General features: G+C 71.3%; 58 protein-coding genes and 1 pseudogene (2 of these 59 cut by a window edge). 25 read left to right on the top strand and 34 right to left on the bottom strand.

Annotated features, from left to right (window positions below):
- Positions 1–433, top strand: the 3' portion of a protein-coding gene (locus tag ACZ60E_RS25850) for a TetR/AcrR family transcriptional regulator (protein WP_384799364.1). 149 nt of this gene lie to the left of the window's left edge; only the last 433 of its 582 coding nucleotides appear in the window; its start codon lies beyond the left edge, outside the window; the stop codon is at positions 431–433.
- 36 nt (positions 434–469) lie between these two features.
- Here the strand turns inward: ACZ60E_RS25850 and ACZ60E_RS25855 are convergent, their stop codons facing one another.
- The 3 genes from ACZ60E_RS25855 to ACZ60E_RS25865 form a co-directional block, all read right to left on the bottom strand.
- Positions 470–3160 carry an MGH1-like glycoside hydrolase domain-containing protein gene (locus ACZ60E_RS25855; RefSeq protein WP_469443423.1) on the bottom strand — a complete coding sequence of 897 codons (2691 nt, stop codon included), beginning with the start codon at positions 3158–3160 and terminating at the stop codon, positions 470–472.
- Between the two features lie 153 nt (positions 3161–3313).
- A complete protein-coding gene (locus ACZ60E_RS25860; RefSeq protein ID WP_469443424.1) occupies positions 3314–4489 on the bottom strand; it encodes a cytochrome P450 in 1176 nt (391 codons plus the stop codon).
- Between the two features lie 158 nt (positions 4490–4647).
- The gene (locus ACZ60E_RS25865; protein ID WP_469443426.1) at positions 4648–7737 is read right to left on the bottom strand and encodes an AAA family ATPase; all 3090 of its coding nucleotides are present in this window, start codon (positions 7735–7737) and stop codon (positions 4648–4650) included.
- A gap of 193 nt (positions 7738–7930) precedes the next feature.
- On the opposite strand from ACZ60E_RS25865, the gene ACZ60E_RS25870 reads away from it, so the two are divergent.
- The gene (locus tag ACZ60E_RS25870) at positions 7931–10795 is read left to right on the top strand and encodes a helix-turn-helix transcriptional regulator (protein ID WP_469443428.1); all 2865 of its coding nucleotides are present in this window, start codon (positions 7931–7933) and stop codon (positions 10793–10795) included.
- 71 nt (positions 10796–10866) lie between these two features.
- Here ACZ60E_RS25870 and ACZ60E_RS25875 read toward each other — a convergent pair whose 3' ends face one another.
- The gene (locus ACZ60E_RS25875; RefSeq protein ID WP_384799379.1) at positions 10867–11775 is read right to left on the bottom strand and encodes a hypothetical protein; all 909 of its coding nucleotides are present in this window, start codon (positions 11773–11775) and stop codon (positions 10867–10869) included.
- Between the two features lie 405 nt (positions 11776–12180).
- On the opposite strand from ACZ60E_RS25875, the gene ACZ60E_RS25880 reads away from it, so the two are divergent.
- The 3 genes from ACZ60E_RS25880 to ACZ60E_RS25890 all read left to right on the top strand — a co-directional run bounded on the left by ACZ60E_RS25880 (position 12181) and on the right by ACZ60E_RS25890 (position 15357).
- Positions 12181–12759 carry a helix-turn-helix transcriptional regulator gene (locus tag ACZ60E_RS25880; RefSeq protein ID WP_384799382.1) on the top strand — a complete coding sequence of 193 codons (579 nt, stop codon included), beginning with the start codon at positions 12181–12183 and terminating at the stop codon, positions 12757–12759.
- 130 nt (positions 12760–12889) lie between these two features.
- Positions 12890–13843: an oxygenase MpaB family protein gene (locus ACZ60E_RS25885; protein ID WP_469443430.1), complete on the top strand. Its 954-nt coding sequence runs from the start codon at positions 12890–12892 to the stop codon at positions 13841–13843.
- Positions 13840–15357, top strand: coding sequence for an aldehyde dehydrogenase family protein (locus ACZ60E_RS25890; protein ID WP_469443432.1), 1518 nt, complete (start codon positions 13840–13842; stop codon positions 15355–15357). The genes ACZ60E_RS25885 and ACZ60E_RS25890 overlap by 4 nt, the downstream gene beginning before the upstream one ends.
- A gap of 40 nt (positions 15358–15397) precedes the next feature.
- Here ACZ60E_RS25890 and ACZ60E_RS25895 read toward each other — a convergent pair whose 3' ends face one another.
- Positions 15398–16024 (bottom strand): TetR/AcrR family transcriptional regulator, encoded by a 627-nt coding sequence (locus tag ACZ60E_RS25895; protein WP_384799391.1) that lies wholly within the window; start codon positions 16022–16024, stop codon positions 15398–15400.
- A gap of 90 nt (positions 16025–16114) precedes the next feature.
- On the opposite strand from ACZ60E_RS25895, the gene ACZ60E_RS25900 reads away from it, so the two are divergent.
- Positions 16115–17254 (top strand): acyl-CoA dehydrogenase family protein, encoded by a 1140-nt coding sequence (locus tag ACZ60E_RS25900; protein ID WP_469443434.1) that lies wholly within the window; start codon positions 16115–16117, stop codon positions 17252–17254.
- Between the two features lie 103 nt (positions 17255–17357).
- Here ACZ60E_RS25900 and ACZ60E_RS25905 read toward each other — a convergent pair whose 3' ends face one another.
- A complete protein-coding gene (locus ACZ60E_RS25905; protein ID WP_469443436.1) occupies positions 17358–19262 on the bottom strand; it encodes an AMP-dependent synthetase/ligase in 1905 nt (634 codons plus the stop codon).
- 236 nt (positions 19263–19498) lie between these two features.
- Here ACZ60E_RS25905 and ACZ60E_RS25910 point away from each other — a divergent pair, with 236 nt between their 5' ends.
- Positions 19499–20143, top strand: a complete 645-nt coding sequence (locus ACZ60E_RS25910) for a TetR/AcrR family transcriptional regulator (protein ID WP_469443439.1) — start codon at positions 19499–19501, stop codon at positions 20141–20143.
- 85 nt (positions 20144–20228) lie between these two features.
- On the opposite strand, the gene ACZ60E_RS25915 is transcribed toward ACZ60E_RS25910, so the two are convergent.
- On the bottom strand, positions 20229–20834 hold the full coding sequence (locus ACZ60E_RS25915) for a TetR/AcrR family transcriptional regulator (protein ID WP_469443440.1): 606 nt from the start codon (positions 20832–20834) through the stop codon (positions 20229–20231).
- A gap of 195 nt (positions 20835–21029) precedes the next feature.
- Here ACZ60E_RS25915 and ACZ60E_RS25920 point away from each other — a divergent pair, with 195 nt between their 5' ends.
- Positions 21030–21839, top strand: a complete 810-nt coding sequence (locus ACZ60E_RS25920) for an alpha/beta fold hydrolase (protein WP_469443443.1) — start codon at positions 21030–21032, stop codon at positions 21837–21839.
- Between the two features lie 30 nt (positions 21840–21869).
- Here ACZ60E_RS25920 and ACZ60E_RS25925 read toward each other — a convergent pair whose 3' ends face one another.
- The 9 genes from ACZ60E_RS25925 to eccD all read right to left on the bottom strand — a co-directional run bounded on the left by ACZ60E_RS25925 (position 21870) and on the right by eccD (position 57999).
- Complete coding sequence (locus ACZ60E_RS25925) at positions 21870–48194, bottom strand: hypothetical protein (RefSeq protein ID WP_469443445.1); 26325 nt, start codon at positions 48192–48194, stop codon at positions 21870–21872.
- 81 nt (positions 48195–48275) lie between these two features.
- On the bottom strand, positions 48276–48653 hold the full coding sequence (locus ACZ60E_RS25930; protein ID WP_384814868.1) for a hypothetical protein: 378 nt from the start codon (positions 48651–48653) through the stop codon (positions 48276–48278).
- 2 nt (positions 48654–48655) lie between these two features.
- The gene (locus ACZ60E_RS25935; protein ID WP_384814870.1) at positions 48656–49111 is read right to left on the bottom strand and encodes a YbaB/EbfC family nucleoid-associated protein; all 456 of its coding nucleotides are present in this window, start codon (positions 49109–49111) and stop codon (positions 48656–48658) included.
- A 175-nt stretch (positions 49112–49286) separates the two neighbouring features.
- Positions 49287–52925: an AAWKG family protein gene (locus tag ACZ60E_RS25940; protein ID WP_469443554.1), complete on the bottom strand. Its 3639-nt coding sequence runs from the start codon at positions 52923–52925 to the stop codon at positions 49287–49289.
- Positions 52926–53047: 122 nt separating this feature from the next.
- Positions 53048–53515 carry a type VII secretion system-associated protein gene (locus ACZ60E_RS25945; RefSeq protein WP_189773764.1) on the bottom strand — a complete coding sequence of 156 codons (468 nt, stop codon included), beginning with the start codon at positions 53513–53515 and terminating at the stop codon, positions 53048–53050.
- Between the two features lie 208 nt (positions 53516–53723).
- Positions 53724–54032 carry a WXG100 family type VII secretion target gene (locus tag ACZ60E_RS25950; RefSeq protein ID WP_107018902.1) on the bottom strand — a complete coding sequence of 103 codons (309 nt, stop codon included), beginning with the start codon at positions 54030–54032 and terminating at the stop codon, positions 53724–53726.
- A gap of 85 nt (positions 54033–54117) precedes the next feature.
- A complete protein-coding gene (locus ACZ60E_RS25955) occupies positions 54118–54453 on the bottom strand; it encodes a hypothetical protein (RefSeq protein ID WP_384814876.1) in 336 nt (111 codons plus the stop codon).
- A 493-nt stretch (positions 54454–54946) separates the two neighbouring features.
- Positions 54947–56536 (bottom strand): type VII secretion protein EccB, encoded by a 1590-nt coding sequence (eccB, locus tag ACZ60E_RS25960; protein WP_384814879.1) that lies wholly within the window; start codon positions 56534–56536, stop codon positions 54947–54949.
- Between the two features lie 56 nt (positions 56537–56592).
- Positions 56593–57999, bottom strand: coding sequence for a type VII secretion integral membrane protein EccD (eccD, locus tag ACZ60E_RS25965; RefSeq protein WP_469443448.1), 1407 nt, complete (start codon positions 57997–57999; stop codon positions 56593–56595).
- 476 nt (positions 58000–58475) lie between these two features.
- On the opposite strand from eccD, the gene eccCa reads away from it, so the two are divergent.
- Positions 58476–62513, top strand: a complete 4038-nt coding sequence (eccCa, locus tag ACZ60E_RS25970) for a type VII secretion protein EccCa (protein WP_469443450.1) — start codon at positions 58476–58478, stop codon at positions 62511–62513.
- Positions 62514–62616: 103 nt separating this feature from the next.
- On the opposite strand, the gene ACZ60E_RS25975 is transcribed toward eccCa, so the two are convergent.
- From ACZ60E_RS25975 to ACZ60E_RS25990, 4 genes are all read right to left on the bottom strand, one after another.
- The gene (locus ACZ60E_RS25975) at positions 62617–63876 is read right to left on the bottom strand and encodes a S8 family serine peptidase (protein ID WP_469443452.1); all 1260 of its coding nucleotides are present in this window, start codon (positions 63874–63876) and stop codon (positions 62617–62619) included.
- On the bottom strand, positions 63873–67190 hold the full coding sequence (locus tag ACZ60E_RS25980; protein WP_453795169.1) for a right-handed parallel beta-helix repeat-containing protein: 3318 nt from the start codon (positions 67188–67190) through the stop codon (positions 63873–63875). The genes ACZ60E_RS25975 and ACZ60E_RS25980 overlap by 4 nt, the downstream gene beginning before the upstream one ends.
- A gap of 165 nt (positions 67191–67355) precedes the next feature.
- Positions 67356–68651, bottom strand: a complete 1296-nt coding sequence (locus tag ACZ60E_RS25985) for a ricin-type beta-trefoil lectin domain protein (protein WP_469443454.1) — start codon at positions 68649–68651, stop codon at positions 67356–67358.
- Positions 68648–69499, bottom strand: coding sequence for a type VII secretion system-associated protein (locus ACZ60E_RS25990; protein ID WP_469443556.1), 852 nt, complete (start codon positions 69497–69499; stop codon positions 68648–68650). Before ACZ60E_RS25990 ends, ACZ60E_RS25985 begins: the two co-directional genes overlap by 4 nt.
- A gap of 455 nt (positions 69500–69954) precedes the next feature.
- Here ACZ60E_RS25990 and ACZ60E_RS25995 point away from each other — a divergent pair, with 455 nt between their 5' ends.
- From ACZ60E_RS25995 to ACZ60E_RS26005, 3 genes are all read left to right on the top strand, one after another.
- A complete protein-coding gene (locus ACZ60E_RS25995) occupies positions 69955–71118 on the top strand; it encodes a mannose-binding protein (RefSeq protein WP_469443456.1) in 1164 nt (387 codons plus the stop codon).
- 272 nt (positions 71119–71390) lie between these two features.
- Positions 71391–83423 (top strand): amino acid adenylation domain-containing protein, encoded by a 12033-nt coding sequence (locus ACZ60E_RS26000; protein WP_469443457.1) that lies wholly within the window; start codon positions 71391–71393, stop codon positions 83421–83423.
- A 60-nt stretch (positions 83424–83483) separates the two neighbouring features.
- Positions 83484–84404: a helix-turn-helix domain-containing protein gene (locus ACZ60E_RS26005; RefSeq protein ID WP_469443459.1), complete on the top strand. Its 921-nt coding sequence runs from the start codon at positions 83484–83486 to the stop codon at positions 84402–84404.
- A 68-nt stretch (positions 84405–84472) separates the two neighbouring features.
- Here ACZ60E_RS26005 and ACZ60E_RS26010 read toward each other — a convergent pair whose 3' ends face one another.
- The 6 genes from ACZ60E_RS26010 to manD all read right to left on the bottom strand — a co-directional run bounded on the left by ACZ60E_RS26010 (position 84473) and on the right by manD (position 91912).
- Complete coding sequence (locus ACZ60E_RS26010; RefSeq protein ID WP_469443460.1) at positions 84473–85288, bottom strand: SAM-dependent methyltransferase; 816 nt, start codon at positions 85286–85288, stop codon at positions 84473–84475.
- A gap of 159 nt (positions 85289–85447) precedes the next feature.
- Positions 85448–86488, bottom strand: coding sequence for a sugar kinase (locus tag ACZ60E_RS26015; protein WP_469443462.1), 1041 nt, complete (start codon positions 86486–86488; stop codon positions 85448–85450).
- A gap of 183 nt (positions 86489–86671) precedes the next feature.
- Positions 86672–87724: an L-idonate 5-dehydrogenase gene (locus ACZ60E_RS26020; RefSeq protein ID WP_469443464.1), complete on the bottom strand. Its 1053-nt coding sequence runs from the start codon at positions 87722–87724 to the stop codon at positions 86672–86674.
- On the bottom strand, positions 87721–89115 hold the full coding sequence (locus ACZ60E_RS26025; RefSeq protein ID WP_469443465.1) for an MFS transporter: 1395 nt from the start codon (positions 89113–89115) through the stop codon (positions 87721–87723). The genes ACZ60E_RS26020 and ACZ60E_RS26025 overlap by 4 nt, the downstream gene beginning before the upstream one ends.
- Positions 89116–89201: 86 nt before the next feature.
- Positions 89202–90707, bottom strand: coding sequence for a mannitol dehydrogenase family protein (locus ACZ60E_RS26030; protein ID WP_469443466.1), 1506 nt, complete (start codon positions 90705–90707; stop codon positions 89202–89204).
- Positions 90704–91912 (bottom strand): D-mannonate dehydratase ManD, encoded by a 1209-nt coding sequence (manD, locus tag ACZ60E_RS26035; protein WP_384811338.1) that lies wholly within the window; start codon positions 91910–91912, stop codon positions 90704–90706. The genes ACZ60E_RS26030 and manD overlap by 4 nt, the downstream gene beginning before the upstream one ends.
- A gap of 90 nt (positions 91913–92002) precedes the next feature.
- Between manD and ACZ60E_RS26040 the strand changes: the two genes are divergently transcribed.
- Positions 92003–92713 (top strand): GntR family transcriptional regulator, encoded by a 711-nt coding sequence (locus ACZ60E_RS26040; RefSeq protein ID WP_469443469.1) that lies wholly within the window; start codon positions 92003–92005, stop codon positions 92711–92713.
- A gap of 78 nt (positions 92714–92791) precedes the next feature.
- Here ACZ60E_RS26040 and pgm read toward each other — a convergent pair whose 3' ends face one another.
- From pgm to ACZ60E_RS26055, 3 genes are all read right to left on the bottom strand, one after another.
- Complete coding sequence (pgm, locus tag ACZ60E_RS26045) at positions 92792–94432, bottom strand: phosphoglucomutase (alpha-D-glucose-1,6-bisphosphate-dependent) (protein ID WP_384811333.1); 1641 nt, start codon at positions 94430–94432, stop codon at positions 92792–92794.
- Between the two features lie 239 nt (positions 94433–94671).
- Complete coding sequence (locus ACZ60E_RS26050; RefSeq protein WP_453795156.1) at positions 94672–95331, bottom strand: CHRD domain-containing protein; 660 nt, start codon at positions 95329–95331, stop codon at positions 94672–94674.
- A gap of 167 nt (positions 95332–95498) precedes the next feature.
- Positions 95499–95921, bottom strand: a complete 423-nt coding sequence (locus ACZ60E_RS26055; protein WP_384811327.1) for a secondary thiamine-phosphate synthase enzyme YjbQ — start codon at positions 95919–95921, stop codon at positions 95499–95501.
- Between the two features lie 139 nt (positions 95922–96060).
- On the opposite strand from ACZ60E_RS26055, the gene ACZ60E_RS26060 reads away from it, so the two are divergent.
- The 3 genes from ACZ60E_RS26060 (at position 96061) to ACZ60E_RS26070 (ending at position 98326) form a co-directional block, all read left to right on the top strand.
- Positions 96061–96144, top strand: coding sequence for a putative leader peptide (locus tag ACZ60E_RS26060; RefSeq protein ID WP_366784861.1), 84 nt, complete (start codon positions 96061–96063; stop codon positions 96142–96144).
- 190 nt (positions 96145–96334) lie between these two features.
- Positions 96335–97144: an ABC transporter ATP-binding protein gene (locus tag ACZ60E_RS26065; RefSeq protein WP_469443473.1), complete on the top strand. Its 810-nt coding sequence runs from the start codon at positions 96335–96337 to the stop codon at positions 97142–97144.
- Positions 97145–97192: 48 nt separating this feature from the next.
- Entirely contained in the window at positions 97193–98326 is a 1134-nt protein-coding gene (locus ACZ60E_RS26070) for an NAD(P)-binding domain-containing protein (protein WP_469443475.1), read from the top strand.
- Positions 98327–98544: 218 nt separating this feature from the next.
- On the opposite strand, the gene mltG is transcribed toward ACZ60E_RS26070, so the two are convergent.
- Positions 98545–99390 (bottom strand): endolytic transglycosylase MltG, encoded by an 846-nt coding sequence (gene mltG / locus ACZ60E_RS26075; RefSeq protein WP_384811319.1) that lies wholly within the window; start codon positions 99388–99390, stop codon positions 98545–98547.
- 43 nt (positions 99391–99433) lie between these two features.
- On the bottom strand, positions 99434–101233 hold the full coding sequence (locus tag ACZ60E_RS26080) for an ABC transporter ATP-binding protein (RefSeq protein WP_469443477.1): 1800 nt from the start codon (positions 101231–101233) through the stop codon (positions 99434–99436).
- Between the two features lie 95 nt (positions 101234–101328).
- On the opposite strand from ACZ60E_RS26080, the gene ACZ60E_RS26085 reads away from it, so the two are divergent.
- The gene (locus tag ACZ60E_RS26085) at positions 101329–101847 is read left to right on the top strand and encodes a MarR family winged helix-turn-helix transcriptional regulator (RefSeq protein WP_469443480.1); all 519 of its coding nucleotides are present in this window, start codon (positions 101329–101331) and stop codon (positions 101845–101847) included.
- A gap of 117 nt (positions 101848–101964) precedes the next feature.
- Complete coding sequence (locus ACZ60E_RS26090) at positions 101965–103515, top strand: Gfo/Idh/MocA family protein (RefSeq protein ID WP_469443481.1); 1551 nt, start codon at positions 101965–101967, stop codon at positions 103513–103515.
- Between the two features lie 13 nt (positions 103516–103528).
- On the opposite strand, the pseudogene ACZ60E_RS26095 reads toward ACZ60E_RS26090, so the two are convergent.
- Positions 103529–105187 (bottom strand): annotated as a pseudogene (locus tag ACZ60E_RS26095) (peptide-N4-asparagine amidase); the annotation flags it as partial.
- 5 nt (positions 105188–105192) lie between these two features.
- On the opposite strand from ACZ60E_RS26095, the gene ACZ60E_RS26100 reads away from it, so the two are divergent.
- Positions 105193–105621 (top strand): hypothetical protein, encoded by a 429-nt coding sequence (locus ACZ60E_RS26100; RefSeq protein ID WP_469443483.1) that lies wholly within the window; start codon positions 105193–105195, stop codon positions 105619–105621.
- A gap of 25 nt (positions 105622–105646) precedes the next feature.
- On the opposite strand, the gene ACZ60E_RS26105 is transcribed toward ACZ60E_RS26100, so the two are convergent.
- A complete protein-coding gene (locus ACZ60E_RS26105) occupies positions 105647–106387 on the bottom strand; it encodes a hypothetical protein (protein WP_469443485.1) in 741 nt (246 codons plus the stop codon).
- Positions 106388–106575: 188 nt separating this feature from the next.
- Here ACZ60E_RS26105 and ACZ60E_RS26110 point away from each other — a divergent pair, with 188 nt between their 5' ends.
- From ACZ60E_RS26110 to ACZ60E_RS26125, 4 genes are all read left to right on the top strand, one after another.
- The gene (locus ACZ60E_RS26110) at positions 106576–108375 is read left to right on the top strand and encodes an ABC transporter transmembrane domain-containing protein (protein WP_469443487.1); all 1800 of its coding nucleotides are present in this window, start codon (positions 106576–106578) and stop codon (positions 108373–108375) included.
- Complete coding sequence (locus ACZ60E_RS26115; protein WP_469443488.1) at positions 108372–110162, top strand: ABC transporter ATP-binding protein; 1791 nt, start codon at positions 108372–108374, stop codon at positions 110160–110162. Before ACZ60E_RS26110 ends, ACZ60E_RS26115 begins: the two co-directional genes overlap by 4 nt.
- Positions 110163–110512: 350 nt before the next feature.
- The gene (locus tag ACZ60E_RS26120) at positions 110513–110983 is read left to right on the top strand and encodes a DUF5709 domain-containing protein (protein ID WP_469443490.1); all 471 of its coding nucleotides are present in this window, start codon (positions 110513–110515) and stop codon (positions 110981–110983) included.
- Positions 110984–111038: 55 nt separating this feature from the next.
- Positions 111039–111320 carry a type B 50S ribosomal protein L31 gene (locus ACZ60E_RS26125; protein WP_469443491.1) on the top strand — a complete coding sequence of 94 codons (282 nt, stop codon included), beginning with the start codon at positions 111039–111041 and terminating at the stop codon, positions 111318–111320.
- A 119-nt stretch (positions 111321–111439) separates the two neighbouring features.
- On the opposite strand, the gene ACZ60E_RS26130 is transcribed toward ACZ60E_RS26125, so the two are convergent.
- On the bottom strand, positions 111440–112234 hold the full coding sequence (locus tag ACZ60E_RS26130; RefSeq protein WP_384811292.1) for a metal-dependent hydrolase: 795 nt from the start codon (positions 112232–112234) through the stop codon (positions 111440–111442).
- Between the two features lie 145 nt (positions 112235–112379).
- Between ACZ60E_RS26130 and ACZ60E_RS26135 the strand changes: the two genes are divergently transcribed.
- Together ACZ60E_RS26135 and ACZ60E_RS26140 are read left to right on the top strand one after the other, a co-directional pair.
- Complete coding sequence (locus ACZ60E_RS26135; protein WP_384811291.1) at positions 112380–114893, top strand: DEAD/DEAH box helicase; 2514 nt, start codon at positions 112380–112382, stop codon at positions 114891–114893.
- Positions 114894–114912: 19 nt separating this feature from the next.
- Positions 114913–115343 carry the beginning of an acyl-CoA thioesterase gene (locus ACZ60E_RS26140; protein ID WP_469443494.1) on the top strand. 442 nt of this gene lie beyond the right edge of the window, so only the first 431 of its 873 coding nucleotides appear in the window; it begins with the start codon at positions 114913–114915; the stop codon falls past the right edge of the window.

Consider the following 115343-nt stretch of genomic DNA (forward strand, 5'->3'; position numbering starts at 1 on the left):
CTACCGCAATTTCCCCAACCGTGAGGCGCTCGTCCTGGAGATCTACCGCCACGAGATGCAGCAGGTCGCCGACGCGGCGTGCGAGCTGCTGCACACCCACGAGCCGGAGCGGGCGCTACGCGAGTGGATGGACCATCTGGCCCGGTTCGCCATGACCAAGGCGGGTCTGGCGGACGCGATCCGGCAGGCCACCAGCGCGCCCGGCGGCCCGGCGAAGCCGGAACCCACTCCGGTGGCGTCCGCCGCGCTGCTGCTGCTGCGCACGAACGAGGAGGCCGGCACCATCCGCCCCGGGGTGACCGAGGACGACTTCCTCCTCGCCATCGCCGGGCTCTGGCAGCTCGACCCCCACGGCGACTGGCAGCCGCGCGCGGCCCGTCTCCTGGACTTCGTCATGGACGGGCTGCGCGCGGGGGCACCGGGCCGCAGGTGAGGCCGCCCGGTGCCCGCCGTGCTCAGGGCGAGGGACTCAGGACAGGGGTTCCTCGCGCAGGGCGCCCCAGTCCTCTGAGCCCACCTGGTGGAACAGGGTCGCGGTGACCGCGGCCAGACCGGTCCAGCCGGTCTGGTGGGACGCGCCGAGGCCCGCCCCGTCGTCGCCGTGGAAGTACTCGTAGAACAGCAGCAGATCCTTCCAGTGCGGGTCCTTGGCGAACTTGGCCTGGGCGCCGTGCACCGGGCGATGGCCGTCGGGGCCGCGCAGGAACGTCGCGGTGAGCCGGCCGGAGATCTCACGGGCGACCTCGTAGAGGTTCATCCGCCGTCCCGAGCCGGTCGGGCACTCCACGGTGAACTCCTCACCGTGATACGCGTGCAGGTTCAACAGGGCCCGGATCAGCAGGATGTTGACCGGGAACCACACCGGGCCGCGCCAGTTGGAGTTGCCGCCGAACATGCCCGAGTCGGACTCGGCGGGCAGATAGCCGACCCCGTACGTCTGCCCCTTGACCTGGAAGCTGTACGGGTGCTCGGCGTGGTGGCGGGAGAGCGAGCGGATGCCGTACGGGCCGAGGAACTCCTTCTCGTCGAGCATGCGGGCCAGGACGCGCCGGAGCCGGTCAGGGCCGAACAGGGCGAACAGGTGCCGTCCGCGCACACCGGGTCCCGCGGTCTGCTGTGCGGACACCACGGCCTGCACGGCGGGGTGCCGGTCGATGAACTCCTTGGCCCCCGCGACCAGTTCGGGGAAACGCTGGTCGGCCCAGCCGCCGACCACGCTGGTGGCGGCGAGCGGGATCAGCCCGACCAGGGAGCGCACCCTGAGCCGGACCGCCTCGCCGTCGGGCAGCCGCAGGACGTCGTAGAAGAAGCCGTCCTCCTCGTCCCACAGGCTCTCGTTGTCCCGACCCAGGCGGTTCGTGGCGACCGCGATCCACGCGAAGTGCTCGAACAGGGTCTGCGCCTGCTCCACGTACACCGGGTTGTCGACGGCCAGTTCGATGGCGATCTCCAGGAGGTTCTGGCAGTACAGCGCCATCCAGGCGGTGCCGTCTGCCTGGTCGAGCTGGCCGCCCGTCGGCAGGGGTGCGCTGCGGTCGAAGACACCGATGTTGTCGAGGCCGAGGAAGCCGCCCTGGAAGACGTTGTTGCCGTCGACGTCCTTGCGGTTGAGCCACCAGGTGAAGTTCTTCATCAGCTTGAGGAAGGCGTTCTCCAGGAAGGCGCGGTCGCCGTGTCCGGTGCGCTGCTTCTCCAGCTCGTAGACGAAGAGGGTCGCCCAGGCGTGCACCGGCGGGTTGACGTCGCCGAAGTTCCATTCGTACGCGGGGATCTGGCCGTTGGGGTGCAGATAGAGGCGGCGCAGGAGCAGGTCCAGCTGCCCCTTGGCGAACCCGATGTCGACCATCGCGAGGGCGAGGGTGTGGAAGGCGAGGTCCCAGGCCGCGAACCACGGGTACTCCCAGGTGTCCGGCATCGACATGATCTCGTCGTTGACCATGTGGTACCAGGCGCTGTTGCGCAGGCGGGGGTCGGCGCCGAGCGGGTCGACGCCGTGCTCGGCCAGCCAGCGCTCGACGTCGAGGTGGTAGTACTGCTTGCTCCACAGCATCCCGGCCAGTGCCTGCCGGACCAGCCGCCGCTCGTCCTCGCTCGTCCCGTCCGGGACGACCCCGTCGTAGAAGATGTCGGCCTCGGCCCGGCGGTCCGCCATCACCTGGTCGAACTCGCTCCAGGGATCGGTGAGTTCGGTGGCGTCCGTCAGCCGCAGGCGGATGCGGGCGCTCCCGCCGCCGGGCACGGTGTGCACGCTGTGCAGGGCCGCCTTGGTGCCGGTCCCGGCGGGGTCGACGGCCGCCGTGTCGCCGTGGACGACGTGACGGCCGATGCCGTCCTTGACGTACGGGGTGGGGTTCGGACTGCCGAAGACGCGCTCGTCGTTGGTCTCGTTCCCGGTGAACAGCGCCGGGGCGTCGCTCTCGCAGTACAGCCGGCGTGCGCCCAACTCCTCGTGGTCCGCGCGGATTCCGCCGGGCACCCGCCGCAGAGCCGGCACGGCGGTGCCACCGGCCCAGGACCAGGTGTGCCGGAACCAGAGCGTCGGCAGCAGATGGAGCGTGGCCTCGTCCGGGCCGCGGTTGTGCGCGGTGATCTCGACCAGCAGATCCTCCGGGCCCGCCTTCGCGTACTCGACGAACACGTCGAAGTAGCGGTCCGCGTCGAAGACACCGGTGTCCAGCAGCTCGTACTCGAAGTCCTTGCGGCCCCGGGCCCGGTTGGTGGCGACGAGATCACCGTAGGGGAACTCCCCCTGCGGGTACTTGTAGAGGAACTTCATGTACGAGTGGGTGGGGGTGCTGTCGAGGTAGAAGTAGTACTCCTTGACGTCCTCGCCGTGATTGCCCTCGCTGTTGGTCAGGCCGAACATCCGCTCCTTGAGGATCGGGTCGCGGCCGTTCCACAGGGCCAGGGCGAAGCACAGCCGCTGCTTGTCGTCGCTGACACCGGCGATCCCGTCCTCGCCCCAGCGGTAGGCGCGCGAGCGCGCCTGGTCGTGGGTGAAGTACGCCCAGGCCTCCCCGTCGGAGCTGTAGTCCTCGCGGACCGTCCCCCACTGCCGCTCGCTCAGATACGGCCCCCAGCGCCGCCAGGGCGCCACCCCCTCGTCGGCCTCGGCCAGCCGCCGCCGCTCGACGTCCGGTGCGCCCCTGTCAGTTGTCATCGCCCGTCCTCCTCACAGCCCGGCACGTGCGTCCACCATCGGACCGTTCCGGGCGGGCCGCAATGCACCGCGGGAAGGTCGGCCGCACGACTTCGGCGGACGATCGCACTCCGCTGACCAGCGGGGACGGCGGCCGGCCACAGTGACGGCCGGTCAGGCTGGGCTGCCCCAGAGCACTTGGAGGCCGAGCGGCTTGCGGAAGACCAGACCGTACGGGGCGGTGGGGTGGGCGGGGTCGAGGCGCAGGGCGGGGAGACGTTCGAGCAGCTGCCTCAGGGCGATACGGGTCTCCAGGCGCGCGAGATGGGCGGCGAGGCAGTAGTGCGGGCCGTGGGCGAAGGCCAGCTGGAGCCGCGCGTTCTCGCGGCGGACGTCGAACCTGTCGGGGTCGGCGAAGACGTCGGGGTCGCGGTTGGCTCCGGCCAGGGAGACGGTGACCAGGTCGCCGCGGCGGACGGTGACCGGGCCGAGGACGGTGTCGCGGGTGGCGTAGCGGTCCACGACGGCCGCGCCCGGTTCGAGGCGCAGGGACTCCTCGATCGCGCCGTCCAGCAGGTCGGGGTCGGCGCGGACGAGGGCGAGCTGGTCGGGGTGGTTCAGCAGATGCAGCAGCGCGTTGGTGATCATGCCCTCGGTGGTCTCGATGCCGCCGAACATCAGGACCGCCGCGTTGGACGCCACCTCCGCCGGGGTCAGCCGTCCGGCGGCGGAGACGAGGAGCGAGGCCGCGTCCCGGTCGGCGACGGTGGCCTCCACGGCTGCCCGCAGCTGTGCGTAGGCCGCGGTGCCGGCGGGACCGGCCGCCTGTCCTGCGGTGATGTCCGAGACCGCCGCCACGATGGAGTCGTACCAGGACAGGACCGTGGCGGTGCTCGTGCCGACCAGCCCGAGCGCCTCGGTGACGACGGCCACCGCGAGCGGACCGGCGAAGGCGCGTCGCAGGTCGGCGGTACCGGCAGGTGTCAGTGCGGTGATGAGCCGGTCGCTCTCCCCCTCGATGAACGAGGCGAAGCCGTCATGGACCGCCCGGGGGCGGAAGGGGGCGGTGAAGGGCTCACGGTGGCGGGCGTGCGGGTCACCGTCCAGGGACAGCATGCTCGGCCCGACGACCTGCGCGGTGGAGAACCGGGGGTCGTCGACCGTGAAGGTCTCGGCGTCCCGCATCACGCTCATCGCGAGGTCCCGGCGGGTCACCAGCCAGCCGTCCAGCTCGGGCAGCCAGGACACGGGCTCGTGAGCACGCAGCAGCGCCAGGCGGGCGTGGGGGTCCCGGGTGAGTTCGGCGAGGGTGGTCGCGGCGCCGAGGGGCGAGGAGGCGACGGCGTTCATCGCGGGGTCCGGCGGCGCGCGGTCCGGGCGGGTATGGGGTATCCGATCACACGCAAGGCTAACAATCGCCGTTCGGTCCCGGTTCGGTGCGTACGCGGGCCCTGCTCGGATCGTGGTCAGCCCTGCTCGGGCCGTACTCAGTTCTGTTAGGGCCGTACTCAGTTCTGTTCGGCCGCTCCCCGGTGGACGCGGTAGTTGGTGAGCACGGCGGTGACCACCTCGGTGCGGGACCGCAGCCCGGTGCGGGCGAAGAGCCGGGTGAGGCGGTTGGCGACCGCGTCCTCGCTGAGCCGCAGCACCGTGGCGATCTGCCGGTTGGTGAGTCCTTCGGCGATCAGGGTCGCGAGCAGCTGTTCGTTCTCGGCGGTGGCCTGTCGGCGCCCGGGGACGGTGGTTCCGGCCTCGCGCATGGCGGTCCTGGTGTGGAAGCGCGGCAGGGCGGCGCCGGCCTCGCCGAACAGTTCGTACGCCTCGTGCAGCAGGGCGGGCGGGCCGGTGCCCGCGTCCGCGGCGGCGACGAGGGTCACCGCGGTCTCGTACGGCTGACGGCGGGAACGGGCCAGTTCAAGAGCCTCGCGCAGGTTGTCGTGGACCGTGCCGAACGGGTCGGGGCCGTGCTGTCGCTGGACGTGGGCCGACGCGAGCAGATACCTCAGTCGTGTCCTCGCGTCACCCGTGCGGTCGGAGATCAGTCGCAGGTGTCGCAGACAGGCCGCCGCCTCACCCCCGCGTCCTTCCTCCGCGTGCGTCTCGGCGAGTGCGGCCCACAACTCGTCGGTGCCGGCGATCTGGCCGCGGACCGCTGCCGCGTCCAGGCCGCGGCGCAGTACCTTCTCGGCACCGGCCGGATCGCCGAGGGCCCGCAGCAACTCCGCTTCGACGGCGTCCAGGGAGTACTCCAGCGGACCCTCCCCGTGACCGTGCGCGGCGTCCCCGCGCACACTGTCGAGGAGACGGCGGGCGCTCGTGGGGCGGCCCCGGGCCAGCAGGACGGCGGCGGTCCGCGCCGGGACCAGATGGCTGTCCGCCGCGGGGGTGCTCGTCTGGTTGTTCGCCAGCATCCAGCGGGCCGACTGCAGTGCCTCGTCCCAGCGGCCCTGGAGATGGCGCCACAGGAACAGGCTGCGCGGGGCCAGCAGGTCGGCCGTCAGTCCCTGTGCGTCCAGCAGGGCTTCGGCCGCGCGCAGGTCACGGCCGCTGAGCAGTTCGTCGAACATGGTGGTGGCGAGGGCGTGGACATGGCCGGTGTCGAGGTACGGGGCCTCCGGGAAGGCCAGTGATGCGCGGAAGCGTTCCGGGCGGCCCAGTGCCAGTTCCGCCACGGCCCGGAAGTAGGCGGGCTTCGCCCGGGCATGGGCGTCGGTGGCCCACACGCGCTCGGTCCGCGACAGCAGTTCCAGTACCTCCTGCCACCGCTCCAACTGGCTCAGGGCGAGGGCCCGGCCGGTCACGGCGGCCAGTTCGGGCAGCCGCAGCTCGTCCCACCATCGCGCCGTGGCCAGCCGGGACAGGGCCCGCCAGTCCAGGTCGTTGGCCGTCGCCGCCGTGAAGAGGCTGGCGGTGTCCTGCAGCGCCCGGGGGTCGAGGACGTCCGCGAGGTTGCGCAGGACGGACTCCGCGATGGTCCGGGCGGTGTGGTGGTCGCCGGCGTTGTAGGCGGCCTTGGCGTACCGGTGCAGGGCCGCGACCCGGTCGGCGGGCCGCTCGACGAGGTGGCCGGCCGCCCGGCACCAGCGGAGCACTCCCCTGCCTTCGGAGTCGGGGTGCAGTCTCCGCGCGGCGGCCGTCAGTTCGGCGACCGCGCGGTCGCGGTCGACGAGCGATCCGGCCTCCGCAACGCGGTCCGCGAGGTAGGCCACCGCGTCCGCCTCGTCCGGCAGGGCCACGAGCACGGGTCTTCGCGGGTACGGTGTGGCGCCTTCCGTGCCCTCCCTGTCCTCCGTGTCCTCCGCGCTCACCGCGTCCTGCTCCGCCCACAGCGCCTCCACCGCGGTGGCGGACAGCCGGCTGCGCTCCAACGGCCCGAGCCGCTCCCGAACGGCATGCGCCACGACCGGCAACCGAAACCGCCGGCCGGACCGGCCGGGCGGGGTGGTGTCGTCGGGCCCTGGGTCGTCGTCGGTGACGGCGACGACGGCGCGGGCCGGGGATTCCGGGCCGGCCGGTGCCGGGAAGGGTTCCGTGATGTCCGCGTCGGTCAGGGCGTGGAGTGCGTCGCTCACCGTGTCCGCGGGCAGGCCGGTCGACGTCGCGATCAGCCGCGGGGCCCGGCCTCCCAGCGGCCACAGGATGCTCAGGGCCCCGGCCACCGTGCGGCACGGCTCGCCCAGGGCGTCCAGCGCCGTCATGAACCGGTCGTCGTCCGACAGCACCGGCGTCGGTCTGCGCGCACCGACGAAGGCGTGGCCGTCGGCCACCCTGATCGCGCCCTGCCGCGTCCACCCGGTGAGCAGCGCGTCGACCGCACCGGGGACCCCGAGGGTGAGCTCCCGCACCCGCCGGGCCAGCGTCGTGTCGGGCGTGGCGCGCAGCCTGCGTGCCACCACGGTGGTGGTCTCCTCCGGTCCGAGCCGGGACAGGACGACCGTGTGGGTCCCGGCGGCCCTCTCCCACCCGGTCGCCCTCGGCTCACCGCGTCCCACTTCGGAGGCCAACAGCCGTACGGTGTGCGGCACGCGCGCGAAATCGGTCTCCCGGAGCACGGCCAGCGAACCGGCGTCGGCGTACTGGAGGTCGTCCACCACCACGACCACGGGCGCGGGTGCGGGCGCGGAGGCGGGCCCGGATACGGCCGCGGGCCCGGATACGGCCGCGGGCCCGGGTTGTGTGAGGGCGGCGCGCAGCAGTCCCGCCATGGCCGTCCCGTCACGCTGCTCGGCCGCCCGCAGGGCCTCGGCGGCCGGCCGCGTGGACCGTTGGTGTGCCGCGGCCGGGCGGTGCTCTTCCAACGCCATGACCAACCGCAGCGCCAGCAGGAACGGCCGTACGTCGTCGCCGGGTACGCAGCCCACGGTGAGCACGGCCGTCCCCTGCGCGCGGAGCAGTTCACCGACCGCGTGCACGAACTCGGTCCGCCCGATGCCCCGTTCACCGCGGACGAGCACCAGGCGCGGCCCGTCCGGATCGCCCAGCCGGCCATGGACCTCGTCCACCTGCCCTTCGCGGCCGACCGGTCGACCGGCGGTACGGTCCAGGCTCACGGCCGTACCCCCGTGCAGCAGCCAGGGGGTTCCGGACGGGGCAGTCATGGTCCACCGCGCTCTCCTCGACGACAGGTGCCGGGCGGGCGGTGACCCACGTTCGGAGAGCGCCGTCGGCCGGCCCTTCGTCCGGGCCTCCGGCCGGCGAAAGCCATTATGGTCATGTGCCGGAGGCCCTTTACATGTGGTCGTTTCCGCTGGTCGTTTCCGTCCGGCGAGGACCGGATCAGGAGGCGTGGGCGTGCACGACGACGGACCTGTCGGCGGACCTGTCATAGGCAGGGACGGCGAGATCCGGGAGGTGACCCGGACCCTGCTGTCCACCGGTGACCCGGCACGCGTCCTGCTGGTCGTCGGCGCCGCCGGAACGGGCAAGACCGCCGTCCTGGAACACGCCCGGCGAGCGGCGGCCGAGGAGGGCGCCAAGGTCCTGCGGCTGCGCTGTCACGACAGCGGGAGCACACCCGGCGCCCCCGCCCTGTCCGACGCCGTCCACGCCGCACTCGCCAAGGTCCCCCACCGCCGGAACACGGTCCGCGTCAGCGGCGCCCGCCGCACCTCGCGCCAACCCACGCTCCCGTACGGCGAGTTGAGTCAGCTCGCCGCGCTGAGCGAGACTCTCACGGACACCGCCCGCGACACCCCTTTCGCGCTGGTGATCGACGACGTCGAGCGCCTGCCGTCGGCCACGGCCGCCGCCCTGAGCCTGCTCGTACGTGTCTTCCGCCCGGCCGGAGTGCCGATGGTCATGGCCGGCCGACCGGTACCCCCGAGGGACGGCGGAGCCTCCCAACTGGCCTCGGCGGCAGACCGGTTGCTCGAACTGCCGCCGCTGCGTCCCGCCGACGTCGAAGCCCTGATGGTGCGCGGGCTCGGCCGCCCGGTCGAGCCCGCACTGGTGACGGCGGTACTGCGCGCGCTGGGCCCGATGGCAGGCACCCCCGAAGCCGTACTGTCGGTGCTGGACTCGATGGACGGGCACGGCGGCCTCCTCGAACTCGGCGGCCATGTCTGTCTGACCGAACCGGAACAGGCACTGCGGCTCACCACGGACACGGCACGCCTGACGCGGCTCTGCTGGCCCGGCGGACCCCCGGACAACGCCGACCTGGACGCGGCCGCCGCGGTCGCCCGCGCCCTGGAACACGCCGAGATACGGTTCGACGATCTGCACCGGCTGAAGCCGGGAGGCCCCCGGCGGGCCGGCCTCGTCGACCGGGCCCTGACACCGCTGGTCGGGGACGGAATCGTGACCGTGGACGAGGACGGCCGGGCGTCCTTCGCCGTCCCTGCGCTCGCCGCGGCACTGCGCGCCCTGCCCACCCACCACGACGTGTCGTCGTTGCACGCCCTCATCACCAGATCACTGAGCGACCGGCTCGGCGCGGAGACGGCGGGGGGCGGATATCCCCGTCTCGCCGACCACGTGACCGCCGCCGGGGCCGAGTTGGACGACGTGCTCGCGGTGGACGTGCTGCTGGCGGCGGCCCGTACGGACGCCAGATCCGACTGGCCGCGGTCAGTCCGCGCCTACGCCTCGGCCCTGGGCCGCCTGACCCCGTACGACCGCAGGACGCCCGAAGTGCTGTACGAGTCCGCCGAACTGAGCCTGCGCCACGCCGACCACCCCGGTGCGCTGGCGCTGGGCGCACCACTGCTCGCCTGTCTCGACGCGGATCGAGACCGGGATCGTCTGGTGTTCGTCACCGAGGTGTGGGCGCTGGCGGCACTGCACGAACACCGGCTGCCGAACGCCGACGACTCCGGCACCCAGGACACCGGTGTTCCGGAACACCTGGCTGCCGTGGAGGGATTCACGGCGCTGACCGGTCCGTACGGGATGGGACGGGTCGCCGACCGGGTCGCGCGCCCGCCGGAGGACGGGGCCCGGCCGACTGTGCGCCGCCCAGTCACCACCGGCCACCGGTCCGGAACCGGGCCGCTCCCCTCGCCCGCCGAACTACGGCTGCTGGCCGCCGCCTCGGGTGGACATGCCGAACTGCTGGAGACGTCGAGCGCCCTGCCGCCGGAAGCGAACGGCGCGCACACCATGGACCGGCTGCGGCACGCGGCCACCCACGCGGACCTCGCCGACGCCCTGGCGGCCGTGCTCGGCGATCGGTACACGGGGTCGGGGGACAGCACCGCCGCGCGGTACCACGCCATGGTCCGCTCCTATCTGGACGGCGACTGGGACCGGGCCCTCTCGGCCGCCCGCCGGATCGAGGCACGCAGCAGGACCCGTGGCACGCAGGCCGGGACCGCGCAGTGCGCCCGCGCGCTGGCAGCCGAAATCCACGGCGCGCGCGGGGAGTTGGGGCACGCACGGGCCTGGCTGGAGCTGATTCCCGACGGCGTGACCCACCCTCTCGTGGCCTGGGCCAGGATGAGCCTGCGGTACTGGTCGGGCCAGGCGGCGGAGGCGTTGGAGGGAGCCCGCGAGGACGTACGGCGGGCCCGCCGGGACGGTCTGCTGTCGGGCATCGAGAAGGTGCTGCTGCGGTATCTGTCGTACGCCCTGCTGGAGGGCATGCCGCGGGCCATGCACCGGACGCTGGACGAAATGGAGGCGCTGCACGAGGAAGTGGGCTCCGCCATGACCCGCGAGACCGTGCTGCTGGGCCGGGGGCTGGTGCACGGAGAGGTGGACGGCGCGCTGGCCGCCCTGCGGTCGGTGGACCAGCGGGGTGATGTGTACCTGGGCCTGCTCTGCCGGCTGTGCCTGGTGGAGATCGGCGACGACTCCGACCGGCGGCTGGCCGAGGCCTCGTACCTCGCGCAGTCGCTGGGGATCGGGCGCGCCACCCGTACGACGCTGGGGCACATGGCGCGGCGGCGGAGTCTCGTACTGCCGAGACTGCGGCCGGCCAGGGACCGGTTGAGCGAGGCGGACGTCCGGCTGACCGTGCTGGTCAGCGACGGGGCGACCAACCGGCAGATCGCGGCGCGGCTGGCGTCGAGCGAGAAGACCGTGGAGCGGCGGCTGACGCAGCTGTTCCAGCGCACCGGGTGCCGTTCCCGGGCGGAACTGGCCGCGGCCTGGCTGGACGGCAGCCTCGCCGACCGCGGCCTGGTGCCGGACGGTGGGCCCGGCACCGCCCGGTGACCGACGGGTCGGGAGGATCGAAAAGGTCGGACGGGTCGAACCGTTCGGACGGGTCTGACGGGTCTGACGGGTCAGGAGAAGCGGGCCGTGTGGGTGTCGACCAGGACACCCAGGCGGCCGGTGTCCAGGGAGCCGTCCGTGTTCACCGCGATGTGCCATTCCGCGTCGGTGATCCAGCCGAGGACCAGCAGCGCGTCGGTCTCGCGCAGCGGCGCGTCGACCCATCTCTCGTCGCGGAACTGGGCGGCGGTGACGACGAAGAGCCGGCGGGTGTGCGTTCCGCCGGCCGACGCTCCCCCGGACCGCCCGGCGTTCTCGTGGCCCGGGGCCTCCTTGTGGGCCAGGGCCTCCTTGCGGGTGGCCGCGGGGTACAGCCGGGCCGACCGCGCGCCCAGTCCGTCGGTCACCGGAGGGGTGGTCGCCGAACCCACCAGGACGACCGTGGCGAGATGCCCGACCGGTCCCGAGACGACTTCGGTGATGACGGCCTGCGCCAGCCGCAGCACCTCGTGGTCGTCACCCGTCAGGGCGATCGGCCCCGACAGCTTCGCGAGGTCCACCAGCACCCGCTCTCCCCTGTACAGGCCGAGGGTGACGGTCAGGGAGTACGGATGCGTGGGTCTGCCACCGGAGGTGCCGGTCGCCCGCAGGCTCGCCGGGTCCACCGACCACTCCTTGCCCGAGACGTCCGACGTCCACGGTGAGGGCGCCGCCCCGTCGGCGTGTGCGAGCTGCACGGTGAGCCGCTGTCCCGAGTGGACGACCGTCTGCACCTCGGGCAGTCGGCGTGCGTCGTGTGCGCGCCCCTCGGCCAGGGCCTGCAGACCCAGGGCGACGGCCTCCAGCACCTTCCGGTCGGCGCCCGGCCCCGCGGTACGGGCCTGTCCGGAGGAGGAACCGAGTTTCCGCCGGGTCAGTACGGCGGCGGCCCCGAGCAGCGCCAGGCCGAGCACCACGAACAGGACAAGGGACACGATCATGGGGCTACCTTTGTTGCTAGAAGTGCCGGAACTTGCGGGGCGCTGCCGGGAGTTGCCCGGAGCGGCCAGGAGTGGTCACGGGCCGCACGGCATCCCGCACGCACGCTCCGGCAACCGGAGTGCGTCGGAACGCGCTCTCACCCCATCGTCGTGCGGCCGGCTCCCGCGGTGAAGCGGTCCTCGCGAACCTTGCCGTTCCGTACAGGAAGTTCTTGCGCGCCTCCGGCTGAGCCGCCTTGCGCGGAGCCGTCCCTCACCGGCTGCTCGCGCCAGGTTTCCCTCGGTTGTGGGTGAGGGGGCCTTCGGTACGGCTGTCCGATCTCCGCAGGTGGCAGCATCAGCCCCGGAACCATCTGGACGACCGCATTCCTCATGGGCGACCACAGGCGCGAGGCGGGAGGGCCCATGCCCCAGCAGGTACTCACCGAGTCCGTGCGCGTGGCGATCCACGCGCCCGCGCCCTTGGTACGTGCCGGGCTGGCCGGCTTCGTCGCCCTCGACCCCCGCCTGCACGAGCTGCCGCGGGACAGGACCCGTGAGGCAGACGCGATCGTGGTCGCCATGGAGGTGGCGGACTCCTCCGCGCTGGACCTGCTCCCCCGCCTGAGCGACGAACCCGACGCACGCTTCCTGGTGGTCGTGGGCAAGCAGTGGCGGGCCGACCTGGCAGCGGCACGGGAGCGGGGCGTACGCGCCGTCGTGTGGTGGGACTTCTGCAGCCCGGACGTCTTCGCCCGGACCGTACGGGCGGTGGCGGGCAGCGACGGGAGCGCTCCCACGCCCGCGCACGCACCCAAGCTGACCTCCCGTGAGGTGGACGTGCTGCGTCTCATCGCGGAGGGAAAGCAGTGCGACGAGATCGCGGTCGAACTGTCCTACTCCGAACGCACGGTGCGATACATCCTGTACGGGGCCATGAAGCGCACCCGGACCCGCAACCGCGCGCACGCCGTGTCCTATGCGATACGGGCCGGACTGATCTGAACGGTCACGGCCGGGGCGATGCGTCGCCCCGGTAGGCGTGTCGGGAGTATTGACGCGACTCGTGAAACAAGTCGATAGTTTTTGTATCTTCGACTCACCGTCGCCAGGCGCCCTGCGAAAGGGACTCCCCATGGGCCGCTACAGCCGGCTCCACCGCATCGAGCAGATGGACCCGCAACAGGACTACGAAGAGATCTTCCGCCTCATCACCGCGTACGAGTTCCCCTGGGACTACCTCCAGGGTGTCTCGGTCGCCTTCCTGCGCGACTACGGCGTGCCCCGCATCTCCCAACTCCTGGACCACACGCAGGAGTTCGAGCGCTCCGGGCAGAAGCGGTACGACGACACCGTGCTGATCGCCCACGAGATCGTGCGCGACGGCATGGACTCCGAGCACGGCAGGGCGGCGGCCCGCCGTCTCAACCGTATCCACGGCCGCTACCGCATCGCCAACGAGGACTATCTCTACGTCCTGGCCACCACCGTCGTCGGCCCCAAACGCTGGATCGACCGGTTCGGCTGGCGGCCGTTGTCGCCGCAGGAGACCGAGAGCCTCGCACTCGTCGGGCGGCGCCTGGGCGAGATGATGGGCATAGCCGAACTCCCCCGCGACTACGCGGAATTCGCCCACCTCCACGACTCCTACGAGCAGCGGATGTTCGCGTACGACCCGGCCAACCGGCGGGTCGCGGCAGCCACGTTGAGGGTCGTCACCCACTGGTACCCCACCTGGCTGCGCCCGTTGGTGGCGCGCGCCTCCCTCGCCGTGCTCGACGAACCGCTGCTCACCGCACTGGGCTTCCGGCCGCAGCCGCGCCGGGTGCGGACCGCCACCCACCGCGCGTTACGGGCCCGGGCCGCCCTGGTGCGCCGGCTGCCACCCCGGCCCGCCTGGCACCCGTACCGGCCCAAACCCCGTACGTACCCCTTCGGCTGGACGCTGGACGACCTGGGTCCGCACTGGTCCCACTCCAGGCCGCTGCGGCCGCTGTCGGACGAGGACGGCAGCCGCCCCTCCTCGGACGCGAACGGACACCACACCCCACCGGCCGGTGGCGGTCCCACACACCAGGAGCTTCGATGACCGGCACGGACCAGGACGCGGCGCCACGCCCCGCCACCTTCACCGTCCGCTCCCCCGCCACCGGCGATCCCGTCGGCGAGCACCCGGTCCACGGTCCAAAGGAGGTGGCCGGCGCCGTGGAACGGGCCCGGACCGCCGCGACCGGCTGGGCCGCGCTCCCCGCGGCGCACCGCCGCGCACACCTGCTGCGGTGGAAGCACCGGCTCGCGTCCTCGCTCGACACCGTCGCGGGGACGATCGCGGCGGAGACGGGCAAGCCGCACGGCGACGCGGTCCTGGAGGTCGTCCTCACCCTGGAGCACCTGAACTGGGCGGCCCGCAACGCCGACCGCGTGCTCCGGCGGCGGCGCGTACGAAGTGGTCTCCTGGCGGCCAACCAGCGGGCCTCCGTGGTCCATCGGCCGCTCGGCGTGATCGGGGTGATCGGCCCCTGGAACTACCCCCTCTACACACCGATGGGTTCCATCGGCTACGCGCTGGCCGCCGGCAACGCCGTGGTGTTCAAGCCGTCCGAGCACACCCCCGGTACGGGCGCGCTGCTGGCCGAACTCCTGGACACGGCGGTGCCCGAGCACGCCGGTCTGCTCACCACCGTGACCGGCGCGGCGGCGACGGGCGAGGCGCTGGCCCGCTCGGGCGTCGACAAGGTGGCGTTCACCGGGTCCCCCGGGACCGCACGCAAGGTCATGGCCGTGTGCGCGGGGTCGCTGACGCCGTTCCTCGCCGAGTGCGGCGGCAAGGACGCGACGATCGTCACGGCCGACGCGGACCTCGACGCGGCGGCCGAGGCCGTCGTGTGGGGCGCGATGAGCAACGCCGGACAGACCTGCGCGGGCGTCGAACGCGTCTACGTCCTACGGGAGGTGTACGACCCGCTGTGCCGCAAGGTCGTCGAGCGGGCCGGTGCGCTCCGGACCGGTCCCGTACCGGATGCCGTCTACGGTCCGATGACGATGCCCGCCCAGACGGCCGTGGTCCGGCGGCATGTGGAGCAGGCGCTGGCGGGCGGTGCGCGTGCCCTGCTGGGCGACGCGGCCTCGATATCGGTCTCGGACTCCGGGGCGTTCGTCACGCCGGTCGTCCTGGCCGATGTGCCGGAGGACTCGCCGGCGATGACCGAGGAGACCTTCGGGCCGGTCGTGGCGATCAACGCGGTGACGAGCGTGGACGAGGCGGTGCGGCGCGCCAATGCCTCGCCCTACGCGCTGGCCGCCTCGGTGTTCAGCCGTGACCGGCGGGCCGGTGCGGCGATCGCCGCACGGCTGCGGGCCGGAGCGGTGTCCGTCAACTCCGTGCTCGGCTTCGCCGGTGTCCCGGCCCTGCCGTTCGGCGGCTCCGGGGAGTCCGGCTTCGGACGGATCCACGGCGCGGACGGGCTGCGGGCGTTCACCGCGCCCCAGTCGGTCACCGTGCAGCGCTTCGCCCCACCGGTGAACCTGACCTCCTTCAGCACGCCCGCGGCTGCCCGGGAACGCGCGGTCGCGGCGGCGAAGTGGCTGCACCGGCACCGCTGACGGCCCGGAAGGCCTTGGCCGTGCGGGGCGATACGGGCCGTCAGGCGTCCAGGAGCGGGGCGAGATAGCGGCGGGCGAAGGCGCGGGCCTGGTCCTCGTCCTCCATCTCGATGCAACTCGACGGGTTCAGCAGGAAGGAGACGGCGACACGGACCATGAGTTCGGCGACCGGCCGGGGGTCGGAGTCGCCGCGTCCCTCGACCTGCTGGGCGCGGAGCAGATGTGCCGTCAGATAGTCGCAGGTGGCCTCCAGGGAAGGACCTCCCTGGACGGTCAGATAAGGCAGTACCACTTCGGGTTCGAGGCGCAGCAGGCCGCCGAAGAGCGGGTGTGCCCTGGTGTGCCGCAGCGCCACCACGAAGCCCTCGACGACCCGCTCCTGCATGGTCGGCAGGCCCGCAACCGCCGTGTCGAGTGTTTGGAAGAACCTGCTGCCCTCGCGCAGCAGGCAGGCCTCGACCAGTCCGTCCTTGGTCTGGAAGCGGCGGTAGACCGTGACCCTGGAGACCCCGGCCCGCTTGGCGACGTCGTCCATGGAGGAGCGGCGCAGGCCGAACGTCGTGAACTGTTCCAGCGCGGCGTCCAGGATGCGCCGCGCCACCTTTTCCTCCGTCTCCGGGCGGGCGATGGCCCGGGCGAGCAGGGAGTCGTTCGCAGAAGTCGTCATGGTGCTCCTCACGATACCGCCCGAGATCCACCCAAGAGACGGTGAAACATCTACCATCTCTTTGTAACCGTCCGAAACCCGGAGGACCTCATGGGCAGTCGACTCACCCCGGAACAGTCCGACTTCGTCGCGGCGGTCCGCGACTTCGCCAAACGCGAGTGCGGCACACGTGAACAGCGGGACGAGCTGACCGGGGGCGGCCGCGACCGGCACCACCCCGGCCTCTACGGCAGGCTCGCGGAAATCGGCTGGCTCGGAGTGTGTCTGCCCGAGGAGTACGGCGGTTCCGGCGGCGGAGTGGCCGACGCCTGTCTCTTCCTTGAGGAGACGTCGTACGGAATGGTCCCGGCTGGCGGTTTCGTCACCAGCGTCATCACCGCCAAGGCGTACGAACGGTTCGGCACCGAACGGCAGAAGCGGCAGGTGCTCACGGGTGTCGGGCGGGGCCGGGTCCTCGCGATCGCGATGTCCGAACCGGGCGCCGGCTCCGATGTGGGGGCGCTCACGTGCCGCGCGCGGCGCGGCCCCGACGGGGACTGGGTGATCGACGGTCAGAAGACCTGGATCTCGAACGCCCATATCGCCGACAGCATCCTGCTGGTGGCCCGGACCTCCGGGGACAAGCACGCGGGGCTCACCATGTTCCACCTCCCGGCCGACACACCCGGCGTGGAGATCCGGGGCATCGAGACCATGGGCGGGCGCGAGGTGAACGACGTCCACCTCGCCGGGGTCCGGCTGCCCGCCGACGCGGTCGTCGGGGAGGTCGACAACGGCTGGCGGCAGCTGATGGCAGGCCTCGACCACGAGCGGCTCTTCCTTGCCGCCTCCATGCTCGGCCTGGCCCGCCGCGCGTTCGACGACGCCGTCGGATACGTACGCGAACGTGAGCAGTTCGGCCGTCCCGTCGGCTCGTTCCAGGCCCTGCGCCACCGGATCTCCGACCTCGCCACGGAGATCGAGTGCACCCGGCTGCTGGTGCGCGAGGTGGCCCTGGACTGCGACGCCGAACCGGAGCGGCGGTTCTCGCGCGAGGCGTCCATGGCCAAGCTCAAGGCCACCGAGACCGCCAAGCGGGCGGCCCTGGAAGGCATGCAGATGATGGGCGGCTACGGCTACGCCACCGAGTACGACATGGAACGCCATCTGCGCGCCGCGGTCGTCTCCACCGTCTACGGCGGGACGAGCGAGATCCAGCGGGACGTGATCGGCAGGACCTACGGGCTCTAGGGCGTGTCCGCAAAGTCCCGCCTGCCGGGCACCGGCGGACGGCGGGCGCCCCACCCCTTCCGCGGAGTGGGGCGCCCGCCGTCACGCATGCCTGGCCCGGCGGTCAGTCCTCGTACAACTCCCCCAGCGCGACGGCGTACTTGTCCCGGATGACCCGGCGCTTCATCTTCAGGGACGGGGTCAGCTCCCCCGTGGCCGGGCCCCACTCCTCCGCGAGCAGCCGATACCGCTTGACCTGCTCGGTGCGGTTCAGCCGCGCGTTGGCCGCCGCCACCGCCCGGTCCACTTCCTCCCGTACGACCGGATGCGCCGCCAGGGACGCCAGCGCCCCGGGGCCGGTGTCCTTGTCGATGCCGTGGGCCTCGGCCCAGGCGGGGGCCGCCTCCGCGTCGAGCACCAGCAGCGCCACGAGGTAGGAGCGGTTGTCGCCGTGCACCAGGGCCTGGCCGATCAGCGGGTGCTCCTTGAGGGCGTTCTCCACGAGCGCCGGGGAGACGTTCTTGCCCGTCGACGTGACGATCATTTCCTTCTTGCGGTCGGTGAGCCACAGATAGCCGTCGTCGTCGAGACGGCCGATGTCACCGGTCCGCAGCCAGCCCTCCTCGTCCACCACCGGCCCCACCGTGCCGTCCTCGCGCAGATAGCCGGAGAACACGGTCGAGCCGCGCACCTCGATCTCACCGTCCCCGGCGACACGGACCTCCACGGACGAGACGGGACGCCCCACCGAACCCAGCCGGAAGCCGGTGCGCGGGCTGTTGGTGGTCGCCACTCCCGTGGTCTCCGTGAGCCCCCACGCGTCCATGATCACGATGCCGAATCCGGCCCAGAACCGCACCACGTCGATCGACATGGGAGCCGAGGCGCTGGCCGCCCAGCTGATCCGGTCCAGGCCGCCCGCGGCCAGCAACGGCAGCAGTACCTCGGTCCGTTGCCGGGCATAGGCCTCTTCGAGTGCGGCGGGCGGCCGCTCGCCCCGCTCCCGGTACCCGACGTGCTCCCGGGCCACCCGGGTGGCCTCCTCGATCGCCGCCTGCTGTTCCGCGGGCAGCCGCGGCAGTACGGCCCGGACGGCCGCCGCCAGCTTCTCCCAGACCCGCGGTACGCCGAAGAACTGGGCCGGGCGCACCTTGCGCACGATCCCGGCCACGCCCGTCGGGTCGGCGCACAGGTGGACGTGCGAGGCGCGGTGGACGGGCAGGTAGATGCCGAGCATCCGTTCGGCGATGTGGGCGAAGGGCAGGTAGCAGATGTGCTCGACGTGCGGCGGCAGTTCGACCACCTCGTCCAGCGCCGACGCGTTGGCCAGCACATGGCGGTGGTTGAGGACGACGCCCTTGGGCTCACCGGTGGTCCCCGAGGTGTAGACGACCGTCAGCGGGTCTTCGGGGCGTGCGGCGTCCAGGGTCTTCTCGAACCGCTCCGGCACCGGCTCCCGCCCCAGGGCGGCATAGGGGAAGTGGCTGCCCTCCTCGCCGGCTTCCACCACGACGATCCGGTCCAGCGGAACACCGACGTCCGCCAACAGCGGCTCCCAGAGGGCCACTTGAGCGGCCCCCTCGACGACGGCGACCCGGGCCCGGCAGTTGCGGGCGATGTGGGCGACCTGTTCGGGGGCGGAGGTGCCGTAGACGGTGACCGGTACGGCACCGAGGCGCACCAACGCCAGGTCGGAGAGCCAGTGTTCGGGCCGGTTGGCCATCATGAGCAGCACGTGGTCGCCGCGGCCCACGCCGAGTGCCGCGTAGCCCGCCGCGAGGCGGGTGGTGTGGTCCCTGGCCTGCGCCCAGGTCAGGGTGACCCAGCCGTCCTCGTCCGGGCCGGCGCCGCCCGGTCCACTGCTTTCCGGGCCACTGTCGTCCGGGCCGGTGTCGTCCAGCCCAGTGCCGCCCGGCGCCTGCCAGGAGAGGGCGGGCAGTCGGGCGTACAGACGCGCGTTGCGTTCCAGCAGCAGCGGCAGGGTCTGTTCGGCGGGGGGTCGTGCCGGGAGTTCGGTTGTCACAGCCACTCCTTGACGCGCTCCAGCAGACGGGCGGGTTCGGTTCGCACGGGCGTCACACTTACCTACTGAGCGTTCGCTAAGACAGTAGAAGTAGTGGAGGGAACGGTCAACGCCTCGGGAGTGACCACCCTTGATGCACGCTCGGCCTCTTCCGCTGATCGATCGATAAGCGGCCATTTCCCGCGCACGGGATCCCGCCGACATACGATGTCACTCGCCACCGAGCCATCCGAGGAGCGCAGTTGAGCAGCGAACCGAGCCGGGCCGCCGTCGCCCCCGCGCAGCACTGGCGCTCGTACGGTCCGCTCGATCTGCACCCCATCCTCCTGCACGCCATGGAGGCCTTCAACGAGCATGGCTACCACGGCACTTCGGTGCGGGACATCGCCTCCCGGGTCGGCGTCACCGTGCCCGCGCTGTACTACCACTACGAGAACAAACAGGCCCTGCTCGCCACACTGCTGGAGACGTCCATGAGGGACGTCCTGGACCGCTGCCGGGCCGCGGCGGCCGAGGCGGGTGACGATCCACTGCCACGCTTCTGCGGCATGGTGGAGTCGATCGTGCTCTACATGGCCAACCGCAAGGGCATGGCCTTCCTGGACACGGAGATCCGCAGCCTGGAGCCCGAGAACCGCGCGCGCTATGTGGCGCTGCGCGACTATCTGCAGCACATGCTGCTGGACACCGTCCGGGCCGGCATCCGCGAGGGCGCGTTCACCACACCGATCCCGGCGGACGCGGTGCGCGCGATCCTCATCATGTGCCAGGGCGTGGCCAACTGGTACCGCGTCGACGGCCCCTTGACCGCCGACGAGGTCGCCGAGCGGCACGTCCTGCTCAGCCTCGGCACGGTGGGGTACGCGGGGCCGCGCACCGAGGGCTGACGTCCAAGGGCTGAGAGCTGAGAACTGAGGGCTGAGCTTTACGGGTCGAGCGTCGAGTGTCGCGCGACGATGAACGGCTCGGCGGTCACGCCGGCGGGTGGGTGGCGGCGCGGGTCAGCGAGACCGCGGTCCGCACGGCACTGGCGACGGCCTCGTCCGCTTCGAGCCCGCACAGGTCCGTGAGTACGAAGAGGGCTTCGGCGCTCACCACGACCGCCAGACCGCGCTTGAGCTGAGCGAACGCCTCCGGGTCGGCGGCGCCGAGCATGTCCTCCAGCGGGAGGAGCGCCTGGTCGATGAGCCCGAAGCGGATGCCGGGGCGGGCGGCCACCGCCTCCGGGCGGGTGACGGTGGCCGCGATCATCGCGCGCACCGACCCCTGCCTGGCGAGGATGCCGCGGAGCAGATAGTCGCAGGCGAACGCGATGCGCTCGACGGGATCGGCGGAGCCCGCCACCGGGGCGAGCGCCTCCTCGGGAGGCGGCCAGGCACCGGCCAACGCCTCACTGATCAGCGAGGGAAGGTCGGGGAAGTACCGGTAGGCGGTGGCCTCGGAGACGAGGGCGGCGCGGGCGATCGCGGGCATGGTCACCTCGGAGCCCGCGTCGATCAACTCACGTGCGGCCGACAGGATCGCCGTCCGCGTGCGCTGCTTCTGGTTGGTGCGGCCCGCACCGGCCTGGGTCGCCATCCCCGCGCTCCCTCTTCTCTCGTCGGCACTCGCACACCGTGACGGTCGCGGTCACGGTCACGGTCACGGTCACGGTCACCCACACGATAACAGCGGGTTCTCGGTATGAGAGTTCACTTGCATGACGATACTCGACCTCCGTAAGCTCCTGAGAGTCAGCTCTCATGAAGAGAGCGCACACTTGAGGAGCACCGCATGGCCGCCACCACCCACACGCTCAAGCTCGACCAGGGCACCGTCGACGTCACCGTCGACCTGCAGGGGCAGGAGGGGCGCCCGTTCCTGCTGCTGCACGGGGGCGGCGGTCCGCAGACCGTCACCCCGTTCGCCGGCTTCCTGGCCGGACAGCGGCCCGCGAGGGTCTTCACCCCTTTCCACCCTGGCTTCGGCGGCACGGTCCGCCCCGAGTGGCTGACCGATGTCCCGACCCTGGCCCAGGTCTACGCCCAGCTGCTTGAGGAGCTGGACCTGCGGGACGTGGCCGTGGTGGGCAACTCCATCGGCGGCTGGATCGCCGCCGAACTGGCGGCCCTGGGCAGCGGGCGGATCAGCAGCGTCACCCTCGTCAACGCGGTCGGCGTACGCGTCGAGGGTCATCCGATAGCCGACACGTTCTCGCTCACGCCGCCCGAGTTGGCCCGCCTCTCGTTCCACGACCTCTCGAAGTTCCGCTTCGACCCGAACGCCCTCTCCGACGAGCAGCGCGCGGTCATGGGGGCCAACCGTGCCGCGCTCCAGGTCTACTCGGGCCCGCACGACATGGCCGACCCCACACTGACCGACCGCCTGGCCAGGATCGGCCACCCGACCCTGGTCGCCTGGGGTGCGAGCGACCAGGTCGTGGACTCCGCCTACGGACGCGCGTACGCGCAGGCCATCCCCGGCGCGGAGTTCCGCCTGCTGGAGGGCACGGGCCACATGCCCCAGTCCGAGACGCCGGAACAACTCCTGCCGGTGGTCTGGGACTTCGCGACCTCCCACACCGCGGACCGCACCCACAACTGACCGGACGCCCCGCGGCGGCGAGGGACACGCTCAGGTCGTGCCGGCCTGCTGGATGCTGTCGCCGCTGTTGCCGATCGCGATGTACTGGCCGATGCGCCGGAAGTCGTTCATCACGCCGAACATGCTCTTGTCGGACGGCAGGAGCGCCCGGACGGCAGCGTCGTCGGCCAACCGGGCCAGCAGCATCTCCTTGTAGGCGTTGTAGACCCGCGCCGTGTAGTTGGGCTCCTTCGCCGCGTTCATCCGGTAGTCGTTGGTGAGCGCGATGGAGGCCAGGTCCATCAGATAGCAGTCGATCAGGTCCGTGACGTCCTGGGCCCGGGCCCCGTCCTCTCCGAGGCGGGCGTCCTCCGCCAGGACACCGGCCATCTTCAGGACGATGTCACGGTAGATCCGGTGCCGGGTGCTGCTGGGATAGGCGGCCATGATGTGGTCGGCCTGGCCCGCGCCCACGGTGCTCATGGTGCGCGGTGTCGCCAGATTGCCCAGGCCCGGTACCGCCAGCGGGACGTCCTGGAACATCTCCTCCTCGTCGGGGATGTCCCGGTTCCGGGAGGCGAGGGGGTGCAGGCCGATCTCGTGGGCGAGCATCCCCATGATGTGGCCGATGCCGTACTTCTCGAAGTAGTAGCTGGCCAGGTTGATGTCGACACCGGCGTCACCGCGGTCCGTCACGTCGGCCGGGGTCTCCGTCGTCCGCACATGCAGGGTGACCCGCACGCGACGGTCGCCGACGTACTCCTTGATCGTGTCGTGCTTCCGGAGCAGATCGATGATGCGGACGGCCTTGTCGCGGTACGCCTCGTTCGTGTGCTTCAGGTTGGTGAACTCGAAGTTCCCCGAGGAGAAGGGGGCGTAGAGCACCGCTGGTTGGACGGCGGCTTGGCCGGGCGCCGTGTTCGGGTCCTGCTGCATACGGGCCGGGACTTCGGTGCCGTCCGCGTGGTCGGTGCCGTCGGCCGGGCGGGGCAGGGAGACCGGGTCCACCCAGACCGCCTCGCGAAGGACCCCATCGATCCCCTTGCGGGCCTCGTCCCAGGTCTGCGCGATGTCCGGCTCGCCCGGCTGAGTGCGCTCGGGTTCGGACGGCACGTCTCCGACCAGCGCGCCCAGCAGGGCCAGGTGGCGTCCGCGGAGCCCGCCCGCGGCGAGCGAGGAGTCCTCGGGAGCGGCGTTCAGGTCACCCAGCAGACTGCCCGCGATGTGCGGGCGGTGCGGGGAATCGGCATCCCGGTACTCGTCCCGCAGACCGAGCTGATGGGTCAGCTCATGCACCATCTGTACGGGGTCGGCATCCGCCCACCACGTGACCTGATCCATCGCCTGGTCCCGGCCCGTCAAGTCCACACTCAGGTGCGGGGACTCGGAAGCATCGACCAGCTCGACGGTCACGTGCAGCAGGTCGCCGTTCGGGAGCCGATGACCGGGCTCGTTGAGGAACTCGTGCACTCCGGCGGAGAGTTGCTCGAAGGCGTGCGCCGCCTCCGACTCCGTACCGCGCATCCGGATGCGAACCGTGAGGTCCGTGACCTGTTCGCCCTGATACGAGAGCCGCCGGGCGTCGAAGCCCGACCGCACCACGAAGCGGGGGCGGCTGTCACGCGGGCCCACCATCTTCGGTGTACCGGCCAGGGCTTGTTCGATGCTCTCGCTGATCCCCTGCGGGGTGTCAGTGACTTGCGGCAGCCGGGGGCGGGCCTCACCCGCAGGGAGGGGCTGCTGGATGCTGTCACCGCGGTTGTTGGTCGCGAGGTTGGCGGCCAGTGTGGCGAAGTCCCGTACGACACCGAACATCCCCTTGTCTGCGGGGAGCAGGCCACGGGCGGGACTGTCGGCGGCCATGCGTGCGGCGAAGAGCGCCTTGTAGGCGTTGTAGACCTTGGCCGTGTTGCCTGGTTCCTTGGCCGCGTTCATCCGGTAGTCGCTGGTGATCGCGATGGACGCGAGGTCCATGAGGTAGGTGTCGATCAGGTCGGTGACGTCCTTGGCCTTGGCACCCTCCACGCCGGCCTGCGCGGCCTCGGCCAGCATGTCGGCCATCTTCAGCACGATGTCGCGGTAGATCCCGTGCCGGGTGCTGCTGGGGAACGCGGCCATGATGTGGTCGGCCTGGCCCGCGCTGTCGGTGTTCATCGTGCGCGGGGTCCGCAGGTCGCCCAGGCCCGGGACGGGCAGGGGGATGCCTCGGAACATCGACTCCTCGTCGGGGATGTCCCCGTTCCGCGAGGCGAGCGGGTGCAGGCCGATCTCGTGGGCCAGCATCCCCATGATGTACCCGATGTCGTACTTCTCGAAGTAGTAGCTCGCGAGGTTGACCTGGACACCGGCGTCACCCAGGTCGCGTACGTCCGCCGGGGTCTCGGTCGTCCGCACGTGCAAGGTGATCCGGACGGGACGGTCGCCGACGTACGCGCTGATCGCCGGGTGCTCCCGCAGCAGTTCGATGATGCGGACGGCCTTGTCCCGGTACTTCTCCTCCGTGTGCTTCAGGTTGGTGAACTCGAACTTCCCCGACCTGAAGGGGGTGAGGGTCGGTTCGGCGGGGGTGGCGGCGGTGGCGGGCGTCGGGGCCGGGGTCGAGGTCGGGGTCAAGGTCGGGATCTCGCCGGTGCCCGTGTTGGTGTCGGTGCCGGTGTCGGACTGGGGCAGCCTGGGGCGCGCCTCTCCCGGATTGGCGCCTGGGGTTGGTTCCGCGGTCGGTTCCGCGGTCGGCTCCGGAGCAACGGGCCGCTGGATGCTGTCACCGCGGTTGTTGGTTCCCACGCTGGTGGCAAGCGCGGCGAAGTCACCCAGCACACCGAACCGGCCCTTGTCCCCGGGCAGCAAGGCCCGTACGGGACTGTCGTCAGCGAGTTGCTCGGCGAACTGGCCCTTGTACGCGTTGTAGACCCTCGCCGTATACGCCGGATCCCGCACTGCCCGCGCCCGATGATCGTTCGTGACCGCGATGGAGGCGAGGTCCATCAAGTAGGTGTCGATGAGGTCCGTGACGTCCTTCGGCTTGGCGCCCGCCACACCGACCCGGGCGTGCTGGGCAAGTACCTCCGCCATCTCCAGCACGATGTCGCGATAGATGCCATGCCGAATGGTGTGCGGGAACGCGGCCATGACGTGGTCCGCCTGGCCCGCACCCTCGGTGTTCATGAATCGCGGGGTGCTCAGGGTCTCCAGCCCCGGCACCAACAGGGGCATGCCCTGATACAGCTCCTCCTCCTCAGGAATCTTCGAATTACTGGAGGCGAGAGGATGCAGGCCGATCTCATGAGACAGCATTCCCATGATGTAGCCGATGTCGTACTTCTCGAAGTAGTAGCTCGCGAGGTTGATCTCGACACCGGCGTCGCCCAGGTCGCGTACATCGGCGGGCGTTTCGGTCGTCCGCACATGCAGGGTGATCCGGACGGGACGGCCGTTGACGAAACTCTTGATCGTGCTGTGCTCGTCCAGCAACTCGACGATCCGCACCGCCTTATCGACGTACCGGTCCGTCTGATTCAAGTTCGTGAACTCGAAATTCCCCAGCTTGAAGGGGCGGAGGACCGGCTCCGGCGCGGTCGGCGCCGCGTTCGGGTCCTGCAGCGTACGAGCCGGGACGTCGGTGACCGCGGTGTCACCAGTGGTGCTGGTGGCGCTGGTGGCGCTGGTGGCGCTGGTGGCGCTGGTGGACGGTTGGGGCAGGGAGACCGGGTCGACCCAGATCGCTTCGCGACGGACCTTCGTGGCGTCCTCGCGCACCTTGCGCCAGGTCTGCTCGGTGTCATCCTGTGCGCCTTGCTCCGACGTCTGCGGGGTTACGTCACCGATCAGCGCGCTGATCAGGGCCAGGTGTCGCCCGCGGAGCTCGCCGGCGGCCAGCGAGGAGTCCTCGGGGGCGGCATTCAGGTCACCCAGCAGACTGCCCAGGATGTGGGGACGATGCGGGGTGTCGGCATCCCTGTACTCGTCCCGCAGGCCGAGCTGGTGAGTCAGTTCGTGCACCAGCTGGATGGGGGCCGCATCCGCCCACCACGTGACCTGATCCATCGCCTGGTCCCGGCCCACCAGGTCCACGGTCAGGTGCGGGGACTGCGAGGGATCGACCAGCTCGATGGTTACGTGCAGGAGGTCGCCGTTCGGGAGCCGATGACCGGGGTTGTTCAGGAACTCATGGACGCCTTCGCTGAGTTGTGCGAAGACGTTGGCGTGGGCGTTGGCGTGGACGTTCTGCCCGTCCGGGCCACCGCGCATCGCGATACGGACCGTGAGGTCGGTGACCGGATCGCCGTCATAGGTGAACCGCCGCGCATCGAAGTCGGAACGCACCACGAAACGTGGCCGCTTGTCCCGCGGCCGACTGGGACGCAGTCCCTTCGACGACGTGGTGTCGAACGGCCCGCTCCGCGACCCGGACTCCGACTTGGTGTCGCCCTGCGAAAGCCGCGGGCGCGTTTCGCCGGTCTCGGTGCTGCTCGGTGCGGGAGTGGCGGTCTGGATGCTGTCGCCCTGGTTGTTGAAAGCGACGCTGCTGCCCAGACCCAGGAAGTTGCTCGTGACGTTGTACCAGCTCTTGTCTGCAGGAAGCAGACTCCGTACGGGACTGTCCTGCGCGAGCTGCGCGGCGAACTGCTCCTTGTAGGCGTTGTAGACCTTCGCCGTGTAACGGGGCTCCCAGGCCGCGTCCTTGCGCTTGTCATTGGTGAGCGCGATCGTGGCCAGGTCCATCAGGTAGGTGTCGATCAGGTCAGTGACGTCCTTCGCCTTGGCGCCTTCCTCACCTGTTCGCGCCTCCTCCGCCAGGTCACTGGCCATACCGAGCACGATGTTCCGGTAGATCTTGTGCCGGGTGCTGCTGGGGAAGGCGGCCATGATGTGGTCGGCCTGACCCGAGCCGACCGTGTTCATGGTGCGCGGCGGAGTCAGGTGCGCCAGCCCCGGAACGGTCAAGGGCACCCCGGCGAACATCGACTCCTCATCAGGGATGTTCGTGTCCTTCGAGGCGAGCGGGTGGAGACCGATCTCATGGGCCAACATCCCCATGACATAACCGATGTCGTACTTCTCGAAGTAGTAGCTCGCGAGATTGATGTCGACGCCGGCAACACCGCGGTCCGTCACATCGGCCGGGGTCTCCCTCGTCCGCAGGTGGAGGGTGATCCGGACCGGGCGGCCGTTGACGTAGCTGCGGATCGTGTCGTGCTTCCGGAGCAGCTCGATGATCCGGACGGCCTTGTCGCGGTACGCCTCGTTCGTGTGCTTCAGGTTGGTGAACTCGAAGTTCCCCGACTTGAACGGGGTGAGCGTCGGCTCGACGGCGGTGGCGGGCGTCGGGGCCGGGGCAGGGGTCGCGCCGGGGCCCGTGTCCGTGTCGGTGTCGGACTGCGGCAGCCTGGGGCGCGCCTCGCCGGGATTGGCTCCCGGGGTGGGTTCCGGGGTGGGTTCCGTGGTCGGTTCCACGGTCGGCTCCGGAGCAACAGGTCGCTGGATGCTGTCGCCACTGTTGTTCGTTCCCACACGGGTTGCGAGCGCCGCGAAGTCACCCAGAACACCGAACCGGCCCTTTTCCCCCGGCAGCAGGGCACGTACGGGACTGTCTTCAGCGAGGTGCTGAGCAAACTGGCTCTTGTACGCGTTGTAGACCCGCGCCGTATACGCCGGATCCCGCACCGCCCGCGCCCGATGATCGTTCGTGACCGCGATCGAAGCCAGATCCATCAGATAGGTGTCGATCAGGTCCGTGACGTCCTTCGACTTCGCACCCGCCACACCCACCCGGGCATGCTGGGCGAGTACTTCGGCCATCTCCAGCACGATGTCGCGATAGATGCCATGCCGAATCGTGTGCGGGAACGCGGCCATGACATGGTCCGCCTGACCCGCACCCTCCGTGTTCATGAAACGCGGGGTACTCAGGGTCTCCAGCCCCGGCACGAGCAAGGGCATGCCCTGATACAGCTCCTCCTCCTCAGGAATCTTCGAATTACTCGAAGCCAGAGGATGCAGGCCAATCTCATGGGACAACATCCCCATGATGTAACCGATGTCGTACTTCTCGAAGTAATAACTCGCCAGATTGATCTCAACCCCGGCATCACCCAGATCACGCACATCCGCCGGAGTCTCCGTCGTCCGCACATGCAAGGTGATCCGCACAGGACGACCATTGACGAAACCCTTGATCGTGCCGTGCTCATCCAGCAACTCGACGATCCGCACCGCCTTATCGACGTACCGGTCCGTCTGATTCAAATTCGTGAACTCGAAGTTCCCCAACTTGAACGCAGTGAGCGTCGGCTCGACAGCCGTAGCCGTAGCCGGCGTCGGGGCCGGAGTCGTGTCGGTGTCGGACTGGGGCAGCCTTGGACGTGCCTCGCCGGGATTGGCCCCCGGGGTGGATTCCGCGGTCGGTTCCGGAGCAACGGGCCGCTGAATGCTGTCACCGCGATTGTTGGTTCCCACACTGGTCGCAAGGGCAGCGAAGTCACCCAGCACGCCGAACCGGCCCTTGTCCCCGGGCAGCAGAGCACGTACGGGACTGTCTTCAGCAAGTTGCTCGGCGAACTGGCCCTTGTACGCGTTGTAAACCCTCGCCGTATACGCCGGATCCCGCACCGCCCGCGCCCGATGATCGTTCGTGACCGCGATCGAGGCGAGGTCCATCAAGTAGGTGTCAATGAGGTCAGTGACGTCCTTCGGCTTGGCGCCCGCGACACCAACCCGAGCATGCTGGGCAAGTACCTCCGCCATCTCCACCACGATGTCGCGATAGATGCCATGCCGAATCGTGTGCGGGAACGCGGCCATGACATGGTCCGCCTGACCCGCACCCTCCGTGTTCATGAATCGCGGCGTGCTCAGGGTCTCCAGCCCCGGCACCAACAGGGGCATGCCCTGATACAGCTCCTCCTCCTCAGGAATCTTCGAATTACTGGAGGCGAGAGGATGCAGGCCGATCTCATGGGACAGCATCCCCATGATGTAACCGATGTCGTACTTCTCGAAGTAATAGCTCGCAAGGTTGATCTCGACACCGGCGTCACCCAGGTCGCGTACATCAGCGGGCGTTTCGGTCGTCCGCACATGCAAGGTGATCCGCACAGGACGACCATTGACGAAACTCTTGATCGTGCTGTGCTCATCCAGCAACTCGACGATCCGCACCGCCTTGTCGACGTACCGGTCCGTCTGATTCAAGTTCGTGAACTCGAAGTTGCCCAGCTTGAAGGGGCGGAGGACCGACTCCGGCGCGGTCGGCGCCGCGTTCGAGTCCTGCAAGGTACGAACCGGCACCTCGGTGGCCGTCGTGCCGTCGGCAGACCGGGGCAGGGAGACCGGGTCCACCCAGACCGCTTCACGACGGACCTTCGTGGCGCCCTCCCGGACCTTGTCCCACGTCTGCTCGGTGTCCTCCTGCGCGCCTAGCTCCGTGGGCCGCGGAGTCACGTCCCCGATCAGCGCACCCAGCAGCGCCAGGTGTCGCCCGCGGAGCCCGCCGACGGCCAGCGAGGAGTCCTCGGGAGCCGCGTTCAGGTCACCCAGCAGACTGCCCAAGATATGTGGGCGGTGCGGGGAATCGGCATCCCGGTACTCGTCCCGCAGACCGAGCTGGTGAGTCAGCTCGTGCACCAGCTGAATGGGGTCGGCATCCGCCCACCAGGTGACCTGATCCATCGCCTGGTCCCGGCCCGTCAAGTCCACGGTCAGGTGCGGGGACTCGGAGGGGTCGACCAGCTCGACGGTTACGTGCAGCAGGTCGCCGTTGGGCAGCCGGTGGCCGGGGTGGTTCAGGAACTCGCTCACGCCCGCACTGAGTTGGCCGAACACCCGTGGCGTCTGATCCGCCGCTCCGCGCATGGCGACACGCACGGTGAGGTCGGTGACCGGATCGCCGTCGTAGGTGAACCGCCGCGCATCGAAGCCCGACCGCACCACGAACCGAGGTCGACTGTCGCGCGAGCCTCGCAACTGCGGCGTGGTGACGGGAGCTTGATCGACGCTCTCCTCAGCCTGTTGCGCGTTGTCGGCGGCTTGCGGGAGCCGGGGGCGGGCCTCATCCGTGGGCGGAGGCGCGAGCGTCGACGTAGGCGCGGGCGGCTGGATGCTGTCACCGCGATTGTTGGTGACCACACTGGCGGTCAGTGTCGCGAAGTTCCGCACGACACCGAACATCCCCTTGTCGGCGGGCAACAGGGCTCGGGCCGGACTGTTCGCGGCCATGTGCGCGGCGAGCAGCCTCTTGTACTCGTTGTAGACCTTGGCCGTGTTGCCCGGTTCCGTCGCGGCTCTCAGTCGGTGGTCGCTGGTGATGGCGATGGAGGCCAGGTCCATGAGGTAGGAGTCCATCAGGTCCGTGGCGTCCTGGAGCTTGGCTCCCGGCACCTGCGCCTGTGCGAACTCCGCCATCATCTCCGCCATCTTCACCACGATGTCGCGGTAGATCCCATGCCTGGTGCTGCTGGGATAGGCGGCCATGATGTGGTCGGCCTGACCCGAGCCGACCGTGTTCATGGTGCGCGGCGGAGTCAGATCCGACAGCCCCGGAACGGCCAAGGGCACCCCGGCGAACATCTCCTCCTCGTCAGGGATGTTCGAGTCATGGGAGGCCAGAGGGTGCAGGCCGATCTCATGGGCCAGCATCCCCATGACATAACCGATGTCGTACTTCTCGAAGTAGTAACTGGCCAGGTTGATCTGAACGCCGTCGTCGCCCAGGTCACGTACATCCGCCGGAGGCTCGGTCGTCCGTACGTGCAAGGTGATACGGACGGGACGGCCGCCGACGTACGCACTGATCCTCGGATGGTCCCGCAGCAGTTCGATGACCCGGGTCGCCTTGGTCCGGTACCGCTCGTCCGAACTCTTCAGGTTGGTGAACTCGAAGTTCTCCATCACGAAGGGGCCGGGGGCGGGCGCGGCAGCGGTGTCAGGTGTCGCGTTCGCGTTCTGCAGCATGTGTGCCGGGACGCCGGTGGACGCGGTGTTCTCGGTACCGTCCGTCGGGTTCGGCAGAGACACCGGGTCGACCCAGATCGCTTCGCGAAGGACCTTCTTGGCGTCCTCGCGCACCTTGTGCCAGGTCTGCTCGGTGTCCTCCTGGGCGCCTTGCTCCGAGGGCCGCGGAGTCACGTCCCCGATCAGCGCACCCAGCAGCGCCAGGTGCCGTCCGCGGAGCCCGCCGGCGGCCAGCGAGGAGTCCTCGGGAGCGGCGTTCAGGTCACCCAGCAGACTGCCCAGGATGTGCGGGCGGTGCGGGGCGTCCGCGTCCCGGTACTCATCGCGCAGACCGAGCTGATGGGTCAGCTCGTGCACCAGCTGGATGGGGGCCGCATCCGCCCACCAGGTCTTCTGATCCATCACCTGGTCCCGGCCGGTCAAGTCCACGGTCAGGTGCGGGGACTGCGACGGATCGACCAGCTCGACGGTTACGTGCAGCAGGTCGCCGTTGGGAAGGCGGTGACCGGGGTTGTTAAGGAACTCATGCACGCCTTCGCTGAGTTGTGCGAAGACGTTGGCGTGGACGTTCTGCCCGTCCGGGCCACCGCGCATCGCGATACGGACCGTGAGGTCGGTGACCGGATCGCCGTCATAGGTGAACCGCCGCGCGTCGAAGCCCGACCGCACCACGAAACGGGGGCGCTTGTCCCGCGCCCTTCCTGGACGCGGTGAGCCGGCCGGTCCGGTGTGCGGTGCCGCTTCCGTAGCGGTTCCGGTCAGCCGCGGAGGCGTCTCGCCCGTCTCGGTGTTGCTCAGTGCCGGAGTGGCGGTCTGGATGCTGTCGCCCTGGTTGTTGAAGGCAACGCTGCTGCCCAGACCCAGGAAGTTGCTCGTGACGTTGTACCAGCTCTTGTCGGCCGGAAGCAGACTCCGTACGGGACTGTCCTGCGCGAGCTGCGCGGCGAACTGCTCCTTGTAAGCGTTGTACACCTTCGCCGTGTAGCGCGGTTCCCAGGCCGCGTCCTTGCGCTTGTCATTGGTGAGCGCGATCGTGGCCAGGTCCATCAGGTAGGTGTCGATCAGGTCGGTGACGTCCTTCGCCTTCGCACCTTCCTCCCCTGTCCGCGCCTCCTCCGCCAGGTCACTGGCCATACCGAGCACGATGTCCCGATAGATCTTGTGCCGGGTGCTGCTCGGGAAGGCGGCCATGATGTGGTCGGCCTGACCCGCACCTTCCGTACTCATCGTGCGCGGCGTCTTCAGATCGGTCAGGCCCGGAACGGCCAGCGGCACTCCCGCGAACATCGACTCCTCATCAGGGATGTTCGTGTCCCGGGACGCGAGGGGGTGCAGGCCGATCTCGTGGGCCAGCATGCCCATGATGTAGCCGATGTCGTACTTCTCGAAGTAGTAGCTCGCGAGATTGATGTCGACGCCTGCGTCACCGCGGTCCGTCACATCGGCCGGGGTCTCCCTCGTCCGCAGGTGCAGAGTGATCCGGACCGGACGGCCCCCGACATAGGTGCGGATCGTGTCGTGCTTGCGAAGCAGCTCGATGATCCGGACCGCCTTGTCGCGGTAACCCTCGTTCGTGTGCTTGAGATTGGTGAACTCGAAGTTCCCCGACTTGAACGGGGTGAGCGTCGGCTCGACGGCGGTGGCCGTAGCCGGCGTCGGGGCCGGAGTCGCGTCGGTGTCGGACTGGGGCAGCCTCGGACGTGCCTGGCCGGGATTGGCCCCCGGGGTGGATTCCGCGGTCGGCGCCGGAGCAACGGGCCGCTGAATGCTGTCACCACGGTTGTTGGTTCCCACACTGGTCGCAAGGGCAGCGAAGTCACCCAGCACACCGAACCGGCCCTTTTCCCCCGGCAACAGGGCACGCACAGGACTGTCATCAGCAAGTTGCTCGGCGAACTGGCCCTTGTACGCGTTATAGACCCTCGCCGTGTACGCCGGATCCCGCACCGCCCGCGCCCGATGATCGTTCGTGACCGCGATCGAGGCGAGGTCCATCAAGTAGGTGTCGATCAGGTCCGTGACGTCCTTGGACTTCGCACCCGCCACACCCACCCGAGCATGCTGGGCCAGCACCTCCGCCATCTCCACCACGATGTCGCGATAGATGCCATGCCGAATCGTGTGCGGGAACGCGGCCATGACGTGATCCGCCTGACCCGCACCCTCGGTATTCATGAAACGCGGTGTCGACAAGGTCTCCAGCCCGGGGACCAACAGGGGCATGCCCTGATACAGCTCCTCCTCCTCAGGAATCTTCGAATTACTCGAAGCCAGAGGATGCAGGCCAATCTCATGGGACAACATCCCCATGATGTAACCGATGTCGTACTTCTCGAAGTAATAACTCGCGAGGTTGATCTCGACACCGGCATCACCCAGGTCACGCACATCCGCCGGAGTCTCCGTCGTCCGCACATGCAAGGTGATCCGCACAGGACGACCATTGACGAAACCCTTGATCGTGCCGTGCTCATCCAGCAACTCGACGATCCGAACCGCCTTATCGACGTACCGGTCCGTCTGATTCAAATTCGTGAACTCGAAGTTGCCCAGCTTGAAGGGGCGGAGGACCGGCTCCGGCGCGGTCGGCGCCGCGGTCGAGTCCTGCAGCGTACGAACCGGCACCTCGGTGGCCGTCGTGTCGTCGGCAGACCGGGGCAGGGAGACCGGGTCCACCCAGATGGCCTCGCGCAGTTCCGCGGTGGCGCTCTCCCGGGCCGCCGCCCAGCTCTGGTCGGCCGGGGCGGGCTGGTCGCCGTTCTGTGAAGGCGCCGGGGTCACGTCCCCGATCAGGGCACCCAGCAGCGCCAGGTGCCGGTCGCGCAGGCCGGCGGGGGCGAGCGAGGAGTCCTCCGGCGCCGCGTCGAGGTCGCCCAGCAGGCTGCCGAGGACGTGGGGGCGGTGCGGGGAATCGGCATCCCGGTACTCGTCGCGCAGGCCGAGCTGGTGGGTGAGTTCGTGGACGAACTGGACCGGGGCCGCGTCGGCCCACCAGGTGGTCTGGTCCATCGCCTGGTCCCGGCCCGCCAGGTTCACGGTCAGGTGCGGGGCGCCCGGGGCACCCGGGACCTGCGGGAGGTCGACGTGCTCAACCGTCACGTGCAGCCGGTCGCCGTTGAGGAGGCGGTGGGCCGGGTCGTTCAGGAACTCGTCCACCCCTGCCCTGAGCTGGTCGAACACCTGGTTGGCCTGCTCGTTCGTGCCGCGCAGCGCGACGCGGACCGTCAGCTCGGTGACCGGCTCGCCCTGGTACGAGAACCGCCGGGCGTCGAAGCCGGAGCGCACCACGAACCGGGGGCGGGTGTCGCGGGGACCCCTGGGCCGCGATGTGCCGGCGTCCCGGGTCTGCGACACGGAGTCGGCGTCGGGGGTGGTGACGGTGTTGGTGCCCGTGCCGGTGTCGGCCTGGGGAAGCCTCGGGCGTACCTCACCGGTGTCGTTGTTCGCGCCCTGCGCCGGAGCGTCGGCAACGGGCTGTTTGATGCTGTCGCCGCGATTGTTGGTCGCGATGGCGCCGGCGAGTTGGGTGAAGGACCGTGCGACGCCGAACAGGGTCTTGTTCGAGGGCAGCAGGCCCTGCAGCGCGGGGTTCCCCGCCAACTCGGCGTGCAGCAGATCCTTGTACGCGTTGTAGACCCGCGCCGTGTAGTTGGGCTCCTTGACCGCGTTGATCCTGTAGTCGTTCGTGACCGCGATGGAGGCGAGGTCCATCAGGTAGGTCTCGAACAGGTCGGTGACGTCCTGCGACTTGGCTCCCGGCACGCCGATCCGCGCGCGCTGCGCGAGCACCCTGGCCATCTCTGTGACGATGTCGCGGTAGGTGCTGTGCCGGATGGTCCTCGGGTAGGCGGCCATGATGTGGTCGGCCTGGCCCGCGCCCTCGGTGTTCATGGTGCGCGGAGTCTTCAGGTCGCTGAGCCCCGGCACCGTCAGGGGCATCCCCCGGTACGCCTCCTCCTGCTCGGGAATCTCCGTGTCGCGGGAGGCGAGGGGGTGCAGGCCGATCTCGTGGGCCAGCATGCCCATGATGTAGCCGGTGTCGTACTTCTCGAAGTAGTAGCTGGCGAGGTTGATCTGGACACCGGCGTCACCCAGGTCGCGTACGTCGGCGGGGGTTTCCGTGGTGCGCAGGTGCAGGGTGATCCGTACGGGACGGTCACCGACGTAGGTCTTGATGGTGCGGTGCTCGTCGAGCAGTTCGATGATCCGGACCGCCTTGTCGACGTACCGGTCCGTCTGGTTCAAGTTGGTGAACTCGAAGTTCCCCAGCTTGAAGGGGCGGAGGGTGGGTTCCGGCGCGGGCGTCGGCTCCGGGGCGGGGTCCGAAGCAGGCTCCGGGTCGGGCGCAGGGTCCGTGGGGGCGTCGGTGCCGTTGCCGTCGTCGGTGCCGGACAGCGTGTGCAGCTCGTACGCCTCCTCCTCCACGACGCCCGGGAGGTCGCTGCCGGTCGGTGACGGGGGCAGCGGAGCGGTGATCGCGTCCTGCGGGACCGGTTGCTGCAGCGCCGGATCCGGCACCGGCGGCACCAGCGCAACCGGAGGAATCGGCGGAGCCAGCGGAGTCGGCGGAAGCGTGTCGACCGGCGTCGAGCCCTCCACATCGGCCCCCTTGAGGACCTCCGTCTCCGTACCCTTCGCGTCCTTGGACTCGGACGTCTTCAGATCCTTCGGCTCCGGAGCCTTCGGCGCGGGCGGGGGCGCCGGCGTGTGGAGGGTCACCGGGACGAAGTCCCCGCCCCGGCGGCGGAGCCGGATGTGCGAACCGCTGTCGCCGGACGGGCCCACGTAGGTGTGGGCGGTGCCGTTCTCCTCGATCAGGGTGACGGTCGTGCCGGTCGCCGCGGCGGCCCACTCGGCCACCGCGAGGTCGGCCCCGGGACCCCACGGGGCCTCGGCGAGGTGACGGCGCAGATTGCCGTCGAGCGTGAACTGGCTCGGCGGCGGATCGCCGGGACGCCCGGCAGGGAGCGGCGGGGGCGTGAAGAGCGTGGCGCGCGTCGTCCCGTCGCCGGGGAGGCCGTACCGGCGCATCAGTTCGGTGGGCGTCGCCGCCGCGCGCCTGCGCAGCCGTGTCGCCTCCGGGCCGGCGAGTCCGGGCTGTTGCGAGGCCTGGCGTACGACCGTGGAGAGCGCGGCGAAGAAGCCGTTGCCGCGGCCGGTGGGCGTGCCCTGGGTGTAGGTGGCGCCGTCGGGCGCGGTGAGGACGCCGTCGCGGTCCATGCGGTAGCGCGGGCCGGTGCTGTCGGCGGGCGCCAGCCAGGGTGCGGTGCTGTGGCTGCGGTGCGCAGGCGGCTGTTCGGAGGCGGGGCGCGTGGTGTCGACGGGGGAGGTCCCGGTCGTCGTACCCGAAGGGGCCGTGCTCGGCGGCAGGGCGGTGGCGACCGGGGCCGGGCTGCCGGTCGGGAGCGTGGCGTGGAAGAAGCCGTCGGTGGCGAAGAGGACGGGGTCGGTGGCCGGGTCGACGGAGGCCGGGTCGCCGCCGTGCGGGAGGAAGAGCTGGTCGCGGCCCTCGCCGGTCACCACCGTGAGCGGGCTGCCCAGGACCCGGGCGGCGAGGGCGGGGAGCAGGTCGGCTCCGCCGTGGTCTCCCGCGCGGCGCTCGGGCGGTTCCGGTGTGCCGTCGGCGGACTGCGTGCCGGCGTCCGGCAGCGGCTCGCTCGCGAACGGGCGGGACAGGGCCAGCGAAGCGAGCGCCACCCGCTGGTCGGGGGTGGGCCAGTAGGTCTGCGGGAGGCGGCCGAAGGCGTCGAACTCGGCCTGTTGCGCGGGGGTGAGCACCACGCCGGCCGTGTCGAGTTCGGCCTGGGTGAAGGTGTCCGCGGCGTCCAGGGCGAGGGCGTCGAGCAGGTCCTGGTTGCCGTGCTCGCCCAGTGCCCAGGCGAGACGGTGGCGGGCGGCCTCGACGGCCTCCGCGGTGACCGCCGGATCGCCCGGGTCGGCGCTGAACCGGGCGGCGAGGTCGCCGCCCAGCAGGTACGGCAGGCGGCCCGAGGTGTCGGCGGTGGCGAGCAGCGCGTGGAAGAACGAGGCGCCGTCGTGCGGCATGTCGTGCACTTCGCGCACCGTGACGCCGTCCGGCGAGGTGAGGGTGCGCGGCGCGGAGTCGGTGGCGTCGGTGACGGTGTACGGCGCGGGTGCCTCGGAACGCCAGTCCGGCGCGGTGTACGCCTGCGGCGCGTCCGGCACCGTGACCGTGGCCGAGCCCTGGTGGTGGGCGGTGAGGCGGGAGGCGGCGAGGTGCAGCCGGTGGTGGTCCTCGGCGGCGGCGTCGGTGCGCAGCTGCCAGCGGTGGACCTCCTCGCGGGCGGCCTGCCAGGCGGCGACGGGCGGCGAGTAGAAGACGTCCGGCGGCAGGTCGGTCGGCTCTCCCGAGTTGTCGTCGCCGAGTGCGGCCCGGTCCTCGTCGCTCAGGTCGAGCCAGGTCTCCCGGGACCGTGCGCGGGCGTCGTAGTAGTTCTTCTCGGCCGTGGTGAGGTCGGCGGCGGCCTTGGCCTGGGCGTCCCAGGCCGCGGCGACGTCGTCGGTGTACGAGGTCTCGTCGAGGAGCCCGTAGTCGCGGGCGATGTCCTCGCGCAGCCAGACCAGGGCGGTGGTCTCGGACTCGGCGGCGCGCGGCCCGCGCTTGGCCTTGCCGAGCGCGCGCAGCGGGCGGCTGTCGGTGTAGCGGTGGTCGACCTCGGCCACGGAGAGCCAGCTCACCGGGATCGCGAAGAGCATGCTCCGGTCGGTGACGACCTTGAGGTGGGTGCCGAGGGTGGTGTCCGCGGTGCCCTTGAGGGTGGTGCCGTCGTTCGTGCCGCCGATCGGGACCGTGGCGCCCGGGTTGGTGACACCGGCGTTGCTGGTTCCGGCCAGCGGCGCGGTGCCCATGGCGCCCTCGACGTTGTCGGTGATGCCGGCGTCGAGCGCGTCGGAGGTCTTCGCCCGCTGCATGGCCTCCATGCGGGGCTTGTTCTCCACGGCGAGCAGCCGTGCGCCGCGGCGGTGCATCTTCGCGTAGAGGCGGGAGTCGGCGGTGTGCGACTGGCCCAGGAGATGGGAGGACGACTGGGTGGGCAGCGCCACGCCGTCCGCGCCGAGCGCCTCGCGGAAGCCGCCGGTCAGGCCGACCTGGGTGGTGGCCTCCTGCTGGGCCTGGCCGGGGGCGGTGCCGACGCCGGTGAGCGAGGTGAGGTGGGCCATGCGTACACGGCTCGCGAGGTGGACGCCGGTGTGCCGCTTGCCGAGGTCGCCGTCGCCGAGGCCGTCGGCGCGGGCGGTGGCGATGGTCAGGGCGTCGTGGACGTTGGCGGCGCCGCGGATGTCCACGGCGAGGATGCCGGAGCCGATGGTGTCGTCGAAAGTCAGGACGTCCGGGTCGGGGCTGCCGCCGGGGTCCCCCGCGGCGGAGGTGCGCCAGGTGGCGATGCCCTCGGGGCGGGCCTGGGCGGCGGTCAGTACGCGTACCGCGCGTTCGGGGTCCGGTACGTCCTGTTCGGTGAGGGCGCCGTCGGACCCGTCGCCGTCCGGGGTGAGCAGGCTGGCGGGGAGCACCTCGTTGAGCGTGCCGACGCCGACGGCGGAGACGCCGGGGGCGAGCGCGTCCCCGGTCGAGTCCGTCATGGTGACGGTGAGGGCGTAGCTGGTGATGACCTCGGCGTGGGCCTGGGTGGTGGCGATGTTCGGCATCGCGGTGGTGCCGGCGGTCTGGGTCCGTACGCTGTTCCGCTGCTTGGCCGCGGTGCCCTGGAGCGAGGGGTTGGCGATGAGGACGCCGTCCTCGGCGGCGCGCTGGCCGCCGCTGAGTGTCACGTCGGCGCCGCGGTCCTGCGAGGTGCCGGCGGCGATGTCGCGGGCCGTGGTGCGGTAGTCCTCCAGCTCGTAGCCGGTGCGCAGCCGGTCCACGGTGGTGGTGATCGGTGTCAGTTTGAACTGGAGCTGTCCGGGGCTGCCGTTGACGGGCAGGTGGAACATGTTCGACCAGGTGCGGTAGCGGACCGGGAGGGTCATGCCGTCGGTCGTCAGCTCGTGCAGGTGCGCGGCGAGGAAGTCCGGGGAGAGCCGCTGGAGGACCTGTTCGCGGTCGTGCGAGGGCACCCCGATCTGTGCCAGCTGCTGGATCAGCTGCTGTGCCGCGGGACTTGCGTCGAGCTGGCCGCTGGGGTGGGTGGGGAAGCGGCGGAACCGCAGGTAGGGGGGCACCCGGTAGCCGCGGCCGAGGTTGTGCGGGGTCTTGTCGCCGAGGCCGTCGGGGGCGAGGCCCGCCTCGATGACGTCCTGCATCGGCAGGTGGAACATGACCGCGTCGCGGATGCGCTGGAGCGCGGCGGCGGCCCTGCGCGGGGCGAGGCTGTTGCCGAGGCGGTCGGAGACGAGTCCGGCCGCGGAGCTGATGCCGGCCCCGGCGCGGGTGCCGATCGCGCCCATCGCGGCGGTCCACCGGTCCCGTACGGCGATGGTCTCGGCGGTGTCGGCGACGACCAGGTACATCCGGCCGGCGTAGGTCAGGGTGGTGTTGCGCCCCCGGGTGAGGGTCTGCGAGACGCTGCGGCCCTTGCCCCAGGCGTACTGCAGGGCGGCCGAGTAGGAGCCGACCACCGCCGGCCCGCCCGGGGCCTGCTGGAGGGGGGTGTCGGCGCCCTGGAGGCCGAGGGTGGTGCGTGAGACGGTGCTCGCGCTGCCGTTGACGCGGTGTTCGTTGCCGACGGTCGTCTCGGAGCTGGCCGGCTTCGGGTCGCTCTTGACCCGGAAGTTGCTCAGCTCGCCGCGGACCACTCCCTTGAGGTAGTGGGTCCTGAACGGTCCCGCGCCGTTCAGTCCGGCGACGCGGGAGCCGAACGGGCCCAGGTACTGGCCGAGTTGGCCCGCCACGCTGAGGTTCGCCATCGCGCGGCGCAGTGCGGTGCGCACCGGGGCGCCGGGCGCGCTGACGTGCCAGGAGGTGCCCGAGGCGCGGTCGGCGGTGTCCTGCATGAGCTGCTGGCGCTGCGGGCCGCCCTCGGCGCTGAGCACGACGTGCGGGGCGCGGAGCAGTTTCTTGGTGAGCTGCTGGTCGGCCGACTCGGAGTCGGGCAACGGGCGGGTGCCGTCGAGGAGTTGGTCCGCCGCGTCGGCGGAGAGCTGCGTCGGGGCGGGCGTGGGCGTGGTCGTGGTGGCGGGTGCCGTGCCGGTCGGGGGCGGGTCGGCCGGGGCGTACCGGTCGGAGCCGTGTGCGGCGGGTACGGCCAGTTCCACCCGGCCGACGGTCTCGTTGCCCCGGGTGAACAGGGGCCGTTCCTCGACCTTGCTGACGAAGACGCCCGCGCCGAGCAGGCCGACCGAGGCGAGCCTCGCCCAGCCGCGCGGGCGGCGGTGGCCCTCGAAGGTGGCGCCCAGCTCCACCTGGTAGCTGTAGAGGTCCGCGCCGGATTGGAACATGAGGTGGTCGTGGACGACGGCAACCGTGTTCCTGGTGGCCTTCTGGTCGGTCCGCCCGTGCCGGAGGCCGACGGCCACACTGCCGGCCTGGCGCGGCAGCCCCACCTCGGGCACCTTGTCGTGGTCGCGCGGCCCGACGCCCAGCTCGACACCGCCGGACAGGGTGACGGCGGCCTGCTCCCCCTGGCCGGAGACCTCGGTGCCGATCACCGCGTTGCGCAGCGAGCGCTCGCTCATGGTGGTCTCGAACCGCCGGTCGGTCAGCCGTGCCCGGAGGACGAGCGTGTGGTGGCCGCGGCGCACCTTGCCGTCCTCGGTGAGGGTGACGGGCACACCCGTGGTGGACAGGTCGTCCAGGCTCTGCGCCAGGCTGGGCCGGTTCAGCGCCTCGCGCACCTGGCGTTCGTTGTGCAGCGCGGTCCGCATCCGCCCGTCGCCGTACCAGAACTTGGCCAGCCGCGGATGACGCAGCATGAACGGCGGCACGAACAGCGACGGGTACGACTGGTGCAGCGTGTCCAGGACCGCGTCCGTGAACGCGTGCATGGGGTCCTGGGGTGCGGGCGGTGGCGATGTCTGGTTCTGGGTCGACGGCTGGGTCTGTACCGGGGGCGGGGTCTGGGACTGGTCCTGGCCGGTCGGCTGCACCTGCGTCTGTACCGTCTGTACCGGAGGCGGGGGCGGAGGCGTGGTCTGGGTCTGCGGGGGCGCGACGGGGCGGAACCCCTCGGCGCGGACCTGCCCGCTGAGGTGGACCGGGTCCTCCCGGGTGAGGTACCACGGCACCGGCGGCTCGGCGTCCGGGTCGGGACCCGCCTGGCCGGGCGTACGGCTGTCCCAGCCCGCGAGGCGGCGCGCGTCCTGGGTGGAGATCCAGTCCAGGCTGACCACCCGCACCGGCCGGGCGGCGGACGACGGTTCGCCGGGCTTGCGCACCATCAGGGTGCGCTCCACCCGGTAGAGCGCGACGGGGTGGTTACGGATCCGGCCGGTGGTCTTCCGGGCCGCGTCGACACCGAGGTAGTGGCCGCGCCCGGAGGAGAGGTCCGCGCGGACGAGGGGGCCGCCCTGGAGGCGTACGTCGGTCTCCAGACCGGCGAGGGTGTAGTTGGGCCCCGCGGTGATCTGGACGCCCAGGCGGGTGTCACGGACGTGCCCGCGCTCGTTCTGGTACGTGGTCTGGGTGAGGTCGCGCAGCTCCGCCTTGACCGACTCGGTGACCAGGGTGGCCCGGTGCGGCACCGACCGCTCCACGATCAGGTGCCCCAGCGGGTGCTGTCCGCTGCCCCGGGTCAGCTCGGGCCCCGTGACCGGCCCGGACAACCGGCCGAACAGCGAGAGCAGCCGTCCCGGCCGGACGTACGAGACCAGGGTGCGGTGTGCCGAACTCCCGGGCCGGGCACCGGAGATGGCGATCGCCATGTCCTCGGGCGAGTCCGTCAGATGCAGCGCGGTGGTGTCGGTCATCCGCGGCTCGATGCCGTCCGGGAAGGTGAGCGTCTTCGGTGCCCGCTGCGGCCCCTTGTAGGGCACGGTGAGGTCGTCCGGCAGCCGCCAGCTCAGACCGTCGCGCATCGCGAAATCGGCGCTGTGCACCTGGGTGCGCCGCCAACCCGACGTCGGCAGCGGCGTACCGGGGGGAGTGGCCGGGGTGGCGGTCGTCGTGGTGGTGCCCGGGGTGGCGGTCGTCGTGGTGGTGGTGCTGGGGGCGGAGGTGGTCGGGGGCGTCTTCGGCCCCTCGGTGACGCGGTCCACCCGTACCCGGTAGTGGACGTCGTCCAGGTGCAGGTGCGAGCCCTCCCAGTTGCGCCACTCGGACTGGTTGTACGCCTGGGTGCCCTGCGCGTAGTCGGTCCGGCGCGTCCAGCCCAGCGAGAAGCCGATCTTCAGCAGCCAGTTGAGCGGGGGCCCCATGCTCAGACCGCCGGCGATCCGCCGCCCGAAGCCGACGCTGCGCCCGCCGCCCGTACCGGCCTGGCCGCGCCGCATGGTGTCCACCCTGACGGTGGCGTCGCCCACGTTGGAGAAGCGCTCCCAGCGGTGGTACGGGATGGCCTCGACCGTCATCTCGTGGCCGACCCCGGACTTCTCGCGGCCGACGAAGCGCGCACCACGCGGGGCGGTGAAGGCGTCGGGCTGCTGGGTCAGCAGCCGCAGCAGCTCCGTCTCGTCGAACTGGGAGCGCAGCTTCGCCGGAAGTTTGCCCAGGATCTCCTCGGCCACCTGCTCGGGCGAGCGGAGGGTGGTCTTGCCCAGGCCGGTGATGAGTCCGGTCCGGGGGCGGGGCGGGGTCTTCCCTGCCTTCCCGGTCTTGGCGCCGGGCGGCGTGCCGTCGCCCGGGTCGGCACCCGGGTCGATCAGGACCGTGGGCAGCCTGCTGCCGTCCTCGAAGGTGACGGTCCGCGGCGCCGGGCCCGGCAGCCTGGCGTCCGGGCCGGTCAGCAGCCGGGCCGGACGGTAGCGTTCGAGCTGGGTCTCCAGCGGTACCGGGTCGCCCCGCTCGGGGGTCTCGGGAGCGGGGCTGTCGAGGTCGGTGACCCCGCCCATGCTGCGCAGCCACTCCCCGAAGACCCCGTCGGCACCCAAGTCCTCGGTGGCGGGGTCCTGCGTGGCCGGGTCCTTGGTCGCGTTCGGGTCCGGCTTGGGGGTGGCCGGGTCCGGTACGGGGGTGAGCGGCGCCGAGGCCGGGACCAGCGCGTCGAAGTGGTCGGTGCCGTTGTAGGACAGGTGGAGGGTGCCGCCCTGGCCGCCCGGGTTGAGGGTGTTGACGAAGGTGGTGGTCCCCGAGGTGCGCGGGTCGGGCTGGACGAGCCGCAGGTCGAGGTCGAGGGTGTGCGCCAGCGCTTCCGGGAGCAGGTCGGCGAAGGGAGAGGCCCACAGGTCGGAGTGTTCGGCCGCCGCGGCGACCAGCCCTCTGGCTCCGAGGAGCCGCGCGGCGGCGGGGGTCGGGGCCACGACGGCGAGCTGCGCGTAGTCGCTCCCCCCGATGATCCGCCGCCACCCGGCGGCGTCGCCGTTGGTGACGACGGCCTGCGCGATCCGGTTCCACCGCTGGGTGATCCGGTCGCGCTCCGCCGTGTTCCGCACCCCGGCGAGGGCGCGCATCCGCAGGTCGTCCACGACGGCGAGCACCGGGTCCGGGATCGCATGGTGCATGTTGTCGCCGAGTTCGGAACCGGTGATCCGGTCACGCAACTGGGTGCGCAGTCCGGCTACGTTCCGCGAGGCCCACGCGGGCGGGATGGTCTGGCTGCGCGCGCTGTCGATCGCCGACCGGAAGAGGCAGTTCCCGCCGCCCGGGGTGTCCAGCCGCCGGAAGGCGAGGCCGCTCGCGCGCACGATGCCCACCGAACCGGGCTTGGTCTTGCTGAGGAGGGCCAGGTCCTCGGCGAGACTCTCGGGGCGGCTCGGCGTGGGCGCCAGATCGGGTCTGCGGCGGGCGAGTTCGGCGGTGTCCTCCGGACTCAGGTTGAGCTCGGACAGCGGCAGCGGGGTGCCGGCGAGCGACCAGGTGATCTGCGCGGCGGGCGCGTAGGACAGCCCCCGTACGTCCTCCGGCGAGACCATGGTGGTGGGCGGGAGCGCGGGCGGCGGCGGGGGCAGCAGGGCGTCGAGCGTGGTGTCGGGCCCGGCGTTGGCGTGCAACTCGGCCGCGGCACGCAGGAATTCGGTGTACTGCTCGACCGTGGGCTCGGCGTCAGGATCGGTGCCGGTGTCCCCCGTGGCGCGCTGCCGGTCGACGGTCATCCGGCGCAGCAGGTCCGGAGTCATACGGCCGTCGCCGTAGCGGGCCGCGGTGTCCTGGCTGAGCCAGCGCAGGTTGTCCGCGAAGGCGAGTCCGGCGAGCAACTCCCGGTTGTCCGGGTTCTGTTCGGCGTCCGGGCCGAGAGCGCCGCGCAGGGTGCGGATCTGCTGGAGGGTACGGGCCCTGGCGAAGGCGTCGGCCGGTCCCGGGCCCGCGTGCAGGCCTGCGTCGCGGGCCAGCCCGTCCAGGTCGGTACCGCTGGGCTCCGGGGTGAAGAGCCGCCATCCGCCCGGTCCGTCCGCGCCCTCGGTGAGCACCGCGCGGACGTTGCCGTCCCCGTCCCGGGCCGTGCCCACCTCGGTGGTCGGCGCGTACACCTGCCGCCCGGTGCGGTTCGCCACGTGCTGCGCCACCGGCAGTCCCGCGATCTCGGGCTGCCGCCCGGTCTCGCAGGAGAACAGCACCAGCGGCCGGTCCTGATCGCCTTCCTGCGCCCAGGAGTTGAGCACTTCACCGAGCTGCACACCGCTGACCTTCACGGTGGGGTGGGCCGCGTCATCGGTACCGAGGGTGACGGTACGAGGGGTGCCGTGGGTCACGAAGTAGTCGGCGCCTCGCTCGGTCTCCGAGCCGGGCAGCGCGGTCGGCGGGCCGGTGAACACGGTACGGCGGACCGGCGGGTCCCCGGCGGTCTCCGGAGTCGGGGAGACGGAGGTGGTGCGCACACCCCTGAAGGTGTCCTGGCCGAGCAGCGCGCGACGTCCCGCGCTGCGCGCCGTACCGTCCTCGGCCGGGCCCTGCGAGATGGTCAACGTCTGTACGGCACGGCCCGGTTGAGGTTTCACCGTCGAGTTGGGCACCAGGCGGCGCAGCTGTGCGACGGGCACGGTGTGGCCGTCCAGGGTGGTGACGACCGGAGCGCCCGTGGGCCGGACGACGATCCGCCCGGGCTGCGGGGGCGTCACCGGGGGCGGCGCGGGGGTGCTGTCCGACGTGACGGGTGACGTGTCGGATGAGGTGTCCGGGGACGTGGTGGGGGAAAGCGGCGGCGGGGTGCCGCCGTCGCCGGGCCCGCGTCCGCCGCCGAGGTCGGAGGTCCGGCCGCCGGTCGCAACACTGTCGCCCGACTCCAGGTGCAGTTCGGTGGCCGTCTCGGTCCAGGGACGGGACAGGTCGGCGAGCTTGGCCGTGACGGGGGCACCGATGTCGGTGGAGGTCGGAGCGACTCCGGTGCCGTTCAGGCCCGTCGTCACGTCCGACACCAGCTTCGGGCGCGGGGCCGGGGCGGCGGCCGGGTCACTGTCGGTCTTCACGTCGGCCGTCATGTCGGCCTGCGGGGCGGGGTCCGAGGTCGTGGAGGGGGTGTAACCGAAGGCGTCGGCGAGCGGCAGCAGCACGTTCGCGCCGGGGAAGTCGGTGTCCGAGGTGTCCGATGCAAGCTCGGTGCCCGAAGCGGGCGTGGTGTCCGAGGTGCCGTCCGTCGTCATGGCGGGCGGCGGCCCGGCGAGCGGGCGGACCCGGACCGGGGCGCCCGGCCCCTCACGAGTCAGCTCGACGGCGGCGCGTACCGGACGGCTCGATCCGTCCGGCGTGACCGCGGGACCGAGCACCACGGCCCGGTCGACCCCGGCACCGTCCAGCAGTTCGGCCGCCTCCGGCGCCCCCTCCCCCGGCGGCGGCACCTCCGAGACCACGATCGTCAGCGGCGGCGCCTTGGTGGCCTCGGGGTTCGTGACGGCGGTGGGCCCTGCCTTCACGTCACTCGAACCGCCGGTGTCACGCACATCGCCGGAGTCGCGTACATCACCGATGTCACGCACATCGCCCGTATCGGCGTACGAGCCGGTGGTGTTCACCTTCGGCGGCGCCGCGCTGATGTCGGTGTCCGGCGCGGGGGTGTTCTCTGCGGGGTCCGAAGTGACCTGATTCTCGCCGGAGTTGACGGTCTCCGGGGAGACGGTGGTGTCCGGGGAGGTGGTGGCATCCGGGGAGACAGTGCTCTCCGGCCCTGTCGTCGTCTCCTGCTGTTGCGAGGTCTCCGACGTCTCCGAGTTGTGCGTGGCGCCGTCGGTCGTGGTCTGCGAACCGTCCGCCGGATTCGTGAGGTCCGAGTCCAGGGAGTCCTGGGAGTCCTGGGACTGCGTCTCCGATGAGGTCGAGGTGGTCGAGGACGACTGGTTGGTTCCGGCGGCGGGGGCGCCACCCGGCCGAGCACCTGTATTCGTACCGGTATTCGTGCCCGTCCCCATACCGGTGTTCGTGCCGGTGCCGGTGCCCGTATTCGTACCCGTACCGGTGTTCGTGCCCGTACCGGTGTTCGTCGCAGCCGAGTTGGACAGGCCGTTGGACGGGACGGGGCCGCCGCTCACCTGCCCAGGATCCACCTCCGGGTTGCCCTGCGCGGCCTCGGAACTGCCCACATCCACAACGGAGTTGACCGACGAGTCGTTGCCGAACCCGTCCGTCGTGAGCGAGCTGTCGACCGTGACCGGCGTGCCGAAGCTGTCGAGCGCGCGGCGGACCTCGTCGGCGTCGATCTGGGCGGCGGGGCTGTTCCCGGCCGGGACCACCCGGACCTCGGGCAGCTGCGACAGGTTGCTGTGCAGGTTGTCGCGGACGCCGATCTCGGTGCTGCCGGGCTGCTGGGAGCCGCGCAGCGCGGCGAGGTCCTGAAGAGCCTGCGCGCGGACCTCGGCGGGCCCGTTGTGGACCTGCTGCCACAGCTCGTTCTCCGCGGCGGTCACAGGCATGGGCCCCGGCGTGTACGCCGGCGGGTTCACGCCCATGTACGGGGGCGGCTCGCCGACCGAGTAGGGCGGCGGCAGGTCGGTCCCGGTGTAGTCGCCGGTGAAGTCCCCTGTGCCGGTGTTCTGTTGGGAGAAGGACGGCGGCGAGTTGCGCGTGGACCCGCCACCCGAAGAGCCGGAGGAACCGGACGTGTCCGTGTTCGAGGGGCCGTCGGCGCTGTCGGAGTCGCCGCGGGAGCGCGTGGAGCCGTCGGAGTCCCGCGTGTCGGTGTCGGCGTTGCCGCTGGAGATGGTGGGCGGCGGCTGGTTGCGCAACTTCTCGATGGTGTTGCGCAGTTCGGCGCCGCTGTTGATGGCGGTGGACGACAGGCCGCCCTCGACCGCGCTGCTGACGCCCGCGCCGACGAACGTCGACCAGCTCGTGGACCAGTCGCCGTCGAAGGCACCCTTGATCAGGATCTCTCCGAGTCCCTCACCGGCTCCGGCGGCGATGAAGTCGGCGGTGCCCTTGAGGCCGTAGTGCCCGGCGAGCGCGCCCGGACGGTCGGCGTTGTGCTTCAGGATCTGGTTGTTCCGCCACAGGCTGGTGTTGTTCTTGAAGGAGTTCGGGTTGAACCGGAACGAGAACGAGTTCTTGTTCGTGAGGTTGGGACTGTTCAGGTTCGGGTTGGGGCCGGGGCTGTTGGTCGGCGGAGGGTCGTTCTTGGAGCCGGGGCCGGGACCGGGGTCGGGCTTCGGCTTGGGGCTCGGCGTGTTGTCGAAGTCGAGCTTCGGGGGGTTCTTGAAGTTGGGACCGTTCTTGAAGTCGAGATCCGGGCCCTTCTTCAAGAAGTTGCTGTCGAAGGCCTTGACGATGTCCTTCGCGAACTTGTCGAAGATGCTGGTGAAGAAGCCTGCCGCGGCACCGAACGCGGCGGACTTGAGGATGTCGTTCCAGTCGAAGCCGTCGGGCCGGCGACCGTTCGGCGCGAAGTTCATCATCGCGAGCCGCACCGCGAAGGTGGTGAACGCCTCGGCGAACGCCTCGGTCAGCGAGGGTGCCAGGTGCAGCCGCTGGAGCAGATGCGTGAGCGTGGTGAGGATCATGAACCGGCTGCGCAGCTTGGCCATCATGATCTGGCTGGCGGAGGCGCCGCCGGTGAAGAAGGACATCGCCAGATAGATGGCGATCTCGATGAGCAGCCGGATGACCTCGGCGATGACCTGCCACTTGGACTCCATGATGTCCATGGAGGTCTTGCGCCGGCCCTCGGCGATCTTGTCGAGCTGCTCGGAGAACTCGCGCAGGTAGTTCTTGCCGCCGTCGTCGATGAGCATGCCCATCGCCTTGCCGTACGACTTCGAGAGGTCGTCGGGCATGACCTGGGCGATGTCGTGGATGGACTTCTCGATCAGCGACGACATCCTGTTGAGCTTGCGGCCCAGGCCGGCGTACGGCTGGCGGCTCTCGAAGGCGAGGTCCTCGTCGGCGTCGATGAGTTTCTCACCGGTGAGGATGAAGAGCATCGCGTTGACCTCGGGCGAGGCCATCATGCTCATCGGGCGCCACCCCGGACGTCATGCGGGCATGACGGGACGGCCGCTCCCGGCACGAGGCGGGAGCGGCCGACGGCGCGTGGATCAGCGGCGACCATGCCCGCCCGGGCCGCCGTTGCCGTCCAGCCCGTTGGTGTCGAGCTCACGGTTGTTCTGCTCGATGGCCTCGATGTTGCCGTCACGGGTGGTCTTCATCAGCCGGACCTGGCTCACCGTGGCGTCCGTGATGCCCACCAGGGCGTCACGGATGGACATCATGGTCTCCTTGGTGGTCTGCCGCTCCTTCTGCTCCTGCGGCTTGGCCTTCTCGGCGAAATCGCCCTCCGAGCCGGGCCACTTGACGGTGGGGGCCAGCTCGTCGAGGAACTCCTCGGTCATGCTCCTGGCCAGGGTGCCGATCTCCTCCAGCTGCCCCGCCAGGGCCTCGATGCGCTGCGGGTCTACGTAGTACCGCTGTCCCATCGTCAGTCCTCCCCGTCGTCGCCGAGCGCGTCCCGCCAGGCGGGGGTGGCCTGGCCGTCGCGCGCCGTGTCCTCGTCGTCCTCCTGCAGCACCTCGGGACCGAAGATCTTCTCCCAGTCCAGCTCGAAGCCCTTCAGCTCCGGTACGTCGCTGCTGGGCTCGGCGAAGGGTGCCATCGCCTTCATCACGTGCTTGTTCATCTTCAGGCGTGCCGCGTTCGCCGCTTCCAGGACGCTCGCGGACAGCTCCTGGTGGGACATGTCCCGGTACTTGTTCTCCAGGAACTCGATCCCGGTCAGTTCGCCCTGCGGTCCCACCGTGGCGCGGACGGCGCGGTCGGAGGAGAGCACCGCGAACGAGGCCTGGCGCAGCTCGCGCTCGGTGCGCGCAACCGCCGCCTGGGCAGCCTGGAGCTCGGCCATGGCCTTCTCCAGTCGCTTCTCCAGCGGTTCCGTCACGGCCGCCCCACCCTTCTCGTCGGCAACTGCCCTGCTGATCTTGCCTGGTGAGGGCCCCTTCGCGGAAGTCCGGGAGGGGTGGTATTCGTCTCTCCCGCGTTCCTGCGGTGGCCGGACCAGTTCCCACGGTGGCCCGACCGGTCCCCGCGGGGGTCGCGCAGGCCCCCCACCGTGCTCACCGCCCGATCACGGCCGGTGTGCCGCCCTCCTCGGTGCCCCACACGTCCGCGTCCTCCTCCAGGTAGTCGGAGCTGGTGGCCCTGCGGCCCGGCTCCGACTCCTCCTCGGTGGACTCGCCACCGCCACCGCCGCCGGTGGTGTTGACCCGGGAGGCCGGCGCCAGGAAGGTGTCGCTGTCCTCCTGCCGGTTCCACGGGCTGCGCCTGCGGCGGTTGCGGCGCTCGCTCTCCTCGGCCGCGTCGACCAGGACGGAACGCACCCGCTCGCCGTTGCCCTTCTCGGCGCCGCCGCCCATGCCGCCCGCGCCGCCGCCCATCGGCATACCGGGGCTGCCCGGTGTCCCGGGGGCGCCGGGGGTCCCCGCCGAGGCCGCCGCGGTGCCGGCGCCGAGCGGGGAGGCCGTGCTGTCCGAGAGGGGGTCGACACCACCGGACGAGTTGAAGTCCGAGGACAGGCCGTCCGACCCGGAGAGGCCGCCGCCGGAGGACCCGAGGCTCCCTCCGCCGCCGCCGAGGTTCAGCTCGGAGAGCGGTACGTCGCGGGAGGTGGTGCCGTCGCCGCCGTCCCCGCCGCCGACGCCGTTGAGGTCTCCGAGGCTGTCGAGGATGCTCGACCTGTCGTTGTTCGCGTTCGTGTTGAGGTCGTGCAGGTCGACCCGTTCGGTGTTGCCCTGCGCGTCGGTGACGGTGGCGATACCGGTGTCCGGGTCGATGACCTGCTTGCTGCCGTCCGGGAAGGTGGTGGTCAGCTGGCCGTTGTCCAGGCTGGTGACCGACCCGTCCGAGTTGGTGAAACTCGCGCCGTGGGTCAGGTCGGTGGTCGTGGTGGTGCCGTCCGCGTTCGTGGTGGTCAGCAGTCCGTTGTCCGGGTCGAAGGAGCTCTCGCCGCCGTCCGCGAACGTGGTGACGAAGTCGCCCGTGTCGTCGAGTTCGACGTTGCCGCCGGTCGGGGTGTCCAGCCCGTTCTGATCGCCGTTGAGGTCCCCGAGGTTGCCCAGGTCGTCGATCGACTCGGTGGTGATGTCGTTCAGGTCGTTGAGATCGTTCAGGTCGTTGAGGCTGTTCTGGCTGTTCAGGTCGCCCAGGTTCCCGAGGTTCTCGGTGGTCGTCTTGCCGTCCGGGTCCACGGTGGTCGCCTGGCCGGTCGTGGGGTCGACGGTCTGGGTCGTGCCGTCCGGGAACGTGGTCGTCAGCTTCCCGTCGTCACCCAGCGACGTCACCGAACCGTCCGGGTTCGTCACCTTCAGACCGTCACCCAGATCCTGCGTGGTGACATTGCCGTCCGGCGACGTCGTGGTCAGCGTCCCCGTGTCGGGGTCGAACGACGTGGTGCTGCCGTCCGGGAAGTCGGTCGTCAGGTCGCCGGCGTTGTTCAGCTGCGTACTGGCGCCGGTCGGGCCGTCGAGCACCCCGTCGCCGTTGGCGCTGCCGTTGAGGTCGGTGAGGCTGCCCAGGTCGGTCGTCGTGGTCGTGCCGTCCGGGTTGGTGGTGATCGCCTGGCCGGTCGTGGGGTCGACGGTCTGGGTCGTGCCGTCCGGGAACGTGGTCGTCAGCTTCCCGTCGTCACCCAGCGACGTCACCGAACCGTCCGGGTTCGTCACCTTCAGACCGTCACCCAGATCCTGCGTGGTGACATTGCCGTCCGGCGACGTCGTGGTCAGCGTCCCCGTGTCGGGGTCGAACGACGTGGTGCTGCCGTCCGGGAAGTCGGTGGTGAGCTTGCCTCCGTCGGCCTGCGTATTGCCACCGGTCGGGGTCTTGAGGGAGTTCAGCGAGCCGAGGTTGCCGAGGTTCGAGGTGACCGGCCCCAGGTCGGTCTCGCCGTTGCCGTTGCCCTGGCCGTTGATGTCGCCGAGGTCGCCCAGGCTCTCGGTGGTGATGTCGTTCTTCTGGTTCAGCAGGTCGTCGAGGCCGTCGAGGTTCTGCTCGTTGACCGCGTTGGGGTCGTTGATGCCTCCGAGGCTCTCCTGCACGGCCTTGGCCTGCTCCTCGGCCTCGCGCTTGGCCTCTTCCTGCTCGCGCTTCTGCTCCTCGCGGAGTTCGTCCGCGTACTTCTTGTCCTCGTCGCGCTGCTGGTTCTGCTCGTTGCGGAGTTCCTCGGCCTCGCGCTTGGCCTCCTCCTGCTCCGCCTTCTGCTCGTTGCGGAGTTCGTCCTGGTACTTCTTGTCCTCCTCGCGCTGCTTGTTCTGTTCCTCCCGCAGCTCGTCCTGGTACTTCTTGTCCTCCTCGCGCTGCTCCTCCTGCTCCTTGCGGAGCTCCTCCTGGTACTTCTTGTCCTCCTCGCGCTGCCGGTTCTGCTCCTCCCGCAGCTCGTCCTGGTACTTCTTGTTCTCCTCGTTCTGCCTCTTGATCTCCTCCTCTTCCTCCTTCGCCTTCTTCTCCTCGTACTCCTCCGAGGCGGTGCTGGTCGACTTCGGCTTGGGCACGTTGTCCGCGAAGTCCTCGCCGAGTTCGAGGAAGTGGTTGTTCAGGTTCGACTGCACCGTGGCGGCGGGCTTGCTCAGGTAGTCCTCGACGCCCTGGCTCCAGACCTTGACCGCCTTGTCACCGACCTTGGCCCAGTTGGCGATGTCGGTCAGGTCGCCGTACTCGGGGTGCGTCTGGGTGAAGCCGCCCTGCGGGCTGTGCCGGACGGTGGTGGTGTAGCGGTTGCTGGTGGACGTGATGTTCGTCTTGGCGACGTTGTTCGCGTCCACCCACTGGGCGAGGTCGTCCAGGACGTAGCGCAGCACCTGGTGCGGGTCGTAGTACGGGGACTTCGCCCAGGCCAGCCAGGCCTCCAGCAGCTTGCTGGCGGAGTCCTCCAGGTACTTGCGGCCGAGCGACAGGGCGCGCGAGTACACCGTGTTGCCGGTGCCGGTCTCGTCGCCGGTGCCGGCCGAGGAGTCGAAGGTCTCGATGTAGGCGTCGTAGTTCTCGCGGATCTTCTTCAGCAGGCTGCGGAAGACTTCCGCGGCCTCGCCCTTCCAGCTGGCGTCGTCCTTGCTGAAACGGTCCTCCCAGTCCTTCAGGACCACCTGGTGGTCCCGGAAGAACTTGGCGGCGTAGTCGAAGGACTCGCCCGTCCGGTTGAAGGAGCTCAGGTCCACCGCGTCGCTGCCGCCCACGCTCAGGTTGCTGAACCGGGCGTTCTGGGTGCCGCCCCTCAGCAGCTCCAGGAGCGCCGTCCGCGGCCCGTTCATGTACCGGGCGAGCGGGATGGTGGACATCTTGTCCTTGTTGTAGTCCGTGAACTCGTTGCCCTCACGGACCTGCGCGTCGTTGACGTTGTCGGAGCCGGGACCGGCGAAGATGATCTCCTCGCCGGCCTTCACGCGGCCCTCGAACACGATCCGGGCCTGCATGATCTTCGTCTTCTTGCCGCCGTCGAAGAAGAAGATGTCGTAGTCCTCGCCGGTGTTGGTCAGGAACCCGGAGTCCTTGACCATCAGGCTGAGGCTGCGCTCCTTGATGTCCATCCGGAAGAGCTTGCCGCCGTGGTCGGAGCGGAGCGTGTCGAAGACGGTGCTGCGGTCCGGCACGGGATAACCGGTGATGTGCTTGACCAGGGTGGCCCAGACGTCACTCGACGGGTCACCGGCATTGTCGAACTTGTCGAGGTTGGTGCCGGAGTTGGGGTCGTAGCGATCGGCCACCGGGCGCCCTTTCTGGTCGGTTGTCGTCCGCACCGGCACACCGTGTCTTCGTACGGGTGCGCGAGCGTGGGTGTCTTACGGAGCGCGCCGGCCGGTCGCGGCCACCGCCGGCACAGGCGGGGTCAGTCCTCGTCTTCTTCTTCCGTGCCGCCGGCCGTGAGGGTGTCGACCTCTTCGAACGTCTGCAGCAGGGTCTGGGCGTCGATCGCGTCCAGGTTCTTGTTCTTGGTCTTGTTGGCCTCCTCGATGGTGTCCGAGAGGGCTTCCTTCAGCTCTTTGAAGAGATCCATCTGGTCGCCCAGCAGCTTGTCGATGGCCTCCGCGGTGGTGCGGACGCCCTCGATCAGCTTCGGTCCCGAGACCAGGGGCTCGGTGGCCATCTTGCCGATGCGCAGGAGCTGCTGGTTCTGGTCGAGGTTGTCCGGGGTGGTGTGCCCGTCGACGAGGTGGCCGAGCGGGCGGATGGTGGACCCGTCGCCCTCTTCGCGGTGCTTCTTGGCCGCCGTGTAGACCGGCTGTACCTCGTTGTCCCGGAAGTTCTCCATCTGCTTGAGGTCGAAATGCTTGACGTCGGCCTTTTCACCGGCCATGGGACGATCTCCTGCTGCTGGGTGCCGGACGGGGGTACGGACGGCCCGGTGGGCCGAGTGGTGCGGTGCGTGCGGCCGGCGGCCGGCCCGGCGGGCCCGGAGCCCGGGTCCACCGGACCGGCCGCCGATCACACGCGCACGACGTCCGGCCCTCGCACACGCCCTCGAAACCGCCGAGGGGATGCTCCGGCCGGACACGGCTCGGACCCTAGCGGGCCCGGACGTTGCCCCAGTTGTCGGCGCTCTTGCGCTCGTCACGGGAGTGGTTGTCGTGGATGGTGCGGATCAGCTCGCCGTTGTCGCCGAGGAGCCTGGCCATGTTCTTGGTGGCGTTGTCCCACTCCGCCTGGACCACGCGGTACTGCTCCTGGTCCGCGCCCTCCCAGGTGCTGACGAGCGGCTTCAGCTCGTCCTCAAGGTTGTTGAGGGTGTTGATGATCACCTGGGTCTGCTCCAGCAGTTCTTCAATGGCCTGCTGGACCTTGGGGTATTGCACATCGATGATGCCGTCGGCCATGACATCTCCTCTCGAAGGCCGGGCGCCTGGCCCGGGAAGCTCACGAAGTCCGGCTCCACCGAAGGAAGCCGGTACCGCGGGTGGGTCAGCTCAGTGCTTCGAAGACGCCCTGGCTGGTCTTGCTGTTGAGAACCTCGGTCAGGTCCTGGTTCTCCTTCGCCAGACGGTTGGCGGAGGTCACGTTCTCCTGGAGCGCGTCGATCATCGTGCTGATCTGGACGACGACCTTCTGCGCCTCGGCGTTCCAGCTGCGGAAGAGCTTCAGCAGTGCCTGGCCCTCGTCACCGCCGACTCCCGAACGCGCCGCGATCTCGGCGACGTTGTTCTGGGTCTTCTCGACCGCGTTGCGGGCCGACTCCAGAGAGGAGACGCCCCCCAAGCCCTTGGCATAGTCCGCTTTCCTTGCGGCGCTGTCCGCCATGTCACGCTCCCTTCGTTCAGGCGCGTCTCACGCACCGTTGCCCGCTGAGGCTAAAGAGAAAACAGGGTTCCGCGCAACGCGTGCAGGCAAGATGTGAGTAACAGCCGGTTCGGTAGAATTCGCCTGTATGGCAACGGAGTTGTGCGAACGTTGCAGCCCGGTGAACACGCGCAGCCCTACTTCCCGGGATACGGCGCGCCAACCGCCCCCGAACAGCACGGGAAGCGGGCGGAAAGCGGGCACGCGATGAGTCCGAACGGTCACGGAGAAGCATCGCTCCCGGCAATGTGTACGTTCCCATCCGTATTCCGCAGGTGGGATCCGCCGAAATATTTGAGCTTTTCCTGAGGTTTCGCCTTCGTGTACCGCCGAGTAGGACTCTCTGCGCCGCGCCATCCGGGCCGAGTTCGGCTCGACGTTATCCCGCGCCCGTCCCTTTCGTATTCCTTTTCCCGGCGCACCACGGCTTCGTCGCGGGAATCGGGATGCGGTGTCAGCCCTTCGAAGCGGCGCTCGCCTCCTCGACCTTGCCGGTGCCCGCCGGCTTGCCGGGGCCCCCGGCCTTGCCCGGCTGCTCGGCGGTGCCGCACCGGGGGGCCGTGACCTTGGGCTCCGTGACACCGACGGCGGCGGCCGGATCGAGGTCCGCACCGGTCGGGAAGGCCGCGAGCAGCGGGGCCGGGACCGAGCCGATGTCGGAGGCCTGGTACCCGAGTGCCGCCAGCGATTCCTTGGCGGAGAGGCGGTACTTCACGCCGTTCTCCGCCACCAGGTAGGTGGTCCCGGCGTGCGCGGCGCCACTCGCGTGCAGGGCCCGCACCAGGGCGCCGTGCCCTGGACGTACCACCGTGGCCTCCGTGGGCACACAGGCCGCCTCCAGGGGCTCCGCGGTGCCCGCGGACACGGCGACCGGGGTCAGCTCGGTCAGCGGGACCAGGACCGACCTGATCCGTACGCCGCCGTCGTCGCCGTCGACCTGGGCGCAGAGCGCGCTGCCGCGCTCCGCGGACTGCGGGAGGGGCGGCGCGTCCGGCAGTTCGGCGGAGGCGGCGTCGGCCGCGTCCTTCGCCGCGTGCTCGCGCAGCGCGTCCGCGCCGACCGTGCGCACGTCGGGCGACTGTCCCTCGTAGGCGTCCTTCTGGGTGGCCGGGTCGCCCAGTACGAGGGCGGCGCCGAGCCGGGTCAGCGGCACCAGGCCGTCCTTGCGCAGCAGGTGGTAGGTGCTGCCGCCGCCGACGACGCTGACCTTGAACAGCTGGCCGACGCGGGTTGCCTCGCCGCCCAGTTCGGGGCCCTTCTCGCCCCGCCCCGGCACCGCGGGCGGCTTGAGGGCGGGGCCGGGAGCCAGTGCGTCGAGGAAGGCCGCCGAGACGGGCATCGGGTCCTGGGAGCCGTAACCGAGGGCGGTGCGGGCGTCGGAGGCGCGGTCGAGCGGCAGCCTGCTGCCCCGCCACACCAGGTACTCGGTGTCGTCCGGGCCGCTCACCAGCACCCCGCGGTCGCGGCCGATGCCGCGCGAGTCCAGCGGCATCCCGGCCGCCACGGTGGTGGCTCCGGGCTTGTCGACGCCGGTGGTGGCCACGACGCCCGAGGTGTTGGGCAGCGCCCCGTCCGGCCCGGTGACGCACATGTGCCAGGCGCCGTCGTCGAGCTGCCCGGAGGCCGGTACGGCGTCGGGGGCGCCGGGGATGCCGACCGGGGAACCCACCGGAACGCCCTGCAGGGAGGGGGTGTGCACGTCGGCGGTCGCCAGGTCGGAGCCGCCGATCAGCTTCGCCGAGGCGTAGTTGCGTACCGGGTGCAGTACGCCGTCGGTGCCGGTCCACAGATACCGGGCGCCGGTGTCGCGGTTGACCACCAGGTGTTCACCGTCGCGCCAGCCGTCGTTCCCGCCGGGGCGCAGCAGGCCGTACACGGTGGCGCCCGCGCCGATCAGGACGGTCACCAGGACGCCGAAGACCACACCGCGGGTGGTGCGCCCGAGCGGGCTCTCCGGGGCGTCCGGGTCGGCCATCAGCAGGCCCGAGCTGAGCCTGCCCATCATGAAACTGTGGGCGTGTACCTGGTCTCTTTTGGACTGCACGGCCTCTCCTCAACTCCTTCTGCGTGCCGGGCGTGCGGGTGTGCTCAGCGGGGTGCTCAGCCGAACAGGCCGCGCAGCCAGCCGAACAGGCCCGCGGCCCAGAGGGCGAGCGGCAGCAGCGCCACGGCGAAGCCGGTGTGCGCCAGTTCGGCCGCGCGGCCCCAGTACGGCAGCACCCGGCGGCCGGGCACCGTCCAGGCGGCGATCACGAAGGCGGCGGCGGCGCCGAGGAGCACCGCGAAGACGACCGCGCGTCCGGTGCCCTCGTGGCCCGCCGCCCAGGCGCGGGCGAGCAGCAGCAGGCCCAGGACGCCGGGCACGGCCAGGGTGAGCCGCTGCGAGATGTGCACCAGACCGCGGCAGTGCAGGAGCATCAGCAGGGTCAGTCCGAGGGCCGTCAGCGTCTCGGGCAGGTTCGGTTCCTCGGTGAGGACGATCAGGGCCGCCGAGGCGATGACGCCGGTGGCGGCGAAGAGCGCGGTGACCCAGCGTCCGGCGAGCATGGTGCGCTCGGCGACCTCGTCGCCCGCGTAGGGCTCGATGCCCTCCTGGAGCTGGGCGGCGGAGGACGGCAGCGAGGGCAGCCGCATGCCGGCCAGCTTGAAGGCGAACGGCGCGACCGCTCCGGCGGCGAGCGCGACCACGGTGGCCACGAGCGCCACCGAGGCCTGCACGGCCAGGCCGGTGTAGCCGATGAGGCCCCCGGCGATCGCGGTGGCCACCGAGACCAGCGCGGTCGCGAACAGGGCCGGGGCGCCGACCGCGGTGGCGGCGAGCGCGAGGACCGCGCCGCCCGCGCCCGCCGCGCCCGCGGCGAGCAGCCGCGCGCCGATGACCTGGCGTGCGTCCGCGCCGGTCAGGTCGCCGCCGGGCAGCAGCCAGCCGGCCAGGGCCAGGCAGGGCGCGACCAGCATGCCGAGCGCGGTCGCGGAGAGGCGGTCGCCGACCGCGCGGCTGGCCGAGCCGGCGCCCGCGAGGAGCAGCAGGCCGGTCACGGCCGCGTAGGCGACGCGGGAGAACCCGGTGTTGGGCGTGCCGGGCCACAGGACCAGCGCGAGGGCGGCCAGCACGGTGGCCGCGGTGGTGCCCACCAGGAGCGCGCGGGCCGCTTCGGGGTGCCAGGTGTTCAGGCGCCGCCCGGCGGTGTCGGCTATCCCGTCCACGAGGTCGTCGAGGCGGGCCTCGGGCAGTGCCTCGGTGTGCGGGCGCAGATAGAGCACGGCGCCGTCGGAGAGCCCCGCGTGGGCGAGGGTGGTCTCCTCGTCGAGTGGTGCGTCTCCGAGCTGCTGGAGGACCCAGCCGGCGTGGTCGAGGCCGGCTTCTTCCGCCTCTTCGCCGACATATCGCAGCAGCGTGGGCAGCAGATCGGCGACCGGTACGTCGGCCGGGACGGCCAGATCGACGGAGACGCTCGGCGCACGTACGGTCAGGCGGCACAGTTCGGCCACAGCGCTGTCGGTCATCAGCGTAACTCTCGTCTTCCGTGGGGGCTTTGACAGGAGGACTTCCCCGGGGCAGTGGGAGGGCCTCCCCGGGAGAGGGATGTGCGAAGAGTACGGAAGGCCCGCGCGCGGTCGGGAACGGGGGTGCCGGGCCGGTGAATTTCGTCCGCGCGGCCGGCGACCGCCCCTCCCGCGTGGACAGGTCGCGTTCCGTGAATGCAGACTACTGCCTACGCCCGCCGGATCGTGCTGCGGACCGGACGCATTGTCCGGTATGGAGTTGTCCAACACGGGAGTTGACCGTCCCCGCTATCCGCTCGAAACATTCACCCGGCGTTCCCCGGATCGCGGGGGACCCGGACAATGTGCTCGGTGCGGTCTTTCCCGCTGCCGGGTGCGCCGGTATTCGGTGCGGGCCGGAAAGCCAGTAAAACCGGAGGTTCTGTTCCTTGAGTGTCGTGCTGTTTCGCCGGCCGGCCCGCAGACGCGGACCGCAGATGCCCGAGGGGCAATTGACCCTTCAGGAGCCACCGGTCCTTGCCGAGACCGTGCCCGACACCTCGGCGATATGGACCTATTTGCCGATGGCCCTGATGTCGGTGTCGATGATGCTGATGTTCCTGCGCCCCGGGGGCGGCAACGGCGTCTTCATGTATCTGGCGATGGGCGTCATGGCGCTCTCCGCCGGTGCGATGCTGCTGGGGCAGCTGATGCGCCGCTCCAGTGAGCGCAAGCAGCGCCTGAAGGGCGAGCGCCGCGACTACCTCCGGTATCTGGCGCAGACCCGCAAGCGGGTCCGGTCCACGATCACGGAGCAGCAGCGGGCGCTCGCCTGGCGTCACCCCGATCCCGCCTCGCTGCGCTCGCTGGCCCGCACGTCCCGGCTGTGGGAACGCCGCCCGGCAGACGAGGACTTCGGTGAGGCGCGGCTCGCGGTCGGTGAGCAGCAGCTCGCGCTGACCCTGCAGCCGGTCTCCACCCGCCCGGTGGAGGACCTCGAACCGCTGTGCGCGCACGCCCTGCGCCGTTTCATCCGCGCGTACTCCACCATCCCCGAGCAGCCCCTCGGTCTCTATCTGCGCTCCTCGGCCCGAGTTCTGGTGCGCCCGGCGGAGGCTCCCGGCCAGCCGGCGCCCTCCGAACCGGGCGTGCCCCCGCAGGGGGAGAGCGGCACGGCCGAGGGCGGCACCCTGACCGAGGGCCCCGGTGCCGAGGCCGTACGCGCTCTCGTGCGTGCCGCGCTCGCCCAGCTCGCGGTGTTCCACGCACCGGAGGAGCTGTGGATCGCGGTCTGTGTCAGTGACGAGCGGCGGCCCGACTGGGAGTGGGTCAAGTGGCTGCCGCACGCGCTGCACCCGCACGAGGAGGACGGCGCGGGCCAGGTCCGCCGGATCACCGCCGAACTCACCGAGCTGGACGACCTGCTCGGCGCCGAGTTCGCCGAGCGGCCCGGCTTCGACGCGGATGCCCGCCCCGGCCGTGACGAGCCGTACACCGTCGTCGTCCTGGACGGTGTCAGTGTCCCCGAGGGCCATCGCTGGGAGGGGCAGGGCTATCGCAACGCCGTGGTCCTCGACGTCTCCGGGGCGCTGCGCTGGCGGCCCGGCCGCAACACGCTGCGGCTGACCGTCGGAGCGGACCGGGTGAGCCTGGTGCGCACCGACCGCAGCCGCAAGGAGCGTTCGGTGGCGCTCGGCCGCCCCGACCGGCTCGGCCCGCTCGGCGCGGAGTCCCTGGCCCGGCTGCTCACGGCCCGCCGGATCAGCCTGGGCACCGACATCTCGCAGCCGCTGGAGACGGACGTCGAGCTGACCACCCTGCTCGGCATCCCCGACCTGCACCGGCACGACCCGCAGACCCTCTTCAGCAAGCACATCGGCTCCGGCCGGCTGCGGGTACCGGTCGCGGTCGGTGTGGACGGCCGCCCGGTGGAGCTGGACATCAAGGAGTCCGCGCAGGGCGGCATGGGCCCGCACGGCATGCTCATCGGCGCCACCGGCTCCGGCAAGAGCGAGCTGCTGCGCACCCTGGTCCTCGGCCTCGCCCTGACCAACTCCTCCGAGACCCTCAACTTCGTCCTGGTCGACTTCAAGGGCGGCGCGACCTTCCTGGGCCTGGAGGAACTCCCGCACACGTCCGCCGTCATCACCAACCTCGCCGACGAGGTCGCCCTGGTGGAACGTATGCAGGACGCCCTGCACGGCGAACTCATGCGCCGCCAGGAGCTGCTGCGCTCCGCGGGCAACTACACCTCCGCCCTGGAGTACGAGCGGGCCCGCGCCGCCGGGACCGACCTCGCGCCGCTGCCCAGCCTGTTCGTGGTGGTCGACGAGTTCAGTGAACTGCTCTCCACGCACCGCGAGTTCATGGACCTGTTCGTGATGATCGGCCGCCTCGGACGTTCACTCGGAGTTCATCTGCTGCTCGCCTCGCAGCGCCTGGACGAGGGCCGTATGCACCAGTTGGAGAGCCATCTCTCGTACCGCATCGGTCTGCGTACGTTCTCCGCGATGGAGAGCCGCGGCGTGCTGGGTGTACCGGACGCCTACCAGCTCCCGGCCTCGCCCGGCAACGGCTACCTGAAGTCCGGTGTGGAGGCCCTGACCCGGTTCCGGGCCGGCTACTCCTCGGGCACCTACCGGCGTCGTACCGGCGCCGTGGTCCAGGCCCGGGTGGCCAGCCAGGTGGTGCCGTGGACCAGCGGCTGGGTGGTGCCCCGCACCTTGGAGGCCGCGCCCGAACCGGAGCCGGAGAACGAGGAGAGCGAGGAGGACGAGGAGACCCTGCTCGCCGTGGCCCTCGACCGGCTGCGCGACTCCGGCCCCGCCGCCCACCAGGTGTGGCTGCCGCCGCTGGACGAGCCCACTCCGCTGGACGCGCTGCTGTCCGGCCTCGCCCCCGATCCGGTACGCGGCCTCACCGCCGTCAACTGGTCGGGGACGGGCAAGCTCCGGGTTCCGGTCGGTCTGGTGGACAAGCCCTTCGACCAGCGCCGCGACCCCCTGGTCGTGGACCTCTCCGGGGCCGGCGGCCATGTCGCCATCGCGGGTGGTTCACAAAGCGGCAAGTCCACCCTCATGCGTACGCTGATCGGTGCGCTCGCCCTCACCCACACGCCCGCCGAGATCCAGTTCTACTGCCTCGACTTCGGCGGCGGCGGTCTCTCGCAGCTCGCCGCGCTTCCGCACGTCGGCGGTGTCGCGGCGCGGCTCAACCCGGAGCGCGTGCACCGGGCGGTCGCCGAGGTCATGACGCTGCTGGCCCGGCGCGAGCAGTTCTTCGTGGACCACACCATCGACTCCATGCAGTCCTACCGCCGTCGCCGGGCCGCCGGGGAGTTCCCCGACGAGCCCTTCGGCGACGTGTTCATGGTGGTCGACGGCTGGTCGACGGTCCGCCAGGACTACGACGACCTGATCCAGAAGTTCAACGAGCTGGCCGCCCGCGGTCTCAACTACGGCATCCACCTGCTCATCACCACCACCCGCTGGGTGGAGCTGTCCGCCCAGGTCCGCGACCAGGCCGCCACCCGCCTCGAACTGCGGATGGGTGACCCGATGGACTCCGAGATCGACACCCGCAAGGCCCGTTCGGTGCCGCGCAGCGGTGGGCGCGGCATCACCGCGGACACCAAGATGCACTTCCTGGCCGGGCTGCCCCGCCTGGACGGCAGCGGCTCCCTCGAAGACCTCGGCGACGGCGTCGGGCACATGGTCGCGGAGGTCGCCAAGCACTGGCCCGGCGCGGCCGCCCCGCAGGTCCGGATGCTGCCGCACCGGCTTCCGCTCGCCGAACTCCCGGCGCCCGAGTCCACCGAGGGCGACGGCATGCGGCTGCCTCTCGGTATCGACCAGGACGCCCTGGAACCGGTCTGGCACGACTTCAGCCGCACCCCGCACCTGGTGGTGGTCGGCGACACCGAGAGCGGCAAGACCAACCTGCTGCGCCGCATCGTGGAGGGCATCACCACGCGGTACTCGCCCGCCGAGGCGAAGATCATCGTGGTGGACTACCGGCGCACCCTGATCGACACCGTCCCCGCGGAGTACCGCATCGGGCACGTCATCTCCCTGGACAACCTCAAGGAAACCATCGAGGGCGCGGCGCGGGCCATGAAGACCCGCGTCCCGGGGGCCGACATCGCCCCGGGCCGGATGCGCAAGTGCGACTGGTGGACGGGCCCGCGCCTGTTCATCCTGGTCGACGACTACGACATGGTGTCCGGCAGCTCCTTCCAGAGCCCCATGGAGCCGCTGTTCGAGTATCTGACGCTCGGCTTCGAGATGGGCCTGCACCTGGTGGTCGCGCGCAGCGCCATGGGCGCGGGGCGTGGTCTCAGCGACGGTCTCATCCGCCGCCTGGACGAGGCCAACAACCCGGCGATCCTGCTGTCCTGCCCGCCCACGGAAGGGCGCCTGTTCGGCAACGCGAAGCCGCGCAACCTGCCGCCCGGCAGGGCCCTGCACATCGCCCGCCGCCGTGAGCGTCTGATGCAGACGGCGCTGGTGGACGAGCCTGCGCCCCAGACGGACTGAAGGCAAGAAGATTGCGCCGTTCCCCGCGCCCCTTTTCAGGGGCGCGGGGAACGGCGCAATCTTCTTGCCTTGAGGGGCGCGACCCGCACCCGACAACCCGCCGTCAGTCCCCGTCCGCGTCCACGACAACCCGCTTCGCGGAAGGCCCGGCGGCCCGCCATCCCCGAGCCCTGGCCCTCGGCAGAGCAACCGCGCCCCACAGCACGGCGAGCACACCCCCGGTCCCGAGGACCACGAAGAGCGTGGCCCGATCGGTGGCCCGGTCAGCCGCGGTCGTGTCCCGCACGGTCACGGGATCGGCGGCCCGCTCACCCCCACCGGCCCCATCGGAGTCGCTGAGGACCGTGGTGACGGCGGCGTAGGCGTCGAGCTGCGGGATGTCCGCCGGATACGCGGTCGCGGTCAGCCGGCGAGCGACGTCGTCGGCCGAGTCGTCGGGCCGGGCGGCCCGGACCGCAGCGGCGGCCCCGGCCGCGTAGGCGGCAGCCACCGACGCACCCGCACCGAGGTAGTGCCCGTCGCCGCGCGGCCCGCCGGAGACGACCCCCGCGCCGGGCGCCGCCAGATCGACACCGCTGGTGGCCAGGGCGTTGTCCGGGCGGGCTCCGGCGGGAAGCATGTCGGCGACCGACAGGACGCCGGGTTCAGCGGCCGGCCAGTAGCTGCGGGGCGCGATCTCGTCGGAGGCTCCGGCCCCCCGCGCCGGATCCGGCGTGGCCGCGGCCACCACCACCGCCCCCGCCCGCCGTGCGTCGGCGACCGCACGCGTCAGTTCCGCGTCGCGGCGTGGCAGAGCCACGGAGACGGCGATGACGTCGGCATCGGCCTCGGTCGCCGCGCGCACGGCCGCCACGACCAGGGCGGAACTCGCCTGGCCACGCTGGTCGGTGCCCCGTAGCGCCAGGATCTTCGCGCCCGGGGCGACACCGGTCAGCTGTGCGCCGCCCCGGCCGGCCCCGGCGATCAGTCCGGCCAGGAAGGTCCCGTGGCCGACGCAGTCGTCACCTGCCGTGCCCTGGGCGGTGACCCGGCCGTCGAGGCCCTCGGCCCCGGTGTCCACCCCGGTGTCGATCAGGGCGACGGTCACCCCGGCACCGGTGCTGTAGCCGTGCAGCCGGTCCAGATCGAGGCGCTGGCGCGACCAGTCCTGCTTCTTCGCCTTCTCGCGGGAGGCGGGCGTGCAGGGCGCGTCCGAGTCGATCGAGGAGGGCATGCCGGGCAGTTCCTGGCCCTTCTTCCCGTCGGCCGCAGGAACGCGCGTCAGGGGCGCCGCCTGGGCCGTGACGGCCGTGGGCAGCAGCAGGGCGGCGACGCAGCCGACCCCGGACAGCATGCGGGCGGCCCCGCGGGCGGACGACTTCATCGGGGAGCCGCCTTCGGTGCCACGGCCTCGACGTCCTCGGGGACGAGGATGCGCAGGTCGTCCAGGGTGGGCGCGGCCAGCGAACTGAGCCGTCTCGCCTGGCGGGTGACCATCGACTCGACCACCTGGCGGGCCAGGCGGGCGTTGCCGAAGGACCGGTCCCGGGGCAGCGATTCGAAGTACTCCTTGAGCAGCGGGCCGGTGCCGGGGCCGCACTCGTACCCCATGTTCGCGGCCTGTGTCCGCACGATGGTGACCAGTTCCTCGGAGGAGTAGTCGGCGAAGCCGATCCGGCGCGGGAAGCGCGAGGACAGGCCCGGGTTGGAGGCGAGGAAACGCTCCATCTCGTCGGTGTAGCCGGCGACGATGACGACCACCTCGTCGCGGTGGTCCTCCATCAGTTTCAGCAGGGTGTCCACGGCCTCCTGGCCGAAGTCGGCGCCGCCGCCCTTCGGGGTGAGGGTGTACGCCTCGTCGATGAACAGCACACCGCCGCGGGCCTTCTCGAAGACCTCTCGGGTGAGCTGGGCAGTGTGGCCGATGTAGCGGCCGACCAGGTCGGCGCGGGCCGCCTCGACCAGTTGACCCCGCTGGAGTATGCCGAGTTGGGTGAGAATCTCCCCGTAGAGCCGGGCGACGGTCGTCTTGCCCGTACCGGGCGGGCCGGTGAAGACCAGGTGGTTGCTGAGCGAGGGCACCGGCAGCCCGGCGGCGGCCCGGTGACGGGCCGTGGTGATGAGGTTGACCAGGTCCGCGACCTCGCGCTTCACCTCGGACAGGCCGATCATGTCGCCGAGGCGGGTCAGCGGGTCGTCGGCCGGGGCCGCGCTCTCGGCGGCACCGGTGACGGCGGTCGCGGAGACGTCGTCGGGCAGCAGCAGCCGCAGATCACGCTCACCGACCTGCTGCTGGGAGGCGAGCCGGACCGCCTGTCTGTCCACCATCTCCTCGAACACCCCGCGCGCGGCGCGGCCGTTGCCGAAGCCCGCGTCCCGTGGCATCGCCTCGAAGTGCGCGGCGAGCGCCGCCTCGGTGCCCTCCCCCAGTTCGTACTGGTGCTGGGCGCACATGTTCTCCATGATCGCGACCAGTTCGGGCACCGAGTAGTTCTCGAACTCGACGGTCCGCGAGAAACGCGAGGCCAGACCCGGGTTGGAGGCGAGGAAGGAGTCCATCTCGCGGGAGTAGCCGGCGGCGACCACCACCACGTCGTCGCGGTGGTCCTCCATCAGCTTCAGCAGGGTGTCCACCGCCTCGCGGCCGAAGTCGGCGCCGCCGTTGTTGCTGTCCGAGGTCAGCGTGTACGCCTCGTCGACGAACAGCACGCCGCCGAGTGCCCGCTGGAAGGTCTCGGTGGTCTTGATGGCGGTACCGCCGACGACCTGCGCGACCAGGTCGGCGCGGGAGACCTCCACGAGGTGCCCGCTGCGCAGCGAACCCAGCTCGGCCAGGATCGACCCGTAGAGGCGGGCCACGGTGGTCTTACCGGTACCGGGCGGGCCGGCGAAGATCAGGTGGCGGCTCATCGGCGGGGCCGACATGCCGAGCTGTTCGCGGCGCTGGGCGAGCTGGGTCAGGTTGACCAGCGTACGGACCTGCTGCTTGACGTTCTCCAGGCCGATCAGCGCGTTCAGGGCGCCGAGCGGGCCTTCCGGGCGGTCCGCCGCGGGCCCGTCCGCGGCGCCGGAGCCCGCGGGGTCGGTGTTCTCGGCGCTGCCGGAACCCCAGGCGTCCCGCTTGCCGTTGCCGTTGCTGTTCAGGCCCTCCACGGCCAGCCGCTCACCGGGGGCGGTCTGCACCAGGCCGCCGCCCTCGTTCTCCCGGGCGAGGCAGTTCACCAGGGAGACCGGCGCGGTGGACTCGATCCGGAAGCCGTCCTGGGCGCCGCCGGACACCTCGCAGCCGCTGAGCGAGGCGAGCGCGCCCTCGCGCAGCAGGAATCCATGGCCTCTGGGGGCGTGCACCGAGGTGCGGTTGGCGGTCAGTTCGCCGCCCGCGGCGACGACCACGCCCTCCTCGCCGGATATCTCGATGCGGAAGTCGCGGACGGTGACGTTGCCGCCGTCGTCGACGACCAGGCCGTTGGTGGTCGTGTCGGAGACTCCGCCGCCGGCCAGGTAGAGGGTGCTGCCGGAGGCGACGCGTACGCCCGCGCCCTTCGGCCGGACGATCTCGCAGTCCTCGGCTCGGCCCCGGGCGTCCTTGGAGAGCACGATGCCGTCGCCGGAGGGCTCCACCAGTCTGGCCCGGCGCAGCAGCGGGTTGGCGCCGCCGCGCACCGCGATGGCGGGCGAGCCGCCGATCACCTCAAGGTGGTCGAGTTCCGCCGCCGAGTCCTCCTCCAGGAGCAGCCCCGTCTGGTCGCAGTCGCGGACCGTCAGGCCGGTCAGGGCCGGTGAGGCCGCCCCGGCGACCCGCAGGGCGGCACCCTGCGCGCCGTCCACCCAGCAGTCCTCGAAGGTGCCGCGCGACCGGTCGGTGACCAGCACGCCGTGTCCGCGGGTGCGCGAGACGCGGCAGCGGCGCAGTGTCGGGTCGGTGCCCTTGGCCAGGACGATGCCGTTCCCGGACGAGCCGGTGACGCGGACGTCCTCCAGCGTCGTACGGCCCGCGCTGCTCAGGTGCACACCGGTGCTGGTGTCGTGGACCACCGTGCGGATCACCGAGAGGGAGCTGTTCTCCTCCAGGGCGATGGAGGGCTTGTCGGTGGAGGAGATGTCGCAGTCCTCGACCGTGCCGCGGGATTCGCCGTTGGCGAGCAGGCCGTTGCCGCGGGCGTCGCGGACCGTGCAGCCGCGGACCCGTGCCTCGCCCTGCTCCGCGAGGACCAGGCCGCTGGTGCCCAGGTGCTCGAAGGTGCAGGACTCCACGGTGGTGGGCGTGGTCGAGGTGACCACGATGCCCGCGCCCTGCGAGTTGCTCACCCGGCACTCGCGCAGCGCGATCGAGCCGGTGCCCCCGGCCAGCAGCGCCGTCCAGGCGGAGCCGATGATCTCGCAGCCGTCGAACGCGGCCTGTCCGCGCCGCACGTCCACGGCGGGCTGCTCGGCGTCGCCGCCGCGCAGGGTGAGTTCGGAGACCATCACGGCATCGGCGCGCAGCGCGAGCACACTGCCCGAGCGCGGCCGGATCTCCACGGTGCCCCGGCCCTCTTCGGCAGTGAGGGTGACCCTGGTGTTGATCACCAGGTTCTCCGCGTACGTCCCGGGCCGGACGCTGATCAGCGCGCCGGTACGGGCAGCCGAGAGTGCCTCACCGATCGTCCGGTAGCGATCCCGGTCCCCCGGACCGACCGTCAGTACCTGGCGCGACACGCACCAACCTCCTTGCCACGGGGGCTTCATCTACGGGCGCCCCCTCACCGGGGGCGCGTGTCGGTGAAACCGACGGTGCCATCATGCCTCGCCCTGGGGCGGGCGGGTGCCGAGAGGGGTGCTCCCGGGCTCTCCGGGACCTTCTCGGGCTGCGGGCGCCTTGTCTCAGACGCTCCACTTCTGGTTGTCGGTCCCCGCGCAGCTCCACAGCTGCAGCCAGGCACCGCTGCCCCGGTTGTTGTCCTTGATGTCGACGCACTTGCCGACGACGGTGTTGACCAGGTCGTGGCTGGCGTTCAGCACGAACTTCTGGGCGGCGTTGCCACTGCACCGGGCGATCTGGATGGGAGTGCCGTCGTTGTAGTTCGCATTGGCCACGTCCAGGCAGAGGCCCTTGATGCGGACGGTGCCGTCGGAGGCGAACTGCCATTTCTGGGCGGCCCCGCCGTTGCAGTCCCACACGAACAGCTTCTTGCCGTCGCCGAAATCACTGCCCGGTACGTCGATGCACTTGCCCGAGAGATGACTGCGCAGGGAGACGGGGGCACTGAGGGTCACACCCGATCCGGCCTTCGTGCCCTGGCTCTTGCCCCCACCGGACGTCGTCTTCCCGCCGCTCTGCTTCGCCGGCTCCTCCTTCTGGCCGGAGTCCTTCCCGGCGGCGTCCTTCCCGGCCCCGCCGTCCTCCTCGCCCTTGCCGTTGTCCTTGCCCTCGCTCTTCGCCGGGGCGGACGTGGCGGCGTTCTGGGCCGACTTGCCCTGCTGGACGGGGTCCTTCTTGCCGTCGCCCGCGGAACCTGCGTCGGGGGAGGTCTGCGCGAACTCGCCGGGTACGTCCTGGGCGTTGCCACCCAGTACGGTTCCGGCCGACGCCGGTCCCCTGCGGTCCTTGTCGTCGTCCCCGCCGAGCATCAGCAACGGCACGGACACGAGCAGCGCGCCCGCGACGGCGGCCCCGGCCAGCACGGCCTTGCCCGGCCGGCCCACGGGCCCGGTCTGCTGCTGCGGCCGGTCGATCGCGGTCGCCGTCATGGTCCGTACGAGCGCGGGGAGGCGGCTCTTGGCCGCGGCGGCGGCACCGGGGTCGGCCTCGGAGTCGGTCCCGCCCTCGGAGTCGCTCCCGGTTTCGGGCTCGGTCCCAGCTCCGGCCCCGGCTTCGGGCTCGGTCCCGGCTCCGGCCCCGGTTTGCGGCTCGTTCCCGGCTTCGGGCTCGCCGGTCCTGCCCTGGGGGGCCGTCCCTTCGGCCTCACCGGACTTCGTACCGGCCTTCGCCGCGGCGGGCTCGGGCGTGCGCTCCGCCTCGGGCGTGCGGCCCGAGGCGGGCCGGGGCTCGGGCGCGGCGACGGCGGCAGGTGCGGGGGCGGCGGTCGCGGCCGTCTCCTCGCCACCGGCACCGGAAGCGGATCCGGAACCGGCATCCGCACTCGGGGAGGCAGGGGGCTGCTGGGTCGAACGTGTCACGGGGTCCTCCCTGCGATGTGGGGGCTGTGGGGGTGAAGTTCAGGGGAACTGTCGGTGGAGGGTTCGCCGGAGGAGACCTCGGAGGCGGCATCTGAGGGCGTGGCCCCAGAACCCTCCGTCGTCACGGCGTCCGCCACGGCGGCCTCCTCGACGCCCGGTGCCCGTTCGGGACCGAGAAGACTGTCCGCCGGGACCAGCAAAGGGGCCGCGGCTCCGGCGTTGACCATCAGCTGGGTGCCCGAACCACTCAGTGATCTTGCCAGTTGCCGCGCCGGAAGCCTGCCATGACGAAGTACCGGGGACATGAACTCGTGTGCCGGTGAGGTGAACAACAGCACCACAGGCGCCCCGTCCTGCCCGGTGCCCGTGAGCGGCCCGCCGTCCGGCGCGCGCACCACGGTCACCTCCGCCTCGGCGAGCGCAGCGAGTGCCTCGTCCACCGAGCCGTAACCGGTGGCTGCCCGTTGCGCCGCCGCGTCCACCGGGTCGGTGGGCTCCGGCCAGCCGAGCACCTGGGCCGAGGGCCGGTACGCCGGGTTGGCGCGGTACTCGCCCACGCCCCCGCTCTCGTCCGACTGCCACTCCCCCAGGACCGCCCACTCCGGCGGGGTGCGCTCCTCGGTCCACTCCGGGTCGACCACCCCGATCCAGTGACCGGGAGCCCGGCGGGCAGCGGCCCGTACGGCTTCGGGTATGTCGGGGTTGTCCGAGGCGTTCACGGCGTTCGTCGTGTCCGACGCGTCTGTGACGTCGGCGACGGGTGATTCGGTGACGGCGGCCCCACCGGAGCCGTCGGGCATCACGGGCAAGGCGTCGTGCCTGCCCTCCTGCCGTTCTCCGGGCCGCATCTTCACCTGAACTCTTCGGTCCGTACGGATTCCTGGGTGCCGCACCACACGCGCGCACGCCGATGCCGATATCGATCAGATCGGGGAGCCAACAGGATGCCACACGCGCCCCACGCGTGGGGCGTTGGGGCCGACCCGTATCGGGCGACCGCGTGCCCGTTCGCTGCCCGGATGGAGAACTTTCCGGGAGCAGTGAGGCGTGGGTGGACAAAGCGCAGGGGCGGTTGGGGCTGAGGGTGCTGCTGTCACCCCTGGGACGGGCTAGGTTGGATCTGCCATCGGACCCGTCCACGTACAAGTGCCCTGTACCGCCTTGTACACCTGCCTTCCATCCGGACGTCCAAGCCAGGACCGTACGGGAAGGCCTCGCAGCTCAGGAGGGCATCGGATCAGCCCAGCCGTTGTTCGGGCCGGTGCCCACCACCGACAGCTCCGCCACCGAGGAGGAGTACCGCATGTCCCCCCAGCACCACACCCCCGGCGCGAAAGCGGAGGGGGCCGCCGCCGGCGCGGAGGAGGCCGAGTCCGCAACCGCGTCCCCACCCGCGTCGTCGTCGGCACCGGACGAACGAGCGCTGGCATCTGCCGAGGCCGCTCGGACCACTGCCGAGACCTCCGAGACCTCCGAGACCTCCGAGACCCCGGAAGCCTCCGAGGTGACGTCAGGCGCTGCTCCGGCCGGGAAGAAGGGCACCACCCCGGCCCCGGAGAGCGGCACCGAACCGGACGCCGAGACCGGCACCGCGCCGACCGGGAAGACCGAGGGCGCTCCCGCCACGCCGTCCACCCCGGCCGGTCCCCCCACCCCCACCGCCCCGGTGGAGCCCTCGTCCACGGCGGAGACCACCGGGACACCTGAGGCGCGCACGGAGGGCGTCGCCGTGGCGGCGGCCGTCGCGACGACCCCGCCGGGCACGAAGACCGGCACCGGCGTCAACAACGGACGCCCCCGCAAGCCGGTCCTGGCAGGGGCCGCGATCGCCGGCGCCGTCCTGATCGCCATACCGCTGCTGCTGGCCGGGAGCGCGCAGGACGACGGGCGCCCCGACACCAAGGGACTGGCCGCCGACGGTTCCGACACCGTCCTGAACGCGAGCTCCGCCCCTGCCGTCCTCGACGACTACGTGGCCGAGAAGCCCAGTTCGTCGCCGCGCAAGGAGAAGCCGAAGAAGACCGAGGCTCCGCAGGTCGTCCCCAAGGCCGTCGCGCCCGTGCCGGAGGCGAAGACGAGCAGCCCGGCCGCGAAGAAGTCGAAGTCCCCGGCCAAGGACAAGCCGAAGGCGGCCCCGAAGCCGAACTGGGGCACCAAGACCGTCTACGCGACCACCGTCCTGCAGGCGGGCCAGTCCTGGAGCACCAACCGCATCCGCATGATCATGCAGGGCGACGGCAATCTCGTCGTCTACAACGAGAAGAACAAGCCGATCTGGGCGTCCATGACGTTCGGCAGCAATCACCGGGCGATCTTCCAGGAGGACGGCAACCTCGTCATCCACAACGGCGACGACCGCCCGATCTGGGCCTCCAAGAGCCACGGCCACGCGAACGCCCAGCTGATCCTGCGAGCCGACGCGAAGGTGGTCATCCTCCACAACGGCGGAGTCATCTGGTCGACCTGACCCCAGCGGTCGCCGCCCCCTGTGCGGCCGTCACCCGGCTCACCGCCTCACAGCCCGCCATCAGGCCCCTGCGCCCGCCCCGAACCGGGGACGGCCGCAGGGGCCTGTGGCTTGCGGCCTGCGACTTGCGGCATGTGGCATGTGGCATGTGGCTTGCGGGGGCCCATGTACTGCTCATACTTGTCTCCCCGCAGCGCGCCGCCTCCCCTTCTTCGCGCGCGGACGCTTCGCTCAAGCACCAACAGCTCGCCCACGCACGAACGAACGGACTCATGACTCCTCCTGAAACGCTCCTGGACGTGCTGCTGGACGCCGCCCACCGGGCACCTGGACAAGTCGTCGTCCACGTCCGCGGGGACGGCGGCGAAGTGGCCGTCACCTTCCGGCAGCTCCTCGAAGAGTCCCTGCGGGTCGCGGGCGGCCTCCGTGCGGCGGGAGTCACCCCGGGCACCTGTGTGCCGCTGCTCGCGGACCGCAGCGAGGACTTCCAGCCGATGTTCTGGGGTGCGCTGGCGGCCGGCCTCGTACCGGTGCCGCTCGCGCCCGACGCGCGGCGGGTCGGCCCGGTGTGGGAACACCTCGGCCGTCCGCCCGTCGTGGTGGACGCGGCCTGCGCGGAGGTGGCCGGCGAACTGCCGGTCCCTGTTGAGGTGTTGCGGCTGGAGACGCTGCGGGAGTGCCCCACTCCGGCCGCACCCGCGACGCCCGCACCCGACGACCTGGCGTTCCTGCAGTTCTCGTCCGGCAGCACCGGCGCGCCCAAGGGCGTGGAACTGACCCACGCCGCCGTGGTGGCCAACCTGCGGCAGATAGTCGCCGTCTCGGCCCTGTCCGAGCAGGACGTCCTGGTCAGCTGGATGCCGTACTTCCACGACATGGGTCTCATCGGCACCCATCTGGCACCGCTGGCCTCGCGGACCAAGCAGGTGAAGATCGGCCCGCTGTCGTTCGCGAAGAGCCCGCGCCTGTGGCTGGACGTGACCGCCCGGCACCGGGGCACGGTCCTGTCGGCCGCCAACTTCGCGCTCGCGCTGACCGTCCGGCGCGTACCCGACGACGTACTCGCCGGACTCGACCTGAGTCCCGTACGGCTGATCCTGGTCGGGGCCGAACCCATCTCCGCGACGGTGTGGCGGGACTTCACCGCCAGGATGCGTCCCGCCCGGCTGGACCCGCGGGCGGCGACCCCCGTGTACGGGCTGGCCGAGGCGACCTTGGCCGTCACGTTCCCGCCGCTGGGCGAGGTGGCGGTTCCCGTCACCCTGGAGCGGGCCGCACTTGCCCGGGGCGTGGCCGTGGAACGCGAGCCGGGTGGTGACGTCGTGGAGGTGATGGACGTCGGCCCGCCCGTGCCGGGCTGTTCCGTCCGGATCACCGACGACGCCCGTCGGCCGCTGGGCGACCGGCGGGTGGGGCACATCGAGGTGCGGGGCCCGCAGACCGCCCGCGGTTACCACCGGCTGCCGGAGACGACGGCGCTGTCCTTCGCCGAGGACGGGTGGCTGCGGACCGGGGACCTGGGGTTCCTGCGGGACGGCCGACTGTGCGTCAGCGGCCGTCACAAGGATGTCCTCTTCCTCAACGGCCGTACCTTCCACGCCCCGGACATGGAGGAGGTCGCGAGCGCGAGCCCCGGACTGCCGCCGGGCAGCCCGGCGGTGATCGGCTCGACCGACCCGGTGACCGGCGCCGAGCGGGTGGTGGTCTTCGTGCCGTGGGCCCGGCCCCCACGCGGGGCCACCGAGGTGCTGGACGGGGTCGCGCGCCGGATCCGTACCGCGCTGGGGCACGACGACGTACGCGTCCTCGCGCTGCCGCCGTCGGCGTTCCCGCGCACTACGAGCGGCAAGCTGCAACGGCAGCGGATGCGGGCGCGGTTCGAGGAGGGCGCGTACCGGCCCTCGGCATCGTCCTCGTCCCCGCCCCAGTCCTACGAGATCCATGAGGCTTCCGGAGCCCCCGCGGCTCCCCGCTCGTACCCCGCCATGCGGCAAGTGGTGCGCAGCGCCTGGGCCCAGGCACTGCGTCGGCCGGAGGCGTCCTTCGGCGACAGGGACCGCTTCTCCGAGCTGGGCGGCACCTCGCTGAAGGCCATGGAGGCACTGGCCCAGTTGGAAGCGTCCCTGGGAGTCATCCTGGGCCCGGCCGTGATGCGCCAGGACACCGTCGCGGCGCTCACCGACCACCTGCTGGACACGGCGGAAGAAGCCAGGGCGCCGCACACGTCGCCTACGGACGAGCCGTCGGTTCCGCCCTCGCCGGACGACGCGTCGTCCGCGACGGCCACGCCGACGGCCACGGCGACAGCGATCGTGGCGATGGCCTGCCGCTTTCCCGGCGCGAGCACGCCGGAGGAGTTCTGGGAGCTGCTGACGGCAGGCCGTGACGTCGTCACCGAGGTGCCACAGGACCGTTGGGGCACCACTGACAGCACTGGCACCACCACTGGCACCACTACTGACACCGCAGGCACCGCCCGGCCCGGCCGTTGGGGCGCCTTCCTCGACGACCCGGCCGCCTTCGACGCCGCCCACTTCGGCATCGGCGACGAAGAGGCCCGTACGCTCGACCCGCAGGCCCGGATCTTCCTCGAACTCGCCCACGAGGCCCTGGAACGCGCCGGTTACGCCGGACCCCGCCGACGCGGCCTACGGGTCGGCGTGTTCGCCGCGGTCGGGGACAGCGGCTACCGCAAGGTCCTCGCCGACGCCTCCCCCGACCTCGCCCCGTCCGCGACAGCGCTGACGGGCAACCTCCCCAACCTCGTCGCCGCCCGCGTCTCGCACCGCCTCGACCTGGACGGCCCGGCCCTCGCCGTGGACACCGCGTGCTCGTCGGGCCTGGTGGCCCTGCACCTGGCCCGCCGCAGCCTCGCGGACGGCGAGTGCGACCTCGCCGTCGTCGGCGGAGTCAACCTGCATCTCACTCCCGACGGGTACGAGGCCCTGGAAGCCGCCCAGGCCCTCTCCCCCACCGGCCGCAGCCGCGCCTTCAGCACGGCCGCCGACGGGTTCGTACCCGGCGAGGGCGGCGCGGCCCTCGTCCTGCGGCGCCCGCAGGACGCCCAGCGGGACGGCGACGACGTCCTCGCCCTCGTACGCGGCACCGCCGTCAACAACGACGGCACCTCACTGAGCCTGATGGCACCCAATCCCCTGCGCCAGCGCGAGGTCATCACGCGCGCGTACGAGGTCTGCGGCGTCGATCCGGCATCGGTGACGTATGTCGAGGCGCACGGGACGGGCACGGCCGTCGGGGACCCCATCGAACTGCGGTCCCTGGCCCACGCCTTCCCGCCCCGCGCGGACGGCCGACCGCGGTTGCTGGGCTCGGTGAAAACGAACATCGGACATCTGCTGAACGCGGCTGCCCTGCCGTCGCTGGTGAAGGTGGTCCTGTCCTTGCGGCACGGCCGGCTGCCCGCCTCCTTGCACCACTCGCCGCCCTCGCCCGCCGTCGCCCGGTCCGGATTCTCGCTGGTCACTGACGCAGACACGTGGTGGTCGGCCGGTCCTCGCAGGGCCGGTGTCAACGCCTTCGGCTTCGGCGGCACCAACGCGCACGCCGTACTGGAACAGGCACCGCCCGGCACGGCACACGAACCGACCGGCGGCGACAGCGGCCCGCACCTGCTGACCCTCTCGGCGAACAGCGCTGCCGGGTTGGACGCCTGGGCGTCCCGTCTCCTCGACCATCTCCACGACCACCCGGAGTCGGACGAGGGTGACGTGTGCCGGGCGGCGGCCATGGCCCGCGACGAAGGTGCGCATCGCCTCGCCGTCGTGGCCGAGGGCGACCTGCGCGAACGCCTCGCCGACGCCGACACCGTCGCCACTGCCACGGCTCCCGCCGGCGACCGGCTGCCGGGCGTGGTCAGCGGGACGGTGACGAACCGGCCGCGGACCGTCTTCGTGTTCCCCGGCCAGGGCTCGCTGCGACCGGCCCAGGGGCATGCGCTGTACGCGACCGCACCGGTGTACCGCGACACGCTCGACGAGGCGTCGGCCCACGTCGGCGCGGTGCACGGGCGGGAGTTGACGGCCTGGTGCGTCGACCCCGAGGTGGACGCAAGCGCCCAGGCCGCCACCGAGGTGGCCCAACCGCTACTGGTGGCCCACGGGGTCGCGCTCGCCCGGCAGTTGCTCGCCTGGGGCGTACGGCCGGACGCGGTGGTCGGACACAGCGTCGGGGAACTGACCGCAGCGTGTGCCGGCGGAGCGCTGTCGTTCGCCGACACGCTCACCTTCGTGGCGGAACGCGGACGCCTCATGGGCGCGGCGACCCCGCCGGGCGCGATGGCGGCGGTGCGCGGGGCCGACGAGGAGCAGGTGGCGGCGCTGATCGCGGCGGCTCCCGAGGAACTGGCGGTCGCCGCGTACAACGGCCCCGGCAGGCTGGTGCTCTCCGGCAGCCCCGACGCGGTCGAGCGGGCCGCACGAGATCTCTCCGCGCGAGGCGCCTCCGTACGCGCGCTGCACGTCTCCCGCGCCTTCCACTCACCGCTGATGGAGCCGATCGCCGCCGAACTGGCTTCCGCAGCAGGCCGGTTGAAGGTCACAGCTCCCGGCACTCCCGTGCTGAGCACGCTCACAGCCGAGTGGCAGCCACGCCTGGACCCGGACCATCTGCGCGAACACGCCCTGCGGCCGGTGCTGTTCGGGCATGCGGTGACCCGGCTGCTCGACGAGGGCTACGACACGTTCGTGGAACTGGGATCGCGGGACGACCTCGCCGGTCTCGTACGGGCCGCCGCCGCGCGGGAACCTGCGGACAGGAACGGCTCGGGCAGGGACGTCCTCGCGATCTCCGCACCCCGCGTGCTGGAGCGTTCCGGAGCACGGCAGGGCGATGTCCCGGGCGGAGCACGCCAGTTGCTGGAGACCGCGGCACACCTGTGGGCCCGCGGCGCGTCACTGGACCGCACGGAACCACTCGACAGCGCCGCGGGCCGTCGGCGGGTTCCGCTGCCGCCCTACCCCTACCAGCGGCGCCGCCACTGGCCCGAGGCGGCGCGGCCCGGCCTGCTGCATCACGTCACCTGGCAGGAGACGCCCCGGTCGCCGCGGAACGCGTGCGGCCCCGTACTGGTGACCGGCCCGGACTCGACGGCCGTGTACGACCTCACCCAGCGCCTCGCGGACCAGGGCGTGCAGACGAGTGCGGACCCCGAAGCCCCTCCGCAGGCGGTGATCCTGCTGGCCGGGCCCGCCGCTCATGGCACGTCCGCCGACATCGAGCGGATCCAGCGCGAGCTGGTCACGGCGTTCCACGAGGCGCTGGCCCTGTTCGACCTGACCGGGGCCGGTCGTCTGCTCGTGGTGACCGAGGACGCGCACGCCACCGGGCACGGCCGCGAGCGGCCGAACCCGATTCAGGCGGTACTGGGCGGCCTGACGTCGGCCGTGCCGTCGGAGTCCACCGGAATCCTGGCCAACTGGGTCGACCTCTCCTCCCTCGACGACCCCGGACAGCGCCTGCAAGCCGTCATCGGCGAGGTGACGGCACCCCGGGCGGCCGGTGCCGTCGCCTGGCGGGACGGACAGCGGCTGGTACGGACCGTCGCCCCGCGAACGGCGGAACCGTCCGGCGCCCATGACCGGCTGCCCGCCGACGGCACCTTCCTCATCACGGGCGGCGCCGGGGGCCTCGGCTCCGCCCTCGCCCGGGAACTCGCCGGGCGTGGCCGGCCGGTACTGCTGCTCACGGGCCGTTCCCCGCACCCGCCCGCGCGCCTGCTGGAAGACCTCACCGAACTCGGCGCCGACGCCCGCTACCACCGGGCCGACCTCACCTCGCGGGACGACGTCGAGGCGCTGATCGCCGAACTGCCCGCGCCGGACGCCGTCTTCCACGCGGCAGGAGTCGTACGTCCCGGAAGCCTGCGCGGGACCAAGGTGGAGGAGACGATGGAGGCGCTGTGTGTGAAGACGCTCGGCACCCTCCTGCTGTCCGAAGCCCTCACCAGGCACGGGCACAGCCCCCAGGTGTGCGTGGCGTTCTCCTCCGTCTCCTCGGTACTGCCGGGGCTGGCCGGAGCACTCGGCGCCTACGCCGCCGCCAACGCCTTCCTCGACTCCTTCGCGGGCGCCGAGCGGCAGGCGGGGCGGCCATGGCTGTCGGTGAACTTCGGGCCGTTCGCCGGGACGGGTCTCGCCGCCGCGTTCGCGGCCGATGCCCTTCCCGACGGAGGGGGCCGACTCCTGGCGACCGCACCGGCGTTGGCGGCCCTGCGGACCGCGTGCGGCACCGACCGGGCCCAACTGGTCCTCGCCGACCGGCCGACGGACCGGAGGACAGACCGGGCGACAGACCGGCCGACGGACAGGCCGAACCGATCCCGCGCCCAACTGCCGGGTACACGCGGGTCAATGGGCGCGTCACGTCCTGCTGCCGACACCGTCCCGCCCCTGTCCGGCACCGCCGCGGTGCTGCGGGAACTCCTGGCGCAGTCGCTGAGCATCCCGGTGTCCAGCGTCGACGACGACGCGCCGTTCCTCTCCCTGGGGCTGGACTCGCTGGGCGCGGTCGACCTGGTCAAACGACTCGAACGCAGGACGGGACGGTCGCTGCCCGCCACGCTCTTCTTCGAGTACCGGACCGTACGGGAACTGGCCGCCCACCTGGACGCGGACAACGCCCCGGCAGCGGCGGAGGCTTCCGCCCCCGTGCACGCCACGGACTCGGCACCCTTCGCCCTCACCCCCGTACAACTGGCCCTGCACACCAGCAGCCGGCTGCATCCCGGCGTCCCGGCCCGCGGTCATCTGCGGCTGACGGTCCGCGGCCCCCTGGACACGCACGTACTGGGTCAGGCGCTGGCCGGCCTGGCCGACCGGCACGGCATGCTGCGCCTGCGCATCGACGATCCGGGCACGGCATCGACAGGTCCCGTGCAGCGGCTGGCTCCGGCCGCTCCTCTGTCGACCTGGTACGAGGTCCGCGAGTGCGCCGCCGAGCAGGTCGCCGACCTCGAAACGGCCCTCTGCAACCGGCCCTTCGACCTGGCGACCGAGCCGCCCGTGAGGGCCGTGCTGCTCGTTCAGGAAGCAGGCGTCGCGCATCTGCTGCTGGTGGTCCACCACGCGGCGGCGGACGGATACAGCCTCAACGTCCTGGCCGAGGAACTGTGGGCCTCGTACACCGCGCTATGGCGAGGAGAACACCCGCAACCGACCCCGGACGCGCCGAGCTTCGCGCAGTACGCCCGCACCACTCGCTCTTCCGTGACCACCGCGTCGGACGCCGACCGCCGCTACTGGACCGGGCGCCTGGCAGCACACGGAGCCGGGCGGGGCGACCGGCTGCGACTGCCCTACGACGGCGATCCCGACGCACCCCCGTCGGGCCCGCTCGTACAGCACTACGGCTCACTCGACGCGGCCCTCACCGCCGGACTGGAACGGCTGGCCGCCGCACACGACGTGTCCCTGTTCCACCTGCTGCTCGCCGCGTACGTGCGCTGTCTGTCGCGGTGGACCGGCCAGCGGGACATCGCGGTCAACGTGGCCCGCGGCCGGCGCGAGGATCGCTTCCCCGACGTCGACCGGCTCATCGGCCCGCTCGCCGACACTCTCCCCCTGCTCTGCAACACGACCCCCGACGAACCGGTCGTCGCGCTGGCGCAACGGCTGCGCCGGATCTGGCTGGAGAGCGAACAGCACTCCGGGCTGAGCAGTCTCGACCTGGCCGCCCTCCTGCCGGGCGCAGGTCCCCGTACAGCGAGCCCGGCGGGCTTCAGCTTCGCCCGCTTCCCGGCACGCATGGCGGCCGACTGCCCGGTCGAGGTACGGGCCGACGCGGCCGGTACCGGCTCGGCCGCGACCCGGCTGAGCCTGCTGTGCTGGGCGGACGGGTCGACGCTGCGCATGTCGTGGAACTTCCCGTCGCCCCTGTTCGCGCCGAGCACGGTGGCGCGTCTGGACGGGGAGTACCGCGACGAACTGGCCGCCCTGTGCACGCCGTTCGCCGAGTCTCCTCGGGTGGCCGGGACACCGCACGGTGTCGTCGGCCGACTCCTCCGCCAGTTCCGCGCCACACCCGACGCCACCGCAGTGGAAGCCGACGGAAAAACCCTCACCTACGCGGCGCTCGACCGCGCCTCCCAACTCCTGGCGACCCGCCTGCACGCCGAAGGGGTACGCGCGGGTGGCCTGGTCGGGCTGCTCACCGAGCCCGGCCCGGACACCGTGATCGGCGTGGTCGGCATCCTGCGCGCCGGGGCCGGCTGGGTCCCGCTGGACGCGACGTACCCGCCCGCCCGACTGGCGGACCAGCTGAAACGCGCGGACGTCTCCACCGTGGTGTGCCATGAACCGACCGTGCGAGTCGCGGAGTTGCTCGGCACCGATGGAGTGCGTGCGGTACGCGCCGACGGCTCGCCGGACCCGCGGACCGACACCACCGTGTCCGTCCCCGCGCCCGCCTCGGCTCCCGACGCGATCGCGTACGTCATCTTCACCTCGGGCTCCACCGGCCGCCCCAAGGCCGTGCCCATCACCCACGAGGCGATGGAGAACTACCTCGACTGGGCCATCGGGACGTTCGGCTACGGCCGCGAGGACCGCCTCGCGCAGACCGCGTCGCCGTGCTTCGACGCCTCGGTCCGCCAACTGCTCGCACCCCTGCTGGTCGGCGGCACCGTGGTGACCGTACCCCGGGAGCTGCTGCGTGATCCCGAGCTGCTGCTGGCGTACGCGGAACGGGCACGGATCACCGTGTGGAGTTCCGTCCCGACGCTGTGGGAGCAGTTGCTGTCGGCCGCCGAGGAACGGGTACGGCGGGGAGCGGGGCGGCCGGACCTGTCGGCGCTGCGGTGGGTGCACGTCGGCGGGGAGTCCCTGCCCGCCGCGCATGTACGCCGATGGTTCGACCTGTTCGGCGACGGACAGCGCATCGCCAACCTGTACGGCCCCACCGAGACGACCATCAACGCCACCTGCCACCTCATCACCACGCGTCCGGCCGATGACGTGCAGACCCTGCCGATCGGACGGCCGGTCACCGGCACCGACCTGGCGGTGGTCGACGCCGACGGCACACCCTGCCGCCTGGAGGAACCGGGTGAACTGCTGATCGCGGGAGTCGGGCTGACCCCCGGCTATCTGGGCCAACCCGAACTGACCGCGCGGGCGTTCGCGGTGCGGGACGGTCGCCGCTGGTATCGCAGCGGCGACCGGGTCCGGCTGCGCGCGGACGGAGTGCTGGAGTTCCTGGGACGAACCGACGACCAGGTGAAGATCCGCGGCAACCGCGTCGAGACAGGAGAGGTCGAGGCAGCTCTCCAGACGCATCCCGGGATCGCACAGGCATCGGTGGTCGCACGCGAGGGGCGGCTGCTGGCGTTCGTCACCGCCCGACCGGGTGCCGGACAGCCCGAACCGCCGGACGTGCGGCGCCACTTGGCCGGTCTCCTGCCGCCGTACATGGTCCCGGCACGGATCACGGTGCTGGACCAACTGCCGCTCAGCGGCACCGGCAAGATCGACCGCCGTGCGCTGGCGGACTCCCCCACGGCTCCGGTGCCGGACGTCGGCGGCAAGGCTCTCCCCGCCACGGACACCGAGCGCCAACTGGCATCCCTCTGGAGCGAGTTGCTGGACGTCGACTCCGTCTCCCGCGAGGACGACTTCTTCGACCTGGGCGGCGATTCACTCCTCGTCCTCCAGGTGTTCGCCCGGCTCGGCGAGGGCAGGCCCCATCTGCCCCGCCCGACCGTGGTCTACGACAACCGCACCCTCGCGAAGCTGGCCGCCGCGGTGGACGCGAACGGCAAAGAGCGGCACCCGGCGCCCGGACCGACCGCACCGACCGCACCGACCGCACCGACCGCCGCCACGGACCACGCGGCGCCCTTCCCCGTCACACCGGTCCAGCGCGGGTTCCTCCTCGCCGAAGCCCTCTCCCCGGGAGGAAGCGGTTCCTGGCCCGCACGGCTGCGGCTGTCCGGCCCGCTCGACCCGGAGGTCTTCCAGGCGGCGGTCGACCTGCTGGTGGAACGCCACGGCATGCTGCGTACGGTCTTCCCCGCCGGTGCCCGACCGCCCGTCCAGCAGGAACTCCCGCCCTCCCTGCGCCTGCCGGTCACCTTCGAGACCCTCACCGACCCCACCGAGGTCGACGAACGCGCGGCGGCCGAGGCGCGGCGGCGCTTCGAACCATGGGCCTGGCCGCTGCTCCGGCTCCGGGTCCTCTCCCTCACCGAGCAGGAACACGTCCTCCTCGTCCACGCGCACCACCTCATCGGCGACGGATACAGCGCCGCACTCCTCGTACAGGAACTGACCGCGGTCTACGACCAGTTGGCCGCGGGGAACGCTCCCGGACCACCCGCGCCCCGCGCGACCTTCCGTGACCACGCGCTGCTGTCGGCCGAACCGGAGACCGGTACCACGCCGGGTACAGCGGAGCGCCGGGCCCGGGTCGACGCCCCCTACCGACAGCCCGTGCTGCGCGCCCACGGAAAGCAGGGTGGCGCGGGATTCGTGTCGGCGGGATTCGCACTCGATGCCGGGCGGACAGCGGCCCTGCGGGCGCTTGCGGCGAAGGCGGGAGCCACCCTGTACGCGCCGCTGCTGACCGCGTACCACCAGCAGTTGACGCAGCTCACGGGTCAGGCGGACCTGATCGTCGGCCTGGCGGTGAGCGGTCGTGACCGGGGCCTGACCCTCGACGCGCACCGCGTCTTCGGCCCGTTCGCCGGCGCCGTCCCCATACGGTCCACAGCCGCACAAGCAGATGACTTCGGCGCCGCCGTGCGGCGGATCGTCGCCGAGGCCGAACAGGCGCGCAGGCACGAGGACATCGTGCCCCGCAACGCCGACGGACTGCCTCTGACCTCGCAGTTCTTCTTCACCTATCTCGACTTCTCCGTCCTCGCCGCTCCGCACGGGCAGTCGTTGACGGCGTCGTGGGAGGACGGGGACGGCGCGTTCGCCCCGCCGTCGTCCGCGACGGACGTGTTCCTGGCCGCACGCCCGGAAGGCGCAGGACTGCGTGTGACGGTACGAGGGTCCGCCGCGGCCTTTTCCCCCTCCGCGCTGGAGGACTTCGCAGGGGCGCTCCGGGAACGCCTCACCCGCGCCGCGAACCCGCCTGCCGTGCGGCCACGCAGCGCGAGCCGGCCGGCAGGGTCCCCGGGATCGATGGACGCCGCCCTGGTCGGCTACCTGCCCACCCCCGGCCACCTCGCCCGGATCGCGGGCCTGCCCGAGGACGCCCTGCCCCGGGAAGAGCTGCGCGCGATGCTGTTCCCCGACAACGCCCCACGCCTGCTGGAGACGGTCCACACCCCCCTCGGCAGGTCGGGCTTCGTCTGCGTACCCCTCTTCTCCGACGAACTCGCCCGCGACCCGGCCCTCGTCGCACACACCGCCCGCGCGGTGTCACTCGCCTCCTCGCTCGGAGCCCGCAGCGTCTCCCTGGCGGGCATGATCCCCTCGCTGACCGGCTACGGCTTCGACGTACTGCGGTCCGCGAACCTCGGACCGGGATCGGCCGCCGTGACGACCGGGCACGCGGCGACCGTCGTCTCGGTCGTCCGGACCGTGCACGCGGCACTCGACGCCACCGGAAAGGACCTGGCGGACCTCGACGTCGCCTTCGTCGGACTGGGCTCGATCGGCACGGCCTCCCTGGACCTGCTGCTCACCCGGGCCACCCGCCCGCCACGGCGCCTGCTGCTCTGCGACGCGCCCGGCAGCGGACCACGGCTGCGGCAACTGGCACAGCAGTTGAAGGAGCGCGGCCTGGCCGCCGCCGTGGAGGTGGCGGAATCCCGGCCCGGACTGCCCGACGCCGTCTACGGGGCCGACCTTCTGGTCACAGCGGTGAGCAGCACCCACACGCTCCTGGACGTCGACCGGCTGGCACCCGGCACGATCGTGGTCGACGACTCCTTCCCGCACTGCTTCGACACCGGGCGGGCGCTGGCCCGGATGCGGGAGCGCCGGGACGTACTCGTCCTGGGCGGCGGGCTCCTCCACCTCGGCGACCTCACCCGCGAGACCGCCGAAGGGCTGCCGGCAGCGGCGGCGGCCGGATACCTCGCCCAGCCATGGCTGGCAGGAACCCTCGCCTCCTGCCGCACGGAATCCCTCCTGCACGCGGCGGATCCTCAACTACCGCTCGTGCAGGGCCTGGTGGACGAAGCGGCGGCCCTCGCCTACTGGCAGGCCACCGAACGTGCGGGCGTGACGGCGGGCCCCCTGCACCTGCTCGGCCACACCGTCGGACCGGACTCCCTGGGAGGTGCGCGTGAGACAGGAGCCGACTCCCGAGTTCAAGATCATGTACAGGACAGCCTCTAAGATGGCCGGGCACAGTGTTCGGATGCGCGCAGAGTTGCGTTCAGCGCAGGGAGACTGCCCATGGGCACCACAGAGGCCGTAGGTTCACCGTTCGACAGCAGTGTCTCCGACCACAGAGTTCAGGACGGCCAGTCGGCCGGCCCCGTGATGCCGCGCCTGCTGCTGGGCGCACGACTGCGCGCGCTGCGGGAGGAGAAGGGAATCTCCCGTGAGGCCGCGGGGCATGTCATCCGCGCCTCCCGGTCCAAGATCAGCCGTCTGGAGGCGGGCCGGCACGGCTGCAAGCTGCGGGACGTGGCCGATCTGCTCACGCAGTACGGAGTGACGGACGAGGCCGAGCGCGCCACCCTGCTGGCGTTGGCCGAAGAGGCGAACACCCCCGCCTGGTGGCAGTACTACAGCGACGTGGTCCCTCCGTGGCTGCAGACATACCTGGGGGCCGAACAGGCGGCGAGCGTCATCCGCTGCTTCGAGGTCCAGCGCGTACCCGCCCTGCTGCAGACCCCCGCCTACGCGCGCGCCTCCGTCCAGCTCGGCCACCCGGACGCGGACGCGCAGGAGATCGAGCGGCGCGTCACGCTGCGCATGGAACGCCGGCGGGTTCTGCACCGCAATCCGCCCGCCCAGCTGTGGGCCGTGATCGACGAGGCGGCGCTCCGGCGCCCGGTGGGCGGCCTCGACACGATGCGCGCCCAGCTCAGGCATCTCATCGAGATCTGCCGGCTCCCGCAGGTCACCGTGCAGATCATCCCGTTCCTCGCCGGCGGTTACGCGGCCGAGGGCGGTCCGGTCACCGTCCTGCGCCTGCCCGGCGGTCAACTGCCCGACGTGGTCTGCCTCGAACAGCTGGCCGGCGCCCTCTATCCCGACAAGCCGGCCGAGATCGAGCGCTACTGGGACGTCATGAACCGTCTGGGGCTCGAAGCCGAGTCACCGGAGGAGACGCCCACGCTCCTCCACCGCATCCTCCAGGAGACCTGACCTCGCCGGTGAGTCGTCGGCCGGCGCTCGTCGGCGTCGGCCGGCGCTCACCGGCCGACAGGCCCGACTCAGCGCTTGAGGCCGACACCGCCGTACTGGTGCACCTCGGCGGGCAGGCCCAGGGCCTCGGTGTCGGGACGCCAGCGCGAGCAGGACGCCACACCCGGTTCGAGCAGCTCCAGACCGTCGAAGAAGCCCTCGATCTGCTCGGGGCTGCGCAGGATGTACGGGATCGAGCCGCCCTCGTTGTACTGCTGGATGGCCTCGACGTACGCCTTGCTGGTGTCGGTGCTGTCGTACTGCACGAGGTAGCTGCCGGCCGGCAGCGCGTCCACCAGCTGCCGCACGATCGAGCGTGCCTCGTCGTAGTCCTCGATGTGGCCCAGGATGCCCATCAGCATCAGGGCGACCGGTCGGCCGAAGTCGAGCGTCTTGGCGGCCTCCCGCACGATCGTGCCCGGATCGCGCAGATCGGCGTCGACGTAGTTGGTGACACCCTCCGGGGTGCTGGTGAGCAGCGCGCGGGCGTGGGCCAGCACCAGCTTGTCGTTGTCGACGTAGACGATCCGGCTCTCGGGCGCCACCCGCTGAGCGATCTGGTGGGTGTTGTCCACGTTGGGCAGCCCGGTGCCGATGTCCAGGAACTGCCGGATGCCCTCCTCCGCGGCCAGATGACGGACGGCACGGGCGAGGAAGTACCGGGCGGCACGCGCTCCGGTCTCGATACCGGGGAAGACGGCACGGAACGCGTCGCCGGCCACGCGGTCGACTTCGTAGTTGTCCTTCCCGCCCAGCCAGTAGTTCCAGATCCGGGCCGACTGCGGCACGGAGGTGTCGATCCTGGAGAGCGCCTCCGGCTCGGAGTTCTCTGCCTGGTCAGTCATGGACGCTCCTGTGCGTACGTGTGCGCGGGCGGGGTGCGGATCACGGAACCGTCGAACGCCGGTCGTGGGCGCCCACGTTATTCCTCACGCCTCGGCTCATGTGCACCACCGGCCCCAACGCACTCTGTTCGGCCACTCGTTGGCTCATTCGATGTCTTCTCAGCGGCGGGCCGTGGCGGCCCACGCGTCCTCGTCGAGGGCGAGGCAGCGGTCGGTCTCCGTACGGGACGGCATGTCGGGCACGTCGTCCCGGGTCCGCAGCGCGGCGGCGGCCGCCAGGTGGCCGAGGCGCAGCCGGGAGCGTTCGTCGCGCCCCTCCAGCACTCCCGTCAGATAGCCGGCCGCGAACGCGTCGCCCGCGCCGACCGGTTCGACCACCTTGGTGGGCAGGGAAGGCACGAACGTCCGCAGACCACCGGCGTACGAGGTCGCTCCGTGCTCGGCGTCCTTGACGACCACGGCGGGTGCGGGCGCGAGCAGTTCCGCGATGTCGTCCGGGCGGGCGGTGCCCCACAGCTCCTCGGCCTCGTCCCGGCCGACGAACACGATGTCCGCGGCGCGGGCGAGCGCCAGCAGACCGCGTGCGGCGTCCGTGGTGTCGTGGCCTCCCCGGCGCCAGAGGGCGGGGCGGTGGTTCACGTCGAAGGAGACGAGCGGACCGGGCGCGGCACGGCCGTCCCGGCCGACGAGCAGCGCCTCCAGCAGACGCGCGCAGCTGTCCGAGAGGGCCGCGGCCACCCCCGACAGATGCAGGATCCGGGCCCGGCGGAGCGCGGGGTGCCGAGCGAGGTCCGGCCCCATCGCGGAGGCCGCGGAACCGCCTCGGTAGTAGTACGTACGGGTGTGGCCCGGGCCGGATTCCGGGTCCGGGGCCGGGTCCTTGAAGTAGACGCCGGTCGGTCGCTCCGGGTCGGTCTCCACGGCGCTCACGTCCACGCCGCGCGCGGTCAGTTCGGCCAGGATGCGGCGGCCGAACGGGTCGTCACCGAGCCGGCTCAGCCAGGCGGCCCGGCGCCCGAGTCCGGCGAGGGCGCAGGCGACGTTGGACTCGGCACCGCCGACGGCCATGCTCAGCAGGGACTGCTCGGCGAGCGGGCCGGCGCCCGGCGGGCCGAGGACGGCCATCGTCTCGCCGACGCACATGACGTCGGCCGCCCGCTCATGACGGTCGGCGGCGCGGGGAGGGGGCGGCAGGGACACGGGCTTCTCCTGGCGGATGGCGGACGGGGGACGACGGACGTGGCGGGGAGGGCTCGGAGGGCTGGGAGCGCACTGGGAGGGGTGGAGGGGCCGGAAGGGGGCGGCTGTGGCGTACGGCGCCCATGGTTGGCGGTTCGAGCGGGGCAGCGGTTCTGCGGTTCAGCGGTTGGGCGGTTGGGCGGCTCAGGCGGAGTTCAGCCGCAGCATGACCTTGCTGCTTCCGCTGCCCGGGTCGGCGGCGACGGCGAGCGCCTCCTCGGCCCGTTCCAGCGGGAAGCGGTGGGTGATCAGCGGAGTCACGTCCAGCCCGTCCCCGAGTGCGCGCAGCGCGTCGTCGATCTCCTCGACGAAGCGGTACGAGCCGATCCAGGTGATCTCGCGGGTCACCAGGTCGCCGAGGGCCGCCGCCACGGCCGTACCGGGCAGGTTGCCGACCTGGACGAGGGTGCCGCCTCGGGCGGTGGCCCGCAGCACCGGGCCCAGCGCGGCCGGGGCACCGGACGCCTCGAAGACCACGTCCACGTCCTCGGGCAGCCCCTCGCCTGCGGAGAGGTCGCGTGTCTCGTCGGCGCCCATGGCGCGGGCGACGGCGAGCGAGGACGCCGACAGGTCCGCGGCGATCACCCGGCCCGCACCGCGATACCGGGCCGCGGCGACGACCAGCGAGCCGATCGGACCGCAGCCGTTGACCAGGACCGTACGGCCGCGCAGTTCCGGGACCCGGCCGACGGCGTGCAGCGCGACGGCCAACGGCTCGGCGAGGGCGCCCTGTTCGGTGCTGACGCCGGCCGGCAGCGGCCGGATCTGGGCCGCGTCGACCGTGCGGTACTCGCTGAACCCGCCGTCGGTGTGCGGGTCGAAGGCCGCCGAGCCGAAGTAGCGGACGCGCGGGTAGAGGTTCGTCCGTCCGGCGAGCCGTTCGGGCAAGGCACCGTCGCCGACGAGGCGGGCCGGGTGGACGGTGACCGCCTGTCCCACGCCGAGGCCGGTGACCGCGTCGCCGAGTGCGGCGATCCGGCCGGCGAACTCGTGCCCGAGCACCAGCGGATGGGCGAGCGAGGCGGTACCGGACGCCCCCTTCTTCCAGTACGCGATGTCGGATCCGCAGATCCCGCCCCACTCCACGGCCAGCAGCACCTCGCCCGCGCCGGGTACGGGCCGGGTCCGCTCGTCGACGCGTACGTCGTCGGGGCCGTGCACCACGACCGCCCTCATGCGGGGAGTGATCGTCTTCATACGGCGTCCTCCAGCCGGACCAGGTCGCGTCCGCGTGTCTCGGGGGCGAGGTACGCGCTGACGAAGGTGATGAGCGAGTAGACGATGAGCATGGCGGCGATGGGCCACCAGCTGTCGGTGACGGCGGTGAGCGTGGCCGCGAGGACCGGGCCGATCGCGGTGGCGAGGATGCCGCCGATCTCCTTGGAGAGCGCGAGCTGGGTGAACCGGGTGCGGGAGCCGAAGAGTTCGGCCATCGTGACGCTTTCCAGCGAGAACAGTCCGAGGACTCCGACGTTCAGACCGAGGACCATGCCGAGCATCACGCCCGGGGTCGATCCCGAGGTGATGAGGAGCATCACCGGGAAGGCGAGGACGACGGTCAGTGCGGAGAGCGCGAGGTAGATCGAACGTCGTCCGTAGCGGTCGCCCAGCAGGCCGATCAGCGGCACGGTGGCGAAGCCCGCCAGTGAGCCGTACACGATGGCGTCCGTCGGTACGGACCGGCCGACCGCGAGGTTGGTGGCGATGTAGCCGACGAGGAACGTCTGCATCAGACCGGAGTTGCCCGCCTGGCCGAAGCGCAGGCCCAGGGCGAGGAAGAACGCCTTGCCCTTGCGCTGCCGGATGCCCGCCGCCAGGACACTGCCCTGCTGTTCGTCGGCCGTGGCGATGACGGACTCGACCTCGTCACGCGCCAGCGCCACACCGTCGACGACGTCCGGACGCTCCTCGAAGACCGGGCTCTCCTTGAGGCTGCGCCGCACCCAGACCGCGAAGATCATCAGGCCGAAGCTCAGCAGGAAGGGCAACCGCCAGCCCCAGGACAGCAGTTGGTCCTCGCTGAGCACGGCGAGCAGGATGGCCCACAGGCCCGACGCGGCGAGCGTCCCGGAGTTCGTGCCGAGCGACACCAGCGAGGAGATCAGGCCGCGCCGCTTGACGGGCGCGTACTCGGCCAGCATGACGGTCGCCCCGGCGATCTCGGCGCCCGCGCCGAACCCCTGCACCAGCCGCAGGGCGACGAGCAGGACCGGCGCGAGGATGCCGATGGTGGCGTACGTGGGGAGGGCGCCGATCAGGGTGGTGGAGGCCCCCATCAGCAGGATGGTGATGTACAGGACCTTCTTGCGGCCGAGCCGGTCGCCCATCCGCCCGAAGTAGACGGCTCCGGCGAGCCGGGCCACGTATCCGACGCCGTACGTGGCCATCGCGGCGATGAGTCCGATGGCCGGGCTGACGTCCGGGAAGAAGATCTTGTTGAAGACGATCGCGGCGGCCAGCGAGTAGAGCTGGAAGTCCATGAACTCCATGGCCGTACCGAGCCAGCCCGAGACGGCGGCGCGGGTGAGATCGCGGGTGCTGCGCTGGGCGGAAGGCGTCTGCTGAGCGGCTATGACGCTGTCCTTCATCGTGAACTCCGTTGTTCGTAACCGAGGAAGCTGTTGGGGACGGGGGGCGGGGAACACGTACGGGGGCGGTACGTGGGACTTCGAGGTCAGATCTCGACGCGTCCGGCGGCCAGGGCGGGGAGCCGGTCCGCGACGGCCGACGTGAGGGCGTCGTCGTCCGCCAGATCCGTGGCGCCGAGGACGCGCAGCAGCGCGCGTACGGTCTCGGCGGGGCGGGTCGCGGGCGCCCAGCAGGCGGCGAGCGCTTCGGCCGCGGGATCCGAGGGGGCACCGGTACGGGGGGTGTCAGCGGTACCGGTGGAGGCGTCCGCGGTGGCCCGGCGGGTGCCGTGCGCCCAGCCGGCGAGGGCGAGTTCGAGCACCGGGGTCAGCCGGCCGCCCGGGGTGGTCGCGGTCCGGGCGCGCAGTTCCCTCAGCGCGGGCAGCCAGCGTTCCGTGATCTTCAGCGATCCGTCGGAGCCGATCTGCCGCAGCAGATGGTGCATGGCGGGATTGCGGAAACGTACGACGAGGTCGTCGGCGTAGGCGACGGGGTCCGGGCCGCCCGCGGGGAGCGTGGGTGCGACCTCCGTGCACAGCGCCCGTACGAGGCGCTCACCCCAGTCCGTCGCCATGGTCTCGGCGATCGTGGTGAGTCCGGCGGCCAGGCCGAGGTGGGCGAGGGCGGAGTGGGAGCCGTTCAGCAGCCGCAGTTTGGTGAGCTGGTAGGGCGCCACGTCCGGGACGAACAGGGCTCCGCCGAGTTCCCACGGCGGCCGGGGAGCGTCGAAGGAGTCCTCGAGGACCCACTGGCGGTAAGGCTCACCCGTCACGGCGAGCGTGTCCCGTACGCCGAGCGTGGCGGCGGCCGTCGCGAGGTCGGCTTCGCCGGTGGCGGGCACGATCCGGTCCACGACGGTCGCGGGGAAGGCGACGGCGCCGGCCATCCGGTCCAGGATCTCCGAGCGGTCGGGCCAGGCCGACGCGCGGACGAAGTCGTGGACGACCCAGGCCAGTGCGGCGCCGTTGCCCGCCATGTTGTCGCAGGACACGACGGCGACCGGGGGCGCACCGGCCCGCATCCGGGCGGCGAGGCCGGTGGCGAGCCGCCCGACGACCGTGGTGAGCGGCCCGTCGGGACCGGCCGCGAGGTCGGCGGCGACGGGCCCGGCCGTGAGGTCGAGACCGCCGGTAGCCGCCGCTCGGTGATAGCCCTTCTCCGTCACGGTCAGCGTCACGACCGTCACCTCGGGGTCGGCGAGCAGGGCGTCGACGGCCTCGGCGTCGGGTCCCATGGTCAGCGCGCCGACGACCGAGCCCACGACGCGTGTGCGGTGTCCGTCCGGACGGCGTTCGGTGAGCGAGTACAGACAGTCCTGGTCCCGCAGGGCGCGCACGGTCCCGGCCGAGCGGGGGGCGACCGCGGTGATGCCCCAGGGCTCACCGGAGCGGGCGGCGGCCTGTTCGGTGTACACGGCCTGGTGGGCCCGGTGGAAGGCGCCGAGACCGAAGTGGACGACACGGGTGCGCAGTTCGGCCGGGTCGACGGCGGGCCGCAGTTCGGGCGCGAGCCGGGGCAGTGCCGTGCGGCTCAACTGGTCGTCGGCGCTCACCAGTCGTGCACCGACCCGTCGAGCCGGCGGGCGACCGGGAGGTAGCGCCGCTGGTAGGGGAAGCGCTCGGCGGCCTTCTCGTCGTACTCGACGCCGAGGCCGGGCTCGTCGGAGGGGTACAGCATGCCGTCGGCGAACGTCACCCCCGTGCGGAACACCTCGGCGGTCTCGTCGGGGTGGCCCATGTGCTCCTGGATGCCGAAGTTCGGCACGGCGATGTCGAGGTGCACGGCGGCGGCCATGCTCACGGGCGAGAGGTCCGTCGCCCCGTGGGAGCCGGTCCGTACCTGGTGCAGCGCGGCGAGGTCGAAGATCCGGCGCAGATGCGTGATGCCGCCCGCGTGGACGACGGTGGTGCGTACGTAGTCGATGAGCTGCTCGGTGATGAGGTGCTGGACGTCCCAGATCGAGTTCATCACCTCGCCGACCGCGATCGGGGTCGTGGTGTGCTGCCGGATCAGCCGGAAGGACTCCTGGTTCTCGGCCGGGGTCGGGTCCTCCATCCAGAACAGCCGGGAGGCCTCGACGCTCCTGCCGAACCGGGCCGCCTCGTTCGGGGTGAGCCGGTGGTGCACGTCGTGCAGGAGGTGGAAGCCGAAGCCGAAACGCTCCCGCACCGCTTCCAGGTACCTGGGCGCGAAGTCGAGATAGGCCTCGGTGTCCCAGGGCTGTTCGTCGGGCAGCTCGGTCGCGGCGGGCTCGTAGACCTTTCCCTTGCGCACCCCGTACGTGCCCCCGACATCGGGCACGGCGGCCTGGGCGCGTACGGCCTTGTAGCCCAGTTCCAGATAGCGCTGGACGTCGTCGAGGAGCGAGGGCACGTCGGTGCCGCTGGCGTGCGAGTAGACGAGTACGCCGTCGCGCGACCGGCCGCCGAGGAGCTTGTAGACGGGCAGTCCCGCGGTCTTGCCCAGGATGTCCCACAGGGCGGTGTCTACGGCGGCGATCGCGGTCATCGTGACGGGCCCGCGCCGCCAGTAGGCACCCTTGTAGAGGTACTGCCACATGTCCTCGATACGGGACGGGTCCTTGCCGATCAGCAGCGGGACCACGTGGTCGCGCAGATAGCTGGCGACGGCCAGTTCCCGGCCGTTGAGCGTGGCGTCGCCGAGGCCGGTCACCCCGTCCGTGGTGGTGATCCGGAGCGTGACGAAGGTCCGGCCGGGGGAGGCGACGAAGACCTCGACGTTCTCGATCCTGCTCACAGGCACTCCTTGGTCGCGAAGTACTTGTATACAAGCATCCGTATCGCAGTACGGCAATACTTGTGCCGCAGTTCTACGTACGATGGGCCCATGGCTCAAACGAACGGGCGGACGAACCGGCGCGACATCTATCTGAAACTGCGCCAGATGGTCCTGACCCTCGAACTCGCTCCGGGCGCGGCCCTCTCGGAGAACGAACTCGCCGCGTCGATGGGCGTCAGCCGCACGCCGGTCCGGGAGAGCCTGATCCTGCTGGCCCAGGAGGGCCTGGTGCAGGTCTTCCCCAAGATCGGATCGTTCGTGTCCCGGGTCGACCCGGGGCAGGTCGCCGACGCGCAGTTCCTGCGGGAGGCGGTGGAACTGGCCTCGCTGGACGATCTGCCCGCGGAGCTCGACCCCGCGGTCGTCGAGGCACTGCGGGACAACCTCGACCGGCAGCGGCGGGCGGACCTCGGCCTGGAGGAGTTCTTCGATCTGGACGAGGCGTTCCACCAGGGCCTGATGCGGCTGAGCGGACACGGGAACGTCTGGACGACCGTCGCCGCCGCCAAGGGGCACCTGGACCGGGCCCGCCGCCTCGGCCTCCACGAGAACGTGTCACCGGCCGTGTTCGTCGCCCAGCACCGCGAGATCTTCGACGCGATCGCCGGCGGGGACGTCCCGCTCGCCCGCACGGCCATGCGCACGCACCTGCGAGCCGTCTTCGACGACATCGAGCGCATCCGCGCCCACTCCCCCGAACTGTTCGCCACGGACGCGACGTCGGTGCCGGTGCGGCGGAACATCGTCGTGTGGGAGTGAGCGCGCACCACTGGAAGTCGGGCAGCGGGAGCCCGAGCAGGTGTCAGATGCCAGGTGTCAGATGTCAGGTGCCAGGTGTCAGGTGTTCAGGGCCGCGAGCACCATGGCCTTGGCCTCCTCCTGGATCTGCTTCAGATGGTCCGGGCCCGAGAAGGACTCCGCGTAGATCTTGTAGACGTCCTCGGTGCCCGAAGGGCGGGCCGCGAACCAGGCGTTGGCGGTGGACACCTTGACCCCGCCGAGGGCGGCGCCGTTGCCGGGGGCCTCGGTGAGGACCGAGGTGACCGGCTCGCCCGCGAGGGTGTCGGCGGTGACCTGGCGCGGGGACAGCTTCGCGAGCAGCGCCTTCTCCTCGCGGGAGGCCGGGGCGTCGATGCGTGCGTAGGCGGGGGCTCCGAAGCGCTCGGTGAGCCGCGCGTAGTGCTGGGAGGGCGTCTCGCCGGTGACGGCCGTGATCTCGGAGGCGAGCAGGGCCAGGATGATGCCGTCCTTGTCGGTGGTCCACACCGAGCCGTCGCGGCGCAGGAAGGACGCGCCCGCCGATTCCTCACCACCGAAGCCGAGCGTCCCGTCGGACAGGCCGTCCACGAACCACTTGAAGCCGACCGGGACCTCGACCAGTGTCCGGCCGACGTCCGCCGCGACCCGGTCGATCATCCCGGACGACACGAGGGTCTTGCCGATCCCGGCCTCGGCGGGCCACTCCTTGCGGTGCGAGAACAGATAGGAGATCGCCACGGCCAGGTAGTGGTTGGGGTTGAGCAGACCGCCGTCCGGGGTGACGATGCCGTGCCGGTCGGCGTCGGCGTCGTTGCCGGTGGCGATGTCGAACCGGTCGCGCTGCTCGATGAGCGAGGCCATGGCGTACGGCGAGGAGCAGTCCATCCGGATCTTGCCGTCCCAGTCCAGCGTCATGAAACGCCAGGTGGGGTCGGCGAGCGGGTTGACCACCGTCAGGTCGAGCCGGTGCTGCTCGGCGATCCGGCCCCAGTATGCGACCGAGGCGCCGCCCAGCGGATCGGCGCCGATGCGCACGCCGGCGGCCCGGATCGCGTCCAGGTCCAGCACGTTCGGCAGATCGGCGACATAGGTGCCGAGGAAGTCGTGGCGGCCGGTGCCGGGTGCGGCCAGGGCGCGGGTGTAGGGGATGCGGCGTACGTCCTTCATGCCCGCGGAGATGATCTCGTTGGCGCGGTCCTGGATCCAGGAGGTCGCCTCGGAGCCGGCTGGTCCGCCGTTCGGGGGGTTGTACTTGAAGCCGCCGTCGGCGGGCGGGTTGTGCGAGGGGGTGACCACCACACCGTCGGCGAGGCCGGAGGTGCGGCCCCGGTTGTGGGTGAGGATGGCGTGCGAGACGGCCGGGGTGGGCGTGTAGCCGTCGCCCTGGTCGATGAGGACGCTCACGTCGTTGGCGGCGAACACCTCAAGGGCCGTGACCCGCGCGGGCTCGGACAGGGCGTGGGTGTCGGCGCCCAGGAAGAGGGGGCCGTCGGTGCCCTGTGCGGTGCGGTACTCGCAGATGGCCTGGCTGGTGGCCGCGATGTGGTCCTCGTTGAACGCCGTCGCGAGCGACGAGCCGCGGTGCCCCGAGGTCCCGAACGCGACCCGCTGCCCGGGCTCGGCCGGGTCGGGGTGCAGCGCGTAGTACGCCGTGACCAGGCGGGCCACATCGACGAGGTCACCGGGTCCGGCGACCTGCCCTGCTCGCGCGTCCTGCATGTCCCGCTCCTTAAGCCATCAGCAAGGTCGACCATGGGGTCCGTTGCGTACCGCCCCATTCTCCCCTGCCCGGCCTGCCGGGACGCACACCGCGCGCGGCGCGATGCCGACACTCCTCGCGTGCGGCGCGGCGTCGGCGCCCTCCGCACCCTCCGCGCGCGGTCGGCGAGGGCCCGGGGCCCCGAAAGGCGCCCGGGTTCTCGCTTCCGAACTACCGCAGGCCCTCGCCTCCTGAACTACTAGGCGTCCTTGATGACGGCGGTGAGGGTGTCCTCGTTCATGGTGTCGGGAACGTCGACACCGGAGGGGAGCTTGTAGGCCTGGCCGCGGACGGCCCCGCCCGGGAACTCAGCGGTGTGGAGGTTGAAGTACCAGTTCCCGGGGTTGGCCTTGATGCCCGCCAGCAAGTCCTTGTCGTCGACGGTGACCGTGCCGAAGACGAACTTCTTGCCGTCCTCCAGCTTCTTCGTGAAGAAGGGGATCTTCACATCGCCGTTGACCCCCTTGACGCCCTTGTGGAGGTGGCCCAGGGTCGGCGTCTGGACCCCGCTGAAGGTGAACGCGTAGGACACCTGGTCGCCCTGGATCCGCATCAGGGCGAGCGCGTGCCCGTCCTTGTCCCCCACCGCGGGACCGCCCTCGACGGGGACCTCGTCGGCACCGGTCATCACCGAACCGAAGAAGGTCGCGTCCTCCGCGTTCTTCTCCCACTTGCCGACGCCCTGCGCTCCGCCGTGCTCCGTACCGGACGAGGCGTGCCCACCGGTGGCCGGGGCGCCGGCCTCGGCACTCCCGGCGGGGTCGGCGCCGTTCACGCTGTCCTCCCCGTTGCAGGCGGTCAGCAGAAGCGCACCCGTGACAGCGGATACGGCGATCATCGCAAAGCGCTTGCTCTTCATGGCAGTTGTGCCCTTCCCCGTGCTGCGACCGCGGCTGTTTCGCGGTCCGTCACCCACAACACGGAATGCCCTCGCGGCACAGCTCACGCCATGACAGCCCTGAGACACTTCTGAGACGGGCCGCGATCACTCGCGACGCGACCTTGACACTGGGCGCTCCGGGAATCTCATCCCAGGAAGCTCAGCCGCACCGTGCGGTCGGGGTTGTCCTTGTTGGTGTCGACCAGGCACACCGACTGCCATGTCCCCAGTTCCAGCCGCCCGGCCAGTACCGGCAGTGTGGCGTGCGGAGGGACGAGCGCCGGAAGGACGTGGTCGCGGCCGTGCCCGGGACTCCCGTGGCGGTGCTGCCAGCGGTCGTCCGCGGGGAGGAGGGTGTGGAGGGCGGCGAGCAGGTCCTCGTCGCTGCCCGCTCCCGTCTCCAGGACGGCCACGCCGGCGGTGGCATGGGGTACGAAGACATTGAGCAGGCCGTCACGGCCGCCCGCCGCCTCCCGCAGGAAAGCCTCGCACTCACGGGTGAGGTCGACGACCGCTTCCGTGGAGCCGGAGGAGATGTTCAGGACACGGGTGGTGAAGGCATCGGACATGAACCAATCCTCACCCATTCCGCACCCATGGGCCGGGCTCCACACCCGCGACGCCTCCGCCGACCGGTCCTTGAGACGGGATGCTTGCTCCGCGAGACGCCATTGACCGTGAACGATCGAGCTGGCTACGTTCGGCGGCATGTTGCGTTCAGCTCTGCTCACCACGCGCGGTCACATCGACCTGCTGCGGGTGGCCTCTGCCGCGTGTCGCACCGGCCGCTGACGCCTTCCCACCCGCTTTCCCCCCGCCGCGCCACAGCCCGCCTCCGCTTCCTGCGCCCGCCTGACCTGGGCCGGAAGCCGGTCCGCTGAAGCGGCCCCACCGCTCCTGACGGCCCTGACGGTCCGGGCGCGCTCCCCCTGGAGCCTCGATTCCTCGCTCCCTCGGTTCCTCTCGAAAGGCTGTTGCCGCGATGGCGACCGACGTTCACCGGGCGGTGGGCCCGCAACAGGCTTCCGCCGACTCCGACTCCGGCTCCGGCAGCACCCGGGCGGGCGACCTTAAGCACAGGCCGACGACATCCGTCCCGGCAGTACGCGTGGAAGGACTGACCCGCGCCTTCGACGGCCGCGCGGTCATCGACAACCTTCAACTCTCCATCGGCCCGAGCGAGTTCGTCGTACTCCTGGGCCGAAGCGGCTACGGCAAGTCCACCCTGCTGCGCATCCTCGCTGGGCTCGACCGTGCCATCGAGGGCACCGTGCTCGTACCGCGCCGTAAGGTCCTCGCCGCCCAGGCGCCTCCGCTGACGCCGTGGAGGAAGGTGTGCCGCACGGTGCTGCTCGGACGGCCCGGCAGATCCCGACGCGCCGCCGCCGAACGGGCGGCGACCGAGGTCGGTCTCGTCCGCCGTGCCGGTTCCCGGCCCGGAGCGCCCTCCGGCGACGAGGTCCAACGCGTGCCGCTGGAGCGCGCGTTGGCGGGCGACCCCGATCTCCTGCTGCTGGACGAGCCGTTCGGCGCCCTGGACGCCCCGGCCCGGGCCGGGGCACAGCGGCTCGTCGGCGAACTGTGGCAGCGGCACGGCTGTGCCGTCCTGCTGGCCACATCCGACGTGGAGGAGGCGGTGCTGCTCGCCGACCGTGTCGTCGTGATGGACGCGGGCGCCGTCGCGTACGAGATCCCGGTCGAGCTGGACCGGCCGCGCAACCGCACCGACCCGAGGTTCGCCGAGCTGTGCGCCGGACTGCTGGAGCGCCTGGACAGCGAACCGGCCGCCTGAACCCGCGCGCCCGGGAAGATCCGCGCCACCCGCACAGTTGGTAGAAGCGTGAACAACACCGGAGCGCAGGTACGGGACCAGGTGCAGGACCAGGTACAGGAAGTCGATGTCGTCGTCGTGGGCGCAGGACAGGCCGGTCTGTCCAGCGCCTACCACCTGCGGCGCACCGGCTTCGAGCCTGAGCGGGACTTCGTGGTCCTGGACCACGCGCCGCGGCCGGGCGGCGCCTGGCAGTTCCGGTGGCCGTCCCTGACGTACGGCAAGGTGCACGGCATGCACGCGCTGCCCGGCATGGAACTGACGGACGCGGATCCCGGCCGGCCGTCCTCCGAGGTCGTCGCCGAGTACTTCGACGCCTATGAGCACGCCTTCGACCTGCGCGTACGGCGGCCGGTCGACGTAAAGGCCGTACGCGAGGGCGACGCGGGCCGGCTCCTGGTCGAGACGTCGGACGGTACGTGGTCCACGCGGGCGCTGATCAACGCGACGGGCACCTGGGACCGGCCGTTCTGGCCGCGCTATCCCGGCCAGGAGACCTTCCGGGGGCGGCAGCTGCACACCGCCCAGTACGCCGGCCCGCAGGACTTCGCCGGGCAGCGCGTCGTCGTGGTGGGCGGGGGCGCGTCCGGTACGCAGCATCTGCTGGAGATCGCCCCGTACGCGGCCGGTACCACCTGGGTGACACGACGGCCGCCGGTCTTCCGGGAGGGGCCGTTCAGCGAGGACGTGGGCCGGGAGGCGGTCGCGATGGTGGAGGAGCGGGTCCGTCAGGGCCTGCCTCCGAGGAGTGTCGTCTCGGTGACCGGGCTGCCGCTCAACGACGCGATCCGGCAGGGCCTCGCGGACGGGGTCCTGGACCGGCTCCCGATGTTCGACCGGATCACCCCGGACGGCGTGGAGTGGGACGACGGACGGCACGTGGCCGCGGACGTCATCCTCTGGGCGACCGGTTTCCGCGCGGCGGTCGAGCATCTGGCCCCGCTGCGGCTGCGCGAGCCCGGCGGAGGCATCCGTATCGAAGGGACCCGGGCGGCCGTCGATCCACGGATCCATCTGGTCGGGTACGGGCCGTCGGCGAGCACCATCGGCGCCAACCGCGCCGGGCGGGCGGCGGTCCGGGACATCAGACGGCTGCTGGCGGACGCCCCGGCCGGCCCCGTCGCGGTGGAAGCCACCGGCTGACCGGCCGCAGGATGCGTACGTGGGCAGACCGCGTAGACGGGTCGGCCTCGTACATGAGTCGGCCTCGTACACGGGTCGGCCGCATACATGAGTCGGCCGTGTACATGGGTCGGCTCCGTCCGTGCGACGACGTGAGCGGTCCCGCGACGACTTCCCGCGCCCCCGGAGGGGCGCGGCGGGCCCCGTGAGCACCTACCACGCCGTGGTCGCGGCCCGGCTCAGCCCGATGACGCCGAGGCGCCCTTGTGCGCACGGTTGAACTCGGCGACGTTCCTCTTGTGCGCCTCGTAGTCGGCCGTGAAGCGTGTGTCGCCCGGCTTGACCGTGACGAAGTACAGCCAGTCGCCCTGGGTCGGCGCGACCGCTGCACGCATGGCCTCCTCACCGGGATTCGCGATCGGCGTCGGCGGCAGCCCCATCCGCGCGTACGTGTTGTACGGGCTCTCCAGCTGTGTGTCGTTCTCGCTGGTCCGCAGGGTGCTGCGGTTGAGCGCGTAGTTGATGGTGGAGTCCATCTGCAGCGGCATGCCCCGGTCGAGCCGGTTGTAGATCACCCGGGCCACCCTGCCCATGTCCGCCTTGGTGGCCGCCTCCGCCTGCACGATGCTCGCGACGGTGACGGTCTGGTAGACGTTCATCGCGTTGCGCTCGGCCCCGGCCGTGACCGTGCCCCCGCCGAACTTCTTGTTCGCCGTGTCGACCATGTACGAGAGCAGGGAGACCGGGGTCGACTTCTTGTCGATGGGATAGGTCGCGGGGAAGAGGTAGCCCTCGGGGTTGCCGCTCGCGTCGTTCGGCAGCTTGAGGCGGGCCTTCTCCAGGGACTTCTTGCTGGAGCCCGCAGGCAGGGCGAGGGCCTTGTCCATGGCCGTGTAGACCTGGCCGGTGCGCCAGCCCTCCGGGATCACCAGGGCCTGGGGTTCCTTCTTGTCGTCCGTGCTCAGCAGCGGCACCGCCACGGCGGTGACCGCCACGACGGCGCCGGTCGCGATGAGGGCGGTCCGGCCCCGGCGCGTCAGTCGGATCGTTCTCCGTGGCGGAGTGGGCGGAGTGTAGTTCTGCATGCGGGCACGTTAACCCTCATATCGCTCTAAACTCGACATATCTTCATCTTGTTGGCTCCAGTTGGGCGTCCCTGCGGACCAGGGCGGCGTAACGCCCGTCCCGCTCCAACAGCTCCTCGTGCGTGCCCCGTTCGGCGGTGTGCCCGCGGTCGAGGACCACGATCTGGTCGGCGCCCCTAATGGTGGACAGCCGGTGAGCGATGGTGATGGTCGTCCGGTTGGCCGACAGCGCGTCGATGGCTTCCTGGACGGCTCGCTCGGTGCGGGTGTCCAGGGCGCTGGTCGCCTCGTCGAGGATCAGCACCGGCGGGTCCCGGAGGATCGTGCGGGCGATGGCGAGGCGCTGCTTCTCACCGCCGGAGAACCGGTGCCCGCGCTCCCCCACCACCGTGTCGTAGCCGTCGGGCAGGGACGCGATGTGGTCGTCGATCTGCGCGGCCTTCGCGGCGGCACGCAGCTCCTCGTCGGTGGCGTCCGGCTTGGCGAACCGCAGGTTGTCGGCGACCGTGGCGTGGAAGAGGTACGTCTCCTGCGAGACGACGCCTATCCCCCGCGCGAGGGTGTCGAAGTCCAGGTCGCGCACGTCCACCCCGTCGAGGGTGACGCGGCCGCCCGTGACGTCGTACAGACGCGGGACGAGGTGGCTGAGCGTGGACTTCCCGGCGCCCGTCTGGCCGACGACGGCGAGGCTGGTGCCTGCGGGCACGGTGAGGTCGATGCCGTCGAGGATCGGACCGCTCTTGTCGTCGTACCGGAATTCGACGCCTTCGAAGCGCACTTCGCCCTTGACCCGGTCGAGGTGGACCGGCTGCTCGGACTCGGTGATGTCGATGGGCAGGTCGAGGTACTCGAAGATGCGCTGGAACAGCGCGAGCGAGGCCTGGATCTGGACGCCGGTGGACAGCAGGCTGACGGCCGGACGGAACAGTCCCTGCTGGAGCGAGACGAACGCCACCAGGGTGCCGATGGAGACCGAGGGGCCGCCGAGCTGGAGGGCCATTCCCGCGGCCCAGTAGATGACGGCCGGCATGGCGGACATGACGATGCCGATGACGGCCATCCGCCAGCGGCCGGCCATGCTCGACCGGACCTCCAGGTCGACTAGGCTCTCGGACTCCTCCGCGAAGGAGCGGGTGAGGGAGTCGGAGCGGCCCATCGTGCGGCCGAGCACGATGCCGCTCACGGAGAGCGACTCGGTGACCGTGGCGGCCATGACCGCCATCTGCTTCTGGCGCTGGGTGGTGATCTTCTTGCGTTCGCTGCCGACGCGGCGGCTGATCCACACGAACACCGGCAGCAGGAGCAGCGAGACGACGGTCAGCCGCCAGTCGAGGGCGACCATCGCGACGATCGTGGCGACGACGCTGGTGAGGTTGGAGACCAGGGAGGTGGCGGTCGAGGTGACCGTCGCCTGCATCCCGCCGATGTCGTTCGCGATGCGCGACTGGACCTCGCCGGTACGCGTCCTCGTGAAGAAGGCGAGCGACATGCGCTGCAGCCGGTCGTAGACGGCCGTGCGCAGATCGTGCATGACGCGCTGGCCGACCGTGGTGGAGATCAGGGTCTGCAGGACACCGAAGACACCGCCGAGCACGGCGCTGAGGATCATGCCCAGCGCGAGCAGGCTCAGCAGGCCGGTGCGGCCCTGCGGGATCGCGGTGTCGAGGATCTCCTTGAGCAGGAAGGGCGTGGCGACCGAGACCAGGGACGCCGCGCCGACCAGCAGGCCGACGACGGCCAGCCGGCCGCGGTAGGGACGGAAGAGCGCGAGGATGCGGCGCACCTGCCGGGGCTGTCCTGCCTCGACGGGTGGCGGCGTCCAGTTGATGTCGTCGCGGGGCAATGGGCTCCTACGGAAGTGAGAAGAAGAGGATTGACGGAGCATAGCTCATTGTTACCTATACTCACAATGAACTAGGTCCTGATATTGTTCCCGGCATGGACACCCCCGACGCCGACGGCCTGCTCGCCGAGCAGCTGCTGCGGTTGACCCGCCGTGTGCACCGCATCCAGAAGCGCCATCTCCAGACGCGGGGGCTCGGCATCACCCCGGCCCAGTCCCGGCTGCTGCGCACCCTCGCCCACTACGGCTCACCGCCGCGCATGGCCGACCTGGCCGAGCGGCTCGAGGTGGTGCCGCGGGCCGTCACCACCCTGGTCGACGGGCTGGAGGCGAGCGGCAAGGTACGGCGCGTACCGGACCCCACCAACCGGCGTGTCATCCGCATCGAGCTGACGGAGGACGGCGGGCGGGTGCTTCGAGAACTGCACGGCGCACGCCGGGAGGCCGCGGAGGACATCCTGGCGCCCCTCTCGGACGAGCAGCGCGCGGTGCTGGGCGGGCTGCTGGACACGCTGGTCGACGGTACTTCCGCCGTGGCCGACGGGGGCGATACCGCCGCCGACGCCCATGCCGCTGCCGACGCCGCTGCCCGAGGGGCGGGGCGCGACTGCTGACGGCCCGGTGCGGAAAGTCCAACTCCCCGGCCACTTCCGTCCCTTGTCTCCGGGCCGGCCCCCTAGGAGGGTGACAGCGCGGTGAACCCGCGCTCCCCCCCCCACCGAGGAGGTCCGATGCACGACGAGAACGCGACACCGGAATCCGAAGCCGAACTCGAAGCGGAACTCGAAGCCGAAGCCGAACTCGCAGCGGAAACCGAAGCCGAAGCCGACGAGAATCCTGGGGGCCGCTCCCGGCGCTCGGTACTGCGCACGGCGGGCGTCACCGGAACGGGACTGGGCCTCGGGCTGGGGCTGGGCCTCGGTACGCTCGCGGCGGCTGGCGGCACGGCGCACGCCGCCGCGTCCGGGACGCCGGTGGAAGCCGCCGCGGACGGCGAACCGGCCGCACCCACCGCGCAGGGCAGAACCATGATCGGCGTGCCGTTCGAGGGGCGCGGGACCGTGCGGGTCGGGATCATCGGGCTCGGCAACCGCGGCGGCGGCATGATCGACCTGTTCCTGGCCCTCGACGGCGTCCGTGTCGTCGCACTGTGCGATCCGGTCAAGGACAAGACCGCGAGAGCCGCGGCCAAGGTGGTGGCCGCGGGACAGCCCGCCCCGGCGACGTACACGAAGGGCGAGCACGACTTCGTCGACCTCTGCGCGCGCGGTGACCTCGACTTCGTGTACGTGGCGACGCCCTGGGACCTGCATTTCGAGATGGCGCGCACGGCCATGCTCAGCGGCAAGCACGTCGGCGTGGAGTGTCCGGTCGCGATGCGGCTCGACCAGCTCTGGGAACTCGTCGACCTCTCCGAACGCACCCGCAGACACTGCATGCAACTGGAGAACTGCTGCTACGGCCGCAACGAGATGCGGGTCCTGCGCATGGCGCACGCGGGGAAGTTCGGCCGGCTGCTGCACGGCGCCGGGGCCTACAACCACGATCTGCGCGGCCTGATGTTCGACCCGGACTACTACGAAGGTCCCTGGCGGCGGCTGTGGCACACCCGGCTGCGCGGCGACCTCTACCCGAACCACGGCTTCGGCCCGGTCGCCAACTACATGGACGTCAACCGAGGTGACCGCGTCACCCACATCTCCAGCTTCGGCACACCCTCGCTGGGCCTCGCCGAGTACCGCGCCGAGCACATGCCGCCGGGCGACCCGAGCTGGAAGGAGACGTACATCGAGAGCGACCGGACCATCAGCCTCGTACAGACCGCCAAGGGGCGGGTGATCCGGCTCGAACACGATGTGTCGACGCCACATCCCTATTCGCGGATCAACAGCCTCGGCGGCACGAAGGGTGTGTTCGAGGACTACCCGGAGCGGATCTATATAGAGCCGGACCACACAGACGACGTCTGGGGCGACTTCTCGGCGTACGCGGAGTGGGACCACTGGCTGTGGAAGGAGCACTCCGACCCGCCCGGCGGACACGGCGGGATGGACTACATCATGCTGTTCCGGCTGATGCAGTCCATCCGGCTCGGGCTGGTACCGGACTTCGACGTCTATGACGCCGCCACCTGGACCGCTCCGGTGCCACTGAGCCACGCCTCCATCAAGGCACACGGGGCACCGCAGGCGATCCCGGACTTCACCCGCGGGTTGTGGAAGAAGGAGCGGCCGGGCATGGACTCGCCGAAGCCGCAGGACGGCCTCCGGCAGAACGGGTGAGGTCCGCGCGGCTGGTGAGCACGCCCTGCACGGTCGTCAGGCGCCGGTCGTAGCAGCCGTCCGAGCCGGACAGCCGGTAGCGCTCACTCGTCGTGGCGACGGCGTGCCGCTGGTCGCGCGGCACGTTCGCGGTGTAGGTCGCGTCGCCCGTGTAGCTGTCGTCGAGCCGGGACCACGCGGTGCGCCGGCCACCGCGGGTCTCCACGACGGACGCCCGGTCCCCCAGGGACAGCACGGTCCGCAGCCGGTCGCCCGCGCCGAGCGTCGTGGTGCCGTCCATGGTGTACGTGCGGTCCGTACGGGTCGTCACGGCCGGTCCGCGCCCGTCCACGGTGACCTTCTCGTCGTCGGTCCAGGTCCCGTCGAGCGCGTCCGTGTTCTCGCCGTCGGTCCAGCGGTGCACGGAGGTACTGGCCAGCTCACGGTCGATCGTGGTCGCGACACGGCCGTGCGAGGTGTCGACGTACCCGGACACCGTCAGCCGGTGCCCGGCGTCCGTGTCGAGCCGGTGCTCGGAACCGGGCGTGTACGTGGCGGAGTTCGTGAGGGCGCCGGTCCTGTGGGCGGTGAGCTTCCCGGTGACGTGCGTGCTCTTCGCGTCCTGCCAGACGAGGACGTTCACCGGGGTGCTCCAGCCGCTCTGTCCCTCGGGAACGCCCACTACGGAGACGTCGATCCGGTGCGGGCGGCCGTCGTTGAGCAGCCCCGCGAACGGGGTCAGGTCGTACTCGACGGGCTTGATGTCGAAGGCGCGCGGGCCCGGGACGACGTACCAGAGGAAGGGGTTGGACCAGCCGCCGGTCCACACGGTGGGGAACGGCGCGGCGATGCCCGCCAGTTTGCCGTCGACCGCTATCTGCACCTCGCGGTAGGGGCCGCCGTCCGCCTTGCAGGAGTACGGGGCGGCATCGGGCACGGTCAGATACCAGTACTCCTCGCAGCCGCCGCCCGAACCGGTGGCGTACACCTCGGCGACGATGCGTTCGCTGTTGCGGGGCGTGGTGAGGGTGCCGTCCTGGAGGGTGAGGACGCGGTCGGGGGTCGCGGTGGCCCTGCCCGCGGCCGACTTCTCGAAGGGAGGCGCGGGGTAGAAGGTCAGGGTCACCTTGACGTCGAAGACGCCCGTGTAGGTGTCGTCGACGACGTTCCCGATCAGCATCTCGACGTCGTGACCGCCGCGGAACGTGTCGCTGTAGCGCGTGACGTCCTTCTCCACCGACCACTCGATGCCGTCGGGCGAGGGCTGCGGAGTGGACGTACGGAAGACCTCGACGCCGCCGATGTGCAGATACCCCAGCCGGTCGTACTGACGCCCCTTGACCTTGCCGTCCAGGCGCAGCACGACCTTGCTCCAGCGGTCGCCGCAGCCGCGCGGGGGCGCGTACGTGCCCTTGTACGGCGTGAAGTCCCGGAACTGCGCCTCGGCGACCGTCACTTCGCAGGACGCGCCAGCGGGCCTGGTGACGGGCGGGGCGGCGGTCAGCGGATCGTGCCAGTCGCTGCCGAACTCGGCGGACGGGGCAGCGAGCGGGTCGGCGAGCCGGGTGGCCGTCGGGGAGTGCGTCGGCGGGGCTTCCGTCGGCCGGGCGGCCTGGGCCGGGCCCGCTCCGAGGAGGGTGCTCGCCACGAGGGTCGCTCCGGCGAGCATGGACATGATGATCCGTCTTCTCATGAGCGGTGTTCTACGGGGAGTCGGCCCGGCCCGCAATCCTGCCTCGGGGCACGGCGGGCCTGGGGTACGTCGACCAGCCGCCGCTGACGCCTCTGATCAGACAGGCCGCCACCGAACTGCTCGGGGACTCGGTCGCCGGGCTGCGGGTCCCGGCCGGCCATATGAGCTACGCCGACTGGGGTCCGCCGCCCGACTCGATGGACGGGCCGGTACTCGTCGTCCGTCAGCAGGACGCGGACGGCACGGAGCGGTACTTCACCGACTGCCGGCAGGTCGCGCGCGTGGACAACGGGGAGGGGACGCCGGACGGCGACGGGGTGCAGGTGGAGAACGACGAGGCGGAGAACGACGAGCAGGGCGCGGCGGTGCTGCTGTGTTCGGGGACCACGAAGCCGTGGTCCCGCTTGTGGCCTTCGCTGCGCCCCTACTACTGAGGGGCGGGCCCGTGGTGAAGCGCTGTCAGGCCTTGAGGTCCGCCTTGTCGCCCATCACCACGACCGGGTGACGGTCCGGGTCGAGGGTGCGCAGCAGGTACTGCATGCCCGACTTGGACAGGCTCACGCAGGCCGACGTACCGCTGCCGTGGTCCATGTGCAGCCAGATGCTGCCGCCCTTGGACTGGCCCTGGGGGCGGGTCGGGTCGTTCGGCGAGGTGCCCTTGACGCGGTTGTAGTCGATGGCGATCACGTAGTCGAAGTCGTTCCAGTGCGACTTGGCCCAGTAGTGCGGGGCCTGGAAGCCCGAGGACTGCGTGTACGGGAGCTTGGCGCCGGGGTCGTCGAGGACACCGCCCGAGTCGCTGAGCGTGAACACGCCGACGGGGCTGCGCTTGTCGCCCTCGTTGTGGTCGGTCGTCCAGCCCTTCTTGCCGTTGTGCCCTTCCCAGCTGCGGGTCTTGTCCCAGGTGGAGCCGGACTTGGTGTACAGGACGATCGTGGACTTCGCCGAGTCCTTGCCCTGCCCGTAGACCGCGACGACCTGCCGGGAGTTCGCGGGGATCTGCTTCTGCAGCGTGTCCCCCACATCGGGGATGCGCTTGAGATCGACCGTGCGCGCCTGCTCGGGCCGGGACCCGTCCCCCGCCTGCCCGTTGCCCTTCTTCCCGCCGCCGTCCGAACCGCCGCAGGCCGCCAGTGGCATGACCACGGCGCCCAGAACCGCGGCTATGGCCGTCGTCCGCATCCCTCCGCTGATGTGCATACCGTCCATCGTCGCACCACGACGCGGACGACCGTGCCCACCCCCTCGACCTACCGGTCATATCCGGGCGGTCCGGGCCGAATCTTTGCCCCACGGCGGAAAAGCGTTTGCCTGCGGACACGCTGCGACGCGAACCTTGCACGGTTTGTTGTCTCCCCACCTCCGTACTACGAGCCCTTTGGGACGTCATGCAGATTCAAGACCTTCCGTATCCCGACCCGGGTGTGCCGGACGCACGCTCGGGGCCCCGATTCCTGGTATGGCTCGGCCGGAATCAGCTCGGCGGACAGATGAAGGCCCTGGTCTGGGGGCTGCTGCACTTCCTGTCCGTGTCCGCACTGCCCTTCTGCGTCGGATTCGCCGTCCAGGCCGTCGTGGACCGCTCCGGCGCGCGACTGGCCCTCGCGGGCGGGCTGCTCGCCCTGTGCGGCTTCGGTATCGCGCTGGGCGACACCATGCTGCACCGCGCCGCTGTCACCAACTGGATCACCGCTGCCGCGCGCGTGCAGCAGTTGCTGGCCCGCAGGACCGCTCTGCTGGGCTCCGCGCTGACCCGCCGCGTCGCGGCCGGCGAGATCGTGGCGGTCTCGACGGGCGACGTCGAGAAGATCGGTTGGTTCGTGGAGGCCGTGTCGCGGTTCACCGCGGCCGCCGTGACCGTCGTGCTCGTCTGTGTCGCCCTCGTCGTCTACCAGCCGGCGCTCGGCGTCGTCGTCGCCGTGGGCCTGCCCGTCCTGGCGCTGTCGGTGCTGCCGCTGCTCCCCCGGGCCACCCGACGCGCCGACTTCCAGCGCGAGAAGGCGGGACGCGCCACCGAACTGGCCTCGGACACCGTCGCGGGCCTGCGCGTACTGCGCGGGATCGGCGGCGAGGAACTGTTCCTCGACCGCTACCGCCGCGCCTCGCAGGAGGTCCGGCACGCCGCCGTGCGCAGCGCCCGCATGTGGGCACTGATCCACGCGATCCAGGTCTTCCTCCCCGGGCTGCTGCTGATCGTCGTCGTCTGGCACGGCGTGAACCTGGCCAGCGAGGGCCGGATCACCGTCGGCGAGATGGTCACCGTCTACAGCGCGGTCATGATCCTCACCTATCCGCTGCGGCACTTCACCGAGATCGCGATGGCGTACTCCTTCTCCCGGCCGTCCGCCAGGCGCGCGGCACGGGTGCTGTCCCTCGAACGGGCCACGGACGGCGAGGGATCGCGCGAGGCCGTCGTACCGACCGGAGACCTGTACGACCCCGCGACCGGTCTGCTCGCGCCCGCGGGACGGCTCACCGCCGTGGTGTGCGGTGACCCGGACGCCGCGGGTGAACTCGCCGAACGGCTCGGCGGTCATACGGCGGAGTCCTCGGAACTACCGTCCGCGCTGGTCGGAGGCGTACCGCTCGACGAACTGCCCCTCGGCTCCGCCCGCAGTGCAGTCCTCGTCCAGGACAAGGATCCGGTCCTGCTCTCCGGCACGCTGCGCGAACTGCTCGACGTGCCCTCGTCGGGAGACGTCAGCCCCGAGGAGGCACTGTCGGCGGCCCAGTGCGGCGACGTCCTGGACGCGCTCGCCCAGGGTTCGCTGGACGCCGACGACCCGATGGACTCCCGGATCACCGAACGCGGCCGGTCCCTGTCCGGCGGCCAGCGCCAGCGTCTCGCGCTGGCCCGGTCGCTGGTCACCGCCCCGGGCGTACTGGTCCTGGACGAACCGACGTCCGCGGTCGACTCGCACACCGAGGCGCGGATCGCCGACGGGATCCGCTCCCTGCGACAGGGGCGCACGACGGTGGTCCTCACCTCGTCGCCGCTGCTCCTGGACCGGGCGGACCGGGTCGTGCTCGTCCACGAGGGCGAGGTCGCAGCGGTCGGCGTGCACCGCGAACTGCTGCACAGCGACGCGCGGTACCGCGCCGTGGTGACCCGTGAGACCGACGACGAGGCCGCCGAACAGGAACTGAACCAGCTGCAGGAACTGGAAGAAATCGAGGAGACGGCATGATCGGCGTGGCGCCACCGGCCTACGATCCGGCGGCCCCGAAGACGGCGGAGACCCTGCCCGTCGGAGCCCCCGCGACCGTACGCGCCTACGTGGCCGAACTGTTCCAACGACATCGCCGGACCTTCCTGGTGCTCGTCACCGTCAACACGGTCGCCGTCGTCTCCTCGATGGTGGGCCCCTATCTGCTGGGCTCCCTGGTCCAGCACGTCTCCGAAGGCGCGACCGCCGCGCGTGAACTGCACCTGGAGCGCACCGCCGCACTGTTCGCCGTCGCCCTGGTCGTCCAGGCCGTGTTCGTGCACCAGGTGCAACTGCGCGGGGCCATGCTCGGCGAGCGGATGCTGGCCGACCTGCGCGAGGACTTCCTCGTACGGGCCGTGGGGCTGCCGCCCGGCGTCCTGGAGCGGGCCGGTACGGGTGATCTGCTCTCCCGCATCACCACGGACATCGACCGGCTGGCCAACGCCATGCGCGAGGCCGTGCCCCAGCTGGCCATCGCCGTGGTGTGGGTGGCGCTGCTGCTCGGCGGCCTGGTCGTGACCGCGCCGCCGCTCGCGCCCGCGGTACTGGTCGCCGTCCCGATCCTGGTGATCGGCTGCCGCTGGTACTTCAAGCGCGCCGCGTCCGGCTACCGCTCCGAGGCCGCCGGTTACGCCGCCGTGGCCGCCGTCCTCGCCGAGACCGTGGACGCCGGGCGCACCGTCGAGGCGCACCGCCTGGGCGAGCGCCGCATCGACCTGTCGGACCAGCGGGTCAAGGAGTGGACCGCCTGGGAGCGGTACACCCTCTGGCTGCGGTCGGTGCTCTTCCCCGCCATCAACGCAACCCACACCACGGTCCTCGGCTCGGTCCTCATGATCGGCGGGTACTTCGTCCTCCAGGGCTGGATCGACGTGGGCCAGCTGACGACGGGCGCCCTGATCGCGCAGATGCTCGTCGACCCGGTGGGCCTGATCCTGCGCTGGTACGACGAGCTGCAGGTGGCCCATGTGTCGCTGGCACGGCTGGTGGGCGTCCGCGAGATCGAGCCGGACGCGGGTGACGGGGCGCTGGCCCCCGACGGGCGTGACGTGCACGCCGACGAGGTGCACTTCGGTTACCGGGCGGGCGTCGACGTGCTGCGCAAGGTCTCCCTGGAGGTCGCGCCCGGCACCCGGATGGCCCTGGTCGGCCCGTCCGGCGCGGGCAAGTCCACGCTGGGCAGGCTGCTCGCCGGGATCTACGCGCCCCGCACGGGCCAGGTCACCCTGGGTGGCGCCGAACTGTCCCGGATGTCCGCGGAACGGGTCCGCTCCCACGTGGCCCTGGTCAACCAGGAGCACCACGTGTTCGTGGGCGCCCTGCGCGACAACCTCCTCCTCGCCCGCACGGGTGCCAATGACGCCGAGCTGTGGGCCGCCCTCGTCGCGGTCGACGCCGGCGGGTGGGCGCGGGCGCTGGCCGACGGTCTCGACACCGAGGTCGGCTCGGGCGGTGTCGCGCTCACGCCCGCCCAGGCCCAGCAGATCGCGCTCGCACGCCTGGTGCTCGCGGACCCGCACACGCTGGTCCTGGACGAGGCCACCTCGCTCCTCGACCCGCGGGCGGCCCGGCACCTGGAGCGCTCCCTGGCGCGGGTCCTCGACGGCCGCACGGTGGTCGCCATCGCCCACCGGCTGCACACCGCCCACGACGCGGACGTCATCGCCGTCGTCGAGAACGGCCGCATCAGCGAGCTCGGCAGCCACGACCAGCTGGTCGCCGCGAACGGCGCGTACGCGGCACTGTGGCGGTCCTGGCACGGGTGAACGGGCACGCGGACGGGCCGGCCGTGGGAGGTCCGCCCACGGCCGGCCCGTCCGTGGACGGGCGGTCTGTGGGTGAACCGTCCATGTGCGGTCCGTCCGGGCCTGCGGGCCGGTGCCGGGCGGGTGTGGCCGGCCGGGCGCCCGAGCGGGCCGACGCGCCCGGCCGGGCTCCGTGACGTTGCGCGGTGTCGCAGGTGGGTGGAAGTGTGGAGGTCGGCACCGGCTCGGGGAGCGCCCGGGAACCGCCCGGTTCCACGTGTTCCGTACGGGCGAGGCCTGGGCCGAGCGGTCCGCGTACCCGCCGCCGAACGCGGTGACAGCAGGCCGGCCCGCACCACCTGGAGGTACCCGTGGACAGCGCCGACAGTTGGGGAGACGATGTCTACCAGCCCGACGGATCCGAGGTTCAGGACGACGCCGGACTGCTCGACGCCGAGGACACACTCGAAACCGACGGTGTGAGCGACCCTCTGGACCGCGGCTGGTCACCTCCGGAACGCCCCTGGGCGGTGGAACGCAAAGACGTGACAGCGGCCGAGCGCCACCGCGGCGAAACCCTCGACGAACGTCTCGCCGAAGAACTCCCGGATGTCGCGGCACCCGACGGCGACGGCATCGGAGACTGCCCCGACTCGGACGGCGAACCCCTGGACAACGAAGTGGGTGCCCTCCGCTCCGGACGTCTCGTGGCCCCCGGAGAAGGAGCGCACGAGGACGGGGAGAGCGGGCTGATCGCCACCGACGTGGGCATAGACGGAGCCGCCGCCTCGGCGGAGGAGGCCGCCATGCACATCGTCGACGAGGACTCCCTGTCCGGCTGACCGCGTCCTTCCCGCTGCCCTGTCCGCGCACCCCTCCCCCACGCAAGGAGCACTCATGCAGCAGGACAAGCACCCCGACTACCACTCCGTCGTCTTCCGCGACCGCGCCGCCGGGTACGCCTTCCTGACCCGGTCCACCGCCGCCAGCGACCAGACCATCGAGTGGGACGACGGCCGGACGTACCCCGTCGTGGATGTGGAGATCTCCTCGGAGAGCCACCCCTTCTACACGGGCACGGCCAGGACCGTGGACACCGAGGGACGGGTCGCCCGCTTCGAGAAGCGGTACGGCGGCGGAGGCCAGGACAAGGCGCCGGGCGAGGGCGACGCCTCCTGACCCGGCCGGAACGGCTGCCTCCCGGCGGCAGGTGACAGCCGCAGCCTGTCCGCCTTCCGCGCCCTGTCCGCCGGCCGCGCCACTCGTCCCGGTGGCGCGGCCGCTCGAACACGTCGGCTTCAGATGAAGTTGAGCGCGGCCGCGCCGCCCACTCCGCCCAGCACCATGAACGCCGGCATCAGCACCTTCAGCTCGACCCAGCTGCCCGCCCGGAACCGCAGCGCCTTGGGCGGCCCGATCGGGTACCACCGCTTGCGGCCGACCGGGATCGGCCACAGGATCGGGCAGCCCGACACCGTCAGCGCGTCCCCGATGTCGTGCACCAGCGCGCCGAGGACGATCGGCAGTCCGAGCCACAGGTACTCCTGGCCCGGCGCGGTGAAGAGCCAGTCGGCCCCGTTGCCCGGCTTGTCCAGCACCCCCGCGATGATCCACGCACTCGTCGCGGCCAGCAGCCAGACCAGGACGTCGGCGCTGGAACCACGCGTCGCCCGCCAGAGCAGCCCTTCGATGGCGAGCACCATGTGCACGAACAGAAGTCCCAGAACCGCCCAGCGGCCTCCGGTGATCGCGGCCACCGAGGCTCCGCCGCCGATGAGCACCGCCCACAGCCAGGTGTGTGTCAGCGTCCGGTGCCCACCCGAGCGCCGCGGATCGCCCGGCTTCCTCGTGCCCTTGTAGACGGCGTACGAGAGCTTGTCGACGATCTCGCACAGGCCCCGTGACACCGGTCCGAAGGCCCGCGAGATGGTGGCGGCCTTGTGGTCCAGATCCGGGGCGAGGGCGGCGCCCGCGCAGATCAGCGCCCCGGCCAGGAGCACCGGCCACGGCATCGTGTGGCCTGAGGCCGCCGCCGCCGCTCCGACGCCCAGCCAGGCCGCCGCCCCGGACAGTGAGTGTGCTGGTCCCATCATGGCCGTGCCCCGCCCCATTCCTCTTGTACTGACTGCCAGTTGTCCCCGTGAGCTGACACCTGGTCGGCGACACAGCGTAGCGTTCGTGATCTTCGGCCTCGCATCCGATTCCCTCATCGGGTGGGATGACAGGCAAGATGGGTGTGTGACCCTTATCGATCAGCTGCCGCAGACCGCAGATCCCGACGCCCTCTACGAAGCCTTCGAGTCGTGGGCCGGGGAACGCGGTCTCACGCTCTATCCCCACCAGGAGGAGGCGCTGATCGAGGTGGTCTCGGGTGCGAACGTGATCGTGTCGACCCCCACCGGGTCCGGCAAGAGCATGATCGCCGCGGGTGCGCACTTCGCGGCGCTCGCCCGTGACGAGGTCACCTTCTACACCGCGCCGATCAAGGCGCTCGTCTCGGAGAAGTTCTTCGAGCTGTGCAAGATGTTCGGCACCGAGAACGTCGGCATGCTGACCGGCGACGCGTCCGTGAACTCCGACGCCCCGGTCATCTGCTGCACCGCCGAGGTCCTTGCCTCCATCGCGCTGCGCGACGGCAAGCGTGCCGATGTCGGCCAGGTCGTCATGGACGAGTTCCACTTCTACGCCGAGGCCGACCGCGGCTGGGCCTGGCAGATCCCGATCCTCGAACTGCCGCAGGCGCAGTTCATCCTGATGTCGGCGACGCTCGGCGACGTCTCCATGTTCGAGGAGGACCTGACCCGGCGGACCGGCCGTCCCACCTCGGTGGTCCGCTCGGCGACCCGTCCCGTCCCGCTCTCCTACGAGTACAAGCTGACGCCGCTCACCGAGACGCTCACCGAGCTCCTGGAGACGAGGCAGGCGCCCGTCTACATCGTGCACTTCACCCAGGCGCAGGCCGTGGAGCGGGCGCAGGCGCTGATGAGCATCAACATGTGCACGCGCGAGGAGAAGGACCAGATCGCCGCGCTGATCGGCAACTTCCGGTTCACCACCAAGTTCGGCCGCAACCTCTCCCGTTACGTACGGCACGGCATCGGTGTGCACCACGCCGGCATGCTGCCCAAGTACCGCCGCCTGGTCGAGAAACTGGCGCAGGCCGGTCTTCTGAAGGTCATCTGCGGCACGGACACCCTCGGCGTCGGCGTCAACGTGCCCATCCGCACCGTGCTGTTCACCGCTCTGGCGAAGTACGACGGCACGCGCGTACGGACCCTGCGCGCACGGGAGTTCCACCAGATCGCGGGCCGGGCCGGCCGGGCCGGCTTCGACACGGCGGGCTTCGTCGTGGCGCAGGCCCCCGAGCACGTCGTGGAGAACGAGAAGGCCCTTGCCAAGGCCGGCGACGACCCGAAGAAGCGTCGCAAGGTGGTGCGCAAGAAGGCCCCGGAAGGTTTTGTGGGCTGGACGGACGGCACGTTCGAGAAGCTGATCTCGTCCGATCCGGAGCCGCTGACCTCGCGTTTCCGGGTCACTCACACGATGCTTCTGTCCGTGATCGCGCGGCCCGGCAACGCCTTCGCCGCGATGCGTCATCTGCTGGAGGACAACCACGAGCCGCGCAAGCAGCAACTGCGGCACATCAGGCGGGCGATCGCCATCTACCGCTCCCTCCTCGACGGCGGAGTCGTGGAGAAGCTCGACACACCGGACGCGGAAGGGCGCATCGTGCGCCTGACCGTCGACCTGCAGCAGAACTTCGCTCTCAACCAGCCGCTGTCGACCTTCGCTCTCGCCGCGTTCGACCTCCTGGACCCGGAATCGCCTTCGTACGCCCTGGACATGGTGTCCGTCGTGGAGTCCACGCTGGACGACCCGCGGCAGATCCTCGCCGCCCAGCAGAACAAGGCCCGCGGCGAGGCCGTGGGGGCGATGAAGGCGGAAGGCATCGAGTACGAGGAGCGCATGGAGCGGCTCCAGGACGTGTCGTACCCCAAGCCGCTGGAAGAGCTGCTCTTCCACGGGTACGACACCTACCGCAAGAGCCACCCGTGGGTGGGCGACCATCCGCTCTCCCCGAAGTCCGTCATCCGTGACATGTACGAACGGGCCATGACCTTCACCGAGTTCGTGTCCCACTACGAACTCGCCCGCACCGAGGGCATCGTGCTCCGCTACCTGGCGAGCGCCTACAAGGCCCTCGACCACACCGTCCCGGACGATCTGAAGTCGGAGGACCTGGAGGACCTGATCGCCTGGCTGGGCGAGATGGTGCGTCAGGTCGACTCCAGCCTCCTCGACGAGTGGGAACAGCTCGCCAACCCCGAGGTGATGACGGCAGAGGAGGCCCAGGAGAAGGCCGACCAGGTCAAGCCGGTCACGGCCAACGGGCGCGCCTTCCGGGTCCTCGTCCGCAACGCCATGTTCCGGCGCGTCGAACTCGCCGCCCTCGACAACGTCGCCGAACTCGGAGAGCTCGACTCCGAGGCGGGCTGGGACGCCGATGCCTGGGGCGCGGCCATGGACGACTACTGGGACGAGTACGACGACCTCGGCACCGGTCCCGACGCACGCGGTCCCAAGCTCCTGATCATCGACGAGCAGCCGGAGAACGGTCTGTGGCGGGTCCGTCAGACCTTCGCCGACCCGAACGGCGACCACGACTGGGGCATCAGCGCGGAGATCGACCTCGTGGCCTCCGACGCCGAGGGACGTGCCATCGTCAAGGTCACCGCCGTCGGCCAGCTGTGAGCACAGGAGAACGCGACACATGACGAACCCAGCGGAACGACTCGTCGATCTGCTCGACCTGGAGCAGATCGAGGTCAACATCTTCCGTGGTCCCAGCCCGCAGGAATCGCTGCAGCGGGTCTTCGGCGGGCAGGTCGCGGGCCAGGCCCTCGTCGCCGCCGGCCGCACCACGGACCCGGAACGGCCCGTGCACTCGCTGCACGCGTACTTCCTGCGCCCGGGCCGACCGGGCGTGCCCATCGTGTACCAGGTCGAACGGGTACGGGACGGGCGGTCGTTCACCACGCGCCGCGTCACCGCCGTGCAGCAGGGCCGCACGATCTTCAATCTGACCGCCTCCTTTCACAAGCCTGAGGAAGGGAGCTTCGAGCACCAGTTGCCGCCGGCTCGTGAGGTCCCGGATCCGGAGTCGCTCCCGAGCCTCACTCAGGAGATCAAGGAACATCTGGG

It is taken from the genome of Streptomyces sp. NPDC102514 (genome assembly GCF_055584525.1).

Coding starts and splice junctions, on each gene's coding strand:
- ACZ60E_RS25855 (WP_469443423.1), bottom strand. CDS start 3,160: ATGACAACTGACAGGGGCGCACCGGACGTCGAGCGGCGGCGGCTGGCC.
- ACZ60E_RS25860 (WP_469443424.1), bottom strand. CDS start 4,489: ATGAACGCCGTCGCCTCCTCGCCCCTCGGCGCCGCGACCACCCTCGCC.
- ACZ60E_RS25865 (WP_469443426.1), bottom strand. CDS start 7,737: ATGACTGCCCCGTCCGGAACCCCCTGGCTGCTGCACGGGGGTACGGCC.
- ACZ60E_RS25875 (WP_384799379.1), bottom strand. CDS start 11,775: ATGATCGTGTCCCTTGTCCTGTTCGTGGTGCTCGGCCTGGCGCTGCTC.
- ACZ60E_RS25880 (WP_384799382.1), top strand. CDS start 12,181: ATGCCCCAGCAGGTACTCACCGAGTCCGTGCGCGTGGCGATCCACGCG.
- ACZ60E_RS25885 (WP_469443430.1), top strand. CDS start 12,890: ATGGGCCGCTACAGCCGGCTCCACCGCATCGAGCAGATGGACCCGCAA.
- ACZ60E_RS25890 (WP_469443432.1), top strand. CDS start 13,840: ATGACCGGCACGGACCAGGACGCGGCGCCACGCCCCGCCACCTTCACC.
- ACZ60E_RS25895 (WP_384799391.1), bottom strand. CDS start 16,024: ATGACGACTTCTGCGAACGACTCCCTGCTCGCCCGGGCCATCGCCCGC.
- ACZ60E_RS25900 (WP_469443434.1), top strand. CDS start 16,115: ATGGGCAGTCGACTCACCCCGGAACAGTCCGACTTCGTCGCGGCGGTC.
- ACZ60E_RS25915 (WP_469443440.1), bottom strand. CDS start 20,834: ATGGCGACCCAGGCCGGTGCGGGCCGCACCAACCAGAAGCAGCGCACG.
- ACZ60E_RS25920 (WP_469443443.1), top strand. CDS start 21,030: ATGGCCGCCACCACCCACACGCTCAAGCTCGACCAGGGCACCGTCGAC.
- ACZ60E_RS25925 (WP_469443445.1), bottom strand. CDS start 48,194: ATGAGCATGATGGCCTCGCCCGAGGTCAACGCGATGCTCTTCATCCTC.
- ACZ60E_RS25930 (WP_384814868.1), bottom strand. CDS start 48,653: ATGGGACAGCGGTACTACGTAGACCCGCAGCGCATCGAGGCCCTGGCG.
- ACZ60E_RS25945 (WP_189773764.1), bottom strand. CDS start 53,515: ATGGCCGGTGAAAAGGCCGACGTCAAGCATTTCGACCTCAAGCAGATG.
- ACZ60E_RS25950 (WP_107018902.1), bottom strand. CDS start 54,032: ATGGCCGACGGCATCATCGATGTGCAATACCCCAAGGTCCAGCAGGCC.
- ACZ60E_RS25955 (WP_384814876.1), bottom strand. CDS start 54,453: ATGGCGGACAGCGCCGCAAGGAAAGCGGACTATGCCAAGGGCTTGGGG.
- eccD (WP_469443448.1), bottom strand. CDS start 57,999: ATGACCGACAGCGCTGTGGCCGAACTGTGCCGCCTGACCGTACGTGCG.
- eccCa (WP_469443450.1), top strand. CDS start 58,476: ATGCCCGAGGGGCAATTGACCCTTCAGGAGCCACCGGTCCTTGCCGAG.
- ACZ60E_RS25975 (WP_469443452.1), bottom strand. CDS start 63,876: ATGAAGTCGTCCGCCCGCGGGGCCGCCCGCATGCTGTCCGGGGTCGGC.
- ACZ60E_RS25990 (WP_469443556.1), bottom strand. CDS start 69,499: ATGCGGCCCGGAGAACGGCAGGAGGGCAGGCACGACGCCTTGCCCGTG.
- ACZ60E_RS25995 (WP_469443456.1), top strand. CDS start 69,955: ATGTCCCCCCAGCACCACACCCCCGGCGCGAAAGCGGAGGGGGCCGCC.
- ACZ60E_RS26000 (WP_469443457.1), top strand. CDS start 71,391: ATGACTCCTCCTGAAACGCTCCTGGACGTGCTGCTGGACGCCGCCCAC.
- ACZ60E_RS26005 (WP_469443459.1), top strand. CDS start 83,484: ATGGGCACCACAGAGGCCGTAGGTTCACCGTTCGACAGCAGTGTCTCC.
- ACZ60E_RS26010 (WP_469443460.1), bottom strand. CDS start 85,288: ATGACTGACCAGGCAGAGAACTCCGAGCCGGAGGCGCTCTCCAGGATC.
- ACZ60E_RS26020 (WP_469443464.1), bottom strand. CDS start 87,724: ATGAAGACGATCACTCCCCGCATGAGGGCGGTCGTGGTGCACGGCCCC.
- ACZ60E_RS26025 (WP_469443465.1), bottom strand. CDS start 89,115: ATGAAGGACAGCGTCATAGCCGCTCAGCAGACGCCTTCCGCCCAGCGC.
- ACZ60E_RS26040 (WP_469443469.1), top strand. CDS start 92,003: ATGGCTCAAACGAACGGGCGGACGAACCGGCGCGACATCTATCTGAAA.
- pgm (WP_384811333.1), bottom strand. CDS start 94,432: ATGCAGGACGCGCGAGCAGGGCAGGTCGCCGGACCCGGTGACCTCGTC.
- ACZ60E_RS26050 (WP_453795156.1), bottom strand. CDS start 95,331: ATGAAGAGCAAGCGCTTTGCGATGATCGCCGTATCCGCTGTCACGGGT.
- ACZ60E_RS26055 (WP_384811327.1), bottom strand. CDS start 95,921: ATGTCCGATGCCTTCACCACCCGTGTCCTGAACATCTCCTCCGGCTCC.
- ACZ60E_RS26060 (WP_366784861.1), top strand. CDS start 96,061: ATGTTGCGTTCAGCTCTGCTCACCACGCGCGGTCACATCGACCTGCTG.
- ACZ60E_RS26065 (WP_469443473.1), top strand. CDS start 96,335: ATGGCGACCGACGTTCACCGGGCGGTGGGCCCGCAACAGGCTTCCGCC.
- mltG (WP_384811319.1), bottom strand. CDS start 99,390: ATGCAGAACTACACTCCGCCCACTCCGCCACGGAGAACGATCCGACTG.
- ACZ60E_RS26085 (WP_469443480.1), top strand. CDS start 101,329: ATGGACACCCCCGACGCCGACGGCCTGCTCGCCGAGCAGCTGCTGCGG.
- ACZ60E_RS26090 (WP_469443481.1), top strand. CDS start 101,965: ATGCACGACGAGAACGCGACACCGGAATCCGAAGCCGAACTCGAAGCG.
- ACZ60E_RS26105 (WP_469443485.1), bottom strand. CDS start 106,387: ATGCACATCAGCGGAGGGATGCGGACGACGGCCATAGCCGCGGTTCTG.
- ACZ60E_RS26110 (WP_469443487.1), top strand. CDS start 106,576: ATGCAGATTCAAGACCTTCCGTATCCCGACCCGGGTGTGCCGGACGCA.
- ACZ60E_RS26115 (WP_469443488.1), top strand. CDS start 108,372: ATGATCGGCGTGGCGCCACCGGCCTACGATCCGGCGGCCCCGAAGACG.
- ACZ60E_RS26125 (WP_469443491.1), top strand. CDS start 111,039: ATGCAGCAGGACAAGCACCCCGACTACCACTCCGTCGTCTTCCGCGAC.
- ACZ60E_RS26130 (WP_384811292.1), bottom strand. CDS start 112,234: ATGATGGGACCAGCACACTCACTGTCCGGGGCGGCGGCCTGGCTGGGC.